General features: G+C 61.4%; 76 protein-coding genes, 4 tRNA genes, 1 other RNA gene and 1 pseudogene. 63 read left to right on the top strand and 19 right to left on the bottom strand.

The window, feature by feature from the left end; all coding sequences use genetic code 11:
• Positions 1–90: 90 nt before the first annotated feature.
• Together ABHR63_RS01245 and ABHR63_RS01240 are read right to left on the bottom strand one after the other, a co-directional pair.
• Positions 91–714 carry a DUF47 domain-containing protein gene (locus ABHR63_RS01245; protein ID WP_138112201.1) on the bottom strand — a complete coding sequence of 208 codons (624 nt, stop codon included), beginning with the start codon at positions 712–714 and terminating at the stop codon, positions 91–93.
• A 67-nt stretch (positions 715–781) separates the two neighbouring features.
• Complete coding sequence (locus tag ABHR63_RS01240; protein ID WP_117655139.1) at positions 782–1831, bottom strand: inorganic phosphate transporter; 1050 nt, start codon at positions 1829–1831, stop codon at positions 782–784.
• Positions 1832–2081: 250 nt separating this feature from the next.
• Between ABHR63_RS01240 and ABHR63_RS01235 the strand changes: the two genes are divergently transcribed.
• The 4 genes from ABHR63_RS01235 (at position 2082) to ABHR63_RS01220 (ending at position 5196) form a co-directional block, all read left to right on the top strand.
• Positions 2082–2420, top strand: coding sequence for a hypothetical protein (locus ABHR63_RS01235; protein ID WP_117746758.1), 339 nt, complete (start codon positions 2082–2084; stop codon positions 2418–2420).
• A gap of 79 nt (positions 2421–2499) precedes the next feature.
• Positions 2500–3195, top strand: coding sequence for a Bax inhibitor-1 family protein (locus ABHR63_RS01230; RefSeq protein WP_117746759.1), 696 nt, complete (start codon positions 2500–2502; stop codon positions 3193–3195).
• A 138-nt stretch (positions 3196–3333) separates the two neighbouring features.
• The gene (locus ABHR63_RS01225; protein WP_346964909.1) at positions 3334–4458 is read left to right on the top strand and encodes a TIGR02452 family protein; all 1125 of its coding nucleotides are present in this window, start codon (positions 3334–3336) and stop codon (positions 4456–4458) included.
• Positions 4459–4536: 78 nt separating this feature from the next.
• The gene (locus tag ABHR63_RS01220) at positions 4537–5196 is read left to right on the top strand and encodes an SGNH/GDSL hydrolase family protein (RefSeq protein ID WP_346964910.1); all 660 of its coding nucleotides are present in this window, start codon (positions 4537–4539) and stop codon (positions 5194–5196) included.
• A gap of 332 nt (positions 5197–5528) precedes the next feature.
• Here ABHR63_RS01220 and thiD read toward each other — a convergent pair whose 3' ends face one another.
• Both thiD and thiC read right to left on the bottom strand, forming a co-directional pair.
• Positions 5529–6326 (bottom strand): bifunctional hydroxymethylpyrimidine kinase/phosphomethylpyrimidine kinase, encoded by a 798-nt coding sequence (gene thiD / locus ABHR63_RS01215; protein WP_346965855.1) that lies wholly within the window; start codon positions 6324–6326, stop codon positions 5529–5531.
• Positions 6327–6536: 210 nt separating this feature from the next.
• Positions 6537–7871, bottom strand: a complete 1335-nt coding sequence (thiC, locus tag ABHR63_RS01210) for a phosphomethylpyrimidine synthase ThiC (protein WP_346964911.1) — start codon at positions 7869–7871, stop codon at positions 6537–6539.
• Positions 7872–8042: 171 nt separating this feature from the next.
• Here thiC and ABHR63_RS01205 point away from each other — a divergent pair, with 171 nt between their 5' ends.
• The gene (locus ABHR63_RS01205; protein WP_195919434.1) at positions 8043–8558 is read left to right on the top strand and encodes a hypothetical protein; all 516 of its coding nucleotides are present in this window, start codon (positions 8043–8045) and stop codon (positions 8556–8558) included.
• A gap of 23 nt (positions 8559–8581) precedes the next feature.
• On the opposite strand, the gene ABHR63_RS01200 is transcribed toward ABHR63_RS01205, so the two are convergent.
• Both ABHR63_RS01200 and ABHR63_RS01195 read right to left on the bottom strand, forming a co-directional pair.
• Complete coding sequence (locus ABHR63_RS01200; RefSeq protein WP_346964912.1) at positions 8582–9391, bottom strand: YaaA family protein; 810 nt, start codon at positions 9389–9391, stop codon at positions 8582–8584.
• A 106-nt stretch (positions 9392–9497) separates the two neighbouring features.
• Complete coding sequence (locus ABHR63_RS01195) at positions 9498–10895, bottom strand: aminopeptidase (RefSeq protein WP_346964913.1); 1398 nt, start codon at positions 10893–10895, stop codon at positions 9498–9500.
• A 166-nt stretch (positions 10896–11061) separates the two neighbouring features.
• Here ABHR63_RS01195 and polA point away from each other — a divergent pair, with 166 nt between their 5' ends.
• Entirely contained in the window at positions 11062–13812 is a 2751-nt protein-coding gene (gene polA / locus ABHR63_RS01190; protein WP_346964914.1) for a DNA polymerase I, read from the top strand.
• 277 nt (positions 13813–14089) lie between these two features.
• On the opposite strand, the gene ABHR63_RS01185 is transcribed toward polA, so the two are convergent.
• Entirely contained in the window at positions 14090–14917 is an 828-nt protein-coding gene (locus ABHR63_RS01185) for a Cof-type HAD-IIB family hydrolase (RefSeq protein ID WP_346964915.1), read from the bottom strand.
• 554 nt (positions 14918–15471) lie between these two features.
• On the opposite strand from ABHR63_RS01185, the gene ABHR63_RS01180 reads away from it, so the two are divergent.
• From ABHR63_RS01180 to ndk, 3 genes are all read left to right on the top strand, one after another.
• A complete protein-coding gene (locus ABHR63_RS01180; RefSeq protein WP_346964916.1) occupies positions 15472–16698 on the top strand; it encodes an argininosuccinate synthase in 1227 nt (408 codons plus the stop codon).
• A 522-nt stretch (positions 16699–17220) separates the two neighbouring features.
• Complete coding sequence (gene argH, locus ABHR63_RS01175) at positions 17221–18651, top strand: argininosuccinate lyase (protein WP_346964917.1); 1431 nt, start codon at positions 17221–17223, stop codon at positions 18649–18651.
• 386 nt (positions 18652–19037) lie between these two features.
• Positions 19038–19442: a nucleoside-diphosphate kinase gene (gene ndk, locus ABHR63_RS01170; RefSeq protein ID WP_055251725.1), complete on the top strand. Its 405-nt coding sequence runs from the start codon at positions 19038–19040 to the stop codon at positions 19440–19442.
• 152 nt (positions 19443–19594) lie between these two features.
• Here ndk and rpiB read toward each other — a convergent pair whose 3' ends face one another.
• Positions 19595–20062, bottom strand: a complete 468-nt coding sequence (gene rpiB, locus ABHR63_RS01165; protein ID WP_006234151.1) for a ribose 5-phosphate isomerase B — start codon at positions 20060–20062, stop codon at positions 19595–19597.
• Between the two features lie 272 nt (positions 20063–20334).
• Between rpiB and ABHR63_RS01160 the strand changes: the two genes are divergently transcribed.
• Positions 20335–21654 carry an L-cysteine desulfidase family protein gene (locus ABHR63_RS01160; protein ID WP_346964918.1) on the top strand — a complete coding sequence of 440 codons (1320 nt, stop codon included), beginning with the start codon at positions 20335–20337 and terminating at the stop codon, positions 21652–21654.
• A 189-nt stretch (positions 21655–21843) separates the two neighbouring features.
• Here ABHR63_RS01160 and ABHR63_RS01155 read toward each other — a convergent pair whose 3' ends face one another.
• Positions 21844–22602: an HAD family hydrolase gene (locus ABHR63_RS01155; RefSeq protein ID WP_329737888.1), complete on the bottom strand. Its 759-nt coding sequence runs from the start codon at positions 22600–22602 to the stop codon at positions 21844–21846.
• 315 nt (positions 22603–22917) lie between these two features.
• On the opposite strand from ABHR63_RS01155, the gene rpsA reads away from it, so the two are divergent.
• The 3 genes from rpsA (at position 22918) to ABHR63_RS01140 (ending at position 25489) form a co-directional block, all read left to right on the top strand.
• The gene (rpsA, locus tag ABHR63_RS01150) at positions 22918–24084 is read left to right on the top strand and encodes a 30S ribosomal protein S1 (RefSeq protein WP_022095232.1); all 1167 of its coding nucleotides are present in this window, start codon (positions 22918–22920) and stop codon (positions 24082–24084) included.
• Between the two features lie 326 nt (positions 24085–24410).
• Positions 24411–24772, top strand: an RNA gene (gene rnpB, locus ABHR63_RS01145) — RNase P RNA component class A.
• Positions 24773–24850: 78 nt separating this feature from the next.
• Entirely contained in the window at positions 24851–25489 is a 639-nt protein-coding gene (locus tag ABHR63_RS01140) for a YigZ family protein (protein WP_199409465.1), read from the top strand.
• Positions 25490–25556: 67 nt separating this feature from the next.
• On the opposite strand, the gene ABHR63_RS01135 is transcribed toward ABHR63_RS01140, so the two are convergent.
• A complete protein-coding gene (locus tag ABHR63_RS01135) occupies positions 25557–26003 on the bottom strand; it encodes a C-GCAxxG-C-C family protein (RefSeq protein WP_346964919.1) in 447 nt (148 codons plus the stop codon).
• A gap of 230 nt (positions 26004–26233) precedes the next feature.
• Between ABHR63_RS01135 and ABHR63_RS01130 the strand changes: the two genes are divergently transcribed.
• From ABHR63_RS01130 to ABHR63_RS01115, 4 genes and pseudogenes are all read left to right on the top strand, one after another.
• Positions 26234–27517, top strand: coding sequence for an O-acetylhomoserine aminocarboxypropyltransferase/cysteine synthase family protein (locus ABHR63_RS01130; protein WP_346964920.1), 1284 nt, complete (start codon positions 26234–26236; stop codon positions 27515–27517).
• 141 nt (positions 27518–27658) lie between these two features.
• Positions 27659–28963 carry an MFS transporter gene (locus ABHR63_RS01125; RefSeq protein WP_195620595.1) on the top strand — a complete coding sequence of 435 codons (1305 nt, stop codon included), beginning with the start codon at positions 27659–27661 and terminating at the stop codon, positions 28961–28963.
• Positions 28964–29120: 157 nt separating this feature from the next.
• Positions 29121–29699 (top strand): xanthine phosphoribosyltransferase, encoded by a 579-nt coding sequence (locus tag ABHR63_RS01120; RefSeq protein WP_055286127.1) that lies wholly within the window; start codon positions 29121–29123, stop codon positions 29697–29699.
• A 152-nt stretch (positions 29700–29851) separates the two neighbouring features.
• A pseudogene (locus ABHR63_RS01115) lies at positions 29852–30163 on the top strand (peptide chain release factor-like protein); the annotation flags it as partial.
• Positions 30164–30249: 86 nt separating this feature from the next.
• Here ABHR63_RS01115 and ABHR63_RS01110 read toward each other — a convergent pair.
• Both ABHR63_RS01110 and ABHR63_RS01105 read right to left on the bottom strand, forming a co-directional pair.
• Positions 30250–31212: a diacylglycerol/lipid kinase family protein gene (locus tag ABHR63_RS01110; protein WP_195620596.1), complete on the bottom strand. Its 963-nt coding sequence runs from the start codon at positions 31210–31212 to the stop codon at positions 30250–30252.
• 87 nt (positions 31213–31299) lie between these two features.
• Complete coding sequence (locus tag ABHR63_RS01105) at positions 31300–32721, bottom strand: chloride channel protein (RefSeq protein ID WP_195568198.1); 1422 nt, start codon at positions 32719–32721, stop codon at positions 31300–31302.
• A 210-nt stretch (positions 32722–32931) separates the two neighbouring features.
• Between ABHR63_RS01105 and ABHR63_RS01100 the strand changes: the two genes are divergently transcribed.
• From ABHR63_RS01100 to ABHR63_RS01030, 15 genes are all read left to right on the top strand, one after another.
• Positions 32932–34194 carry a molybdopterin molybdotransferase MoeA gene (locus tag ABHR63_RS01100; protein WP_195568199.1) on the top strand — a complete coding sequence of 421 codons (1263 nt, stop codon included), beginning with the start codon at positions 32932–32934 and terminating at the stop codon, positions 34192–34194.
• A gap of 10 nt (positions 34195–34204) precedes the next feature.
• A complete protein-coding gene (locus tag ABHR63_RS01095) occupies positions 34205–34684 on the top strand; it encodes a MogA/MoaB family molybdenum cofactor biosynthesis protein (protein ID WP_118080408.1) in 480 nt (159 codons plus the stop codon).
• Positions 34685–34887: 203 nt separating this feature from the next.
• Positions 34888–35763, top strand: coding sequence for a molybdate ABC transporter substrate-binding protein (modA, locus tag ABHR63_RS01090; protein WP_195620598.1), 876 nt, complete (start codon positions 34888–34890; stop codon positions 35761–35763).
• A 68-nt stretch (positions 35764–35831) separates the two neighbouring features.
• Entirely contained in the window at positions 35832–37274 is a 1443-nt protein-coding gene (modB, locus tag ABHR63_RS01085; protein ID WP_238057264.1) for a molybdate ABC transporter permease subunit, read from the top strand.
• 3 nt (positions 37275–37277) lie between these two features.
• Positions 37278–38348, top strand: coding sequence for a sulfate/molybdate ABC transporter ATP-binding protein (locus ABHR63_RS01080; RefSeq protein ID WP_195620603.1), 1071 nt, complete (start codon positions 37278–37280; stop codon positions 38346–38348).
• A 429-nt stretch (positions 38349–38777) separates the two neighbouring features.
• A complete protein-coding gene (locus ABHR63_RS01075) occupies positions 38778–40061 on the top strand; it encodes a double-cubane-cluster-containing anaerobic reductase (protein ID WP_346964921.1) in 1284 nt (427 codons plus the stop codon).
• A 154-nt stretch (positions 40062–40215) separates the two neighbouring features.
• The gene (locus ABHR63_RS01070; RefSeq protein WP_195568207.1) at positions 40216–41379 is read left to right on the top strand and encodes a double-cubane-cluster-containing anaerobic reductase; all 1164 of its coding nucleotides are present in this window, start codon (positions 40216–40218) and stop codon (positions 41377–41379) included.
• A 155-nt stretch (positions 41380–41534) separates the two neighbouring features.
• Positions 41535–42299 (top strand): acyl-CoA dehydratase activase, encoded by a 765-nt coding sequence (locus tag ABHR63_RS01065; protein ID WP_195568208.1) that lies wholly within the window; start codon positions 41535–41537, stop codon positions 42297–42299.
• 83 nt (positions 42300–42382) lie between these two features.
• Complete coding sequence (gene selD, locus ABHR63_RS01060; protein WP_346964922.1) at positions 42383–43432, top strand: selenide, water dikinase SelD; 1050 nt, start codon at positions 42383–42385, stop codon at positions 43430–43432.
• Between the two features lie 60 nt (positions 43433–43492).
• Positions 43493–44119: a sulfurtransferase-like selenium metabolism protein YedF gene (yedF, locus tag ABHR63_RS01055; RefSeq protein WP_346964923.1), complete on the top strand. Its 627-nt coding sequence runs from the start codon at positions 43493–43495 to the stop codon at positions 44117–44119.
• A gap of 19 nt (positions 44120–44138) precedes the next feature.
• Complete coding sequence (locus ABHR63_RS01050; protein ID WP_346964924.1) at positions 44139–44390, top strand: putative Se/S carrier protein; 252 nt, start codon at positions 44139–44141, stop codon at positions 44388–44390.
• The gene (locus ABHR63_RS01045; RefSeq protein ID WP_346964925.1) at positions 44387–45526 is read left to right on the top strand and encodes an aminotransferase class V-fold PLP-dependent enzyme; all 1140 of its coding nucleotides are present in this window, start codon (positions 44387–44389) and stop codon (positions 45524–45526) included. The genes ABHR63_RS01050 and ABHR63_RS01045 overlap by 4 nt, the downstream gene beginning before the upstream one ends.
• A gap of 77 nt (positions 45527–45603) precedes the next feature.
• The gene (gene brnQ / locus ABHR63_RS01040) at positions 45604–46962 is read left to right on the top strand and encodes a branched-chain amino acid transport system II carrier protein (protein ID WP_195239647.1); all 1359 of its coding nucleotides are present in this window, start codon (positions 45604–45606) and stop codon (positions 46960–46962) included.
• Between the two features lie 91 nt (positions 46963–47053).
• A tRNA-Pro gene (locus tag ABHR63_RS01035) sits at positions 47054–47130 on the top strand.
• Positions 47131–47136: 6 nt separating this feature from the next.
• Positions 47137–47210: transfer RNA gene (locus ABHR63_RS01030), tRNA-Gly, on the top strand.
• Between the two features lie 212 nt (positions 47211–47422).
• On the opposite strand, the gene ABHR63_RS01025 is transcribed toward ABHR63_RS01030, so the two are convergent.
• The 3 genes from ABHR63_RS01025 to ABHR63_RS01015 all read right to left on the bottom strand — a co-directional run bounded on the left by ABHR63_RS01025 (position 47423) and on the right by ABHR63_RS01015 (position 49478).
• Positions 47423–48418 carry a hypothetical protein gene (locus tag ABHR63_RS01025; RefSeq protein WP_346964736.1) on the bottom strand — a complete coding sequence of 332 codons (996 nt, stop codon included), beginning with the start codon at positions 48416–48418 and terminating at the stop codon, positions 47423–47425.
• 267 nt (positions 48419–48685) lie between these two features.
• Complete coding sequence (locus ABHR63_RS01020) at positions 48686–49162, bottom strand: type II toxin-antitoxin system VapC family toxin (protein WP_196022393.1); 477 nt, start codon at positions 49160–49162, stop codon at positions 48686–48688.
• Positions 49155–49478 carry a type II toxin-antitoxin system RelB/DinJ family antitoxin gene (locus ABHR63_RS01015; protein WP_346964735.1) on the bottom strand — a complete coding sequence of 108 codons (324 nt, stop codon included), beginning with the start codon at positions 49476–49478 and terminating at the stop codon, positions 49155–49157. The genes ABHR63_RS01020 and ABHR63_RS01015 overlap by 8 nt, the downstream gene beginning before the upstream one ends.
• 428 nt (positions 49479–49906) lie before the next feature.
• On the opposite strand from ABHR63_RS01015, the gene ABHR63_RS01010 reads away from it, so the two are divergent.
• The 29 genes from ABHR63_RS01010 (at position 49907) to ABHR63_RS00870 (ending at position 86700) form a co-directional block, all read left to right on the top strand.
• Positions 49907–50425: a 4Fe-4S dicluster domain-containing protein gene (locus ABHR63_RS01010; RefSeq protein WP_346964734.1), complete on the top strand. Its 519-nt coding sequence runs from the start codon at positions 49907–49909 to the stop codon at positions 50423–50425.
• Positions 50426–50500: 75 nt separating this feature from the next.
• Positions 50501–52723, top strand: a complete 2223-nt coding sequence (fdhF, locus tag ABHR63_RS01005) for a formate dehydrogenase subunit alpha (protein WP_082222889.1) — start codon at positions 50501–50503, stop codon at positions 52721–52723.
• Between the two features lie 79 nt (positions 52724–52802).
• A complete protein-coding gene (locus ABHR63_RS01000; RefSeq protein WP_346964733.1) occupies positions 52803–53420 on the top strand; it encodes a 4Fe-4S dicluster domain-containing protein in 618 nt (205 codons plus the stop codon).
• On the top strand, positions 53413–55431 hold the full coding sequence (hyfB, locus tag ABHR63_RS00995) for a hydrogenase 4 subunit B (RefSeq protein ID WP_346964732.1): 2019 nt from the start codon (positions 53413–53415) through the stop codon (positions 55429–55431). The genes ABHR63_RS01000 and hyfB overlap by 8 nt, the downstream gene beginning before the upstream one ends.
• Positions 55432–55443: 12 nt before the next feature.
• Positions 55444–56370: a respiratory chain complex I subunit 1 family protein gene (locus ABHR63_RS00990; RefSeq protein WP_022095201.1), complete on the top strand. Its 927-nt coding sequence runs from the start codon at positions 55444–55446 to the stop codon at positions 56368–56370.
• A 15-nt stretch (positions 56371–56385) separates the two neighbouring features.
• Entirely contained in the window at positions 56386–57843 is a 1458-nt protein-coding gene (locus ABHR63_RS00985; protein WP_346965853.1) for a hydrogenase 4 subunit D, read from the top strand.
• Positions 57844–57856: 13 nt separating this feature from the next.
• A complete protein-coding gene (gene hyfE, locus ABHR63_RS00980) occupies positions 57857–58510 on the top strand; it encodes a hydrogenase 4 membrane subunit (protein ID WP_118237867.1) in 654 nt (217 codons plus the stop codon).
• Between the two features lie 3 nt (positions 58511–58513).
• The gene (locus ABHR63_RS00975; RefSeq protein WP_346964731.1) at positions 58514–60073 is read left to right on the top strand and encodes a hydrogenase 4 subunit F; all 1560 of its coding nucleotides are present in this window, start codon (positions 58514–58516) and stop codon (positions 60071–60073) included.
• Positions 60074–60076: 3 nt separating this feature from the next.
• On the top strand, positions 60077–61849 hold the full coding sequence (locus tag ABHR63_RS00970) for a hydrogenase large subunit (RefSeq protein ID WP_346964730.1): 1773 nt from the start codon (positions 60077–60079) through the stop codon (positions 61847–61849).
• Between the two features lies 1 nt (position 61850).
• A complete protein-coding gene (locus ABHR63_RS00965; RefSeq protein WP_346964729.1) occupies positions 61851–62567 on the top strand; it encodes a formate hydrogenlyase complex iron-sulfur subunit in 717 nt (238 codons plus the stop codon).
• A 2-nt stretch (positions 62568–62569) separates the two neighbouring features.
• On the top strand, positions 62570–63352 hold the full coding sequence (locus ABHR63_RS00960) for an NADH-quinone oxidoreductase subunit B family protein (protein WP_346964728.1): 783 nt from the start codon (positions 62570–62572) through the stop codon (positions 63350–63352).
• Positions 63353–63934: a formate hydrogenlyase maturation HycH family protein gene (locus tag ABHR63_RS00955; RefSeq protein WP_346964727.1), complete on the top strand. Its 582-nt coding sequence runs from the start codon at positions 63353–63355 to the stop codon at positions 63932–63934.
• Positions 63934–64434: a hydrogenase maturation peptidase HycI gene (hycI, locus tag ABHR63_RS00950; RefSeq protein ID WP_346964726.1), complete on the top strand. Its 501-nt coding sequence runs from the start codon at positions 63934–63936 to the stop codon at positions 64432–64434. Before ABHR63_RS00955 ends, hycI begins: the two co-directional genes overlap by 1 nt.
• Before the next feature lie 42 nt (positions 64435–64476).
• Positions 64477–65316: a formate/nitrite transporter family protein gene (locus ABHR63_RS00945; protein ID WP_346964725.1), complete on the top strand. Its 840-nt coding sequence runs from the start codon at positions 64477–64479 to the stop codon at positions 65314–65316.
• Positions 65317–65438: 122 nt separating this feature from the next.
• Complete coding sequence (locus tag ABHR63_RS00940) at positions 65439–67556, top strand: molybdopterin-containing oxidoreductase family protein (RefSeq protein WP_346964724.1); 2118 nt, start codon at positions 65439–65441, stop codon at positions 67554–67556.
• A gap of 76 nt (positions 67557–67632) precedes the next feature.
• Positions 67633–69090 carry an L-seryl-tRNA(Sec) selenium transferase gene (gene selA, locus ABHR63_RS00935; protein ID WP_346964723.1) on the top strand — a complete coding sequence of 486 codons (1458 nt, stop codon included), beginning with the start codon at positions 67633–67635 and terminating at the stop codon, positions 69088–69090.
• Positions 69087–71054, top strand: a complete 1968-nt coding sequence (gene selB / locus ABHR63_RS00930; protein ID WP_346964722.1) for a selenocysteine-specific translation elongation factor — start codon at positions 69087–69089, stop codon at positions 71052–71054. The genes selA and selB overlap by 4 nt, the downstream gene beginning before the upstream one ends.
• Positions 71055–71203: 149 nt before the next feature.
• A tRNA-Sec gene (locus tag ABHR63_RS00925) sits at positions 71204–71300 on the top strand.
• A 154-nt stretch (positions 71301–71454) separates the two neighbouring features.
• Complete coding sequence (gene mobA, locus ABHR63_RS00920; RefSeq protein WP_346964721.1) at positions 71455–72087, top strand: molybdenum cofactor guanylyltransferase; 633 nt, start codon at positions 71455–71457, stop codon at positions 72085–72087.
• A 15-nt stretch (positions 72088–72102) separates the two neighbouring features.
• The gene (locus tag ABHR63_RS00915; RefSeq protein WP_346964720.1) at positions 72103–72498 is read left to right on the top strand and encodes a putative Se/S carrier protein; all 396 of its coding nucleotides are present in this window, start codon (positions 72103–72105) and stop codon (positions 72496–72498) included.
• A gap of 256 nt (positions 72499–72754) precedes the next feature.
• The gene (gdhA, locus tag ABHR63_RS00910; protein WP_022095186.1) at positions 72755–74110 is read left to right on the top strand and encodes an NADP-specific glutamate dehydrogenase; all 1356 of its coding nucleotides are present in this window, start codon (positions 72755–72757) and stop codon (positions 74108–74110) included.
• A gap of 242 nt (positions 74111–74352) precedes the next feature.
• Entirely contained in the window at positions 74353–75255 is a 903-nt protein-coding gene (locus ABHR63_RS00905) for an FAD binding domain-containing protein (protein WP_346964719.1), read from the top strand.
• Positions 75255–78086, top strand: coding sequence for a molybdopterin-dependent oxidoreductase (locus tag ABHR63_RS00900; protein WP_346964718.1), 2832 nt, complete (start codon positions 75255–75257; stop codon positions 78084–78086). The genes ABHR63_RS00905 and ABHR63_RS00900 overlap by 1 nt, the downstream gene beginning before the upstream one ends.
• A gap of 416 nt (positions 78087–78502) precedes the next feature.
• A tRNA-Leu gene (locus tag ABHR63_RS00895) sits at positions 78503–78586 on the top strand.
• A gap of 88 nt (positions 78587–78674) precedes the next feature.
• Complete coding sequence (tig, locus tag ABHR63_RS00890; protein ID WP_158558666.1) at positions 78675–79976, top strand: trigger factor; 1302 nt, start codon at positions 78675–78677, stop codon at positions 79974–79976.
• Positions 79977–80140: 164 nt separating this feature from the next.
• The gene (locus ABHR63_RS00885; RefSeq protein ID WP_022095182.1) at positions 80141–80761 is read left to right on the top strand and encodes an ATP-dependent Clp protease proteolytic subunit; all 621 of its coding nucleotides are present in this window, start codon (positions 80141–80143) and stop codon (positions 80759–80761) included.
• Position 80762: 1 nt separating this feature from the next.
• Positions 80763–82169, top strand: a complete 1407-nt coding sequence (gene clpX / locus ABHR63_RS00880; RefSeq protein ID WP_346964717.1) for an ATP-dependent Clp protease ATP-binding subunit ClpX — start codon at positions 80763–80765, stop codon at positions 82167–82169.
• A gap of 211 nt (positions 82170–82380) precedes the next feature.
• Complete coding sequence (locus ABHR63_RS00875; protein WP_346965852.1) at positions 82381–85077, top strand: valine--tRNA ligase; 2697 nt, start codon at positions 82381–82383, stop codon at positions 85075–85077.
• Positions 85078–85356: 279 nt separating this feature from the next.
• Entirely contained in the window at positions 85357–86700 is a 1344-nt protein-coding gene (locus ABHR63_RS00870) for a bifunctional folylpolyglutamate synthase/dihydrofolate synthase (protein ID WP_195568254.1), read from the top strand.
• Between the two features lie 105 nt (positions 86701–86805).
• Here the strand turns inward: ABHR63_RS00870 and ABHR63_RS00865 are convergent, their stop codons facing one another.
• From ABHR63_RS00865 to ABHR63_RS00850, 4 genes are all read right to left on the bottom strand, one after another.
• Positions 86806–87894: a M24 family metallopeptidase gene (locus ABHR63_RS00865; RefSeq protein ID WP_138112290.1), complete on the bottom strand. Its 1089-nt coding sequence runs from the start codon at positions 87892–87894 to the stop codon at positions 86806–86808.
• A gap of 476 nt (positions 87895–88370) precedes the next feature.
• Positions 88371–88769: a DUF1667 domain-containing protein gene (locus ABHR63_RS00860; RefSeq protein ID WP_346964716.1), complete on the bottom strand. Its 399-nt coding sequence runs from the start codon at positions 88767–88769 to the stop codon at positions 88371–88373.
• Positions 88770–88772: 3 nt separating this feature from the next.
• A complete protein-coding gene (locus tag ABHR63_RS00855) occupies positions 88773–90164 on the bottom strand; it encodes an NAD(P)/FAD-dependent oxidoreductase (RefSeq protein WP_346964715.1) in 1392 nt (463 codons plus the stop codon).
• A gap of 1 nt (position 90165) precedes the next feature.
• A complete protein-coding gene (locus tag ABHR63_RS00850; protein WP_346964739.1) occupies positions 90166–91569 on the bottom strand; it encodes an NAD(P)/FAD-dependent oxidoreductase in 1404 nt (467 codons plus the stop codon).
• Positions 91570–92028: 459 nt separating this feature from the next.
• On the opposite strand from ABHR63_RS00850, the gene ABHR63_RS00845 reads away from it, so the two are divergent.
• Both ABHR63_RS00845 and thrS read left to right on the top strand, forming a co-directional pair.
• Positions 92029–92460: a double zinc ribbon domain-containing protein gene (locus tag ABHR63_RS00845; protein ID WP_055251579.1), complete on the top strand. Its 432-nt coding sequence runs from the start codon at positions 92029–92031 to the stop codon at positions 92458–92460.
• A gap of 226 nt (positions 92461–92686) precedes the next feature.
• Positions 92687–94450, top strand: coding sequence for a threonine--tRNA ligase (gene thrS / locus ABHR63_RS00840; protein ID WP_346965851.1), 1764 nt, complete (start codon positions 92687–92689; stop codon positions 94448–94450).
• Positions 94451–94633: the final 183 nt, after the last annotated feature.

Below are 94633 nucleotides of genomic sequence, written 5' to 3'. Positions count from 1 at the left end.
CTAATAACCTTTTTCACTCCGGCTGCAAGCAGAGTCGTTCAAAAGGTTATTAGTGGCCGGGCCCGCGACCGCCGGGACACGTACCCCCAATTAACTGTTCTTCATGACAATCGAATCCACAACATCGGCCACATTCTCGCAGCAGTCGGCGCAGTACTCCAGGAAGGCGTAGACGTCACGCCAAGCGATGACCTCGAGCGGATCCTTGCCGTTAACGTGCAGGTTGCGCATGGCGTTGATGTAGAGCTCGTCGGCCTCGGACTCGATGGTGTTGATCTGGATGACCAGCTCGCGCAGCGTTTTGGACTTGCGGTAGTTGGGAAGCTCGACCATCAGGTCTTTCATGGCGCGGCAGGCGTCAGTCACCTTGTGGGCGATGACGATGGCGTCGGGATGGATGCTCTGAATGTTGGTGAAGTAGACGCGCTGCACGACGCCCTCAATACGGTCGAGCACGGTGTCGAGCGCGCAGCTCATCAGATCCAGATCCTCGCGCTCGAGCGGGGTGATAAAGGCGGTGAGCAGGGCGTCTTCGAGCTCGTGGTGCTTCTTGTCTGCCGCATGCTCAATCGCATGCATCTTATTGAGCATGTCGTGAATCTGCGCGGGATCGAAGTTCTCAAAAATCTTGGTGAGCAGCTCTGCGGCCTGGACGGCGAGGTCGGCGCAAGCGACGTAGTTGTCAAAGTAGAACGAATCGGGTTTCTTTGCCATGGGTGGGTCCTTTCGAGGCGAAGACGGGTGGGCGAAGTGTTGCGGTCCGGATGGACGTTCGGTTTGATTAGAGGAACATCATGAACAGCTTGGCCATGACAAAGCTGATGAGTCCGCAGGCGGGGAAGGTGAAGAACCAGGTGAACATCATGTCCTTGACGACTCCGAAGTTGATGGCCGAGAGGCGCTTGACGGCACCGACGCCCATGATGGCGCAGGTCTTGATGTGTGTGGAGGACACGGGGATGCCGGTAAGGGTGGCAAGCAGCAGGTTCGCGGCGCCCGCGAGGTCGGCGGAGAAGCCCTGATACTTCTCGAGCTTAACCATGCTCTGGCCGACGGACTTGATGATGCGCTCACCGCCCACGCTGGTACCGATACCCATAGTGGCCGAGCACAGCAGCATAATCCAGATGGGGATGCCGGCATCGCCGACGCTGGTCTGGCCGTTTGCGAAGGCCACGCCTAAAAAGAGCACGCCGATGAACTTCTGTCCATCCTGCGCGCCGTGCATAAAGCTCATGGCCGCAGCGCTCGCGATCTGAGCGTATTTAAAGAAGACATTGGCACGTCGCCTGTTGGCGGCGGCGAAAAGAATCGAGACGAGTTTGCACAGGACCCAGCCCATGACAAAGCCCAGGCCGATGGAGAGCGCCAGGCCGTAGATGACCTTCATCCACTCGTGGACGTTGACGCTGCTCGCGCCGCCGAGGGCGATAGCGGCACCGGTCAGGCCGGCGATAAGGCTGTGGCTTTGCGAGGTGGGGATGCCAAAACGCGACGCTGTGGCGCCGTAGACGACGATGGAGAACAGGGCCGCGCACAGGCAGGCGAGCGCCATGGTGCTGTTTCCGCCAAAGTCGACGATATGCGAGATGGTATTGGCGACGCTCGCATTAAAGTGCGTCATGATGAGCACACCGAGGAAGTTGAATGCGGCGCTCATGAGAATGGCGGCGCGGGCGGGCATGCAACGCGTAGTGACGCAGGTCGCGATGGCGTTGGGCGCGTCGGTCCATCCATTGACGAAGATGGCGCCGAGCGCGAGGATCACGGTGACGGCAAGGACTGGGTTCGACACAATTTGGCCGAGGAAGGTTGAGAACGTTACGTCCATATATGGGCTTTCTCGAAGTTTGCAGGCACGTTACAAAAACATGATAAATCGTATCACCTCCTGCGGGTTTCTTTACCGAGTTCTGATGGGAGAAGTGAATTTTTTGGCACTAATATTGAATATTAGCCCTGTTGACCGCGGGTGTTCTTTTTGCTAACACACCATGAGGACACGTGTGCGTGCCCCAACATCCCAAAACCACAGTCTGTTCGCTTTACAATATGCAAACATGCGTTCGATAATAGGAGGCATGGAATATCGACAGACAGATGGCAAAACTCGGCGCGTGCACAAGCAGTATGTGGACGTCGTGGCTCGCATCCTCGCGGGCGGACAGGTCGTGCCGGTCACCGTCTGCTGGGTCGACGGTCGTTGCTTTACGATTGACGAAATTATCTCGACCACCGGGTTTGGCCTGATGGTCCACGGCATCCGTACGGCAACCTATAAGGTGCGTTTTGGCGGGCACGCGACCGAGTTGTATCTGGAGGACCAGACGCGCGAGCGGGCGGACGGCTCGCAGGCACACGTGATGCGTTGGTGGGTCTGGGCCTTTGATCGCACGCTCGAGGGCGAGCGCCGTAGGTAAGGACGTACGGCATTCGGGTACAATGACAGGAATCTTGTCAGCTACTGCGCTGTCGCGGCGCTTTTGAAAGGACGAAATTATGAACGATATTCAGGGCTATCAGAACGGCCCCATCGAAACCGGCGCAAGCCGTGCCAAGGAGATGTCGCCGCGTGCGTATAATCTTGCCATGTCTGCCCTCATCTTCTTGGGCTTTTGTGCCATGGGCGTCGGTGCTTACTTTACGAGCACCATGTCGTTTGCGCGCATGATGATGAGCGGGGCTGCCCTACCGCTGGTTTTTGGCTCGTTTATTTTGACCATCGTCGGCATGGTCATGATGTCGGCCGCCGCCAGCAAGCAGTCCGTGGGCCTGTCCCTTGTGGGCTACGTAATCTTTGCGAGCACCTTTGGCCTGACCGCGTCGTTTGGCCTTGCCAACTACGACCTGCCCACCATCAACACTGCCTTTATCGCCACGGCCGCCATCACCTTTGTCTTTGGCGCCTTGGGCGTGACGTTCCCCAAGTTTTTCCAGCGCGTATATGGCATCGGTTTTGGCATTCTGCTCGCTACTATTCTGGTTGAGATCGTGCTGATGTTCATGGGCGTCTCACAGACCATCACCGATCTGATCGTGATCGTGGTGTTCGCCGGCTTTATTGGCTACGACACCTATGTTGCCACGACGGTGCCGCCTACGCTGCCCAACGCCGTGCTCATGGCGTCCAATCTGTTCGTGGATATTATCAACGTGTTCCTGCGCATTCTGAACATCCTCGGCCGTCGCGACTAGTGGCGAATTGCGGCGGTGCTTGCCGTACGTGCAAATCGATGCGAAAGGCGGTCCTTCGGGGCCGTCTTTTTTGTACGCGGCGGGGTATCATGGATGGGAAAAGCCGATAGCGGCAGAGACCGAGAAAGGTGACCACTTATGGCAGACGTCGACAACAGGAACCGTAACCGCAGGTCCAACCGAGCGGGTCAGCCCAATCCCAAGCGCGAGGCCCGTGCCAAGGCCGCCGAGCGTCACGTGGCAACTGTGTCCGAAGCGTGCGCCAAGGATATCGAGCGTTCGCTTGCCGGCGTGTGCGAGTTCGATGGTATGCCTGCCGGTTTTGTCGCGGCGATGAAGGCCAAGGTTCAGAGTGCTGTGGCCGCCGAAGAACAGGTTGCCGAGGACGTCGAGGGCGCGGAGGCTGCCGAGACCGAGACGGCGCCCGAGACCGAGGCAGCGCCTGAGCCTGCCGAGGAAATCGCCGAAGCTGAGTCCGCGCCTGCCGCCGAAAAGCCCGCTCCGGTCCTGCCCGAGGTCACCGTGCTCGACGCCTCTGCCACGCAGGCCATTCTGGATAACGGCCGAGGCTACGCGCAGTTCTGCGACATGGCCGTGCTCGCCTTTGCCTCGTTCACCAACCCGGGCGGTGGCTACATCCAGGGCTATCTGGGCCAGGAGGCCACGCTCTGTGCCGATTCGTACCTGTACAACGTGCTCGATAAGCAGCGCAAATGGTACGGCGAGAACCGTCGCCGCAACATCAACTGCGAGCTTTACCGCAATCGTGCGCTGGTGGTGCCTGCGGTGCGCTTCGACCGCAACCACGTACATGCATATGCCGACGTAATCGTCGCCGCCGCACCCAACGCCAAGCGCGCTCGCCAGGAGTATCGCGTGGGCGACGATGCCTTGCTGGATGCCCTGCGCGATCGCATCCGCTTTGTGCTTGCTATCTGCGACGAGTTGGGTCGCGAGAAGCTCGTGCTGGGCGCTTGGGGCTGCGACAACAACGGCTTTGACGCCGAGGCCGTGGCTGAGCTCTTCCGCAAGGAGCTCGCATCGGGCGACTTTAAGGTCAAGCAGGTCTTCTTTGCCGTGCCTTCTACGCGTTGGGACGAGGATTTTGCCAAGTTCGAGCACGTGCTGGCAAACTTCCCCGAGCGCAACGAGGAGTCCTATGCCCAGGTTGCCGCTCGTGCTGCGGCCGCTCACGCCGCCGAGCAAGCCCAGGCTGCTGCCGAGGACGATGAGGACGATGACGATTGGCGCAAGTACCTGTAATCGGTACGTGCCGACAGATGGGTCGGGCCGGCGGGAGAGACTGCTCCCGTCGGCTTTTTACTAAAGGAAGGGCTTACGATGAAAAACGTTCTGTGCTTTGGCGATAGCAATACCTACGGCTACGATCCGGCGGGTATGCGCGACGGCACCGCGGTGCGCTATGCGCACGATGTGCGCTGGTGCGGTGTGGCCCAGCGCGACCTGGGCGAGGGCTGGCACGTGATTGAGGAAGGCCTAAATGGTCGCACGACGGTGCGCGACGATATGTGTCATCTGGACACCAACCTCAACGGCATTCGCGCGCTGCCGATGCTGCTCGAGACCCATAAGCCGCTGGACGCGATCGTGATTATGCTGGGCACCAACGACTGCAAGACGGTCTTTAGCGTGGGTGCTGCCGATATCGCTGACGGTGCCATGGCGCTGATTCGCACCGTCCGCGCGTTTCCCTGGACCGAAGCCGCGCCCTGCCCGCGTATTCTGCTGATGGCGCCTATCAAGATTAAACCGCAGATCGCCGATGTGTACATGACCGACTTTGACGAGCGCTCCGTCGAGGCCTCGGAGCATTTTGCCGAATACTATGCGTATGCTGCCAAACAGTTTGGCTGCGACTTTTTGAATGCCGCTGATTTTGCCGAGCCGGGCGATATCGATTATCTGCACATGATGCCCGAAAGTCACGAGAGCTTGGGCCACGCCGTGGCAGCCAAGCTCAAAGAGATGCTCGGAGCGTAGCGCGACCCCAAGCAGTGTAAAAATTCCCCTTTCGGTGGCTTGATTCGTTTGTTTGTCTTGATCCGTAACAGTTGTAAGGCCGAAAACGGGCTAGATGTTACAGATTGAGATTATTTAGGTCGATATCGGTCATTTGTCTCGATCTGTAACATCTAGGGTCGATTTTGCCGAGTTACTGTTACAGATCGAGATTATCTTCTCAGCTAAATTTGAATGTCTCGATCTGTAACAGGCGGGCCGAAAAATGGATTCTAACTGTTACAGATCGAGATGTTTGTGGGAACCACCGCAAAGGTGCCTGTCCCCTTTGCGGTGGTTTTGGGCTGCGAATCTTAATACTGCCACATATGGTTAACGGGGCCGGAGCCTTTGCCCATGTCAAAGCCGGCGGCGAGAGCGCCCGTTAGGTAGGCCTTGCCGGCGTTGACGGCATCGGCAAGATCCATACCCTGGGCCAGCGCGCAGGCGATGGCTGACGAGAGCGTGCAGCCGGTGCCGTGCGTGTTGTCGGTCTCGATACGCTTGTGGCGGAACCACGTGGTGAGCGGATCGCCCAGATGGTTGCCCTCGTCATCGAGCGGCGCGGGCTCTGCTAGCACATCGTTGGCCTCGTTGACAAAATGCCCGCCCTTAACGAGGGACGCGCAGCCAAAGCGGCGGGTGAGGAGCATGGCGGCATTTTGTTGCGTGCGCTCGGAATCGACCTCGTAATCGAGCAGCGCCATGGCCTCGGGAATATTGGGCGTGATGACGGTCGCCAGTGGGAACAGGCGGCGTGTAAGCGCTTCGGCGGCGTCCTCTGCGATCAGGCGAGCGCCCGAGGTGGCGACCATGACGGGGTCGACGACGATATTTTGTGCGTCCCAGGCGCTCAAGCGGTCGGCGATAACCTCGATAATCTCGACAGAGGAAACCATGCCGATCTTGACGGCACTGGGGCGGATATCGTCAAAAACGGCATCGATTTGCGCCGCGACAATATCCGGGGAGATGTTTTGCACAACGGTGACACCGAGCGTGTTTTGTGCGGTTATGGCCGTGATGGCCGTCTCGGCATACAGGCGGTGCGCCGTGATGGTCTTGATGTCGGCCTGAATGCCGGCACCACCGCTGGAATCTGATCCTGCGATGGATAGAACGGCGGGTACCTTACTGCGATCCGTGTTCGCTCCCTTGTTCGGTCGGATTCAAATGGGTCTTCTGCCTGCATTATAAAGTTGCCCGGGCCAGCTGTATGCCGATCCCGGGCGGGCGGTGCAATCTTTACGTAAATGTAAGAAAATGTTCACATGTCAACAATTGACGAACACCTTGTGGCCGTTTGTGTCTCCGGTGACGAGTTAGTCCTCCATGCCAAGATCGATCGTCGTGCCCTCGAACACCTTGTTGACGGTGCGGACGGCGCACATCTTGCCGCACATGGTGCAGGTGCCCTCGGTGGCGGCAGGGGACTCCTCGTAGCGCTTTTTGCCCGTAACTGGGTCGAGAGCACACTTCCACATGGCATCCCAGTCGAGCTTGCGGCGTGCCTGGCCCATCTTGTCGTCCATGTCGCGGGCGTGCGGCACCTTCTTGGCGATATCGGCGGCATGTGCGGCGATCTTAGTGGCCATGAGGCCGTCGAGCACATCCTGGGCGTTAGGCAGGCATAGGTGCTCTGCCGGCGTCACGTAGCACAGGAAGTCGGCGCCGGAGCTCGCGGAGATGGCGCCACCGATGGCGGCGGTGATGTGGTCGTAGCCCACACCGATATCGGTCACCAGCGGCCCGAGCACATAGAACGGGGCGTTGTGGCACAGGCGCTTCTGCAGCTTCATATTGGCGGCGATCTCGTCGAGCGCCATGTGGCCCGGTCCCTCGACCATAACCTGGACGCCCGCGGCCCAAGCGCGCTTGCACAGCTTGCCCAGCTCGATCATCTCGGCGGTCTCGGTGGCGTCGTTGGAGTCGTAGAGGCAGCCCGGGCGGCAGGAGTCGCCGAGCGAAATCGTCACGTCGTACTCGTGGCAAATCTCGAGCAACTCGTCGTAGAACTCATAGAATGGGTTCTCGTTACCGGTGACCTCCATCCAGCCAAACAGCAGTGAGCCGCCACGGCTCACGATGTTCATCAGGCGGCCGGTCTCCTTAAAGGTCTTGGTGACCGACTTGTTTATGCCGCAGTGGATGGTCATAAAGTCCACGCCGTCCTCGGCATGCGCGCGCACGACTTCGAACAGGTCGTCCTTGGTGAGCTTGACCAGCGGCTTTTCCATGTAGCCGATGGCGTCGTACATGGGGACGGTGCCTACCATGAGCGGCGTCTCGTCGATGAGCTGCTGGCGGAACTGACGTGTCTTGCCCGAGTTGGAGAGGTCCATGATGGCGTCGGCACCGTAGTCCTCGGCGATCTTGACCTTCTTCCATTCCTCGGCGGCATCGGCCTTGTCGCCCGAGATGCCCAGGTTCACATTGACCTTGGTGGACAGGCCCTCACCGACGCCAAAGGCGCGCATGCCCTTTTTGATGTGCACGATGTTGGCGGGGATGGCGATGCGGCCGTCGGCCACGCGCTCGCGGATGTACTCGGGGTCGCGATGCTCACGCTCGGCGACTTCCTTCATCTGCGGTGTGATCTGCCCAGCGCGGGCGAAGTCGATTTGCGTGACGAGCTTGGGCTCGGTCTGTGTGCTCATTGGCACGGCTCCCTTCGTTGGCATTACCCATATCAGGTTTGCGGGTCAGGGCGGGCGCGCCCAGTCTCAGCCTGCCGTCTTGTCCTGCAAGCTCCCCGTTTATGTAATGGGCTCAAGTATAGCCTGAATGGGTACGATTGGGCCAACAAGCGTGCCTGTGGGGAGGCGAACATGGAAGACAAGCATCTATATCGAGAGACACAATGGGATGTATCGGCCGAGGAAAGCCGTGCGCACCATGGCCTTGTCGCGATTGGTTTTGCGGTGCTTGCCGTGTTGGTGATTGCCTTTTGTATTTGGACGTTCGGCGGTCGTGGCGGCGTCACCTGGGGGTTTGAAGCCGACGATGCCCTGCCGATTATGACCATGAAAGTTTCTGGTGGCAACACGGTTGCCGCACCGGGCGACTATTGGTATCCGCGCGACGAGTTTGTGCAGCTGCAGTTGAGCGGCGGGTCTATTCCGGGCGAAGAAATCGAACGCGTGACGTTTGATGAGGCACTCAAAACACTCATGGTGAAGCTCAAAGATCAGGGCGATGTGCCCACGACCATGGATATCGCTCTGACGGAGTGGCGTCTGGAACCTCCGTCGGGCGTTACGGTATCCGACGTAGAGCACGTTAAGATTACCTACCAAGATGGCTCGACGAGCGAGATTGCAAAGGCCGATGGCTTGGCGGAGTAACGGGGTGTTTGGAAACGGCGGGCCTATAGTGCCTGCGCGTTCATGAAAACCAGGGTGTTTTTGTCTGAAAGCTCGGGGATGTGCCGATAGCCGATATTGAATGCGGTAAGTTCGCTTGCATCCTCGAGCTTGTTTTCTGCCATCCACCGCACCATGGAGCCGCGTGCCTTTTTGCTGGCGGTCGACTGTTGGATGGGCTTCCCGTTGCGGATGCCCTCGCCAAAGAGGCATGTGACGGCTGTGGCGTCGCCCGCGAGGTGGGGCAGAACGGCTTTGGCATACTCTACGCTGGCGAGGTTGACGATCGTGGTGTTTGAGCCTGCCGGGGCGATAGCCCGCGCGAGCTTATCGCTCCAAAATGCGTAGAGGTCTCGGGCACCGTCGACGACAAGCTTCGCGCCCATCTCCAGCCGATACGGTTCGACGGCATGAAAGGGACGAACGCACCCGTAGAGGCCGGAGAGGATCCACAGATGGTCTTGCAGCCATGCGAGCTGTGCGGAATCCATCACCTCGGGTGCCATGCTCTGGTATTGAATGCCGTGATAGGACATGACGGCAGGGGAGAGGTGACGGGCGAGTGCGGGATTGTCGAGATCGCCGCTTTTCAGGATGGGCCCGAACTCATGCAGTGTGTTGAGGCAAGGTCCCAGCAGTTTGTCACTCACGTTCCACAGCGCCTGCAGGCCGCCGCTGCCTTCATTCCGCTCGATATCTAGCAGTGCGCGGTGGAGGCGAGCCGTCTCGCGCACAAAGGGTGGGATGCCCAGGACTTCAAAAGCATCTTGTGCCGCGCGCATTTGCTTGGCGGGCGAAATGATGACCTGCAGCATGGACTCTCCTCTGCCAAAAAAAGAAGTTGCGGTGGAATACGGTCTGTTTGGTCTATTGAAAGACCAAATCAATCCGTATTCCACCGCAAGTTATGGGTGGGGTGGATTAGGCGCGCTCGAGGAAGGCTTTGTAGCCGCGGTAGGCCTCGTAGATATCGGCCTTGTTGGCGACCTCCCACAGGGCGTGCATGGACAGGACGGCAACACCGGAGTCGATGACGTTCATGCCGTACTTGGCCATGATGTAGGCGATGGTGCCGCCGCCGCCACCGTTGACGCGGCCGAGCTCGCAGGTCTGGAAGTCCACGCCTGCCTCGTCCATAATGTCGCGGATGAGGGCCACATATTCGGCGTCGGCGTCGTTAGAGCCGCCCTTGCCGCGGCTGCCCGTGTACTTGTTAAAGCACAGGCCACGACCCATGAAGGCGGCGTTTTTGGTCTCGAACTTGCCGGCGTAGCCCGGGTCGAAGCCGGCGGACACGTCAGAGGAGAGCATGCGGCTGTGGGCGAGTGCACGGCGCAGGGCCAGCGGGCTATCCTCGCCGGCGAGCGTCATGATCTCGGCGACGGTGTTCTCGAAGAAGCGGCTCGTCATACCGGTGGCACCCACGGAGCCGATCTCCTCCTTATCGACGATGAGCGTGATGCTCGTGCGCTCGACATTGGCCACATTGATCTGGGCGAGCATGGAGGGGTAGGCGCAGACGCGGTCGTCGTGACCATAGCCCAAAATCATGGAGCGGTCGAGGCCCATGTCGCGGGCGGGGCCGGCGGGCACGACCTCGATCTCGGCGGAGAGGAAGTCCTCCTCCTCGACGTCGTACTGCTCCTTGAGGATGTCCAGGAACATCTGCTTGACGGGCTCCTTGGGGGCGTCCTTGTCGTCCTCGTCAAACTTGACGGGACGGCCGCCCACGATCACGTCGAGAATCTCGGCGTCGACGGCGTCCTTGGCGGGCTTGGACATCTGCTCGCTCGAGAGGTGGATCAGCAGGTCGGAGATGGTAAAGACCGGGTCGTCCGCCTTGTCGCCGATGTTGATGTCGACGGTGGTGCCGTCCTTTTTGCAGATGACGCCTACAAGTGCAAGCGGGGAGGCCACCCAGTGGTAGCTCTTGACGCCGCCGTAGTAGTGCGTGTCGAGGTAGGCCATGTCGCCGGCCTCGAAGGCGGGATTTTGCTTGAGGTCCAGGCGCGGCGAGTCCACGTGGGCGCCCAGGATGTTAAAGCCCTGCTCGAGCGGGGTGGTGCCCAGGTTGACGAGCATAAGGTCCTTGCCGTGGTTGGCGGCGTACACCTTGTCGCCGGTCTTGAGCGCGCGGCCCTCGGCGATCACGGTCTCCAGATTGACGTAGCCCGCCTCCTCGGCCATCTTGATACCGGTCTTGACGCACAGGCGCTCGGTCTTGTTTTCGCTCAAAAACTGCTTATAGCCGCGGCAAAGCTCCTCGAGCTCCTCGACTTGCTGTGGCGTGTACTTTTTCCATGCGCAGGGACGCTCCATGACGCAGGCTCCTTTCGGATCGATCGTGCTGGTTGATGTACCGTGAGCCATCGTATCACGCGCGGGCTCACGGTGGCAGGGGAGCTTGATGTGTGGTGGCCGCGGGGCAGGGAGCGTGTAAACTGGTGTGAGCAAACCGTGCCCAGCCCAAAGCGAGGTATTCAATATGTCTGACAAGCGCCGCACCTTTGCCGTTATTGACGGCAACTCGCTCATGCACCGCGCCTTCCACGCCGTGCCGCCGACCATGAACGCGCCGGACGGTCGCCCCACCAACGCGATCTTTGGCTTTCTGAACATGTTTCTCAAGATGATCGACGCCTTTAACCCCGACGGTGTGGTTGTGGCGTTCGATAAGGGCAAGCCGCTAGTGCGCATGGAGATGCTACCGCAGTATAAGGCGCAGCGTCCGCCCATGGATCCCGATCTGCACGCGCAGTTTCCGATGATCAAGGAGCTGCTCACGGCGCTCAACGTGCCGATTCTGCAGTCCGAGGGCTGGGAAGGCGACGATATCCTGGGAACCATGGCGCGCCTGGGTGAGGAGGCAGGCTGCGACATGCTGCTGGTGACCGGCGACCGCGACATGTATCAGCTTGTGACCGAGCACGTCAACGTGGTCTCGACCCGCAAGGGCCTGTCCGACGTAGCGATTATGACGCCCGAGAGCGTGGATGACCTGTATCACGGCATTACGCCGGCGCTCGTGCCCGATTTTTACGGCCTGAAGGGCGATACGTCGGACAACATTCCCGGCGTACCGGGCATCGGCCCCAAAAAGGCGAGCGCGCTCATTGCGCAGTACGGCAGCTTGGACGAGGTCATCGCGCATGCTGACGAGGTCAAGGGCAAGATGGGCGAGAACCTTCGTGCGCACATCGACGACGCGCTGCTGAGCCGCAAGGTTGCGACCATTCGCACCGATGCGCCTGTCGAGCTCGACTTTGAGGCGACGTCCTTTCCGGCGTTTTCTTCCGACGAGGTCTCCGCGGCGCTGGGTACGCTTGGTATCACCGCCATGCAGAACCGTTTCTTGGCGCTGATTGGCGGCGAAGGCGGGGCTGCGGCCACCGCCAGCGCGTTCGAGATGCCCGCGGTTTCGCGCGCTGCCGCCGGCGATGCCGAGGCGCTCGCTGCCGCTGCCGCCGAGATCGCTCGCACGATCGAGGCAGGCGAGTGGATTGCCGCCGTGGTGGACGATGACAAGGAGGAGGGCGCGCTTTTTGGCCTGACGCGCACGCTGTGGCTGGCGACGTCCAAGGGGCTGCTTGCGCTTGAGGAGGGCGAAGGCGGTACCACTGCCGCGGTCGATGGCTTCAACTTCGCCCACGGCGTGATCGCCGGCGTGCTTGCGCGCCTGTTTATGGAGGGCCGCGTGGCGAGCCCGGATATGAAAGCACTGCTGCATGAGCTTTCGCCCATCGACTCTTCCGAGCTTGAGCTCATGGATCCGCTGGCAGTCGATTCCACGCGCATCTTCGATACCGTGGTTGCCGCCTACCTGTTGGATTCCGACCGCTCCGAGTTTGACGAGGCGTATCTGGCCGATACCTATCTGCAGATGGCGCTGCCTGCGGTGCGCGGTGCGGAGGGTGCTGGCGAGGATGCTCCTGCGCCCGCCGCTCGCACGGCGGCCTTGACGCTGGCACTGGTCGCACCGCTGCGCGACCGCATGGCCCGCGAGAACGCCGCCAACGTGTTCGACGGCATCGAGATGCCGCTCGTGCCGGTGCTTGCCAAGATGGAGCGCGCGGGCATGCTCGTGGATCCCGATCGGCTGCACAACCTGTCCGAGGGCCTGGCGACCCAGATCACCGAGGTCGAGCGCAGCATTCGCGACCTGGCGGGTGATGAGACGTTTAACATTGGTAGCCCTATGCAGCTCTCGCACGTGCTGTTTGACGTTATGGGGCTTCCGACCAAGGGCCTCAAAAAGACCAAGCGCGGCTACTATTCGACCAACGCCAAGGTGCTGAGCGATCTTGCCCGTGACCACGAAATCGTGCGTCTGATCTTGGACTGGCGTGAGAAGTCCAAGATCAAGTCTACCTATCTGGACACGCTGGGTCCGCTGCGCCGCGGTGACGGTCGCGTGCACACCACGTACAACCAGACCATCACGGCAACGGGTCGTCTGTCCTCGAGCGACCCGAACCTGCAGAACATCCCGACGCGCTCGGAGCTGGGGCGTACCGTCAAGACGGCGTTCTCGGCGGGCGAGGGCAGCGTCTTTTTGGCGGTGGATTACTCGCAGATCGAGCTGCGCCTGCTTGCGCATCTTTCGGGTGACGAGCACCTGGTGCGAGCCTTTAACGAGGGCGAGGACTTCCATGCAGAGACGGCCGCGCGCGTATTTGGCGTGCCGGTGTCCGAGGTAACGCCCGACCTACGCAGCCGCGCCAAGGCCGTGAACTTTGGCATCGTGTACGGCCAGCAGGCCTTCGGCCTGTCGCAATCGCTGCATATCTCGATGGCCGAGGCGCGCGACATGATCGACCGCTACTACGAGGCCTACCCGGGCGTGCGCACGTTCCTCGACAACGTGGTGGCGCGTGCCAAGCAGACAGGTTACGCCGAGACCATGTACGGCCGCCGTCGCCACATACCGGAGCTCAAGGCCAAAAATCCGCAACTCCGCGGCTTTGGCGAGCGCACGGCCATGAACCACCCCATGCAGGGCACCGCCGCCGACATCATCAAGATCGCGATGGCCCGCGTAAGCCGCCGTCTGGAAGAAGAGGGCTTTGCCGCCCACATGATCCTGCAGGTACACGACGAACTGGACTTTGAGTGCCCGGTCGAAGAAGTCGAACGCCTGACCGCCATGGTTCAAGACGTCATGGAGCACGTAGTAGACCTCCGCGTACCGTTGATCGCCGAAGCCAGCACCGGTATAACCTGGGCCGACGCCAAGTAAGGGCACGCCCACAATTCCAAAGTAACCAAAACCAGAAGGACGCCCCTCATCAACAAGGAGCGTCCTTCGTTCAATAAAAATCAGTCAAAGTATCTAGGCGCCAAGACGCCATCCAGGCGGCAAGCAAGTCACCGCAGGACCTGGCCGGGCGAGGCGGGTAAGTTTTTCGTAGATTCCGCACGAGCCGAAGAGCACTAAATGTGCTCTTCGAGCGAGCCCAGGACCTGACCGAACGAAAAACTTACCCGCCTCGCCCGGCCAGGTCCGACGAGCAACGTTAACGAGCCGCCAAGATGGCGTCGATGAGCGTCAGTACGCCCCCGTCGTTGTTGCTCGGAATGCGCCATTTGGCATGCGCGTTCATATGCTCCTCGGCATTGTCCACGATAAAGCTGTGACCGACGCGCTCGAGCATGGGGATGTCGTTGTAGGTATCGCCCACGGCGGCGGCGTCGGCAATATCGATGTCCAGGTGCTCGCATAGGTGCGCGACGCCGGCGCCCTTGTCGACGCCCAAGTTCATGAAGTCGATCCACTCGCGGCCCGCATTGGTGACATAGAGTTGGTCCGAGAATGCCGGGCTATAGGTCTCGCGGAATGCGGGCTCGGCATCGTAGGCGGGGAAGAAGATCGAGATCTTGTTGGACTCGATATCAATGCCCTCAAAGCTGTCGACGTAGTTGATTGTGTTGTAGTAGACGCTGATCTCGTCGTGGTATTGATGGTCGCGGGCAAGTACGTAGAACTCGTCAAAGCAGCACAGGACGGGGACAGCGCGCGGATCCTCCGAGGCGCGGCTCAAGACCTGCTGATACAGCGCCACATCGATAGCGCTCTTATAGATGTAGTTGCCGCGATATATCACGCACGCACCGTTATCGGGACAAAAGGCGAGGCGGTTCTTGATGCCCTCGAACATCTCTTCGAGCTTGGGGGCGGGACGTCCGCTGGCGGGGCAGAATACGATGCCGGCTTCGGCGAGCTTGTCCAGGCGTTCGTCAAGGCCTTGCGGCAGCACGCGCTCGTCGGTCAGCAGCGTCTTGTCCATGTCGACGGCGATGAGCTTAATGTTTCCGATATTGGCGTCCGATTCGTAAGTTTGCATAAAAGCGAGCCTTTCGTTTCGAAATTGTTTCAGACGTTATAACCATCAACTCGTAGTCAGGCGTATTTTCGCAGGATTGGCGCGCGTTTGCATCTTCATTCACAAAGTAATGAAAAAACTTTTCAGAAATATGAATTTGTCGCTTGTACAGCAGGCACTTTAGCGTAATATAGCGACCATCGAAAACGGAGACGGAAAAACAACCGCTTACCGAGGAAAAGGTACCGTTTACGATATAAGAATTGCGCCCGGCGATAGGTGAAAGGAGAGGCAGATGCAGTTCGTAAAGATCATCACTACTGCAGACAATGCCATCCGACGCCAGCGCGCAATTTCCCGACGAAGATAACAATCGTCTCTGTCCGCATGGGGCGAATTGCCTCAACAGAGTCATTTTGAGGTCGTTGGGTTTTAGCACGACATTGCTGCATGTTTCTAGGGCATGTATGTGCTGATTTTTGCTATTTAACCTGATATTGCACGGTATATGACCTTGAAATGACTTGCAACTGACCGATGTTCTAACTAGCTACCAAGGGCGAAAGGAAACAGCCATGAGCAAGGAAAAAGTCGTTCTCGCATATTCCGGTGGTCTTGATACATCCGTATGTGTCAAGTGGCTCCAGGACGAGAAGAATCTCGATGTCGTTTGCGTCTGCGGCAACGTGGGCCAGGAGGAGACCGGCCTGAATGCCAAGAAGCAGAAGGCGCTCGACCTGGGCGTTCTCGATTGCCAGGTGCTCGACCTGCGTGACGAGTTCTCCGATGAGTTCCTGACTAAGGCCATCGCCGCAAACTCCATGTACGAGAACAAGTACCCGCTGCTCTCCGCTCTGTCTCGCCCGCTGCTCGCCAAGAAGCTTGTCGAGGTCGCTCACGAGTTTGGCGCGACCTACGTCGCCCACGGCTGCACCGGCAAGGGTAACGACCAGGTTCGTTTTGAGGCTGCCGTCAAGGCCCTCGACCCCGAGCTTAAGGTTATCGCTCCGGTTCGCGAGTGGGATCTGAAGTGCCGTCCCGACGAGGTCGCCTACGCTCACGCCCATAACGTGCCGGTTCCCGAGGGTGCCAACGACAACCCCTATTCCATCGACGACAACCTGTGGGGTCGTGCCATTGAGTGCGGCCACCTGGAGGATCCCTGGAACGAGCCGCTCGACGACGCTTGGGTTATGACCAAGAATCCGGAGGACACGCCGGACACCCCGACGTATACCGAGATTGAGTTTGAGGCCGGCAAGCCCGTCGCCGTCGACGGCAAGAAGATGAAACTCTCCGAGATCGTCATCGCCCTCAACAAGATTTCGGGCGACAACGGCTTTGGCCGTCTCGACCTGGTTGAGGATCGTCTGGTGGGCCTCAAGAGCCGCGAGTGCTATGAGGTTCCCGGCGCCCTGACGCTCATTACCGCCCATAAGGCACTCGAGGACATTTGCGTTGAGGGCGACCTGCTCAAGACTAAGATTAAGCTCGAGCAGGATTGGGCCACCGCCGTGTACAACGGCCAGTGGTACAGCCCACTCAAAAACGCGCTCGACGCCTTTATGGCCGACACCCAGAAGTTCGTGACCGGCACCGTCCGTCTGAAGTTCTTTAAGGGCAACTGCCATGTCGTCGGCCGCAAGAGCCCCTTCAGCCTCTACGACTACGGTCTGGCCACCTACGACCGCGACACCACGTTTGACGAGAAGGCTAGCGCTGGCTTTATCGAGATCGATACGCTGTCGCTCAAGACGTGGGCTAAGATCCAGGGTCCCAGCTCTGCTGCCGCCCAGGCTTAAGCCTCCCTTTCCTTGGTATTCGCGCGGCCCATCTGCGTGATACATAACGGGCGCACGGGGTCCCTACCTTTCGTTATGCTTGCTGACACTTCTTAACATCGGTGGCCCCTACGTTCCGCCCGCGTATTTGATGCCGCGTCTGCGGCTGAGTCCGAGCCCCGCCGGGGTTATCCGGCGGGGCTCCTTCTATCAATTTGGCGGCTCTGCGCCTATATATATGAGGAGTATCCATTATGTTCCATGCTATCGCGCATGCTTTACTTGCCCTCGTGCCCGAGTTCGATGCTGCAAAGGTCGAGGACGTCCCTATGAGCCTGAAGGCCTGAATCGATGATTCGCAGGGCAACATCCGGAGGGAGACGTTGGGCGCCAAGTGCATGGTGCGTCACTTCTTTGCAAATTAGCTACATGGCCCCGCGCACGGCAGGGAGTGTGTAAAACTAGCGGTTGAAAAATCGCTTTAGCGACAGGGCGCATTGCTTTGGGCGCTTGTTTTGGTATTTGATGAAAGGGGACGGTTCCATGGCTCTTTGGGGCGGTCGTTTTGAGGCGGGCGTGGCCGAGGTCACGCAGGAGTTTGGCGCGTCGCTGCCGGTCGACAAACATTTCTATAAGCAGGATATCGCCGGATCTAAGGCACATGCCAAGATGCTGGCGGCCCAGGGCATTATCAGCGCCGAGGACGAGCAGGCGATTGCCGAGGGTCTGACCGCAATCGAACAGGATATCGATGCCGGCAACTTCACCTTCGATATCAACGACGAGGACATTCATATGTCCATCGAGAGCGAGCTGACGCGTCGCATCGGCGAGGCTGGTAAGCGCCTGCATACCGGGCGTTCGCGCAACGACCAAGTTGCGACCGATACGCGCCTGGGCGTCAAGGCGCTGGCCAAGGAGCTCATGGAGGCCAATCTTGAACTGCGTCATGTGCTGGTGGATGCGGCTAAAAAGTACGACAAGGTGATTCTGCCGGGTTACACGCACATGCAGCATGCTCAGCCCGTGCTGCTGTCGCACCATCTGCTGGCGTATTCCTGGATGTTCGTGCGCGACTTTACACGCCTGAAGGCCGCCTTTGATGCCGCCGACAACTGCCCGCTGGGTGCTGCCGCGCTTGCCGGTACGAGCTATCCGCTCGATCGTCAGATGACGGCTGCCGAACTTGGCTTTGCGGGCGTGATCCCCAACTCGCTCGATGCGGTTTCCGACCGTGATTTCCTGCTCGATCTGCATTACGCCGGCTCCGTCATGGCGATGCACCTGTCGCGTCTTTCCGAGGAGATTGTGCTGTGGTCGAGCTCCGAATTTGGCTTTATCACGCTTTCCGACTCCTACTCCACTGGCTCGTCCATCATGCCGCAGAAGAAGAACCCCGATTTTGCCGAGCTTATCCGCGGCAAGAGCGGCCGAGTCTATGGCAACCTGGTGCAGCTGCTCGTGACCATGAAGGGCCTGCCGCTTGCTTATAACAAGGACTTGCAGGAGGACAAGGAGGGCGCCCTCGATACCGCCCATACGCTCATGCAGTGCCTGTCCGTTATGGCCGGTATGATTTCGACCTGGACCGTCAACGAGGATGCCATGGCGCGCGAGTGCGGTGTGGGGCACCTTGCCGCCACCGATGTTGCCGATTACCTGGCCAAGCGTGGCCTGCCGTTCCGCGAGGCACATGCCGTGGTGGGCCATTTGGTCCTGATGTGTGAGAAGCGCGGCTGCAACCTTGAGGACCTGCCGTTTGAGGTGTTCCAGGAGGCGAGTCCGCTCTTTGAGCACGACATTACCGAGGCGCTCGACATCCCGTCGATTGTCGCCGCGCGCACGACCGAGGGCGGCACCGCCCCTGCCGCCGTTGCCGTGCAGCTGCAGCGTGCCGAGGCACAGCTTGAGGCCGACAAAGGCGTGTTTGGATCGCTGACCAAGGTCGTCGAAATGGGCCACGGGGTAAAGTAGGGGTTTGGCTGAAGCTGTTTTGGCCATTATTTATTGATAAATCGTTGTTGCTTTACGGACGTCTGCTGATGTGGGCGTCCGTATTTTGTTGCTATGGGGGAGGGGCTTGTCGAGAACTTCTGTAGGACCTTTGGGCAGGTTGTGAAGGGGGTACGTTCACGGGCGGCAACCGACCGTCCGCTCGGTTCGATGCGGTTGATGTGCGGTCGGATGGTACTCTAATCGGGCCTCGAAACAGAAGTGACACAAATGGAACGTTTTAATAAATTGTAACGTTTCAAAAAACAGCTTTTTGTTAACTGCAGCTAAAACTCTGTTACGATGCAGTCCGGGCGGGTGCCGGAATGGGACTTGGGCACGCGCGAACCTACTTGAAAGGCTACCTTATGGCTATCGAGAAGACCTTCATCATGATTAAGCCCGACGCTGTGCGCGATCGTAAGATCGGCGAGATCGTCGCTCGCATTGAGCGTAGCGGCCTTGTCATCGAGCGCATGGAGATGACCACGCTCGAGCGCGCTACCGTCGAGGAGCACTACGCCCATCTGGCCGACAAGCCCTTCTTTGGTGGTCTCTGTGACTTTATGACGAGCGGCCCGGTCGTTAAGATGGTCGTTTCCGGTCTCTCCGCTGTCTCCAAGATGCGCACCCTTATGGGTGCTACCAACCCGCTTGATGCTGCCCCCGGCACCATCCGCGGCGACTTCGCTGTCGATGTCAACGCCAACGTGATCCACGGCTCCGACTGCCTGGAGAACGCCGAGATCGAGATCAAGCGCTTCTTTGGCTAAACCAGCTTTGACTCCTTAAAGCTGTTAGCGTGTGGCTTGGGCGCCGCGGAACTCCATCCGTGGCGCCCTTTATATTCCAAGATCTATGAAGGGGCCCGCTCGGACGTGTGTTCCGAGCGGGCCCCTGCTGTTAGCTTGTGGCGCTGAGTAGTTTAGGCCTCGTCGACGACCTTGAGGCCGCGCGTGTGGTCGATCTCGTTGAGGAGATTGACGCGACGCTCGTGGCGGCCGCCCTCAAACTCGGCGTCGAGCCACTCATCGACAATCATCTTGGCGAGCTCGGAGCCCACGACGCGAGCACCAAAGGCGAGCACGTTGGTGTTGTTGTGCATGCGCGATAGCTTGGCGCTGAAGGGCTCGGAGCACACGACGGCGCGTACGCCCTCGACCTTGTTGGCAGCCAGGCTAATCCCGACACCGGTGCCACAGATCAGGATGCCTAGGTCGACATCGCCGTTGGCAACGGCCTTACCCACCTTGTAGCCGGCGATGGGGTAGTCGAAGCTCTCGGAGGTGTCGGTGCCAAAGTTCACGACCTCGCAGCCGCGCTCCTTCAGGTGCTCGGAGATGATGTTCTTGAGCTCGACGGCGGCGTGATCGTTACCGATACCGATCTTCATAGATGGTTCCTCTCTGTTCTGTGCGGCGCAAATGCTAAAGGTGTTTACCGCTTTCAACTGCATGATAGCGCGACTTTTGCGTAAACGCTCGGGCGTTTTTTGTTCAAATGCTTTAGCATGCAACAAGACCGGCTTCTCATGAACGAATGCCGCCAGTTTGCGCCTGAACGCCGTCTACCGGAACCTGGGTTGCGGTTTTTGATGCATTGTTATCAAATAAAAGAGCTAACTATTAATGAGAGCCCAGCCCGTTATATAAGTAGGAGATACCTATGCCTACCGATTCCATCCGTGATGCCGCGTTTTGCGATGTTTTGAACCGCGAGCTTGTCTGTGCACTCGGCTGCACCGAGCCCATTGCCGTTGCCTATGCAGCGGCGCTGGCGAGTCAGACGCTCGGTTGCGAACCCGATCATATGGATGTTGCATGCTCGGGCAACATCATCAAGAACGTTAAGAGCGTGACCGTGCCCAACTCGGGCGGTATGCACGGTATTGAGGCCGCGGCCGTGCTGGGTGCCGTGGGCGGCGACGCTAAGAGCGCTCTCGAGGTGCTCGAGAGCGTTGACGACGAAGATCGTGCTCGCGTGACCGAGCTCCTCGCCGACGCCGGCTACTGCGATGTGTCGCTTGTCGAGGGTGTGCCCAACCTCTACATCAAGGTGACTGCGACGGCCGGGGGCCATACCGCGGTCGTCGAGATTACCGACCACCACACCAATGTCACGTGCCATACCCTCGACGGTATTCCGGTGTGCGGCAAGTCGGCGGGGGAGTGTGCCGCCTGCGCCGAGCGCGTCGTGGCCGAGCGGGCGGCAGATAACGCCGATACGCCCATGTCGATTGAGACCATCATCGACTTTATCGAGGACGGTGACATTGAGGAAGGCCGCGCTGCCGTTGAGCGTCAGATTGAGCTGAATGGCGCAATCAGTGCCGAGGGCCTTGCGCACGCTTGGGGCGCCGAGGTGGGTCGTACGCTGCTAGGTGCTCGTGCCGATGACGTCGCCTGCCGTGCCCGTGCCCGTGCGGCCGCCGGGTCCGACGCCCGCATGAACGGCTGCGCGCTGCCGGTCGCCATTGTGTGCGGCTCGGGCAATCAGGGCATTACTTGCGCATTGCCCGTCATGGAGTATGCCGAGTACCTGCGCTGCGACCACGAGCGCCTGGTGCGCGCCGTGATGCTGTCCGATCTTATCGCCGTGCATATCAAGAGCTATATTGGTGCGCTCTCAGCGTTTTGCGGTGCTATTTGCGCCGCGTGCGGCGCCGGCGCCGCGATTACCTGGCTGTGCGGTGGCACGCGCGAGCAGATTGGCGCGACGGTCTCGAATACGCTCGGTAACGTGGGCGGCATCGTGTGCGACGGCGCCAAGGCGAGCTGTGCCGCCAAGATCTCGGCTGCCGTCGATGCGGCGATTCTGGGCCATGATATGGCCATGCAGGGTCGCGGCTTCCGCGCCGGCGAGGGCCTGATCCAAGATACCGTTGAGCAGACGATCGCCAGCATGGGCTACGTAGGCCGCGTGGGCATGAAGGACACCGACATCGAGATCCTCAACATCATGATCGGTAAAACCCAGGTGTGCTAGTTACGCGGTTTTACCAAACCGCGTAACCAGTCGACGCTGCAAACGCCCCTAAGCGGCAATTTGCCTTTCAATCGTCGGGCATGGCCAGAAGGCCTATGCCCTCCTCTTTCAAGGCACATTGCTCGCTTAGGGGCGTTTTCGCTGACTTATGCTCAACCTGCGGCGCTATTTTGTTTGGTGGGAGGGGTCCTATGACAGTTCGTCGGCTACTTGGTGTTCGTAGAAGGCTTCGATTACGGCGTCGAAGTCGCGGGCGAAGTCTTCCATGGTTCCGCGCCAGGTGGCTCGGCTGGGCTTGCCCTGGCCCACAAAGGCGGTTTGGATGCCGCAATCGGGGGACGGGAAGTCACGCTTGGGGTCGTTGCCCACCATAAGGACCTCGTGCGGCTCGAGTCCCATCACCTGAAGCTGCTCGAGATAGTAGGTGGCATCGGGCTTGCAGCGGGTGGTGTTTCCCATGTGCGTGACGAGCTCAAAGGGGGCGTCGGCCAGGTCGCCCCAACCCATGCGGCACTCGATGGCCCCCTGCGGAAAGCTGGGGTTGGTAAAGAGCGCGCAGCGCAGCCCTGCGTCCTGTACGGCCTGAAGCGCGGCGTGTGCGCCCGGCATGGCGTGGGCGTTGATGACATCGTCATTCTTGTGTGGAAGCACTTCGCGGTCATAGTAGGTAAACGCCTCGTAGATGAGGGGATCGGAGAGGCAGATGCCGCATCGGCGCTCGACCTCGGTGCGGTAAAACTCAAGATTGGTGCGGTTGTCCGTGCCGCTGCGGCGATTGGCATTGAGGTCGACCAGGATGGTGCCGAGGCGTGCCATCGTGCCACCGCGGCTGCGGCGTCCGATATCCGCGAGCATCGACGAGACATCCTTAAAATAGCGAAGGATGAACGCGTTGAGGTTGATGCTAAGAAGCGTCTCGTCCATATCGAAAACGACTGCTTTGAGCACGCGGGCACCTTTCTCGAAAAATCGTTCCAGAATCGTTGGCTCCGGATACTTTACCGCAAAGCCGTATGCCTAACTGCCTATCGTCAACTTATGGAGACGGTCGTCCACAAGATTGCGAAAAAGTCTCCATACGAGTAAAAAATCGCAGTTCACGCTTGAAATCGAAATGATTTCCCCGTAACCTATACGAACGTGATTGCATAAGCGTCACATTAGTATCTGTCGGCTCCCGAGTGTTCCTAAACGTTGTGTGCTTGTCGCACCCTTCTGTAGGTCCTAGCAATCGGGGCCCCGTAGTTCGAAAGGGGTCCACCTTTGAGTGAGATTCAGAACTCGTCCATTTTCTCTCTTGACGATGTCAACGAGGAGGAGATGAACAACCTCATCGACGGTACGATTACCGACTTTGATGAGGGCGATCTCGTTAACGGCACTGTCGTTAAGATCGAGCATGACGAGGTGCTCGTTGACATCGGATTCAAGTCCGAGGGCGTTATCCCGGTCCGCGAGCTGTCCATCCGCAAGGACGCTAACCCTGCAGACATCGTTGCACTCGGTGATCCCATCGAGGCTCTGGTTCTCCAGAAGGAGGACAAGGACGGTCGTCTGGTCCTGTCCAAGAAGCGTGCCGAGTACGAGCGTGCTTGGAACCGCATCGAGGAGAAGTTCAACTCCGGCGAGAACGTCGAGGGCGAGGTTATCGAGGTTGTCAAGGGCGGCCTGATCCTCGACATCGGTCTGCGTGGCTTCCTGCCCGCTTCCCTCGTCGACCTCCGTCGTGTCAAGGACCTCACCTCCTACATGGGCACCCGCATCGAGGCCCGCGTCATCGAGATGGACCGCAACCGCAACAATGTCGTCCTCTCCCGTCGCGTCGTGCTCGAGGAGTCCCGTAAGGCCGAGCGCTCCGAGATCCTGTCCAAGCTCAAGTCTGGCATGCGTCTCCAGGGCACCGTTTCCTCCATCGTCGACTTCGGCGCCTTCGTCGACCTCGGCGGTATCGACGGCCTCATCCACATCTCCGAGCTCTCCTGGAACCACGTCAACCATCCTTCCGAGGTTGTCAAGGTCGGCCAGGAGGTCGAGGTCGAGGTTCTCGACGTCGATCTCAACCGCGAGCGCATCTCTCTGGGTCTCAAGCAGACCACCGAGGATCCGTGGCGCGCACTGGTCAAGAAGTACCCCGTCGGCGCTATCGTCGAAGGCACTGTGACCAAGCTTGTCCCGTTCGGCGCTTTCGTCGACCTGGGCGAGGGCATCGAGGGTCTGGTGCACATCTCCGAGATGGCCAACAAGCACGTCGATCAGCCTTCTCAGGTCACCCACGTGGGCGACAAGGTTCAGGTCAAGGTCATGGAGATCGACCTCGACCGTCGTCGCATCTCCCTGTCCATGAAGTCTGCTGCTGAGACTCTGGGCGTCGAGATCGAGGTTACCCCGCTGCCTTCCGAGAAGAAGGACGAGGAGACCGACGCCGAGTAAATCGGTTTGACGATCACTTGTTTTAAGGGATCCGTCCGCAATGGACGGGTCCCTTTTTGCATTTGGCGCCGAGATGCGCGATGCTGCCCGGGCTATTCACAGGCTATTGGGTTGTCGATGCATGAAAAATGCCGACATCCCGCCTCGGGGAGGAGGCGGGAACACACCGAGTAGACGGAGGGGTGTGGAGCGCGGTCGCGTCTCGACTGACGACGTTGCCCATCGACAACCCTATTGTACTGCATGGCGTGGTTCTTGGTTTATCGTGTCGAACGCTTGTGTTGTGCCATTGCCTGCGGCAACGGTGTGCTACACTCTTGCACTGCTGAGTGGGCCAGACGGTCGCGCGATGTGCTGCTTGCAGCACGCGTGAGGAAAGTCCGGGCTCCAGAGGGCGGGATGCCGGCTAACGGCCGGGCGGAGTGATCCGACGGAAAGCGCCGCAGAAAAGAAGACTCCCACCTGCGCCGCAAGGCGTAAAGGGAAAAGCTGAAACGGTGGTGTAAGAGACCACCAGCGTCGTGGCAACACGGCGGCTTGGCAAGCCCCATCCGGAGCAAGCGCGAATAGGAACGCTATGGGCCGGCCCGGTCCGCGTTCGGGTAGCGTGCGTGGAGCTGCACGGTAACGTGCAGACAAGATAAATGACCGTTCACGACAGAACCCGGCTTATAGGCCCACTTGGCATTTTTGTTACCCTGACAATCGGTACGGCCTTTGCCGTATTATTGAGGCTGTTTGTTGCTTTGCTTGTTGTTGAGGGGCTTTGTTGGACAGCTATTTTACTCTGCAATCGAATATTGAGGTTTCGGGCGAGTTTGTGGACCGCAAGAGCCGGTTTATTGCCCAGCTGGTCCATATTGAGTCCGAGGATGAGGCGAATGCCTTTATCGAGACAGTTCGCAAGCGCCATTACGACGCTCGACACAATGTTCCCGCGTGGATTTTGGTCGATGGACGCGAACGCCAAAGCGATGATGGTGAGCCGAGCCGCACGAGCGGTATGCCGACGCTCGAGGTGTTGCGCGGTGCGGGGCTCAAAAATGTTTGCTGCGTAGTGACGCGCTATTTTGGTGGCACGCTGTTGGGTCCTGGTGGCTTGGTGCGTGCCTATACTGCGGCGACGCAGGCGGCGGTGGCGGCTGCTCGGGAGGCCGGGCGGATCGTCGAGATGACGAGTGTCGTGCCTGTTGACGTGCATGTGGCCTATCCGCAGTATGAGCAGGTGCTTCGTTTGGCGCAGGATTCGGGTGCCAAGGTTTCGGATACCGATTACGCGGATGCCGTGACACTTCATTTGGTGTTTAAAGCGGGGGAGCAGGGGCCGTTTTGCGCTAAGATGCGCGAGCTTATGGCGGGGCGCGAGGAGATCGAGGTCGGCGATCCCGAATTTGCCGAGTTCTAACGACGACGGCCGGCGTGCTTTTGGATGAATCCCAAGCGCGCCGGCCGTGGTTTTATGTTACTGCCGTTTACTCGGCAAGCTGCTTTAGCACATCACAGGCGATCTCGATGGCATCGTCGATGCAACCAGGGCAGCTGCGGAGCGGACCCTTATCCGATCCGATGCCCTTGAGCGTGCCGCAGACGGTCGTCGTGTTCTTCTCGCCAAAACGCTTGGCGATTTCGCGCGACAGCTTGTAGGTCTGGCCCTTGGTCTTGGGGTTTTCCATGCCGTCGCTCATTACAAAGCCCATGATGGCCACGGCTCCCGAGATGGCGCCGCAGGTTTCGGTCATGCCGCCCATGCCGGCACCAAAGCCCTCGGTGAGGGTAAAGGCGATCTGGGGGTCGAGCCCGACGGCGGGCGCGAGCGTGCAGGCGACGGCCTGGGCGCAGTTAAAGCCACGGGCGTGGTACTCGGCAGCCTGAGCCTGACTGGCGGTGATGTCGAGCTGGGCCGTATCGATTTGCTTCATCGTTGTCTCCTTGGTCACGGTGTACCCGCCTATGGTACCCGTGACGGTGCGTGTAATCATCGAGAGCTTCATGGATGCCTCATTTTATCTATCGAGCAAATGCCCAAGGCTTGAGATAAATACCCCTGATCAATTAGTCACATAACCTACCTTGGGGATGGGTTGAGAGGGGTGCGGGGTAGCGGTATCGTGGACCGAATAAAACTAAAACCCAGGCAAGGGAGCTAGATATGAGCAAGCAGACCATCGGTACGACGTGTGTTCAGGGCGGCTATCACCCGGGAGATGCCGAGCCGCGTCAGGTGCCCATCTACCAGTCCACCACGTGGAAGTACGACACGTCCGAGCACATGGGCAAGCTGTTTGACCTGGAGGAGTCGGGCTACTTCTATAGCCGTCTGCAGAACCCCACGTGCGATCTGGTTGCCGCCAAGATCTGCGAGATGGAGGGCGGCACTGCCGCGATGCTCACGAGCTCGGGCATGGCCGCGAATTTCCTTGCGATCTTTAACGTGGCCGGTGCCGGCGATCACGTAGTCGCGAGCTCTGCCATCTATGGCGGCACGTACAACTTGCTCGCCCACACCATGGGCCGTATGGGGCTGACCTGCACGTTCGTTGCCCCCGACTGCACCGATGAGGAGTTGGAGGCAGCCTTCCAACCCAACACCAAGCTCGTCTTTGGCGAGACCATCGCCAACCCCGCCCTTGCCGTGCTCGATATTGAGCGCTTTGCCAAGGCCGCGCATGACCACGGCGTGCCGCTGATGGTCGACAACACCTTCCCGACGCCCGTGATGTGCCGTCCCTTTGAGTGGGGCGCCGACATCGTTACGCACTCCACCACTAAGTACATGGATGGCCATGCGGCCTATCTGGGTGGCGTGATCGTCGACCACGGCCAGTTTGACTGGATGGCCCATGCGGACAAGTTCCCGGGTCTCACCACGCCTGACGAGAGCTACCACGGCGTGACGTATGCCGAGAAGTTCGGTCGCGAGGGCGCCTTCATTACCAAGGCCACCGCGCAGCTCATGCGCGACCTCGGCCCCATGCAGAACCCGCAGGCGGCCTTTTTCCTGAATAGCTCGCTCGAGAGCCTCCATGTGCGCATGCCGCGTCATTGCGAGAACGGCCTGGCCGTTGCCAAGTTCCTGCAGAGCCATCCCAAGGTGCGCTTCGTGAGCTATCCGGGCCTGGAGGGCGACAAGTACTATGACATGGCTCAGAAGTACATGCCCAACGGTACCTGCGGCGTTGTGAGCTTTGGCTTTAACGGTGGTCGCGCGGCGGCCGAGACCTTTATGAAGAGCCTCAAGCTCGCCCAGATCGCCACGCACGTGGCCGACGCCCGCACTTGCTGCCTGCATCCTGCTAACGCTACGCATCGCCAGATGAACGATGAAGAGCTCATCGCCTGTGGCATCTCTGCCGACATGGTGCGCCTGTCGTGCGGCCTCGAGGACACGGCCGATCTGATTGCCGACCTTGAGCAGGCGCTCGAGCAGTGCTAGGCTAGCGTGCGTGCGAGGCGTGGGACGGCTTTTCGGCTGACGACGTCCTCATAGTTCCGATTCCGTAGGCGGGACCCCGATCGTGTCCGTTTGTAGGCGATTGGGGTCCCGTTTTTGCGTTGCACGATAGAAAGGATATACATGGAGAAAACTGCCGAGCAGCTGCGCCGCGAACACATTGCCCTAGAGGGCGACACCCACGGTAAGAATAAATGGGCGATTCTGTTCACCGTGCTCGTCATGACCTTTATGGTGTGTTTGGATTCGACCGTCGTGACCGTGGCGCTGCCCGTGATGCAAAAGGAGCTGGGCGTGGGCCTCGATCGCATTCAGCTGGTGAGCTCGGTGTACCTGCTTGCGACATGCGTGGCTATGTTGCCGTTTGGCCGTCTGGGTGACGTGCGCGGCAAGGTGAATGTGTTCCAGCTGGGTGTCATCGTCTTTTCGGTCGGTTCGCTGCTGTGCGGCCTTTCGGCCTCGCTCGAGGTTCTTATCCTGGCACGCATTGTTCAGGGCGTCGGTTGCGCGGCGGCCATGGCTAACAACATGGGTATCATCACCGAGTCGTTTCCGGCGCGCGAACGAGGCCGTGCTATGGGTATTCTCGCGACCTTTGTGGCCCTCGGCATGATGTGTGGCCCCGTGCTCGGCGGCATGCTGGTGGCAAGCTTTCCTTGGGAGAGCATCTTCCTCATCAACCTGCCCATTGGCGTCATCTCGTTTATCGTGGGGCTCTACACGCTGCCGCATGTAAAGCCGGAGGCCGGCGAGCGCCCCATGTCGCTGGCGGAGGCCGCGCGTCGCTGCTTTGCAAATTCGGCCTTCACCATCAACCTTGCCTGCATGCTCATCGTGTTCGTTGGTATTGGCGCATCCGAGTTTATCCTGCCGTTCTATTTTCAGGACGCCCACGGCTTTGGTTCCGACATTTCCGGATTGCTGTTTTTGGCGCTGCCGATGGTGAATGCCTTTATCGGCCCGCTTTCGGGTGCGGTTTCGGACCGTGTTGGCTGCGAGGGTCCCACGGCGGTCGGCCTGGGCGTGTACGTGTGCGGGCTCTTTGCGGTAAGTACGCTCGACGAGCACTCTTCCATCCCTGTGATTGTGTGCTGTGCCGCGTTTATGTCGTGCGGTACGTCGATTTTCCAGAGCCCCAACAACTCGCTGTATATGGGCTCGGCTCCGCGCGAAGCGCTCGGCTTTGCGGGCAGCCTGGGTAGTTTGGCACGCTACGCCGGCATGGCGCTCGGCATTACGGCGGCGTCGCATATCCTGTATGGGCAGATGAGCGTGGCAATGGGCGAGGCCGTGACCAGTTTTGTTACAGGTCGTCCGGACGTATTCCTATTCGGCTTTCGCTCGGTGTTCTACGTACTCATGGCTGTGGCCGCCGTGGGCTTTGCGCTTGCCATGGTGCGTTTGGTGAAGATGCGCGCCCGCCATTAGCATGTTGGGAGGCTGTCTGCCACGATTCGCGCCGTCCCAAAAAGACTGGTTTGTGGTGCGATGTGGCTTGTGGGGCGGGCGGGGGTCGGTCCGTGGTAGACTATCGAACAACGTTTATTAATCGCGCGGTATCGTTGCCGCGAGAAGGGGTTGCGCCATGCAGGAGCTTGAGGATCGTATTCGCCATGACGGCATCGTAAAGGCCGGTAACGTCCTTAAGGTTGATGCCTTCCTCAACCACCAGTGCGACGTTGAGCTGTTCGACCACATGGGCGCCGAATGGGCCCGTCTGTTCGAGGGTGTCGAGATCAACAAGATCCTGACGATTGAGGCTTCGGGTATTGGTATGGCCTGCATCGCAGCTCAGCATTTTGGCGGCGTGCCGGTGGTCTTTGCAAAGAAGGCCCAGTCCATCAACCTTGACGGCGAGCAGTATGCCACGACCATCTACTCCTTTACCAAGCAGAAGGAGTACCCGGTCATTGTCGGCAAGCGCTTTCTGTCCGAGGGCGATAAGGTCCTGATTATCGACGACTTCCTGGCCAACGGCTGCGCGCTTGAGGGCCTTATTAAGATCTGCGAGGCTGCGGGCGCCGAAGTTGCCGGCATTGGCATTGCCGTTGAGAAGGGCTTCCAGGGCGGCGGCGATAAGCTCCGTAAGCGCGGCTTCCGCGTTGAGAGCTTGGCCCGTATCGCCGATATGGACTGCGAGAACGGCGAGATCACCTTCGCCTAAGCGCGCAACATAAGCGATTGGTATGCGATGTGACAAAGGGACTGTCCCTTTGTCACATTTTTTGTATGAGGGGAGGTGTTGATATGGACGAGAACAAGATGGGCTGGCGCGAGTATGCGCGCTTTGCCGAGATGTCGGTTGAGGAGCTGGCGCGCGATTGCGAGGTACAGGTGTTTCGCGCGACGGGTCCGGGTGGGCAGGGCGTGAACACGACGGACTCTGCGGTGCGCATGAAACATGGGCCCACGGGGATTGTCGTGACGGCGCGTGAGAGCCGCAGCCAGTTTCAGAATCGCGCGAGCTGCCTGCGTAAGCTGCGCGCTGAGCTTGAGCGTCGCGGGCGTCCACCGCGTCGACGCGTAAAGACCAAGGTGCCTCAGCGCTCTCGCCAGCGCAGGCTTAATGACAAGCACTTCAACGCCATTAAAAAGGCCAACCGTCGCAAGCCGGGCGGGGAGGAATAGCCTCCTCGTAAGTTGCGGTGAAATAGGGACTGTTTATGCAGCTAAAGCCGTAAGACAGTCCCTATTTCACCGCAACTTAGGTGGGGTTAGCGGGTGGGGTGCCAGACCTCGAGGGCGCCGGCGAGGATGTCGACCTCGATGCGTGAGGCGACAACGGGCTCGCCGTCGGCCTGGATGGGGTAGTCGGGCTCCTCCAAGGTGAGCGCGGCATGGCGGCATCGGCGCATGCGAACCGGTGGCAACTTGGTATGGTGGCCGTCCTTAGCCGAAAGAAACATAGGCAGGGCAACCGCGCGAGGGACGGGGCCGCAGGCGTAGCAGACGTCGAGCATGCCGTCGCAGGGGTCGGCATCGGGGCAGATACGATAGCCCGAGCCATACGTGGGGCCCAGCTGAATCGCCATGATGATCGCCCTCACGCGCTCGGCGGGCGCGTCGTCAAAGCTGGCTGTCATGGGGTAATTGCGATAGCGTAGGCCAAACTGCTCAAGTCCCGAGAGAGTGTAGAGCGGAGTGCCGGCGAGACCCGTCTTTTTGCGCAGCTCGGTGGTGCCCAGGCCGATGGCGGCATCGATGCCGATCGAAAGCGTCTGGTCGTAGTACTCAACGGAAGCCTCGCCGCTACCGCTTGCGGGGTTCCATGAGCGAATGCGCCCGATGTCCTGACGCTGCAGCTCGCAGGAGAGCAGCGCGCCAAAATCCTTACCGGAGAAATCGTCGATGCCGAGTGTTTGGGCAAAATCGTTGCCGGAGCCCACGGGTAGGATGGCGAGAGCGGGGCGGACCGCCTCATCCTGCGTCATAAGCCCGTTGACGACCTCGTGAATCACGCCGTCGCCGCCAAGGGCGATAACGGTGCGATAGCCCTGAGCCTGTGCGGCAAGCTCCTTGGCGTGTCCCATGCGCTCGGTTAGCACCAGGTCAAACTGGGATGCGCGTGCAGTCATGTCCATAAAGCGTTGCAGGCGCTCGGCAACTTCGCGCGCCGCACCCAACTGGGCGGCTGGGTTGGCGATGATGAGCGTGAGGCCAAAATCAGTTGCGTGCATGGGGCGACTCCCGGCGTATGACGTGACGGTGCGGTCGCGCTCAGGTCGAATTGCCCCCGATTGTGGCTGCACGTCGAATACTTACGTCTACTCTATCAGGTCGTTGTGGCGCTCGATAGCATCCGCTACCGTACCGCCCTCATCTACAATAAGCGAACGGCGCTTGGGCGAGATAATGCGCTGGGCGGGGTACACGCCGCGGTGTCCGGCGGTTAGGTAGCTGATAAAGGCCACGATGACAAAGAACCCGGCAGCCGTGCCGTGGAACAGGTCGATGGCCATCATACAGGTGGTGATAGGCACGTTAAGGCCGGCGCAGAACACGCCGAGCATGCCCAGCGCTGCCAGAAAGCTGGGATCGATTCCGACGAGGCAACCTATCCAGCCGCCGAGCGCCGCACCGATGCCAAACAGGGGCGTGACCTCGCCGCCTTGGAAGCCCGCGCCCAGGGTAAGCGCTGTGACGACCAACTTGATGGCTGCGTCCGCCAGGGTGGTGTTGCCGGCAAATCCGGCGCCGGAAAGCCACGTGGAAAGGCCGGCGTAGTTCCAGGCGTCGAGGAGGGCATAGGCGGCCAAAACCACGAGTGCGCCGATGAGTGCGCGAACGAGGTAATTGGTGATAAAGCGACCGTAGAGGCTCTTGACGGTTCGAACCGACCAGGCAAAGAGGCGTGCCGTCAGACCGAAGATAATTGCGCTGATAACAACGATGACGACCGTTTTGGGCGTCATAGCGGGAACGCTGGCGATAACATTCGCCTCGTACTCGGTTCCCAAGGCAAGCGACGAAAAGTAGCCGGTAAACGAGGCGACCAGGCAGTAGATGCCCGCGGTGTAGTCGATTTTGCCGATAAAGCACATCTCCATGCCAAAGAAAGCTCCGGCAAGGGGCGAGCCGAATACGGCGCCAAAGGCCGACGAGATGCCGGCGAGCATGAGGTCGTGGTGGTCATGCTTTTTGAGGTGGGCGAGGCTCGAGATGTTGCTGGCGATGGTGCCGCCAATCTGCACCGCAGCCCCCTCGCGACCGGCCGATCCGCCGGTGAGGTGCGTGAGCGTGGAGCAGACGAAGGTGAGAACGGCCATGCGCATATGGATAAGGCGTGTGCCCAGGGCGGAGTCGATGACCAGATTGTTACCTCGTTTGGCGGCAAGGCCGTGGTTTTTGTACACCCATGCGGTGGCAACGCCCGCAACGGGAAGCAACGCGTAAATCCACACGTGGTGCTCGCGATAATCGGTCGCGATATTCAGCGAGGCCAAAAATGCCCAAGCGGCAACACCCATGGCGAGCGAGACGATGACGACGAGTGCGAGCAACTTGGCGCTCGCGAGTAGGTTGCGGACGTTGCGGCGCGTGTCGGCAGCCAAGAGATGCTCGGAGCGGGTGAGCTGATGCCTGCCTGCCATGATGACGTCGTTCAGGGAGAAAAAACCGCCATCGTCGAGCGGCTGGGGATGATCCTGCGCTTCGTTTGCGCTTTCGGGTTTGTCGTTATGAGCCATACGTTCCTCTTTTAGGTTGCAACGCAAGCATTATAAAACGCGGTAAACGCGACGAGCCGGTGGGTTGGTTTCCATTCTGTTTCGCGGCCTGCAACCGACAGGTGTATTTGCGGGTTCAGGCCGAGTCGCGGCCATGCGTCGGGGGATTATACTGAGGCAAGCATAAAGAATCGGCGTCCTTGTTGTGCGCCGTGGCATTAAGAGGTGCATATGGCAGAGAAACTCATTCCGCTGGAGGACGCGCAGTCGATTGTCCTGTCGCACGTTGCTCCGACCGATCTCGTCGAGATTCCCGTGTGGCAGGCGGCTGGTTTTCCCTTGGCCGAGGATGCGGTGGCCGATATCGACATTTCGCCGTTTGCCAACAGCGCTATGGACGGGTATGCCGTGCGCGCAGCCGATCTTGCTGCGGCCACCGGTGACACTCCGGTGACGCTCTCCGTCGTAGGACATGAGGCAGCGGGCCATGTCTTTGAGGGCGTGGTCGGCGCGGGCGAGACGGTCCGCATTATGACAGGCGCGCCAGTACCCGAAGGTGCCGATGCCGTGGTGAAGTACGAGATCGTCGACGTACTCGATGGCGATGGCAACGAGGGCTCGCACGTTCGCTTCTCGGCGCCTGCCAAGGTAGGGGAGAACGTTCGCTCGGCTGCCGAGGAGGCCCATGCCGGCGATGTTGTGATGCACGCCGGCGAGGTCGTGGCTCCGGCCGGCGCCGGCTTGCTGGCAAGCGCCGGATACGCGAGCGTGAAGGTGCACGCTGCCCCGCGCGTGGGCATCATTTCGCTGGGCACGGAACTGGTCGCACCGAGTAGGGTACCGGCACGCGGTCAGATTCGCGATTCCAACTCCTCGGCGCTGATGGCCGAGGCGCTCGATGTAGGAGCCGAGCCCGTGTTCTACGGCATCGCTCCCGATGATGAACAGGCGATTGCCGAGCTCGTACATCGTGCCGTGCAGGAGTGCGATTTTGTCATTACGAGCGGTGGCGCCTCGGCGGGCGATTACGACTATGTGACGGCGCTGGTCAAGCGCGAGGGCGAGGTTCTGTTCGATCGGATCTCGATGCGTCCCGGCAAGGCCATTACGTTTGGCTTGCTCGGGGGTAAGCCTTACCTGGGGCTTTCAGGCAATCCGGCCGCGGCGTATGTGGGCTTCGAGATGCTCGCCCGCCCGGCGATTCGTAAGATGCGCGGCTTTGCCGAGGGCGCGCGTCCCGTGCAGCAGGCGACGCTCACGCACGGTGTGAAAAAGCGCCAGGACCGACGCTTCTTCGATCGCGCCACGGTTTTGCGCGACCCCGAGACCGGTGAGCTGTTGGTGACCGAGGCCAAGACGCAGAATTCGGCGCTGCTCGGCACGATGCAGCGGGCCAACTGCCTGCTGCGTATTGACGAAGGACCGTGCGAGCTCAAGGCGGGAGATGTCGTGGACGTCGTGCGTGTCGACCTGCCTGAGGGAACGGTGCTATAGGAGGATCGCTATGGAGTTGAAGATTTCGATTGTGACGTGCTCGGATACGCGCGATCTTGCCCAGGACGAGGCTGGAGCCGCACTCGAGGAACTTATCGAGGCGCAGGGCTGGACGGTCGCCTCACATGTGGTCGTGCGCGATGACGTCAGCGAGATTGGTGATGCCATTGTGGAAGCCGCCGATGAGTGCCACGCCAATGTCGTGCTCACCTGCGGCGGCACGGGGCTTTCGATGCGCGATGTGACGCCCGAGGCGACGCGTGCCGTCTGCGACCGCGATGTGCCGGGTATTGCAGAGGCAATTCGTGCGTACTCGATGACCAAGACGCGCCGCGCTATGCTCTCGCGTGCTATTTGCATGCAACGAGGTCATACACTTGTCGTAAACTTTCCCGGTTCCACGAAGGCCGCCCGCGAAAGCTGGGAGGCCATAGCGGACCAGCTGGAGCACGCGGCTCAGATGACAGCGGGCGGCGGACATACCAACTAAGCTATTTACCTGCGGTGGGGCGACCTTATCGGTCGCTCCGCTTTTGTTTTCCGCCGAATCGACGCCGAGGTGTACGGTAACTCGAAACTATATTCTCTAGCGAGAATAATTTCTCACTACCATTATTCGCACGGAAGTATAATCTGATTGCAGATTAAAGCCTGCGGCGGGGTGCCCGGGCATAGCGTTCGAAAGGGTTGAACATGTTCGATATGGTTTCTCGCCGCGGATTCGTCTCGCTCTCTGCTGCCGTCGCTGCCGGCCTTGGTCTTGCCGGCTGCTCGGACAACAAGACGTCCGAGCCGGCCGGATCCGATGCCGGCTCCGCCAAGGCCTCTTCCAAGAAGGAAACCGTCGAACTGCAGGTCTTTGCCGCCAACTCCCTCGAGAAGGCCCTTCCCGAGGTCCAGGAGCTCTACACCGACCAGACCGGCACCACCTTCGCCGACACGCAGTTCAAAGCGTCCGGCGACCTTGTCGAGCAGATGCGCGCCGGTGCCGCCGTCGACGTGCTCATCACCGCTTCCAAGGGCACCATGGATGACGCTGAGACCGCCGAACTCGTCGACGCCGACACGCGTGAGGACATGTTCGTCAACGACCTCGTGATCATTCGCGCCGAGGGCTCCGACGCCAAGGTCGAGGCCATCGCCGACGTCGCGAACCTGGACGGCAAGATTGCCATTGGCGACGCCAAGACCGTTCCCGCCGGCAAGTATGCCAACCAGGCCCTGGCCTCCGTGGGCCTCTACACCGGCACCGAGGGCGACGATGGCGAGTATGCGCCCGAACTCGCCGACAAGGTGGCCCTGGCCGATAAGGTCGGCACCGCTGCCGCCTACGTCTCTACGGGCGACTGCGTGGCCGGTTTTGTCTACAGCTCCGATATCTTCCGCTACGACGGCATCGAGGAGGCCTTCGTGTGCCCCGAGGATTCGCACAAGCCCATCGTGTATCCGGGTGCCGTTGCCGAGAGCTCCGAGCATGCCGACGAGGCCAAGGCGTTCATCGACTTCTGTCTGACCAACAAGAAGGCTCAGAAGATTTGGGCTAAGTACGGCTTTGAGCTTTCCGCGTAGTGCGGCTTGGCGCGATAATTCCATCGTTTTGTGTTTCACTCCGTCCTTGTATTCGCTTGGAGCTTTTCGTGCTTAATAGATTCCGCATGCTTGTCACCTGTGCTTTGACCTTTGCGCTTTGCTGGGTGCCGGGATTTGCGTTTGCTGGGGATGCTGAGGACGGGGCCCAGGTTGCTGCGACCGCTCATGGGCTTTCCTATGGGATCGAGGGTTTTGAGCGGCTGGCCAAGGGGACCGCTCGTGCCATGGAGGGCCAGCCTGAGGGCTACCGGTTTCCCGTTGACGAGGACGTGGACCTTGTGGTGGCGCCTGCTGCCGATCGCGTTGTTGTGTGGATATCGCCCAAGGCGGTCGAGAAGTATGGATTTGATCCGCAGGACAACGAGTGCGTATCGGGTCTCAAAGCCCTCGTCTGTGAGCTCGACAGCGCAAACTGCATGGGAGGTGCGCAGCTAGGGGACGTGGATCTTCCTTGGTATGTCACGGCGGAAACAACGTTTGATGCCGGCGGGTATACCTATGGCTTTGACGAGCGCGGTGCGGATGGGGACCGTTATGTGGTGATTGCATCAGCCTCGGGTGATGCCAAGGGCGGCGCGCGTTGGCTTGATAGCGCTCAAATGGTAGAAGCGTCGTCTGTCGTGTTGCGGGATGAGCGGGGGCCCTTGACCTCTCTGGCCTCCTTATTGGGCGGCATCGACTACCGACCGTTTTGGGTGTCTATTAAAACGAGTGGCCTTGCCCTGCTGATCTCCTTTGCACTGGGCCTGTTCGCCGCGTGGAAGACTATGGGTACCTCGAGCCGCGTGAAGGGTTTGCTCGATTCGGTCTTTACGATTCCCATGGTGCTGCCGCCCACGGTCTGCGGCTTTCTGCTGCTTATGCTGTTTGGCCGCTTGACCGGGGTGGGCCAGTGGCTCATTGCGCACGGCATCTCGATTGTCTTTACGTGGCCCGCGGCGGTGATCTCTGCCGTGGTGGTGTCGTTCCCGCTCGTCTATCGTACGGCACTCGGAGCCTTCGAGAGTCTCGACACGCAGATGCTCGATGCGGCGCGCACGCTGGGCTGGTCCGAGCGTCGCATCTTCACCAAGCTTATGATGCCGCTTGGCTGGCCCTCGATTGCCGCCGGCACGGTGCTCGCCTTTGCCCGTGCGATGGGCGAGTTTGGCTGCACCCTGTTCTTTGCGGGCAACTACGCCGGCATTACCCAGACCATCCCCATCGCCATTTACTTTGAGTGGATGGGCGGCAACACCTCGGTGGCCCTCTTTTGGGTCGCCGTCGTGATCGTGTTTAGTTTCCTGGTCATCCTGTTCATCAACATGTACACGGCGCATTCGCAAAAGTATCGCGAACGGGGCCTTTCCCGTGCGGAGCGCAAGCAGGCCAAAGAGTTTGCCGGACAGGGCGATTCGCTCGATCCGGCGGGCGGCGATGCCTTGCGTATCGATCGCGAGGCGCTGGCCGAGCTCATGCGCGATGATGCTGCGCCGCAGGGAGGTCTATAGGTCATGTCACTCGTTCTGGATATCAAAAAGCGTTATCCCGGGTTTATGCTCGACATGCAGCTTGAGGCCGGCGAGGAGCGCGTGGCCTTGCTCGGTGCCTCCGGATGTGGCAAGAGCTGCACGCTGCGCTGCATTGCCGGCGTGGAGACGCCCGACGAGGGCAAGATCGTCGTCAACGGCGTGACCTTTTTTGACTCGGCGGCTGGCATCAACCTGTCACCCCAGGAGCGAAAATGCGCCCTGTTGTTCCAAAACTATCAGCTGTTTCCCAACATGACGGTGGCCGATAACGTATGCGCCGGTGTAAAGGATGCTGGCGACGCCGCCGCGCGCAAAAAGCTCGCCGAGCGCTATCTGGGCATTTTCGGTCTGGCCGATTTTGTCGATCGCTACCCCGCGCGACTCTCGGGCGGGCAGCAGCAACGCGTGGCGCTTGCCCGTATGGTGGCGGCGCATCCGGGCATTTTTATGTTCGACGAGCCCATGAGCGCACTCGATGCGTATCTCAAGAGCGCGCTTGAGCAAAACATGCTCGACCTGTTCGACGTCTGCAACCGTACCGTGCTCTACGTGAGCCACGACATCGACGAAGCGTGCCGCCTGTGTCAGCGCATCTGCGTGATGCACGACGGGCATGTGGAGGAGATCGGCTCCATCGAGGACGTGGTCCGTCGTCCGCAGACGCTGGCGGCACTGCGCCTGACGGGCTGCAAGAATACGAGCCGCGCGCGCAAGATCGGCGACGAAGAAGTTGAGGCCCTCGACTGGGGCATGACCTTTAATGTGGGCCGTGAGGTTCGAGATGACGTGGCGTACCTCGGTATTCGTGCGAGCTACTTCCATGTTGACAATCGCGCGGAGCGGGGCCGTAACAGCTACGATTTGCACGTGGCTCGTGTGAGCGATTCGCGCTTTGAGCGGCTGGTGCTGCTGGACGTGCCGCGCGTCGATGCGCCCACGCGTCTGCAGTGGAAGGTCAACAAGGTGGGCGTGCCTGTCGACGAGCTGCCGCAAGCAGGCGAGACGCTACGCATGCACTTCGATGCGAGTAAGATCCATTTGGTTTGTCGATAGCGCCGGGTAATGCCGTCGGGGATATAAGCCTCGGCGGCTTTGTCTTGCCGTTCGCCGAATGATGGATGACAAACTCTTATCAACACAGATAATAAATTATTAAACGACGGCACACGACGCTGTCGTACGCATGTCGGCGGTGTTCGTCTGGACGACAACCGTTGATATAGTTACCTTCGACGAGAAAAGGAGGGTGCGCCGGTGCTGCAGATGACATATTCGCGTCGCGTTGCCGCGCGCGCCCTGTATATGGCTCGGAGCCGCATATGAGCAGGTATGTTCACGGCTCCGGGAGAGACGACGCACAACTAAATAATCAGCTGCAAAGCGGGTTCCCCAAAATTCCGGGTTTGAGCGCGGCTGGGTTTTCGCCACCCACCGTGCAGGAATACCGTAGCTATTCATTTTTGGTTCGAGAGGGGAACCGTCATGGCTGAAGAATTTGATTTCCATCCGATGTGGGAGAGCCTCGGCATGAATCTTGCCGACCACGACATGCTGCTGGGCGCCGTGGGTCAGATGTACGGCGACATGTTCCTGACGCAGAACAATCGCCCCAAGTCCACGTCCTACCTGGATTTTGTCGCCACCAACATCCATAGCGGCCGTATTAAGGAGATGCTCGACAAGAAGGAGGCCGGCGAGGCCACCAAGATCGTCGGTTCGTTCTGTGTGTACGTGCCCGAGGAGATCGTGCTTGCCTGCGACGGCATCCCCGTGGGCCTGTGCTCGGGTGCCGATTGGGCAACCGATAAGGTCGAGGAGCACCTGCCGCGCAACACCTGCCCGCTTATCAAGAGCTTTGCCGGCTTTAAGCTGGGCGAGGTCTGCCCCTATATCGAGTCGAGCGACCTGGTGGTAGGCGAGAACACCTGCGATGGCAAGAAGAAAGCTTACGAGTTCTTTGCCACGCAAAAGAACATGTACGTCATGGATATTCCCAACGTACACGACGAGTCGACGCTCGTGACCTGGAAGGCCGAGGTTAAAAAGCTTGCCGCCAAGATCGAGGAAGAGTGTGACGTCAAGATTACGCCTGAGCGTCTGAAGACCGCCATCCGCGCCGTCAATGAGAAGCGTCGCGCCCTGCAGCGCCTCGCTGCCACGCGCGCTGCCGACCCGGCGCCCATCAGCGGTCTCGATAGCCTGCTGACCGTGCAGGCAGCCTTTATGGACGACACGCCGCGTCTGACCGGAGCCATTAACGATATGGCGGCTGAGTGCGAGCAGCGTGTTGAGACCGGCGAGGGCGTGGCGCCCAAGGGGACCAAGCGCATCCTGTACACCGGCACGCCCATGGCCGTGCCCAACTGGAAGCTGTTCAACCTCATCGAGAAGGCCGGCGGCGTTGTGGTAGGCGAGGAGTCCTGCACGGGCTCGCGCTACTACAAGGACCTGGTCGACGAGTCCGGCGAGACGGTCGACGAGATGCTCGACGCCATCGCCGAGCGCTACTTTAAGATCAACTGCGCTGTCTTTACGCCCAACGACCAGCGTATGAAGGACATTGTCCAGATGGCCAAGGACCTGCATGCAGACGGTATCGTCGACGTGGCCCTGCAGTTCTGCACGCTCTACGAGATGGAGTCGTTTGCCGTGGAGAAGGCTGCCGAGGAGGCCGGCATTCCGTTTATGCACATCACGACCGACTACGCCGGCGAGGATGCAGGCCAGCTACAAACCAGGATTGAGGCTTTCTTGGAAACCATTTAGGGCTATCCGTCCCGGCGGCTTTCCCGGACACCCGATCTTGCCGTTCAAACCGTCGCTTGCGTGTCAAAGTACGCGGCGCTCCTCTTTCACGGCAACCTCGGGCACCTGGGAAAGCCGTTTCCTTGGTTGGCTAAAAGGTTTGTTAAGGAGTTATATGTCGGAAAATATTGAGCAGCCATTGCCGTCCACGTTTGAGGAGTTCAACGAGCAGCGCAAGGCGGCGTTTATTCGCGTCAAGGATTACAAACAGGCCGGCAATCGCCTGGTCGGCTTTTTGTGCAGCTATACGCCGCTCGAGATTATCGACGCCGCGGGCGCTGCAAGTGTGGCCTTGTGCGGCACGTCCGATGAGGTGATTCCCGAGGCCGAGAAGGTGCTGCCGGCAAACCTCTGCCCGCTCATCAAGTCGACCTACGGCTTTGCCTACTCGCAAAAGTGTCCGTTTACGTACTTTAGCGACATGATCATCGGCGAGACCACCTGCGACGGCAAAAAGAAGATGTACGAGTTGCTCAACGAGCTCAAGCGCACGCACATTCTGCATCTTCCGCAGGGTCGCGATCGTGCCTACGAGCGTGAAAGCTGGTACGAGGAGTGCCGCCTGCTCAAGGAGGAGCTCGAGGGCTTCTACGGCATTACGATTACTGATGACGACCTGCGCGCCGCCGTCCGTCGCCGCAATCGCCTGCGTGCGGCGCAGCTCGATATGTTCGCGCTTCAGGCCAACCAGCCTGCGGCCATGAGTGGCGTTGACCTGATGAGCACTATGTTTGCCGGTACGTTCAGCTTTGATATCGAGGCCTATACGCAGCAGCTGGAGCAAAAGGTCGCCAAGCTGCGCGAGGCCTACGATGCGGGCGAGCGCCCGGTTGCGGCGGATGCCAAGCGCATTCTGATCACCGGTTGCCCGGTGGGCGGCGTGATCAACAAGATCGGCCGTACTATCGAGTCCAACGGCGGTGTGGTCGTGTGTATGGACGACTGCTCGGGCGAGCGCACGGCGGCCATGATGATCGACCCGGAGGCTCCCGATATCCTGCGCGCCATCGCCGACCGCTACCTGGACATCAACTGCTCGGTCATGACGCCCAACGTCGGTCGTATGGAAAATACGCTGGCCATGTGCGAGAAGTATCACGTTGATGGCGTGGTCGAAAACGTGCTCCAGGCCTGCCACACCTTTAACGTGGAGAGTGCTCGCATGCAGGAGGCTGTCGAGAGCGCGGGTATTGCGTATATGAAGATCGAGACCGACTACAGCAACGGCGACATGGGTCAGATCGAGACTCGCATCGCCGCCTTCATCGAAACCCTCTAGCTTTCTCAGGCACCGGATCTTGCCCCTCAAACCGTCGCTTGCGTACCCAAAGTACGCTGCGCTCCTCTTTCGGGGCAATCTCCGGCACCTGAGAAACCTAGAGCTAAGGCGCCTGAACGCGCCGCTACCTTTGATGTTTAGATTGGGAAAGAGCCATGATAGGGATCGGGATCGATATCGGGTCTACGGCGGCTAAGGCTGCTGTGGTCAATGGGGAGGGTTCGGTGGCGTGGACGTGCGTGCAGCCAACCGGGTTTTCCTCGGTCGATGCGGCCGAGCGCCTGCGCGGTGAGCTCGCTGCAGCCGGCTATGACGTGACGGCTGAAGATGCTCGCGTGGTCGCGACTGGCTACGGTCGTGTCGCCGTGCCCTATGCGCACAAGGTCGTGACCGAGATTACCTGCCACGGTACCGGTGCCGTGCTCCTGTTTGGTGACCACGGTACCGTGATCGACGTGGGCGGCCAGGACACCAAGGTCATTCAGCTTAAAGGCGGCCGCGTGGCCAAGTTTGCCATGAACGACAAGTGCGCCGCCGGCACGGGGCGCTTTCTGGAGATCATGGCCGACCGCCTGGGCATTACCCAGCAGCAGATGGCCGACCTTGCGCGTTCCGGTGAGCCCACCAAGATATCCAGCATGTGCACGGTCTTTGCCGAAAGCGAGGTCATCAGCCTGATCGGTCGCGGTGAGCCGCGCGAGAACATTGCGCGCGGCGTGATCGACAGCGTGGTCTCGCGCGTGGCCACTATGGCCGGGCAGGCAGCGGGCGCCCCGTACTATCTGACCGGTGGCCTGTGCGAGAACGCCTTCGTGGTGGAGCGGTTGGGCGAGCTACTGGGGTCGCCGGTGACCACCTCGCCCCAGGCTCGCTTTGCCGGAGCGATCGGCGCGGCCATTCGAGCCCAGGCGCTCATGTAAGGGGCGGTGTCATTCGCCGTCCGCTCTCGGCGCCGCCATGCGTATACTGGGAGGAACTGATTGACCTATGAGAGGAGGAATCGATGGCTGACGATGTTATTAAGCTCACGTCTATGACAGCCGCGAGCGGTTGAGCCGCTAAGTTGGCTCCCGGAGCCCTCGCCCAGGTCCTGGGCGATTTACCCAATGTGCATAACGACAACTTGCTCGTGGGATTCGATACCTCCGACGATGCGAGCGTCTTTCGCGTTGGCGATAACTTAGGCCTCGTGCAGTCCATCGACTTCTTCCCGCCGATGGTCGACGACCCGTTCCTGTTTGGCCAGATCGCCGCGGCCAACTCGCTGTCGGATATCTACGCTATGGGCGGACGGCCGAGCCATGCCATGAACCTGCTCTGCATCCCCAATTGCTTGGGTGTCGAGGTTGCCGGTCAGATTCTGGCGGGCGGCGCCGACAAGTGCGTCGAGGCGGGTTGCTCCATCGCGGGCGGCCACACCATCAACGACGACGAGCCCAAGTACGGCTTGTCCGTGAGCGGCTTTGTCGCGCTTGACCGTATGCTCGCCAACAGCGGCGCGCGCGTGGGCGATGCGTTACTACTGACCAAGGCGATCGGCTCGGGCATCATCACCACGGCCATTAAGGGCGAGCTCATCGAGCAGGACGAGGCCGCAGCCATGTTTGACTCGATGCGCACCCTCAACGAGGCCCCGATCCGTTTGGCCGAGGGGCTCGAACTTCATGGCTGCACCGACATTACGGGCTTTGGTCTGATCGGGCACGCGTGCGAGATGGCCGAGGGCTCGGGCGTGCAAATCGAGCTCGCGTCGGGGGCGGTGCCGCTCTTTGACCAGGTGCTCGACATGGCGCGTCTGGGCATTATCCCTGCGGGCTCCTACCGCAACCAGGACTTCTTTGGCCCGCGCGCGGCTGCCGACGAGGATCTGGAGTCGGGCATGCTGGATGCGCTGTACGATCCGCAGACGTCTGGTGGCCTACTCATCGCGGCGCCTGCTGCCGATGTGGATGAGCTTGCGCGTCGTTTACATGCCGAAGGGCGCGTTGCCGCCGTTGTCGGGCGCGTGTGCGAGCCGGTACCAGGCGGTCCTGCCATCCACGTTGTTCGCTAGCCCGCACGTTTATGTAACTGTTTACCGTTCTCTAGAACGGTTCTTTCGAAAGGAAAAGCTATGTCTACCAAAATTGAAGTCAATGCCATGGGCGATGCCTGCCCGCTGCCCGTCGTCAAGACGCTCAAAGCCCTGAAGCAGCTCGATGGCGAGGGTGCCGTGGTGACCTCGGTCGATAACGAGACCGCCGTCAAGAACATCTCCAAGATGGCACAGGAGAAGGGCTGCACGGCCTCGGTCGAGAAGGTTTCTGACGCCGAGTGGCACGTGACCGTGGCGACCTCTGGCGCCGTTGCCGTGGCCGATCCCGAACAGGATGGCGCTGCCTTCTGTGATGCCAGCGCCGGCAAGGGCAAACTCGTCATTTCCGTCTACACCGATTGCATGGGCCGTGGAGACGACGAGCTGGGCCACAAGCTCATGAAGGCGTTCATCTTTGCCGTGACGCAGCAGGAGGAGCTGCCCGCGACCATGCTGTTCTACAACGGCGGTGCCAAGCTCACCGTTGAGGGCTCGCCGGTGCTCGATGACCTGATGGGCCTGGCGGAGCAGGGTGTCGAGATTCTTACCTGTGGCACCTGCCTCGACCACTATGGCATTAAGGACCAGCTTGCCGTGGGCGAGGTCACCAACATGTACGTGATCGTGGAGAAGATGGAGCAGGCCGTACGCGTCGTGCGCCCGTAGCGTATTGGTTGGAGTTGCCATGAGGGAGAAGCACCCGGCGCTTGTCATCACGTTTCCCACCACGGCGGCCGCCATGGGCTGCGAGTCCCTGTGCATCGAGCGCGGCCTACCCGGGCGCACGATTCCCGTGCCCGGGGAGGTCGCTGCCGGCTGTGGCTTGGCGTGGAAGGCGTTGCCTGCCGATGAGGAGTTGCTGCGCGGTGAACTCGCCGCGGCGGGCGTTCCTACCGAGGGCTATACCGTGATTGATATGTGGGAGGTCGTGCGATGATCTACCTGGATAACGCGGCGACGACCATGCACAAGCCGCAGACGGTCATCGATGCCGTGACGCAGGCGATGCGCTCGCTCGGCAATGCCGGGCGCGGCGCTACGTCGGGTGCCCTCGATGCCGCTCGTACGATTCACGTTTGCCGTGCCAAGCTCGCACGCCTTTTGGGTTGCCCGAGGGCGGACCATGTGTGCTTTACGCCCAACTCCACGGCGGCGCTCAACACCGCCATCAACGGCGTGGTACGTCCCGGTGATCGCGTGGTCACGACGGTGCTCGAGCATAACTCCGTGCTGCGTCCGCTCAACCGCCTGGCAGCGGAGCGGGGTGTGACCGTTGAGCATGCGGGCTGTGACGTAAACGGTGTGCTCGACTACGACGAACTCGAGCGGTTGGTCACGCCGGGTACGCGTGCCGTGGTGGTGACGCATGCCTCCAACGTGACCGGCAACGCGGTCGACATTGCGCGCGTAGCGGCCATGGCCCATGCGGCAGGTGCGCTTGTGATCGTCGATGCCTCGCAGTCTGCCGGTACGGCGCGTGTCGATATGCAGGCCATGGGCCTCGACATAGTGTGCTTTACCGGCCATAAGGGGCTCATGGGTCCGCAGGGGACCGGCGGCCTGGTCGTGGCGGAGGGCATTGACGTGGCTCCGTGGGCCATGGGCGGCACGGGCGTGCACAGCTTCGATGCGCTGCAGCCACTTGAGTGGCCCACGCGCCTTGAGGCGGGCACGCTCAACGGCCACGGCATCGCGGGCCTTTCTGCCGGTCTCGACTTTATCGAGGCGCAAGGCGGGGTCGAGGCGATCGCGGCGCATGAGCGAGCGCTGGCTGATCGCTTTCTCGCTGGCGTGCGCGAGATTCCGGGGATTAAGCTCTACGGTGCGTTTGACCAGCCCGTGCGCTCGGCGATCGTCTCACTCAACGTGGGTGATATCGACTCTGCCGAGATCTCGGACGCGCTCATGCAAGGGTGGGGGATTGCGACGCGCCCCGGCGCCCATTGCGCTCCGCTCATGCACCGCGCGCTCGGGACCGAGCGCCAGGGTGTCGTTCGCTTCTCGTTTGGGTATTTCAACACGGACGAGGAAGTCGATACCGCGATTGACGCTTTGCGCGATTTAGCCTGCTAAAGCTGCTAGACCGTTTATACTTGCGGGATGGGTGTTTTTGCCCGTCCCGTTTTTGTTTCGACCCGAAAGGTGTGCCTATGGCCTCATCCGCACCGCGCGGTCTGCGCTCCGACCATGTCGTTACCGTCGGCATTGCGCTGTTCTCGATGCTCTTTGGCGCCGGTAACCTCATCATTCCGCCATTGCTGGCACTTCAGGCCGGCACGGCCACGCCGCTTGCCATGATCGGCTTTTTGATTGCCGCTATCGGTCTGCCTGTTATGGGATTTATCGCCGTCGCGCTCGCCGGCACGGCCCGCGAGCTGGCTGGGCGCGTGCATCCTAAGTTTGGCGAATTCTTCGTTGCGGCGGTGTATTTGGCCATCGGCCCGTGCCTGGCCATTCCGCGCACAAGCTCTACGGCCTTCGAGATGCTGGTGCCGCTACTGCCCGAGGGCGTTTCGCTCGGCACGGCTCGCCTGGTGTTTGCCGTTGGCTTCTTTGTCGTCGCGTTTGCGCTCACGCTGCGTCCGGGCGTTATCACGCGCGTGCTCGGGCGCATTACGGGCCCCGCGCTCATTGCGCTCATCGTGCTGGTCGTGGGTGCTGCCGTGATCTCGCCGCTGGGACCGGCTGCCGCGCCGCAGACTCCCTACAATGCCGGTGCTACCGTGCAGGGCTTTTTGACCGGTTATCAGACCATGGATCTGCTTGCGTCGCTCGCCTTCGGCATCATCATCGCCGAGACCATCCACGAGTTGGGTGTTACCGATGACAAGCGCGTGGCCTTTGAGATTTCGCGCTCCGGTGTGATCGCCGGCGTGCTCATGGCCGTCATCTACTGCGGTTTGGCCCTTGCCGGTATGCAGCTCGGCACCGTGATGTCCGACGCCACCAACGGCGCCGCCATTCTCGCCCGCTCGGCCTCCATGCACTTTGGGCTTGCCGGCACGGTCGTGGTCTTCGCCATCTTCTTCCTCGCCTGCATGAACGTGTGCATCGGCCTCATCAGCTGCTGCGCGCGTTACTTCTGCGAAACGTATGTGGTTAAAGGGGGAGCGGAGGCCTCCGAGGAGGCCATGCGCCGTCCCTTTGCGATTCTCGCCTTTGTGTTCGCAGCGTTTTCGTGCGTGCTCTCCAACGTGGGCCTCGACGTGATCCTCATGTTCTCGGTGCCCATGCTCAACGCCTTGTATCCCGTCGCCATCGTGCTGGTCCTCATGGGTTTGGTACACGGCTTTTGCGACGCTCATCCGCAGGTGTGGGTCTGGGTCGGCGGCGTGGTTGCCGTGCAGAGCGTGATCACCTCGGTCCGCGATGCGTTCTTTGCGGGCGCGTGGCTGCCGTTTGATGCGCTACCCCTGGCAGACATCGGTGCCGCGTGGGCGCCGGTTGCCGTGGTGGCGTTTGTGATCGGTCTGCTCCACAGCAAGTTTGTCGCACATTCGAGGAGCTAGGGTTTCTGCGCTTGCACAGGCGGGGAGTCTCCCCTATAATTTCCTTCGCTTTGGGACACGCAAGGTTTAGACCTTAGCTGCTCAACACCTTCGGGACGTGGCGCAGTTTGGTAGCGCGCCTGCTTTGGGAGCAGGATGTCGCAGGTTCAAATCCTGTCGTCCCGACCATATCTTGCGGGCGTAGTTCAATGGTAGAACCCCAGCCTTCCAAGCTGATGACGCGGGTTCGATTCCCGTCGCCCGCTCCATAGGATATCTTTAACGGCTTTGGCTCCTTTTGGTGCCAGAGCCGTTTTCATATACATGCCGGGGACCCCACATCCCCACCTAAGTTGCGGTGAAATAGTTCCCCGATTAGCCGCAAAAGCTGTTATCCAGGAACTATTTCACCGCAACTTATTGAGGCCGAGCGGGCTGGGTCGATGATGGGTTCTGTTGTCGAGAAGATGAGGGCAGCCGGTCAGGAGTCTGCGTAGGGTTTTGTGGTTGGTATACCGTAGCCGCGCATCATGGAGCCGAACGCTTTGACATCGTAGGTGTCTGAGAGCTTGAAATGAATGACGTTGTGGCCCATGGCACGCAGGTTCGCGTCGCGCATGAGGGCAGCTCGATAGGTTTTTGCCGCAGTATGTCCCGGATCATTTTGGGACTCGTCCTCAAACTTGCCTAGTCCATGCAGCTCAGCCAGCATCCAAGAGCCGTTTGGCATCTGCCAGCCGTAATCTGCCAAATAATAGCCGGCGTTTCCCGGTCGAGTGATTTCAACCTGTAGTTCGGGTGTGGCAACTCCCGCCAGAATCATTGCCGCCCGTGCCTCGGATTCTCCACCGTTATCCGATCTGCCATCCATATGTTCAAAAACGTCAAATGCGCGCGCGATGCCATGCAGTCCGCGGCAGTTCGCTTGTGCATATGCACGCAATTCTTCACGCTCGACACCGTACTCACGAGCCAACCCGTCGACATAGCCTAGTGCATATCGAAAAGCGCTCGTTCGGGCGATGTCGACCACCGTGCGATATGGATCCGTTAACGTAAACGGGCCGAGCTGCCATACGTCGCCCGGCCGCCAGCGTCGGTATTCAACGAATTCGTACATATCGCGTCTGGTGGAACGCGGCAGCAGCACTTGCACCTTGTCGAGAAGCGAATATGCAGAACCGATGCCATAGAGCAGTGCCGCCGTTGCTCCACAAAACACGGCATCCGGTTCAACGACCGCAATAGCGGATGCCAATTGAAAGATGCGATCTTCGACGCCGAGATCATTCCAATACGTGGGATCAGCGTAGACATGGTTGTAGAGTCGAATAATCATCTCTTTTTGCATGAGCGCGTAGGCACAGCGTTCATCCCATTTTTTGGTAGCTACAAACAGGTGCCCGCCATGATGGGCCTCGAATAACCGGAAGAACAGCTCTAATTGCGGTTTGGAACAGCGTTTATCATGACTCATTTTCGACCCCATGGTCTCGAGGGGGAGTGAATGACACTACGCTATCCCATATTTGGCCCGCCAGACCTTGCCATGAACTGACCAAAAGCTTGACGGGGCAGGTCAGAGTCATGAGTCGGAGCCAAACATATCGGCAAACGGTTGATTAGTGCCCCTCGGCGGCACTAAAAACCACCCTTACAGAAAGTTGCGGTGAAATAGTTCCTGAAAAGCTCGAATAAGCCTAAATCCAGGAACTATTTCACCGCAACTCAGATGGGGATGGGGTTAGCTGCGGGGGCGGTGGCGGAGCTTGTCGATGGTGGAGTCGGTGCTTCGGCTGCGGGCTTCGGCGGCGCGGTCGCGGGCGTCGGCAGCGGTTTGGCGCTTGCGGCGGTAATCGATCATGCCTTGGATGATGGGCTTGCCAAAGCTCACGACATCATCGTTGTAGATGGCGGTTCGGGCTGCGAGGAGGCAGTCGGTAAAGTCCATATGCGTTTTGCCGAACAGTTTGACGGCAAGGGCGACAACGGTGGGCTCGTCGACCATGACGTCATCGAGCAGCCTTTTCATGGCCGCAGCAATCTCAACGCGGGGAACCTTATAGACGTCGCGTAGCGTGACCACGACGCGCGTGATGATTTCGGGGTAGACGCGAGCGGTGCGCGTGGCGATGACCTTGGCGGCGCGCGGTGACAGGACTTCGTCGTCGTCAAGCAGGTAGCGTAGGATGACGGTCTCGTCGATGATGGTGCTACTCATGGATATCTACTTCCTCGGGACCCAAAACCGACTCGTCGCTTTCTGTGGCTAGGTATTCAATCCAGGCATTGCGCTCATCGGAGCGGCGATTGGGGTCCCCATATGCTTTGAGCAGTCCATAGGCGGCCGTGCCGTCCTTGGAGCGCACGGCGACCGGCTGAAAGGGGAGCTTGCGCATCAAAATACTCTGCGCGACAAATAGACGGACAGCCTCGGCGAGCGATGTGCCCATGGCGTCGTAGAGACGCTCGGCATGCTGCTTGTCTTCCTCGCGAATGCGCACCTGCAGGATGGCTCGTTTTTGAGTCGATGACATCACTGGCCTCCTTTAATGAGCGTGCAATATAGTCGGTCAAATGCGGCACGTGCCGATACTTGAGCATCTTATAACGATTGCTTTATTTCCCTCAAGTAAATAACCATTAACTTGAATACAAGCGTAGTACATCTAAAATGAGAGCGCGTAAAAATCTCTGAGGCGTACGCATGTAATACACTCACCTTTATAGCCTCTAGAGAATAATTCCAACCTGCCAAAACCCCTGCAATACACCCGTATTGCAGGGCCTATGCTCAAGTTTGCCCCCTGCAACTGCGTATATTTAACCTGTATATCGTTGGAGGAATTCTATCGAAGTGCCTGTTTCGCCGCATGCACTCGATACGTCGATGCCGGACCACGGGCGGTCCGGGGCAACGTCGACAGGGTCTCTCCGGCATGGGATTCAGGAGGGAGTGAACAACATGGGCAATAAACGAGTCGTGGCTGATTCTTCACGCTGCATTGGGTGCCAAACCTGTATGGCGGCGTGCATCGAGGCACACGATATTCCCGGCAACATCGCCGCGCCGCGCCTACGCGTGACGCGTACGTACGAGATCTCCGCACCGGTGGCATGTCACCACTGCGAGGATGCTCCGTGCGCGAAGGCCTGTCCTACGGGCGCCTTGTTCTTTGATCCAAAGAACCATCGCATCGGCGTCAACGAGGACAACTGCATCGGCTGCAAGAGCTGCGTCATGGCCTGCCCCTTTGGCGCCGTGAGCGTGGCGACCACGCAGGTCCCCGTCTTGATGGGCGACGTGCGTGTGGGTTCGCAGACCAAGAGCTTCGTGCTCAAGTGCGACCTGTGCGTGGACCGTCTCGGCGGTCCGGCGTGTGCCGAGGCGTGCCCGACCAAGGGCCTCACCCTGGTAGACGAGGAGCGCCTGGCAGAACTGACTGCCGAGCGTGCCCGCGCCACCATCGAAAACGAGGCGTAAGCGTCGGGGCGACAGGCCCAATGATTGTCAAATACGTACCGAGCATTCGGTAGCAGAGAAAGGAAGGAGGGTGTCATGGAGAAGCATAAAGTGATCTGCCCGTATTGCGGCGCCGGTTGCCAGTTTAACCTCTTGGTCCAAAACGGCCAGGTCGTGGGTACCGAACCGCTCAACGGCATCACCAACCAGAGCGAGCTGTGCCTTAAGGGCATGAGTGGCTACGACTTCATCAACGACACCAAGATCTTGACTCCTCGCGTACTGCACCCGATGATCCGTCGCACCAAGGGCGCGGATCTTGAGCGCGTAAGCTGGGACGAGGCACTGGATTTCACCGCATCTAAGATGCAGGCCATAATTGACGAATATGGTCCTAACGCTGTCATGACCACCGGCTCTTCGCGAGGCGGCGGCAATGAGGCGAACTACGTCATGCAGAAGTTTACGCGTGCGTGCATCGGCACCCACAGCGTGGACAACTGCGCCCGTACTTGACACGGCCCTACTGTCCTCGGTCTGATGGACACGGTTGGTTCAGGTTGCATGTCATGCTCCATCCCCGGTATGGAGGATGCGGGCTGCATTTTCCTCTTCGGCTATAACCCTGCCGATTCGCACCCCATCGTCGCAAGGCGTATCGTGCGAGCCAAAGAAAAGGGTTGCAAGATCATCGTCGCCGATCCGCGCCATATCGAAACCGCGCGTATCGCCGATCTCTACCTTCCGATCAAGAACGGTTGCAACGTCGCGTTCCTCAACGCCTTTGCCAACTGCTTGGTCAACGATGGCCTCTACGACAAGGAATTCGTCGCCGAGCACACGAACGGCTTTGACGAGTGGTGGGAGACCATCAAGAACTACACTCCCGAATCTGTACAGGACATCACGGGTGTCGAGCCCGCGCTGATCCACCAAGCTGCCGAGATGTACGCCACGGCGAAGCCCTCTGCCATCATTGGCTGGGGCATGGGCGTATGCCAGCAGAAGCAGAACCTGAAGACGGTGCACACCATCGCCTCCATCGCCTGCGTTGCCGGCCAGATCGGCAAACCCAATTCCGGCCTCGCGCCCGTGCGTGGCCAGAACAACGTCCAGGGCTCCTGCGATATGGGCATGCTGCCCAACCTGTACCCTGGCTACCAGAAGGTCACTGACCCCGCAGTGCGTGCCAAGTTTGCGAAGGCTTGGGGCGTGCCCGAGGAAAAGCTCCCGCTCGAGGAGGGCTACAAGCTCACCGACCTGGGCCACCTGGTCGACGAGGGCAAGGTGCACTGCTTCTACAACTACGGCGAGGACCCGGTGCAGACCGAGCCCGATTCGGCCGGTATGCGCAAGACGCTCTCCGAGCTGGATCTGTTCATTTGCCAGGACATCTTTATGACGCAGACGACCATGCTCGCCGACGTCATCCTGCCCGCTACCTCTTGGGGCGAGCACGAGGGTGTCTTTACTGCATCCGACCGTAGCTTCCAGCACTTTGACGCGGCCGTTCCGCCCAAGGGCGAGTGCCGCCACGACTGGGAGATCTTCGCGGACCTGTCCACGCGTATGGGTTATCCCATGCACTACGACAACACCGAGCAGATCTGGAACGAGTGCATTAGCCTGTGCCCCAACTTTGTGGGCGCGACCTACGAGAAGATGGCTCCCGAGGGCGGCTACGCCCAGTGGCCCGTCAAGAGCACCGATGTGAATGACCACGGTACGCCCGACATGTTCGCTGGTGGCAAGTTCACCACCAAGGACGGCCGCGCCAACCTGATGGCGCACGACTGGGAGGCGCCCTCCGAGCTTCCCGACGATGAGTACCCGCTCATCCTGTGCACCGTCCGCGAGGTCGGCCACTACAGCTGCCGCTCGATGACCGGCAACTGCAAGACGCTGGCGCTGCTTGCCGACGAGCCCGGCTTTGTCCGCATGAATCCCGCGGACGCCCAGGCGCGCGGCATCAAGAACGGCGACATCGTCTCGATTCACAGCCGCCGCGGCCAGGTATACAGCCGCGCCGACGTGAGCGATCGCATCAACAAGGGCACGGTCTATATGACCTACCAGTGGTGGATCGGCAAGTGCAACGAGCTGACCATGCACAAGGTCGACCCGGTCTCGCACACGCCCGAGGACAAGTTCTCCGCCTGCCAGGTCGACGCCATTGCCGACCAGGTTTGGGCAGAGGGCGAGGTGGAGCGTCAGTACACCGAGCTCAAGCAGGCTCTGGTCGACGCCGCCGCTCCCCAGGACGTTGAGCCTGGCGCCGCCAAGTTCGACGACGAGACGCACGTGAATCAAATCGTGTAGTCCCGTTCTCGTTGGCTTTTTTGGGCCGGGCGTCCCGTACGTTCGGGAGCCCGGCCCGTTATTTTGAAAGGAAGTGGGGATGAACCGCTTCATCGACATCAACCCGGAGAGGTGCATCGGCTGCGGAACATGCCAGTCCGCCTGTGCCGACGCCCACCGGATGCAGGGTCTTCAGGATACGCCGCGCCTGGCGCTCGTGAAGACCGGCGGTATTTCGGCCGCCCTTGCCTGCCACCATTGCGAGGGTGCCCCCTGCGCCGAGGTTTGCCCGGTGAATGCCATCGAGCACGATGGCGACCGCATCCACGTCAAGGAGCAGGAGTGCATCGGGTGCAGGCTGTGCGCCATCGCGTGCCCCTTCGGAGCCATCCATCCCGATGGCACGTCTATCGCCGGTGTCGCTGGCATGTGCGACCCGACGCCTTCGTATCCTAAGTCCCTGAGCAGCCTGCTTACGTGGGCTCCCGGCCAGTACACCTGCGCCGTCAAGTGCGACCTGTGCGCCTTCGATCCGGACGGCCCGCATTGTGTGGCGGCGTGCCCCACCAAGGCGCTGGCCGCCATGGGCGGCGCGGCCGATCGCGAGCTCGACGAGGCCAAGCGCCTGCGCTCGATCGAAAACGGTCCAGTCGTCGACGTTACCGCTGTGGCCCAGGGCCTCTCCGAGAAAGCAGAAGGGAGCGTAAACAATGGATAGCATGACGCTGTTTATCGCATCGCTTGCCGTCTCGTGCATCGGTGCGCTCGCCTCGGTTCTGCTGATCAAGGCCGATAACGCCGCCAAGACCGCCGGCTGCCTTATCGGCGCCGTCGCCGCGGTGCTTTCGTTTGTGGCCGGTATCCAGGCCGTGCTGGGCGATGTCACGTCGGTCGACACCATCGTGTTCTTCCCGTTTGCCCATTTCCAGCTGCTGCTCAATCAGCTGTCCGGCCTGTTTGTGGCGCTCATCTCGGTGCTCGCGTTTGCCGGTTCGATCTACGGTCTCAACTACTTTGATGAGTACCCGGGCAAAAAGGGCCGCGCCGGATTCTTCTTTAACACCTTCGTGGCGTCCATGATGCTCGTCATCACCGCCGACAACGTGTTTTGGTTCCTGGTCGCCTTTGAGCTTATGTCGCTGACCTCGTACTTCCTGGTCGTGATCGAGGAGAACGAGAACTCCATCCATGGCGGTTGGCTCTACTTTGTGATCGCGCACGTGGGCTTTGTGCTCATCATGGCGAGCTTCCTCACCATGACCAACTTCGCCGGCGGTTCGTTTGCCTTTGCGGATTTCCGCGCCACGCAGTTTAGCCCCGCGGTCGCATCCGTGTGCTTCGTGCTCGCCTTCTTTGGCTTTGGCGCCAAGGCCGGTATCATTCCGCTGCACGGCTGGCTGCCCAAGGCACATCCCGAGGCGCCGTCCAACGTGTCGGCCCTCATGTCCGGCGGCATGATCAAGATCGGTATCTTCGGCATCCTCAAGGTGGGTCTCGACCTGCTCTCCGCCTCGGGCGTTCAGGTCTGGTGGGGCCTTATGGTCATGGTCTTCGGTGCGATCTCGTCGGTCCTCGGCGTGGCCTTCGCCCTGCAGGAGCATGACATCAAGCGACTGTTGGCCTATCACTCCGTCGAGAACATCGGCATCATTCTGCTCGGCGTCGGCGCCTCCATGGCCGCCATGGCGCTCAACTCGGTCGGCATCGCCGTCCTGGCTCTGATGGCCGCCCTCTACCACACGTTTAACCACGCGATGTTTAAGGGCGAGCTGTTCTTGGGCGCGGGTGCGCTGCTGTACTCCACGGGTACGCGCAATATGGAGAAGATGGGCGGCCTGTTCCGTCGTATGCCGGCAACGGCCATCTGCTTCCTCGTTGGCGCGCTTGCCATCTCGGCCATCCCGCCCTTCAACGGCTTTGTGTCCGAGTGGTTTACCTACCAGTCGCTCTTTAACGCCGCCATGCAGGGCGACAAGGCCGTCATGATCGTGGCCGTGTTCGCTGCCGTCGCGCTTGCCATTACCGGCGCGCTGGCTGTCACGTGCTTCGTCAAGGCCTATGGTGTCTCCTTTGCCTCCGCGCCCCGCTCCGAGGCCGCGGCCAATGCCAAGGAGGTTCCCGCCCCCATGGTGTTTGCGCAGGGTCTGCTCGCGGCCATCTGTGTCGTGCTGGGCATTGGCGCTCCCGTGATCGCGCCCGTGCTGGTCGATGTCGCCGCGTCCGTACTGCATCCGTACGGTGGCGTGTTTGCCACCGAGGGCATGGAGCTCATGAACCAGTACTCCGGCGCTGCCACCTCCACGCCCGCGATCGCCATTGCGCTCGTGGTGCTCGTCGGCCTTGCCTGCGGCTATCGCAAGCTCAAGACCGTCGGCAAGGTGCAGAAGTCCCAGCCGTGGGCATGCGGCTATGCTCCCAACGAGCATATGCCCGTCGTGGCCACGACCTTTGCCTCCGAGGTGTCCTGGTTTATGCAGCCGCTCTACACGCTGCGCGACCGCTGCACGGCCGTCTGCTGGTCCATCGCGCACTTCTTCCAGAAGCTCACCGGTGTGGCCGAGGCTGTGGAGCCCGTACCTGACAAGGTTCTCGTCGATGCCCCGCATAAGGGTGTCGAGAAGCTCGCCGACCTCGCGACTAAGCTCGAGGGCGGCAACTACAGCATCTATATCTGCTACATCGTCGCGGCACTCGTGGTATTCCTCGTGCTCGCCGTGCAAATGGGTTAAGGAGGGGAGAGCATGAACAACATCGTACTTGCCGTTCTGCAGGGCGTGGTCGTTATGGCCGTCGCGCCGTTCTTCTCCGGTCTCGGTCGCGTGATCCGCGCCAAGATGCACAACCGTCGCGGCCCCAGCATCATGCAGGACTACCGCGACCTGGCCAAGCTCTTTGCGCGCCCCGAGTCCCAGAGCGAGGACGCGAGCTTTGCGCTGCGCATTATGCCGCCGCTGTTCTTCGCCGTCGCCTTTATGCTCGCGATGGGCCTGCCGCTCTTTACGGCGCAAAGCCCCATCCCGGTCTTTGGTGACGCTATCACCATCATGTACAGCCTGGCGCTCGCCCGCTTCTTCTTCGCCCTCTGCGGTGTGGATTCGTCCAACGCCTATGCCGGTATCGGCGGCGTTCGCGAGCTGCTCATGAGCGTGCTCATCGAGCCGTCCATGCTGCTGGCGCTGTTTGCCGCCGCCCTGGTGTGCGGCTCCACCGACATCGCCACCATGGGTCAGCACATCATGACGGGCGCCATCGACGCGCCGGTCGCCGTGATCCTCGCCGGCATCGCCTTTGCGATTGCCTGCTACATGGAACTCGGCAAGCTGCCGTTTGACCAGGCCGAGGCCGAGCAGGAGCTTCAGGAGGGTCCGCTCGCCGAGCTTTCCGGCCCGTCGCTTGCGATGGCCAAGCTCGCCATGTCCATGAAGCAGGTCCTGGTCGTCGCCTGGTTCTGCGCGATCTTCGTCCCCTGGGGCGAGCCCGCGACCGTGGGCGCCGCCGCCGTTCTGGGCGCAGTCATCTTCCTGGTGAAGTGCCTGATCGACTTTGTCGTGTGCGGCGTGATCGAGAACTCCTGCTCGCGTTCGCGTTTTAAGGTGCTTGGCAATCAGACCTGGGCCGTCGTGGGCATCGCCGTTCTGGCGTTTGTCTTCGTGGTCGTCGGCGTGTAGGAGAAGGGAGAAACAATGTCATTTGCAGTCAGTCTGTCCCTTCTCGGCTTGGTCGCTATCGCGGCCCCGATGGTGGCCTCGGTGCTCGTCGCCCTGTTCCCCCGTCCGTACGCCAAGTGGTTCAGCGTTTTGGGTGCCGCCGTCTCGACGGCCTGCACCATCGCCCTCGCCGCGAATTTCGCTGGCGCCGGCATGCCCGACACGCAGGTCCCCCTGATCTCGTTTGGGCAGACCCTCGTCATGGGATTCACCTTCGATCGCATGAGCACGCTGCTCGCGCCCGCCTTTGTGGGTATCGGCCTGCTTGTCGTGATCTATTCGATTCCCTATATGAGCGAGAATAACCGTGAGCATCCCGACGCGCCGCGTCGTCGCTTCTACGCGTACCTCGCGACCTTCATCGGCGCCATGGCCGGCCTCGTGTACAGCTCGACCCTTTTGGGCCAGCTCGTGTTCTTTGAGATCACGGGTGCCTGCTCTTGGGGCCTCATTAGCTACTACATGACGCCTACGGCCAAGAAGGCCGGCATGAAGGCCCTGATCATCACGCATATCGGTGCGCTCGGCCTGTATCTGGGCGCCGCCATCGTGTTTGCTCACACCGGCACCTTCGCCATTACCGCGATTGCCGGCCTCGACGCCAAGCTCAAGGCCATCGTCCTTTTGCTCGTGCTGTTTGCGGCCTGGGCCAAGTCCGCACAGGTTCCCATGTACATGTGGCTGCCTTCGGCCATGGAGGCGCCGACGCCTGTTTCGGCCTACCTGCATGGTGCCTCGATGGTCAAGGTCGGCGTGTGCGTGTTCGCGCGCGCACTCGTCTCTGCCGGCGAGATTCCCGAGATCGTGGGCTGGGTCGCCATTATCGACGCCATGGTCACCATGCTCTTTGGTTTCCTGATGTACCTGCCGCAAAAGGACATGAAGCGCCTGCTGGCCTTCTCCACGATCGCCCAGCTCTCCTATGTGTTCTTTGGTCTGGGCCTTTCGGTCTTTGGCAGCCAGCTGGCCTTTGATGGCGCCGTGTGCCACATCTTTAACCACGCCTTTGCCAAGACCCTGTTCTTCCTGATCGCCGGTTCGTTCTCCTTTACGCTCGGCACGCGTATGCTACCCAAGCTTCGCGGCATCGTAAAGAAGTACCCGATCTCGGGCGTGGGCTTTGGTGTCGCGGCGCTCGCCATTGCCGGCGTGCCGCCCATGAACACGTTCTTCTCGAAGTTCCAGATCATCGCCGGTGGCTTCTCCGTGGGTGCCGGCAACGTCGCGATCCTGGTGCTCGTGTGCATCATGGTCGCCGAGACCGTCGCCACCTTTGCCTGGTTCCTCAAGTGGATGGGCTATTGCCTGCCCGGCGAGCCGAACGAAGAGGTCGCTGCGGGTGCCCCGCTTCCCCGCGCGATGGCGTTCGTGTTCATCGTGCTCATCATCATGGTCATCGTCAGCGGCCCGCTTTCGGCCAGCTGGATCGGTTAGGAGGTGGAACGACATGGGTTATTCGATCGTCAACATCCTTGGCGGCCTTCTGATCGTCACGTCCACCATGGTGGTTGTCTCCAAGAACATCAAACATTCCATCCACTGGTATGCGGTGCAGTCGCTGGTGCTCGTGGGGCTTCTCGCCACGCTCGGTGTCACCACCGGTGCGCAGGAGCTGCTTATGTGGGCCGGATCTGCCTTTATCACTAAGGTCGTCCTGGTCCCTTACATCCTCAACCGCGCATACAAGAAGATGGGCGAGCCGAGCGACGCATCGCTCAAGGCCGGCCTTAAGCCCGCGTGGGCCATTTGCATCATCGCCGTCGAGGTCGCGATCTGCTTTGCCGTCGTGACGCAGATCAGCCTGCCCACGGCCGAGGTTGCAACGCCTGCGCTCGCTATTAGCTTCGCTCACTTCTTTGTGGGCCTCACCTGCATCATTTCGCAGCGCAACATCATGAAGCAGATCTTTGGATACTGCCTTATGGAAAACGGCAGCCACGTGACGCTTGCGCTTTTGGCCCCCACCGCTCCCGAGATTATCGAGATCGGTATCGCCACCGACGCCATCTTTGCCGTCATCATCATGTCCATCGTCGTGCGTCGCATTTGGGACGACTCCCACTCGCTCGATGCGCGCGACCTGTCCGAGCTGAGGGGGTAGTCCATGGAAACGTTGATTCTCGCCCTGCTCGCGACTCCTTTGGTGTTCTCGCTGGTCATGGCGTTTTTGCCCAAGAACACGTCCTATAACGTGTTTGCCGGTCTCAACCTGGTCTCCGTCGCAGCCGTCCTGGTGCTGTCGATTATGACGGCCGGTGACGTCCTTATGAGCGGCGAAACCGCGAGCGCTCTTGGCCTGTGGTTCCACCTCGATTCGCTGGGCGCCATCTTTGTGCTGCTCATCGGCTTTATCGGTTTTCTTACGGGGCTGTTCTCGCTGCCCTATGTAAAGGCCGATATCGAGGAGGGCTCCATGCCCGCCGAGCGCGCCAAGCAGTATTTTGCGCTGTTTAGCCTGTTTGTGTTCACCATGCTGCTCGCGTGCCTGTCCAACAACATGATCCTCACGTGGGCCGCCGTGGAGGCAACCACGCTTTCCACCGTGTTCCTCGTGGGTATCTACAAGAACAAGACGGCCCTCGAGGCTTCTTGGAAGTATGCGATGGTCTGCACCGCCGGCGTGGCCTTTGGCCTGTTCGGTACGCTGCTGATCTACGCCAACGCCGCCGACGTGATTCCCAATGCCCACGAGGCCGCGTTCCTGTCGTGCGTGCTGCCGTATGCCGACCAGTTCGACCCGACGCTCATGCGCCTTGCCTTTGCGTTTATCGTGATCGGCTTTGGCACCAAGGCCGGCCTGTTCCCCATGCACACTTGGCTGCCCGATGCCCACTCCCAGGCCCCGAGCCCTGTCTCGGCCCTGCTTTCGGGCGTGCTGCTTAAGTGCGCCATGCTTGTGATCATGCGCTTCTACGGCTTTACTATCCAGGCCGTGGGCGCCGAGTATCCGCAGCTTTTGCTGTTGATCGTCGGCACGCTGTCCATTTTGGTGGCGGCGCTTTCGATGTTCCGCCAGGACGACCTCAAGCGCCGCTTTGCGTACTCGTCTGTGGAGAACGTGGGCGTCATCGCCCTGTGCCTGGGTATCGGTGGCCCGCTGGGTATCGCCGCGGCCCTGCTGCACTGCGTGTTCCACGGCTTTACCAAGACGCTCGCCTTCTGCGTGTCCGGCAACATCCAGCACGCTTTTGGCACGCGTAGCCTGGCCAAGATCCAGGGCGTCGTCGAGGTTGCCCCCGCAACCGCCGCGCTCGCCGTCCTGGCGCTGCTCGGTCTTGGTGCCTTCCCGCCCTTCGGCATGTTTATCTCCGAGTTCCTGACTTTTGTCGCCGGTGTTACCGCCGGTCCCATGTGGCTGGTCGTCGTGGTCGCCCTCGGTCTTACCGTGGCCATCTCCGCGCTCACCCGCATCGCACTCAAGTCGGTATTCGGCCATGCGCCCCAGGCCATGGGCAAGCATGAGGCCCCGGCGCTCATGCTTATTCCCGAAATCATCCTGGCTGTCATGATCTTGTGGTTTGGCATCGCCACCCCGCTGCCTCTCGTGCACGGTGTGGAGACTGCGACCGGCATCGTGCTCGAGCAGAGCACCGAGGAGCTTCACGCGACGCCGATGTACCGCGCTGTGTTCGGTACCGAGACCGCTCAGAGCGAGGTGGAGTAACGAATGATTGAAACTGAGAACAAGGTGTATGCCCGTCGCTGCGAGAGCCATGTCGAGGCCCTGCGCCGCGCTGTTCCGGGCTGCATCGAGAAGGTCGAGTGGCAGTGCGAGGACCAGCTGACGATCACCGTCAAGCAGGACAAGCTGCCCGAGGCCGTCCACTACCTGTACTACGAGCGCTACGGCTGGATTCCCGTGATCATCGGCAACGATGAGCGCAGCCTGTGCGGCCGTTACGCCGTGTACTATGTCATCTCCATGGAGGGGGAGGATCCCGGTTGGGTGACCGTGCGCACCGAGGTCGATCCCGCCAAGATGACGTTCCCGTCCGTGACACCGTTCGTCCCCGCCTGTGTGTGGGGCGAGCGCGAGCTGCGCGACATGTTCGGCTTGATTCCCGAGGGTCTGCCCGATCGTCGCCGCCTGGTGCTGCCCGATGACTGGCCCAGCGGCCTGTACCCGCTGCGCAAGGACTCCATGGACTACCGCTTCCGTCCCGCTCCTGCGAGCGACATGGAAAACTACGAGTTCTTGGCCGATACCAAGGGCAAGGAGACGACGCTTGTCCCCATGGGCCCGTTGCACATTACCTCCGACGAGCCCGGCCACTTCCGCCTGTTCGTTGAGGGCGAGACGATCGTCGACGCCGACTACCGTCTGTTCTACGTGCACCGCGGCATGGAGAAGGTCGCCGAGACGCGCCTGAACTATGACGCCGTGACGTTCCTCGCCGACCGCATCTGCGGCATCTGCGGCTGCGCCCACTCGGTGGCCTATGCCGAGGCCGTCGAGCGCGCCCAGGGCATCCATGTTCCGCCGCGCGCCCAGTACATCCGCGCCATCATGCTCGAGGTCGAGCGTCTGCACTCGCATCTGCTCAACATTGGCCTGGCGTCGCACTACACGGGTTTCGACTCCGGCTTCCAGCAGTTCTTCCGCGTCCGCGAGAAGTCCATGGACCTGGCCGAGAAGCTCTCCGGTCACCGCAAGACCTACGGTCTCAACGTAATCGGCGGCGTGCGTCGCGACATTTTGGCCGAGCAGAAGCTCTCCACGCTCACGACCATCCACCAGCTGCGCTTCGAGGTTCAGGAGCTCGTCGACGTCTTGCTCTCCACGCCCAACTTTATTGAGCGTACGAGTGGCATCGGCATTCTGGACCGTAAGATCGCTCGCGACTTCTCGCCGGTCGGCCCGCTCATGCGTGGCTCGGGCTATGCCCGCGACGTGCGTTTTGACCATCCCTTCGACGGCTACGCCGATCCGGACGTCCAAAAGATGCATGCTGCCACGGCCGACACCTGCGATGCCTTCGGCCGTACCGCCGTTCGCATCCAGGAGGTCTACGATTCGATCGACATGATCGAGACCATGCTCGAGAACTGCCCGTCGGGCCCCATCCTCACCACGGATTGGGAGTACACCCCGCACAAGTACGCCATCGGCGCCACCGAGGCGCCGCGCGGCGAGGACGTGCACTGGGCCATGCTCGGCAATAACCAGAAGTGCTACCGCTGGCGCGCCAAGGCCGCCACGTACAGCAACTGGCCGGTCCTGCGCTACATGTTCCGCGGCAACACCGTGGGCGACGCGGCGCTGATCGTCGGCTCTCTCGACCCGTGCTACTCCTGCACCGACCGCGTGACGGTGACCGATGTCGCCGCCAAGCGCGACCATGTGCTCGACAAGGAACAGTTCGAGAACGTCTGGCGCGACAAGTCGCCGCTTGCGGGCGAGGGCACCATGGCCGCTCCGCTCGATGAGGAGGCGCTCTAATATGCTGAAGCTTTGGAAGGTCAACGCCAAGGCCGGCGACGCGACGGTCAAGTACCCGTTTGCGCCGTTCCCCACCAATAAGGACATGCGCGGCAAGCCCGAGCACAACGCCGAGCTCTGCATCGCCTGCGGTGCCTGCGGCGTGGCGTGCCCGGCCGATGCCATTCGCATGGACACCGACCTTGCGGCCGATACCATCACCTGGTCGATCGACTACGGCCGCTGCATCTTTTGCGGCCGCTGCGAGGAGGCTTGCCCCATGGAGGCCATCAAGCTCACCGAGGAGTTTGAGCTGGCCGTCATGAGCAAGGACGACCTCACCAGCAAGAGCGTCTATACGCTCGAGCACTGCTCGCGTTGCGGCAAGCCGTTTGCCCCGCACAAGGAGATCGACTACGCCAAGCGCCTGCTGCAAAAGGCCGGCGGCATGGAGGCCGAGCAGGCCGCCCGTACCGTCGGTATGTGCCAGGAGTGCAAGCGCGAGCTCGATGCCCTGCGCGCCGCTTCGGCCGTAAAGACCGGCAACGCGCGCGGCATGGCTGCCAACGAGACGCTTGCGTCCGGTGAGCCCCAGGGCCCCGGCATGGAGTATCTGGGCGGCCACGGCGTGAACCCGGAGTATGTCGACCGCGAGCTCAACCCCGATGCGCCCGAGATCCCCGCCGGTCCGGCGCCGGTCGAGGGCATCATCATGGATTTTGAAACGAAGGAGGAGTAACCATGGCCGAACCCACGCTTTTGCCCGAGCGGCTTCAGTACCGCCCGACCAAGATCGAGCTCGACGAGAGCATCGAGAAGGCCAAGGCGACTCTTCTTAAGAAGATCAAGCGCTCGGTGTACGTCTACCGTGTCGACTGCGGCGGCTGCAACGGCTGCGAGATCGAGATCTTCGGTTCCATCACGCCCGTCTTCGACGTCGAGCGCTTTGGCATCAAGGTCGTGCCTTCGCCCCGTCACGCCGATGTGCTGCTGTACACCGGCGCCGTGACGCGTGCCATGCGCATGCCGGCCCTGCGCGCCTTTGAGGCCGCACCCGATCCCAAGATCGTGGTGTCCTATGGCGCGTGCGGTTGCACCGGTGGTATCTTCTACGACAACTACTGCGTCTGGGGCGGCACGGACAAGATTCTGCCGGTCGATGTCTACATCCCCGGCTGCCCGCCCAGCCCCGCGCAGACCATCTACGGCTTTGCCATGGCGCTCGGTCTGCTGGGCCAAAAGCTCCATGCCGAGACCACGGTGGAGGCCGCCGGCGAGCAGGCCGATATCCTGCACCCCGGCGTGCCGTACAAGCTGCGCGTTGCCATCGAGCGCGAGGCTCGCGCCATGAGCGGCTACCGTTACGGCCGCGACCTGGCCAACGAGTTTATGGATACGCTCGAGGGCGCGCCCAAGGGCGATATCCGCGGTGCCATGGCGCTGCTCATCGATAAGCAGGACGATCCTCGCCGCGTTGAGGTCTACTCGGCGCTGCAGGATCTGGTGCTGGCCGGAGGTCGCTAGATGGAGCTCACGGACCGCTCTGGTTACTTTGCGGGTCCCGGTATGCTCGGCGGCTCCTTTGGCGATGCCTTGCGCGCAAGCGACGAGGCCGCCGAGGGCGTCGCCGACCCCTGCCTGGGCCATGCGCCCGACCAAGTGGTCTTTTACGAGCTCACGCGTAAGTTTGTGGAGACCGAGGAAGACGTTCCCCAGGAGGCCTGCGACGTGCTGTACTACACGCTCGCCGTGGGCCACCACACCGGCGTGCTCGACTGCTTTGAGCCGCGCCTGTCGGTGCCGGTGGATGTCTTCTATTCGCTCGTCGACGCGCTGCCGGAGGGGGAGGCCAAGACCAAGTTCGAGGCCATCCGCTCCTTTGGCGAGTGCCAGCTCGACAAGGCGGCGGTGCCGTCGCTGCTCGAGGCCTGCGATGCGCTGCTCGACGAGCGCGGTTTTCGCGGGTCGGCCAAGGCCGGCATCTCGGTGTTCGACGACGACTTTGGCCTGCATGCCCAGCAGGTCGCGTTTCTGATGAAGTTTCGCGATCTGGTTGAGCGCGTGCGCGATGTGTCGGGCGTGTATCTGACGGGAAGGTTGCAGTAATGGGTCGCGTTGTAGATGGACGTGTGAACGGAGCCCCGTTTGCGGGTATCGTGCTCACGGCGGGAAGCGTGCTGCGTGCCGACGATGCCGCCGGCCCCGTGCTCTCCAAAAAGATGGAGGACGCGCCCATCGCCGGTTGGTACACCATCGACGGCGGGCAAACGCCCGAGGACGACATCATCGAGGTCAAGCGCGAGCGTCCGCCGCGTTTGGTTTTGGTCGATGCCGCCGACATGGCGCTGCCCGTCGGGTCCATCCGCTTGCTCGACAAGCGCGATGTGGCCCGCAAGTCGATGTTCACCACGCATTCGCTTCCTTTGTCGATTCTGATCGAGGAAATCGAACAATCGTGTGATGATATCGTCTTCGTTGGGATTCAGCCGGGCGACACGGAGTTCTACAACCCCATGTCCCCGGAGGTCTTTGACGCCGTCGACGCCGTGTACGACGCCGTGGCCGCCAACGACTTTTCCCACTTTGTCCGCTTGGGGCAAGAGTAATAGGAGCGCTTGTCCCTGCTGATTAGGAAAGAAGTGATTGACATGGCAGATTCCAAGGCAGAATATCCCGCTCCCGATTGCCTGGCGCCCGCCGCGATCGAGGCCAAGACCGAGGTCGCCGGCGTGACCAAGGCCAACCTGCCGGTCGCAAAGGCCTTTCTGTTGGCAATGTTCGCCGGTGCGTTTATTGCCTTCGGCGGCCTGTTCTTTACCGTGTTCTTGAGCGATAGCACGCTGGGCTGGGGCGCTCAGCGCGTCGTGGGCGGCCTGTGCTTTTGCCTGGGCCTGGTGCTGGTGCTGGTGTGTGGCGCCGAGCTGTTTACCGGTAATTCGCTTATGGTCTGCGCGCTCAAGAGCAAAAAAATCACCCTGGTCCAGATGCTCAGGGCATGGCTCGTCGTGTGGCTTGGTAACTTTGTCGGTGCCCTGTTCATCGTCTTTTTGGTGTACATGGCCGGCATTTACAAGCTTAACGGCGAGGCGGTCGCCAATTCCATGGTGAGCGTCGCCGCCGGCAAGGTGACGGTCGACTGGGTGACGATCTTCTTCCGCGGCATCCTGTGCAACATCTTTGTGTGCCTGGCCGTGTGGATCGGTACCGCCGGCAAGACCGTGGTCGATAAGGTTGTGGGCATTCTGCTGCCCATCGCCGCCTTTGTGGCCTGCGGTTTTGAGCACTGCGTTGCCAATATGTACTTTTTGCCCATGGGTGCCGTGATGCACGCGTGCGGCTATGGCGCCGACGTCGCCGGCGCCGATGCGCTCAACGCCGCGGGCATTGCGTTTAACCTGTCCGCCGCCACGCTGGGCAACATCGTGGGCGGCGCGGTTCTGGTCGCGCTCGGCTACTGGTTTATCTACGCCAAGAAGTCCGAGGCGTAAGGTATCGCCTGTTTGACGTTGGGCCTCCCGCGGGGCGTTGCCGTGCGGGAGGCTTTTTTGGCCTGGGGCTCGTTCCCGGGCTGTCGGTCTGTTGTGTTTGGCTTGTGAAAGGGGTAATCGAGATGGCATCTGCTGTGAAGCGTGACGGTCGCGCCGTGGTGACCACATGCGGGGGATGCTATGCCGATTGCGCCTTTGCGGCACGCGTTGAGGGCGGTCGCGTGGTGGCTGAGTTGCCGGTGCCGGGGCATCCGTGCGCGGCGCGCGCCCTGTGCGCCCGCGGACGGCATCGCCTGGCAATGCCGTTTGACGAGCGCGACCGCATCGTGCACCCCATGCGACGCCGCCGGGATGGCTCGGGGTTTGATGCGATTACCTGGGACGAGGCGTTTGCTCAGATTGCCGAGCGTCTTTTGGGGATTGTTGACGAGTGCGGGCCTCGTGCGCTGGGCATGACGCTCGGCGTTCCCTCGTTCGACCGCTACTGGGCCTATCGCCTTATGCATGCGCTGGGTTCGCCCAACGTGTACGGTGCCGATGGCGCCTGCGAGGTAAGCCGTCTCACCGGTTGGGAGCACAGCCTGGGCTACAGCCCCGCCTCCGACCTGGCGCACACCGATTGCATCATGTACCTGGGGCGTTCCATCGTCGATTCGTCGACGATGGGGACCGTTGATGCGCTCAACGATGCCCGTCGCCGTGGGGCGAAGATTATCGTGGTCGACCCCCGGCGCAGTGGCTCGGCTGCGCTTGCCGACCGCTGGCTGCGCGTGCGCCCGGGCTGTGACCTGGCCTTGCTGCTGGGCATTGCGCATGTCTTGATTGCCGAGGGCCTGTATGACCACGAGTTCGTGACCCGCTATACCACGGGTTTTGGCGAGCTGGCGCAGGCGGCTGCTGTTTGGACGCCCGAGTGGGCCGAGTCGATGTGCGACGTGCCGGCCGCAGAGATTATCGCGACGGCGCGCGATCTGGCTGCCGCCGCGCCTGCCGCTGTGGTGGATGCGGGCTTTCATGGCGGCATCGGTATCGCGTATGCCAATAGCACCCAGACCGCGCGCGCGATTTGTCTGATCGATGTGCTGCTGGGCTGCATCGGACACGCGGGCGGTGCCCTCAACCCGCCCACGCCGCTTGCGTTGGGCGATTTGGACCCTGCGCGTTTTGCGACGCCGTCGATGCCACGTGAGCCCAAGTTGGGGTCCGAGCGCTATCCACTGGTCGATCCGGTGCGCGGACTGTGCACGACCATCGGTCAGTCGATTCTTGCCGGCGATTTGCGTGGGCTCATCGTCTATGCCAGTAACCCCGGTGCGGGCTATGGCAATGCGCAGGCTTGGTTGGGTATTTTGCAACAGCTCGACTTGCTCGTGACCGTTGATATTCGCTGGTCCGAGACAGCGCGCGCTTCTGACTTCGTGCTGCCCGACGTGACGTATCTGGAGGCCGACCGTGGCGTTGGAACGGTGATAGGCACCAACGATGCGCGCGTGTTCTACCGCAACGCCGTGCTGCCTGTGCAGCATGACGACACACGTCCCGGTCGGGAGATTTTTGCCGGTCTGGCGCAGGCGTGTGGCGTGGGCGAGTATTTCCAGTTTACGTCTGACGATCTGGCGGCTGCCCAGGTGGCGCCTTTTGGGATCGATCTGGACGAGCTCAAGGAGCGCGGCTGGGCCGATACGGGCGTGGCGCTGCCGTCGCGCACGGGTGAGCCGGTGATTCCGCTTGCCGGCGGCAAAATTGCGCTGGCAAGCGACGTATGGGAACGAGTCGGCATGGGTCGTGTGCCCAACTGGATTGCGCCCATGGTGGAGCCCGGCCCGGGGATGTTTCGCCTCATTAGTGGCAACCGTCCCTTTGAGTCGCACACCTCGCGCAGGCTTGCGGCTCAAGGTGCCGCCGAGGCTGGATCGGACCTGGATGCCGTGCAGATGAATGCCGATGCTGCTGCGCACATGGGCATCGCCGACGGCGAGATCGTCGAGCTCGTGAGCGATATGGGCCGCGACCGCGTGCGCGTGGAGACGACGCCGTATCTGCATCCGGCGTGCATCTTCACCTCGGCCGCCCCCGGTGGGCGTTCGTTTGGCGCCGATGCCGGCGGCGCTCAAGCCTTGGGCGTCGGCCCGCTCGACCATACACCGTTGCGTTGGGACCCGTTGACGGGCGCCGCGCTCACTCAGGAAAACGCCGTTCGCGTGGAAAAGATCGCGGCGCGCGAGGATAATAGCGATTGATTGACTCAGCCGATCGAATTGGCTGATAGTTTGACGTTCGAACGATTGATTCACCTTTGGTTTTGAAAGGCCGCACATGAGCGATAGCCAGAACATGTCCGATGAGGTACGCGCCCGCCTTCGCGCTATTCCTTCCGTCAACGAGCTGCTTGCCGAGTGGCCGGTGGTGAAGGCGGCGGGGGAGACCTGCGACGCGGTGGTCCATGCTGCCGTGACGGCCGAGCTCGACGAGGAGCGCGCCGCCATTCGCGCCGGTGCCGCCCCGCGCTCTAAGCGCGACCTGGCCTCGGCCATTGAATTTCGTGCGCACCGCTCCGCGCTGCCGAGCCTGCGTCCCGCAGTTAACGCCACGGGTGTGGTTATCCATACCAACTTGGGCCGCGCCCCGCTCGCGGAGTCGGTCGCCAAGGCCGTGGCCGAGGTTGCGCGCGGGTACAGCACGCTCGAGTACAGTGTGGACACCTGTTCGCGCGGATCGCGCAAAGAGCATGCCGCGCAGCTCATCCGCTCGCTCACCGGTGCCGAGGACGCGCTCGTGGTCAACAACAACGCCGCCGCGGTACTGCTGGTGCTGGCGACCCATGCCGCAGGCAAGGAGGTCATCGTCAGCCGCGGCGAGCTTGTCGAGATCGGCGGCAGCTTCCGCATCCCCGATGTCATGGCGGCTTCGGGCGCCAAACTCGTCGAGGTCGGCGCCACCAACCGCACGCATTTGGACGACTATGAGCGCGCCATCACGCCCGATACGGCGATGATCCTCAAGGTCCATCCTTCCAACTATCGCATCGAGGGCTTTCACGAGGAGGTGGGCTCTCGGGAGCTTGCCGCTCTGGCCCACAAGCATGGCCTGCTGTTCTACGAGGACCAGGGGTCGGGCGCGCTGTTGCCCGACGACATCTTGGTGCGCGGCGGCGAAGAAACCACGCCGGCTTCGGTTTCGGCGGGGCTCGATCTGGTGTCGTGCTCGGGCGATAAACTGCTCGGTGCCGCACAAGCGGGCATTATCATGGGCCGTCGCAATCTGGTCCAGGCCTGTGGGTCACATCCGCTTATGCGCGCCCTGCGCCCGGGCAAGCTCGCGCTGACGGCGCTCGAGGCCACGCTGCGTATCTACATGGACGGCGCCGATGTTGCCCATCGCGATATTCCGGTGCTCAGCATGCTTACGCTGCCGCAGGCCCATTTGGAGCGACGTGCCCGCAAGCTGCGCGATCGTATGGTCGCCGGGCTCGATAAGGCTGGCTACCCGTGTGCCGTTCAGGTGGAGATCGTCGAGGAATCGTCGACCCCTGGTGGCGGCTCGCTGCCTACCGTGGAGCTGCCCACCATGTGCGTTGCCGTGCGCCTCGTCGATGAGCGTCTTTCCGTTGACGCACTCAAGCGCTCGCTCGTCCAAGATTTCGACACGCCGGTCGTCACGCGCGCCTCGCACGATCGCGTCCTGTTTGACGTGCGCACACTCGTGGGTGACCGCGATATCGAGACGGCGGCATCGACGCTCGTCGCGTGCGTTAAGAAGGCGATTGCTCGATGAGTGAGGTTCAGGCGCTGGTGGAGTGTCCCGTTATCGTTGGCACGGCGGGCCACGTTGACCACGGCAAGTCGGCATTGATCGAGGCGCTGACCGGCAAGAATCCCGACCGTCTGGAGGTTGAGCGCCGTCGCGGTATGACCGTGGAGCTGGGCTTTGGCGAACTGGCACTGCCGAGTGGCAAGATCGTCGGCCTGGTCGACGTGCCGGGCCACGCGCATTACCTGCGCGCCATGGTGCAGGGTGCAACAGGCATCGACGTTGCCGTGCTGGTGGTCTCTGCCGTTGAGGGTGTAATGCCGCAGACGCGCGAGCACGTGCACGTGCTGGAGCTGCTGGGCGTCACGCATATGGTGGTGGCGCTGACGATGTGTGACCTGGCCGATGCCGAGATGACCGAGCTTGCCGAGCTCGATGTCGATGACTTTTTGTCGGGTACCGTGTTTGCGGGCGCGCCGATTGTGCCCGTGTCGTCTAAGACGGGCGAGGGGATCGACGGGCTGCTTGCGGTGCTCGACGAGCAGGTAAGTGCCTGCTGGGATGCTTGCCGTGCCCGTGCCGAGCGCACCGATGCCGCGCCGCGCCTGCCGATTGACCGCTGCTTTACGATTAAGGGCGTCGGCACTGTCGTAACGGGAACGCTGCACGATGCGCCGGTTGCGGTGGGCGACGAGCTGATGGCTTTGCCGTCGCGTACGGTCTGTCGCGTGCGCGGGATTCAGGTGCATGGCGATACGCCGCGCGCGCTGCCTGGTCAGCGTGTGGCGCTCAACCTAGTTGGTGACGGTGTCGCGGCGCTTGACCGTGGCGAGATGCTGGGCGTGGCGGACCGCTTTGGCCAGACGTTGCGCTTTATGATGACGTTCACCTACCTGGGCCGCGAGGGCACCAAGCCGCGCGTGCTCGAGTCGGGCGCGCGTGTGCATGTGATGGCCGGCACGGCCGAGGTCGTCGGCCGTATCATGCTTTTGGAGGGCGAGGCCCCCATGGCGGTGGGCGAGACCCGTACCGTGCAGGTGCGCTTGGAGGACCCGCTGCCGCTGTGTGCCGGAGACCATGCCGTGGTGCTGTCGTATTCGCCCGTTATGCTCATTGGCGGCGGGCGTGTGCTGCTTTCGCGCTGCCGTCGCTCGCGCGAGCTTTCGGCGGGGGAGCGCACGCTGCTTGCAGCGCTTGAGGCCGGCGATGCCGCGGGCGGTGTGGGCGCTTGGCTGGCGCTGCAGATGCTGCCAGTTACGGCGGTTGATGTTGCCGACGCTTTGGATCTTGGTGTCGGCGAGGTCGATGCCGCACTGCGCGGGTTGGTGTCGCAGGGCTCTGTTCGCAAGCTTGCTGTGGGTGATGCGGACTACTTGGCGGACGCCGTGGTGCTCGACGCCGCGATGGGTGCGCTAGCGGCGACCCTGTCAGCCATGCACGCGGCTGCCCCCAAGGAGACGGGCTTTACGCCCGGCGCCGTTGCCCATGCTGCTTGGCCTACCGCTGACGATACAGTTGCCGCGGCCCTGATTTCCGAGGGCTGCTCGCGTGGCGTGTGTGCCGCCGAGGGTGCCGAGGTATTCGACCCGCACTCCGTTGCCGCCGCGGCGCGTGTGGTACGCGAGGCCTGCGAACGTATCGTTGCCTTGCTGGACGAAGCCGGCCTCGATGCGCCGATATTGCCCGAGGTGGGCGAGCAGTTGCAGCTCGATCGCGACACCATGACGCGTGCCCTGCGCGAGCTTTCGCTCAATCGCTCGATCGTTAAGGTCGAGCGCGACGTTGCCCTGTCCGCTGCCGCCGAGGCCCATGCGCGCGAGCTTGTTGCCGCCGCCATTGAGGCAGCCGGCGGTGCTGCCACCACGAGCGTGCTGCGCGAGGCCCTTGGCGTGTCGCGCAAACGTGCCATCAGCATCTTGGAGCACCTGGATGCCGTGCGCTTTACGGTGCTCGACAAGGACGCCGGCGGCCTGCGCTCCCTGCGCTAGGCCGGTCACTCGCTCCCGCCTCCTCAGTTGCGGTGAAATAGTTCCTGTTTTTGGGGTCTTGCAGCCTAAACAAGAACTATTCCACCGCAACTTCTTGCTCGTCTTTTTGGGATGGAGCCGTTTCGGTTTGGTAAAATACCGCCGCACTTGGGAACGGATGGGCTCCGGTGGGCTCCGCGGTCCTCAAAACCGTTGCGAGGCGTGCAAAACGTCTTGGATGTGTTCGATTCACATACGTTCCCGCCATACACTACCAGCGCTTTTGTGCTCGCGGTCTTGCTGCGTGCCGCAAGGGCGCTGTTTTGTTTTTGTGCGGGTCCGCCGTGTCGTCTGCCTTGTCGCCTACGGTATTTGCCCCGTGCGCTGGGTTTAGAACGCGCCGATGGAGGTGTTTTGCCGTATGACTACCGTAAGACGTGCCGATCTTTCTTGTGTCGTCCAAGCGGGTGGGCTGTCCTCGCGCATGGGTTGCGATAAGGCGCGGATGTTGTTTTGCGGCGAGCCGCTCATCGAACGCGTACTGGGTCGGCTGGCGCAAGTTGCCGGCGAATTGGTCGTGACGACCTCGCGTCCCAGCGAGCTTGCCTATCTTGAGGAGCGCGCGTTTGGCGGTCTGGTGCCGCGTGTGGTGGCGGACCTTGAAGGCTCTGCGGGCGCCATGCGCGGCATCGCGAGCTCGTTGGCTGCGGCTCGGCTGCCTCTCGTGGCGATCGTTGCCTGCGATATGCCGTTTGTCTCGCCGGAACTCATCGGCGCGCTTGCCGGTCATGTTGAGGCCGAGGCGCTCGATGTGTGCGTGCCGCGTGAGGAGCGGGGGATTGAGCCGCTTTGCGCCGTCTGGCGCCGTGACGCGTGTGCGCCGGTTGCCCATGAGCTGCTTGCCTGCGACCGCCAGCGCATTCGCTGCCTGATCAATCGCGTTCAGGCCGGTTATATGGATGAGCCGCAGATCGTTAAGGCCGCGGGTTCGACGCTCTGCTTCGAGAACGTCAATACGCCCGAGGAGTTTGCGGCGGCCGAGTTGCTCGCCTAGACGATTGGAGTTGCCATGTCTCACGATATTTGTCCCGACACGGGAGAACCTTGCACTTGCGATGGGTCCGAGCCTTGCACCTGCGGCCGCGGCGGCTGTGGACATACGGCCGAGGAAGAGGCAGCGGCGGCTGCGTATCGCGATGCACACCGCGAAGGCCCGTCCGGTGATGCTCTCGACCATGAACGCAAGATCATCGTTTCGTTCGATAGCACCTTCGATGTGATGGAATGCGAGCAGCTGTGCCTTGCCGCCGGTGTGCCCGGGCGCATCATGCCGCTGCCCGGCTCCATCACCGCCGGCTGCGGGCTGTGCTGGGCCATGCCGTTCTCGGGCGATGCACTCGCCGCCTTCCGCGCTGCCACCGAAGGCCGCATAACCCCCGCCGACTATCATCAGCTCGTCCTCTAACCGTCAGCACCACCATAAAGGTGCCTGTCCCCAATGTGGTGGTTTGGAACACGTGGACGAAACAGGTTTGAAACACGGGTTTTGCATGTCAGGCACTCAAAAACGCTTCTACCTGCATCGTAATCAAAACGAAACATCCGCTCGTCGGCTTATGCGAAACTTTGCCGCAACAGTGCGATATTATCCATACACGATAAAGCTCGCGGCGCATGGGGTGCCGCGACCAACATTTTCGTTTCCCATCATTGGAGGAAGCATGAGCTACACGCAGAAAGTTCTCGAAGAGCTCAAGGCCCGCTATCCCGAGCAGCCTGAGTTCATCCAGGCCGCGACCGAGATCCTCGGCACCATCCAGCCGGCGCTCGACGCCCACCCCGAGTACGAGGAGGCCGCCCTGCTGGAGCGCCTCGTCGAGCCCGAGCGCATCGTCATGTTCCGTGTTCCCTGGGTCGACGACCAGGGCAAGGTTCAGGTCAACCGCGGTTACCGTGTCGAGTTCAACTCTGCCATTGGACCCTACAAGGGCGGCCTGCGCTTTAACCCGACGGTCACCCTGGGTATGCTCAAGTTCCTGGGTCTGGAGCAGATCCTCAAGAACAGCCTGACCACCCTTCCCATGGGCGGCGGCAAGGGCGGCTCCGACTTTGACCCCAAGGGCAAGTCCAACAACGAGATCATGCACTTCTGCCAGTCCTTCATGACCGAGCTCTATCGCCACATCGGCCCCAACACCGACGTTCCCGCCGGCGACCTGGGCGTTGGCGGCCGCGAGGTTGCCTACCTGTTCGGTCAGTACAAGCGCCTGACCAACGAGTGGACCGGCGTCCTTACCGGCAAGGGCCTCTCCTTTGGCGGCTCGCTTGCCCGTACCGAGGCCACCGGCTACGGCCTGGCCTACTTTGTGGACGAGTACCTCAAGAGCCGCGGCGACTCCTTCGAGGGCAAGAACGTCGTCGTTCACGGCTCCGGTAACGTCGCCATCTACGCCGTCCAGAAGGTCTCCCAGCTCGGCGGCAAGGTGCTGGCCTGCTCCGATACTCACGGCTGGGTCGAGGATCCCGACGGCATCGACTACACCGTGCTCGAGCACGTCTACAACAAGAAGCGCTCCGGCCACGACAAGGGCGTTACGCTCGCTATGTACGTTGACGAGAAGCCCAACGCCGTGTGGCACGAGGGCGACGGCCGTGGCGTTTGGCAGCTGCCCTGCGACATCGCGCTGCCCTGCGCTCGCGAGAACACGCTGCTGCTCGAGGACGCCCAGGCGCTCGTCGCCAACGGCTGCAAGGTGGTCGGCGAGGGCGCGAACATGCCCACGACCATCGAGGCCACGACCTACTTCCAGGAGAACGGCGTCGCCTTTATGCCCGGTAAGGCTGCTAACGCCGGTGGCGTGCTCGTGTCCGGCCTTGAGATGAGCCAGAACGCTGAGCACCTGTCCTGGACCTTCGAGGAGGTCGACGGCAAGCTCGAGCAGCTCATGCGTGGCATGTTCCACAACGTGGACGACACCGCCAAGGAGTATGGCCAGGAGGGCAACTTTGTCATGGGCGCCAACATCGCTGGCTTCCTGAAGGTCGCCGACGCCATGCTCGCCCAGGGCGTCTGCTAAATCTTCGCTCGATATAGCATGTGATGAGGCTCCCAGCCATTCCGGCTGGGAGCCTTTTCTATCCCGGAGGACTCCTCATAACTTGCGGTGATATACGGACTGTTAAGCGTCCCAGAACGGCTAATCAGTCCGTATATCACCGCAAGTTATGGATGGGTGGGTGGATTTTGTCCTAAAACGGTGTGCGGCCCCTCGTTTGGTACACTTAAAAGTACTGGACAAGTGGAGAGATGGGGGAGAACGTGCTCAAGTTCGGTACCTACGTCCGTGTTGGAAACGCGGCCGAAGCCTATGAGCTCTTGCAGAAGAACCGCAACAACAAGATTGTGGGCGGCGGCATCTGGATGCGCCTGGGCTCGCGTCGCGTGGCGACGGCGATTGACCTTTCGGCCTGCGGACTCGATCAGATCGAGGAGACCGAGACCGAGTTTCGCATCGGAGCCATGTGCACCCTGCGCCAGCTCGAGCGCCATGTCGAGCTCAACGCGCTTGTCAACAATGTCTTTGAGTTCGCCGTCCACGATATCGTGGGCGTGCAGCTGCGCAATACCGCCACGGTGGGCGGCAGCATCTACGGCCGCTTTGGCTTCTCGGACGTGCTCTCGGCTTTCCTGGCGCTCGATTCCTATGTTGAGCTGACGGGCGCCGGTCGCGTGCCGCTCGCCGAGTTTGTTGACATGGGTTACGTGCGCGACGTGATCGAGCACATCGTGGTCGTCAAGCACGATTACCGTGCGAGCTACGAGGCCGTGCGCAAGGCCGCGACCGACTTTCCCTCGCTGAACGTTACCGCTGCCTGGTGGAACAACAGCTGGCATGTCACCGTGGGCGCCCGTCCGCTGCGCGCGACCCTGCTGCAGGGCGAGGCATGTGGCCTTACCGCCGAGCAGCCTTCCGAGGATGAGCTGCGCGCCCTGGCCGCGTCCGTACGCGCGCTGAGCTACGGTACCAATCTGTGGGGCTCGGCCGACTACCGCCGTCGCATCTCGGCCCCGCTGGCGATTCAGGCCGTGCGCCGCGCCGCCGGCATCGAGCTTTCGGCCGCGCTTGCCCGCGAGCTCGAGACCGTGCAAGTGCCTAAGTTTGCCACGGACGAGTATTCCTGCCGCCGCGTGCCCGGCGTCGATTCTAGCGAGGTGCGCTAATGGCTGCCAAACTCATCGATCTTTCCTTTACGCTCAACGGCCGTAAGGTCAAGGTTCAGATTGCCCCCGACACCATGCTCTTTGCGCTGTTGCGCGAACAGGGTTGCTCGTCGGTGCGCTGCGCCTGCGAGACCACCAACTGTGGCCTGTGCACGGTGTGGCTCGACGGCGACCCGGTGCTGAGCTGCTCGGTTCCCGCCGCGCGTGTCGAGGGCCACACCATCACCACGCTCGAGGGCCTCAAGGCCGAGTCCGAGGCGCTCGCCCGCGCAATGGCTGCCGAAGGTGCCGAGCAGTGCGGTTTTTGCGCCCCCGGCCTCATCATGAACGTTCTGGCGCTTGCCCGCGCCGCCAAGGAGGACCCAAGCCTCGTCGCCACGCGCGAGGAGCTCTCGCGCCAGCTCGCCGGCAACCTCTGTCGTTGCAGCGGCTACGAGAGCCAGCTGCGCGCCATCGTGCGCTTTCTCAACGAGTCCGGCGTGCAGGTGGGCTTTGAGATGCCCGAGCTGCCGGTCAACGACACCAGCTGCGATGGCGTTTCGTACAAGCAGATCACCCACAAGCAGCCCAAGAAGGACTCGAAGGCGCTGCTCGAGGGCCGTCCCGTCTACACGGGCGACCTGGTGCCCGCCGGCGCGCTCATCGTCAAGCTCAAACGCAGCCCGTATGCCCGCGCCAAGATCCGCTCCATCGATACGTCGCGCGCCCTGAAGGTGCCCGGTGTGGTGGGCGTCTACACCTACGAGGACGTGCCCCAGCGTCGCTTTACCATTGCCGGTCAGAGCTATCCGCAGCCGAGTCCCTACGACCGCCTGATTCTCGAGAACCTCGTCCGTTACCAAAACGAGGAGGTGGCGATTGTCGCCGCCGAGACCGAGGAGGCCGCCGACAAGGCGCTCAAGCTCATCAAGGTCGACTACGAGGTGCTCGAGCCGCTGCTCGACTTTACCCAGGCACTCGATAACGACATCGTGGTCCACCCCGAGGGCGACGTGACCTTTATGTTCCCGCAGGGCGGCGATGTTTCGCGCAACCTGGTTTGCAGCGGTACCAGCGATTTTGGCGACTTGGACGAGGCCTTCGCCCAGAGTGACATCGTCTTCACCCGCACCTACACCAGCCAGGCCACGCAGACCGCGCCCATGGAGACCTTCCGCGCCTTCGCGACGACTGACGCGTTTGGGCGCATCTCGGTGACCACCTCTACACAGGTGCCCTTCCACGTGCGTCGCATGGTCGCGCAGTCGCTTGACATCCCGCAGTCGCAGGTGCAAGTCATTAAGCCGCGCATCGGCGGCGGCTTTGGCTCCAAGCAGACGGGCTGCTGTGAGATCTTCGTGGCGTTCGTCACCCAGCAGACCGGCCGTCCGAGCTACTGCTGCTACACCCGCGAGGAGACCATCACCGCGGGCAATTCGCGCCACCAGATGCAGATGACCGTTAAGCTGGGCGCCATGAACGACGGTACCATCACGGCCATCGACTTGCATACGCTGTCCAACGCCGGTGCGTATGGCGAGCATGCCACCACGACGATTGGTCTTTCGGGTCACAAGAGCCTGCCGATTTACAACCATGTGAAGGCGAGCCGCTTTAGCTGGGACGCCGTCTACACCAACACCAACCGCGGCGGCGCGTATCGCGGCTACGGTGCCACCCAGGGCCAGTTTGCCGTGGAGAGCGCCGTCAACGAGCTCGCCGACATGCTGCACATGGATCCCGCCGACCTGCGCCTTAAGAACATCGTGCGCGAGGGCGAGATCATGCCGCAGTACTACAACGAGAAGCTCAACGCCTGCGCGCTCGACCGCTGCCTGCTGCGTGCGATGGACATGATCGGCTGGCGCGACAAGCCGCTGGCCGTGGACCTGGGCGACCGCGTGCGCGCCCTGGGCTGCGCGCTTACCATGCAGGGCTCGGGCATCTCCAACGTGGACATCGCCGGCATCGACATGCGCCTGGAAGAGGACGGCTTCATTACCATCGGTACCGGCGCCACCGATAACGGCATGGGCGTCGACACGATCTTGGCGCAGATTGCCGCCGAGGAGCTGGGCGTGGAGAGTTCGATGATCGTGGTGCGCGGCGTGGACACCGATGTGTCACCGTTCGACGCCGGCTCGTACGCGAGCTCGGGTACGTACGTGACGGGCCTTGCCGCCAAGAACGCCGCGACCGAGCTGCGCGAGAAGATTTGCGCCAAGGCCGCCCAGATGTGGGACGTGGACGCCGCCGACGTGGTCTTCGATGGCCAGTACGTGCGTCTGTCCGACGAGCGTGCCGCGCGCGAGCAGAATCGCTACCTCACGCTGCGCGACTTTGCCAACCTGTGCGTCAAGAACATCGCGGGCGGCGACGCGCTCACCTCGCATGCCTCTGCCTGCCTGCCCGTTTCGCCTCCGCCGTTTATGGCCGGCATTGCCGAGGTCGAGGTCGACAAGGCCACCGGCAAGGTGACTGTGGTGGACTATGCGGCGGCTGTGGACTGCGGCACTGTGATCAACGAGGCACTCGCGCGCGTCCAGGCTGAGGGCGGCATTGCCCAGGGTATCGGTCATGCGCTCTACGAGATCGTCGAGCACGATGATCGCGGTCGCCTGCGCACCGGCAACTCTATGAGCTACAAGCTGCCCACGCGCCTGGATATCGGCAGCATTCGCGTGGCCTTTGAGCCGAGCTACGAGCCGACGGGCCCGTTTGGCGCCAAGTCGATCGGCGAGGTCGTCATCAACACGCCGCTCGCCGCCGTTGCCTCGGCCGTGGCACACGCCACCGGACACCAGGTTCGCTCGCTGCCGATCACGCCCGAGAAGGCCCTGCTGGGGGAGTAGACGAGGCGACGCATCCGCCGCTCTTTGCCTAGCCCGGGGAAACTGCAGCCCACTTTTCGACCGAATTGTGGGCTGCAGTTTCCGTTTGAGGCCCTCGGCGGAAAGTGCATCCCGGAATAGGGGCTCAAAACGGGTTGCAGTTTCCGGTTGATGGCTATAGCGGAAGCCGCATCCCATTCCGAGGCCCCAAGCTGGGACACGCTTTCCGGCGCATGGCCAGCACCGCCAGACTGCCGAGTCGCACCGAAGTTGCGGTGGAATAGTTCCTGTTTTGGAGGACTGGAGCCCCAAACAGGAACTATTTCACCGCAACTTATGAGATGGGATGCCTTGCGCTCGTGGTGAGGTCGTGAGCTAAAAACGTGTGCGTGCGCTTGCCGTTCGTATCTGCTATCATTCCTAGTCTGTGCGCTCATGCGGGCGTGGCGGAATTGGTAGACGCGCCAGATTTAGGTTCTGGTGGGATTCCCGTGAAGGTTCGAGTCCTTTCGCCCGCACCAACGCATCTGCGTCGGCCCTGGCCGTCGCGACACTTTGTTGCATAAAGGTACCAGCACCTCAGATAAGCTGGGCAGTATGAGGAGGAACGTGTTGAACATCACCGCTTCTGACGTCAAGGACGCCAAGCTCACCGCTACGGTCACCATCCCGGCCGCCGACGTCGACGCCGCGATCAAGAAGGCCTACAAGGACACCGCCAAGAAGTACCGCTTCCCGGGCTTCCGCGCCGGTAAGGCCCCCCGTCCGGTCATCGACTCCGCTCTTGGCGCCGAGGCTACCCTCGCTCAGGCCACCAACGACCTGATCGCCGCCAACGAGCCCGCCGTCCTCAACGAGCTGGACATCGTCCCCACCAAGAGCGGTGACTACAAGGAGCTCGACCTCGCCAAGGATCACGAGGACTACACCTACACCGTCGAGTTCTCCCTGCGTCCCGCCGCTGAGCTCTCCTCCTTCGACGCCGTCGAGATCGAGATGCCCCCTGCGGAGGTCACCGAGTCCGAGATCAACAACCAGGTCGAGATGCTCCTCAACTACCGTGCCACCTTCGAGGACGTCGAGGGTCGCGCCGTCGAGGCCGAGGACTACGTCACCGTCGACCTCAAGGCCGTCGAGAACGCCGACAACTTTGCCGCCGAGGGCCGTATGCTCATCGCCGGTAGCGACAGCAACCCCAAGGAGTTCAATGAGGCCCTGATCGGCGCTAACGTTGACGACGTCAAGACCGTCACCTGGACCGACGAGGTCGAGGAGGGCGAGGAGGCCGAGACCCACACCGTCGAGGTCACCGTCAAGGGCATCAAGGTCCGCAACACCCCCGAGCTCACCGACGAGCTCGTCAAGTCCGACTTTGGCTTCGACAGCATCGACGCTATGCGCGACGCCATCAAGATCGAGATCGAGCAGGACAAGGCTTCTCGCCTTCCGGCCGAGAAGGAGAACCGTTGCGTCTCCGCTCTCGCCGAGCGTCTGCAGCTCGACGAGATGGACGCCGACTACGAGCAGTCCGTCTTTGAGGAGCTTGGCCAGAACTTCCTGTCCAACCTCGCTGCCCGCGGCATGACCCTGGACACCTGGCTGCCCGCTTCCGGCCTGACCATGGAGCAGTTCATCGGCGACCTGCACAAGCAGGCCAACGACGTTGCCCGTGAGTCCCTGGCTCTTGACGCCCTCGCCCGTGAGCTCAAGATCGAGGTCACCGAGGACGACATCAACGCCGAGTTCGAGAAGGCCGGCGTCAAGGACGTCGAGGCTTCCAAGGCCGAGTTCATCGCCGATGGCCGCATGCCTGCCGTCCGCGAGTCCATCCGTCGCTCCAAGGCCGTCGACCACCTGGTCGAGAACGCCAAGGTGACCGAGGTCGACGAGACCGCCAAGGACGCCGAGTAATTCTCGCCACCTTGCCCGCGAGCGCATGCGTGCGCCCGTGATGGGGTAAAGTTATAAACCGGTTATCCGGTCGCTTCGTACGGTGCCAGCCAATGCATAGCATGCGGGCACCGTACGTTTGTCTAGAACCATTATTGGTCCGCAAGAGAGAAATGGAGATGCGTATGATCGCTAAGTTCGATTCCGCCCTCGTGCCATACGTTATCGAGCAGACGCCGCGCGGCGAGCGCAGCTACGATATCTATTCGCGCCTGCTCAACGACCGCATCATCTTCTTGGGCGAGGAGATCAACTCCGTCAGTGCCAACCTGGTCGTTGCCCAGCTGCTGCATCTTGAGAGCCAGGATGCCGAGAAGGATATCTCGCTCTACATCAATTCGCCCGGCGGCGAGGTTTACTCCGGCCTGGCGATTCTTGACACCATGAACTTTATCAAGCCGCAGGTCTCCACCATCTGCGTCGGTATGGCTGCGTCCATGGCCGCCGTGCTGCTTTCGGCCGGTGCTAAGGGCAAACGCTTCTGCCTGCCGCACTCCAAGGTCATGATTCACCAGCCCAGCGGCGGTGCCCAGGGCCAGCAGACCGAGATCGAGATCGTGGCCGAGGAGATCAAGAAGACTCGCCGCGAGCTCAATCAGATCCTGTCCGATGCCTCGGGCCAGCCCATTGAGAAGGTCCAGGCCGACACCGAGCGCGACAACTACCTGACCGCTGCCGAGGCCCTCGACTACGGCCTGATTGACCGTATTGTCACCTCGCGCGATCTCGCCGCGAAGGACGCCTAGGATGGCAGGTAACATGCAGGACAACTTTGACGAGAACGGCAACCCCATCCGCTGCTCCTTTTGCGGAAAAGAGCAGGGGCAGGTTCGCCGCCTTGTAAAGGGTCCGACCAACATCTTTATCTGCGACGAGTGCGTTGCCGCCTGCTCCGAGATTTTGGAGGAGTCGCTGGCTTCGGACTTTATGGACGCCGCCCGCAACGGCAAGCTGCCGGGCTTCCTCAACGACCACGGTCAGGCTGCATCCCAGTCCGCCGTGGACCCCGAGACCGAGGGCTTTGAGCTCGAGGACGACCGTCAGGTCATCACGCACGTGCCGACGCCGCACGAGATCTATGACGAGCTTTCGGCCTATGTAATGGGCCAGGAGGACGCCAAGCGCGCCATGTCGGTTGCCGTGTACAACCACTATCGCCGCGTGATCGAGGGCGGCGCTGCGGTGTCTGCCTTTGATGACGACATGGGCTCGCAGTTCGATGACGATATGGACGAGGTAGAGCTCGCCAAGTCCAACATCCTGCTGCTCGGTCCCACCGGTACCGGCAAGACCCTGTTGGCCCAGACGCTCGCGCGCATCCTCGAGGTGCCGTTTGCCATCGCCGATGCCACCGCGCTCACCGAGGCCGGCTATGTGGGCGAGGACGTGGAGAACATCCTGCTCAAGCTCATCAATGCTGCCGATGGCGACATTGAGCGCGCGCAGGTGGGCATTATCTACGTGGACGAGATCGACAAGATCGCCCGCAAGGCCGAGAACCTCTCCATTACCCGCGATGTTTCGGGCGAGGGCGTTCAGCAGGCGCTGCTTAAGATTCTTGAGGGCACGGTGGCCAGCGTTCCGCCCACCGGGGGCCGCAAGCATCCCCAGCAGGAGCTGCTGCAGATCGACACGACCAACATCCTGTTCATTTGCGGCGGTGCCTTTGTGGGTCTGGACAAGATCATCGCCGATCGCGTGGGCAACAAGGGCGTGGGCTTTAACTCCGAGATCGCCGGCCCCACTTCGGTCGACGAGAACGACCTGCTGCGTCAGGTGCTTCCGCAGGACCTCAACGCCTTTGGCATGATCCCCGAGTTTGTGGGACGTACGCCCGTCGTCACCCAGACGCAGGCGCTTGACGAGGACGACCTGGTGTCGATCCTGACCGAGCCCAAGAACGCCGTGGTGCGTCAATACCGTAAGATGTTCCAGCTCGAGGACGTTGAGCTTGAGTTTGAGGACGCCGCCCTGCACGAGATCGCCCGCATGGCGCTCGCCCGCAAGACCGGCGCCCGCGGCCTGCGCTCCATCTGCGAGGACGTTCTGCAGCAGACGATGTTCGACCTGCCCAGCGAGGAAGGCGTTTCCAAGGTCGTTGTGACCGAAGCCTCCGTAAAGGGCGAAGAGCAGCCCCAGCGCATCTACGGCTAAACCAGCCAAAAACGTGCTTGCAAATAGCCTCTGACCATCCGTGGTCGGAGGCTATTTTATATATACGCAATAACCCCAACTACCTGTGTTATTCTGTGTGTTTGTTTAAGCCTCAGCGAAGTCATATCAGACTGAAGTAATCGATACCTAAGGGGAGGAATGCAGGCCCTGGTGGGCCTACATTCCTCCCCGGCGGGACAGGGAGAGATATATGGAAGAGATGCCCAAGAACTACGATCCGTCGACCAGCGAGCCGGCGATCCTGCAGAAGTGGCTCGACGGCGGCTACTATAAGCGCCGCGAGGGCGTGGGCGACTGCACCGTCACCATTCCGCCTCCCAACGTGACCGGCAAGCTCCACATGGGCCACGCCACCGACGACTCCATCCAGGACGCCATCATCCGCATGGCCCGCATGCGCGGCAAGTCCACGCGCTGGGTGCTGGGCACCGATCACGCCGGTATCGCTACGCAGACCAAGGTCGACAAGAAACTCAAGAGCGAGGGCATTAGCCGCCTGGAGATCGGTCGCGACAAGTTTGTCGACGCTTGCTGGGATTGGACCCACGAGTACGGCGGCATCATCGTCGAGCAGATCAAGCGTATGGGCTGCTCCGTTGACTTCGATAACGAGCGCTTTACCATGGACGAGGACTACGCGCAGGCCGTGCGCAAGGTCTTCTGCGACTGGTACCACGACGGTCTGATCTACCGCGGCAAGCGCATCGTCAACTGGTGCCCCAACTGCACCACCGCCATCTCGGACGACGAGGCCGAGTACAAGGACGAGAAGGGCCATCTGTGGCACCTGCGCTACCCGCTGACCGAGCCGGTCAACGGCCAGGACTACATCGTCGTCGCCACCACGCGCCCCGAGACCATGCTCGGCGACACGGGCGTCGCCGTTTCCCCGAAGGATCCCGAGAAGGCCGCCTTCGTGGGTAAGACCGTCAAGCTCCCCATCGTCGATCGCGAGATTCCCATCTTTGAGGATTGGCATGTCGACGCCAACTTCGGTTCCGGCTTCGTTAAGGTTACTCCGGCCCACGACCCCAACGATTACGCCATGGGTCAGGCCCACGACCTTCCGCAGATCAATATCTTCGACGAGCACGCGGTGGTCGTCGAGGGCTATGGCGAGTTCACCGGCATGACCCGCGAGGAGTGCCGCGAGGCGGTCATCAAGTGGTTCGACGAGCACGGCCTACTCGATCACGTCGAGGAGCACGACCACTCCGTCATGCACTGCTACCGTTGCGACGCCGCGCTTGAGCCGTGGCTGTCCGAGCAGTGGTTCGTGGCCGTCGACAAGCTCAAGGGGCCGGCGCTCGACGCCGTCAACTCCGGTAAGGTCACCTTCCACCCCGCGCGCTGGACGCAGACCTACACCACTTGGATGGAGAATCTCAAGGACTGGTGTATTAGCCGCCAGCTGTGGTGGGGCCACCGCATTCCCGTGTTCTACTGCGAGGACTGCGCCTGGGAGGACGCCCTTACCGAGGACACCGATGTGTGCCCCAAGTGCGGCGGTCATCACGTGCATCAGGACGAGAACGTGCTGGACACCTGGTTCAGCTCGCAGCTGTGGACCTTCGCCACGCAGGGCTGGCCGCAAAAGCCGGAGCTGCTCGAGGGCCATCATCCCACGACGGCGCTCGTCACCGCGCGCGACATCATCGCGCTGTGGGTCGCCCGCATGGTCATGAGCTCGCTGTACTTCCTGGACGAGGTGCCGTTTAAGGACGTCGTCATCTACCCGACGATCCTTGCCAAGGACGGCAGCCGCATGTCCAAGTCCAAGGGCAACGGCGTTGACCCCATGGACCTCATCGGTATGTACGGCGCCGACGCCATGCGCTACAACCTTCTTACGCTGTGCACCAACAACCAGGATGTTAAGTTCGACGCGAACATCGACAAGAAGACCAAGAAGCTCATCGACAGCCCGCGTACCGACCAGGCCAAGAGCTTTGTGACTAAGATCTGGAACGCCAGCCGCTTCCTGCTCATGAACATGGAGGGCTACACGCCCGGCGAGCCCGTCGTGGAGACGCCGGCCGACGCCTGGATGTTCAGCCGCCTGGCCAAGGCCGTTAAGATGGTCACCGAGGGTATTGAGAACTACACCTTTGGCGATATGGCCCGCGGCGTGCAGCAGTTCTTCTGGAACGAGGTCTGCGACTGGTACGTCGAGGTCACCAAGGCCCGCTTGAAGGGCGAGGGCCGTCTGCAGGCTCAGCGCAACCTGATCTTTGTGCTGGATACCTCCATTCGCCTGATGCACCCGCTCATGCCGTTTGTCACCGAGGAGATTTGGGACAACATGCCGGCCAGCGTGCTCGACCTGGATGCCGAGGGCAACGTCGACCGCGCCGAGGCGCTCATGATTGCCAAGTGGCCCGAGCCCGCCGATTACGCCAAGTATGTCGACGAGGACGCCGAGCGCGCGTTTGAGCTGTGCCGCGCCGTCGTTTCCGCCGCCCGCGCCACGCGTTCGCGTTATCGCTTGAGCCCCAAGGCCGAGCTCGACGTGGTCGTGCGCGCCGGTGTCGAGGACATCGAGAAGCTCGAGAGCCTGCGTTCGACCATTGAGCCGCTGGCCAACACCGCTTCGCTGGTCATGGGTACCGACGTTGAGAAGCCGGCCGCGAGCATCGCCGTGGTCGACAGCGGCGTCGAGGTCTTTGTGGTGCTCGAGGGCAAGGTCGATCTTTCGGCCGAGAAGGCGCGTCTTGAGAAGGAGATCGCCGCGGCGCAGAAGGAGCTCGCCGGCTGCGAGAAGACGCTCGCCAACGAGGGCTTTGTGGCCAAGGCCGCGCCTGCGGTGGTCCAGAAGAAGAGGGACCGTGCAGCTGAGCTCAAGGAGATCCTGGCGGCGCTGACTGCTCAGGTTGCTGACTTCTCGTAAATTGCGCTGAGGGGCGCGTCCCGACGCTTTGCTCGCTACTGCGGACAGTCCTGCGCAAGACGGACAGCACATTAAGTGCTGTCCTTTGCGTGCGGAACTTGTATCGAGCAAAGCGTCGGGCCGCTCCTAGTTCGTTTACGTGGTTGTTTGCAACTGGCGTGTTAGGGCCACTTGGTTGTGGCCTTGATTCTGCTGCAAAGCGGTGTTTGGCTGACATTTTGAATGGGAGGGGCTCGTTGTTGATTCGGGCCTCTTTTTATGTTGAGGGGACTTTGGGTTATGGCTAAGCGTTCTGGGTCGTATTCTGTGCCGTTCTCGTTTGAGTTGCTTTCGTTTGATGAGGCTGTGGGGCTTGCTGCTGATACGGGGCGGATTTCTGGGGATGCTGGTCCTCTGCTTGAGACGGTTGTCGATATGCTCGATGAGCTGGGGCGTCCGGACGAGTATTTCGATTGCATCCAGGTTGCCGGTACCAATGGCAAGACTTCGACTACGCGTTTTTCGGCTGCCATTCTTCGTGGTGAGGGGCTCAAAACCGCGCTGTATACGTCGCCACAGCTGGTGCGCTATCCCGAGCGCATGGAGGTTGATGGGTGCGTCGTGAGCGACGAGGCCTTTGCCCATGGCGTTTCGGCAGCTGTCGAGGCGGGGCATCGCGTGAATGCGCGCCGTGTGGCGGCAGGGGAGCGCGCCTATACCATCACACCGTTTGACCTGCTGACGGCTGCTGCACTTGTAGTGTTTGCCGAGGCTTGCGTGGACGTAGCCGTGCTTGAGGTTGGCATGGGCGGGCGTTGGGACGCCACGAGTGCGACCGATCCCGTCGCCGTTGCCATTACGGGCATTGGGCTCGATCATACACGTATTTTGGGCAACACGCTCGAGGCCATTGCGGGGGAGAAGGCTGCGGTTATTAAGCCTGGGCGCTTTGTTGTTTTGGGCGAGGGTACGCATGAGGCGAGCGTTCAGCGCGTGATGGATGCCCGTTGCCGTGAGTGCGGTGTGGTGCCGCTCGTGGTGAACCATGCCACAACCAAGGTTCCGGCACACGTGGGCGACACGGTTGAGTTTAGCTGCACCACGCCGCGTGCGATCTATACGTCAAGCATGGTTAAGCCGGCCTACCAGCCGCAGAATGCTGCGTGCGCGATTATGCTGTGCGAGGGGTATTTGGGCCGCGAGCTCGACCACGATGCGCTGGATGCATCGCTTATGGGCTGCCCCACGCCGGGTCGTTTTGATGTGCTGGGGACCGATCCGCTCAAGCTGATCGACGCCTGCCATAACCCTCAGAGCTGCGAGAACTTTGTGAGCGCGCTGGACGAGATAGATCCGTGCGTCGAGAATCGCCCCACGCTGCTGTGCGCCGCACTGGCCGACAAGGATGTGGCCGGTATTGTCGATGTTCTGATTCCGGCCTTCCCGCGTGTGGTCGTAACCCAGACCGATTCCGATCGCGCCCTGCCGGCAGAGGAACTTGCTGCCCTGGTGGACGCCAACAAGCTTGCCGGTGTGTACCCTAGCGTGCCCGAGGCTCTCGCGGCTTTTGACGCCGTGGGCGAGTCCTTCGTTGCCGCCGGCACCATCACCCTAGCCGGCGAAGTAGCCGGCCTGCTGCGCTAGCCCATCCCCTCATCAGTTGCGGTGAAATAGTTCCTGTTTTTGGGTTCTAGCAGCCCATCCAGGAACTATTCCACCGCAACTTAGTTTGGGGGCTTGGGGACCAGGCTAGTCTAGGCGGAATGGGTCGTGAGGGTAGGCGTTGAGAATCTCGACGCCCTTCTCGGTCACCAGGGCCAAGTCCTCGATGCGGACGCCGGTGCGGCCGGGGAGGTAGATGCCCGGCTCGATGGAGAACGTCATGCCCGGCTCTACGACCTGCTCGTTGACGAGTGAAACGTCGCCCGGCTCGTGGTCCTGCAGGCCGATCGAGTGACCCAGGCGATGCGTAAAGTACCGCCCATAGCCCGCGTCTTCAATCACGTCGCGTGCGGCGCGGTCCAGGTCACACATGCGCACGCCCGGTGCGATGAGTGTTTCGGCGGCCTCGTTGGCACGGCGCACGATGTCGTAGATGCGCGCCGTCTCCTCGTCCGGCTCGCCCCAAAAGAACGTGCGCGTCATGTCCGAACAGTAGTTGCAGCGGCGTCCGCCAATGTCGAACAGCACCACGTCGCCACGCTTGAGCACGGTGTCGTCGGGTTCGTGGTGCGGGTCGCCGGCGTTGGCACCAAAGCTCACGATGGGCGAAAAACTAAAGCCCTCGCAGCCGTGCTTGCGATACAAGCCGAGCATCTGGTCGGCAATCTCGCGTTCCGTCACGCCTTCGTGGACGAGCTTGATGGCATCGGCCATCACGGCGTCGTTAGCGGTCGAGGACGCGCGCATGAGCTCCTGCTCGGTGGCATCCTTGTGGGTGCGCGCTGCGGTGACGGCAAAGTCACCCAGGAAAAACTCGCTCGTAGCATGGCGCTCCATGAGCGGCATCAAAAAGCCGGAGCGCATGACGGTGTCGATGCCGAGCGGTTTGGTCGGATCGATTTCGCGAGCGATGGCATCGGCCACGACGTCGGTATCGGTGTGGTAGGCAACGCGGGCATTGTCATACTCGGGCAGCTGATGCAGAGCGTTGACCAAGATCACTGGCTCGTTACCGCGTGCGAGCAGCACGCCGCAAAAACGCTCGAACATATCGGCATAAAAGCCGGTCAGGTAATAAATCGACCACGGGTCGTTTACGAGCAGCTGTGCGCCGGGGTGCTGAGCCTCGAGCGCATCGAGCACGCGCGCCACGCGCTGGTCATCGACATGTGCCATGAAACATCCTTTCGCTAGGTTGCCACCATGGTATCCCATGCCCGGCAGCTAGGGACGTTCCTTTTATGCCGGCACTTTGGGACACTCCATGGCGAGCCTGGCAAGCGCGCAGGAAAAAGTAGTCATAAGAGGCCCGTCCCAAATGGGCTGGCTTCAAAAGTATGGCGGATTACGGGGCTGGACCTGTATTACTTGACCATGGGAAAAATCACGAAATTAAAACCGCAGGTAGACGGCTTATCAAAAATCGAAAATTGCCGGTATGGATGGGGGTCTCCGAATCAGTCCCGTAATCCGGCATAGTTTTGAATTGGAACTAAAGTAGGCACAAGCTAAATACCAATTCCAAGGATAGTTGCGGTGGAATAGTTCCTGGATGCCGGGGTTTTGGCGGAAATCAGGAACTATTCCACCGCAACTGAGGAGGGCAGGGTGGATGGCAGGGTAGCTTAAAGAGCCCGTCCCTAATTAGTTACTTAGACTCGGTCGATATCCATGCTGGCGACGAGGTCGATGCTGGTGCCGAGAAGGTCTTCCAGCACGACGTCGCCAATGCGGATGGGGGCGTTGACGACTAGGCCTCGGATGAGGTTCATGGCTTGGGCGTGGAGTGCCAGCGGGATGGCCTCGGCGGTGCGCACGGGGAGCAAGGCCTCGTCGCCGCCGGAGACCGCTATGGTCGTCGTGAGCACGCGCATGGGGCAGATGAGTTCCTGATGTGCGAACTTATCACCGCGCGGGCAACTGTTGCCGGTTACGGAGCGCACTTCTACCACGGCGCCGTCTGCGTCACGCTCTACCTCTACGGTCAGAAGGCACTCGGATGGGCAGGTCGTGCAGTTGAACTGCAGCGTTTCGATCACGTTATCGCTCATAGTCTATGCCTCCTCGACGGGATCGACGGACAGGAAAATTTCGCTAGCACCTAAGTCGAGTGCGCGCTGAATCACCTTTGCCGGCAGTGGGAAGCTTTCCATAACGCTTGGCTTAAACGCGCGGACCTTGCCGGCGAACAGTTCCTCGCCGTCGGCCAAGATCCTCACGCAGGCGGCATCGACTGGCCGACGCACGCGGAAGTTGAGCTTGGTGAGCGCCACGGCCGTAATGCGCCCCGGCAGCGCGTATCCCGCAATGCCGGCAGGGGAGACGGTAAGCTCGCAGTCCGGAACGGCGCCCACGCCGGTCCCTAGCGCGTATGCCGCCGCGGCTGCACCGGCGCGCTCGGACTCGGTCGTCACGTTGTCGGCCAGGTCGTGCACGTGCAGCACGTTGCCACAGGCAAAGATGCCCGGCACGCCCGTTTGCAGGCTCTGGTCCACCACGGCGCCGCGCGTGCGCGGGTCAAGCTCTACGCCCGCGGCAACCGAAAGTTCGTTCTCGGGAATCAGACCCACCGAAAGCAGCAGCGTGTCGCACGGAACGATGCGCTCCGTCCCGGCAATGGGCGCCAGATGCTCGTCGACCTGACTCACCTCGACGGCCTCCACGCGGTCGTGCCCGATCACGCGTGTGACGGTGGTGGACAAGTGCAGCGGAATTCCAAAGTCGTCCAGGCAGTTCTTGACGTTGCGGCGCAGGCCGTTGGCGTACGGCATGAGCTCGTACACGCCCTCGACCGAGATGCCCTCGAGCGTGCAGCGGCGCGCCATGATCAGCCCGATGTCGCCCGAGCCCAAAATGACCGCGCGCGAGCCGGGTTTGAGGTTTTCGATATTGATGTATCGCTGCGCCAGGCCGGCCGTAAACACGCCAGCGGGACGGCTGCCGGGGATCTTGATCTCGCTGCGCGTGCGCTCGCGGCACCCCATGGCAAGGACGACCGCGCGTCCGGTGAGCTGCAGCATGCCGGCGGGGCTCATGAGCGTGACGGTATGGACTGCGGTTGCTCCCGGGGCCTCGTTCACGCCCGACGCGCTCACGGCTGCGCCCGCGCCCTCGCCCTCGCCCGAATCAATCCCAATCACCATGCTGTTCAGGAACAGCGCAATGTCGGTCGAGCGCACCTGGTCGATAAAGCGTTGGGCGTACTCGGGACCGGTGAGTTCCTGCTTAAAGTGCGAAAGGCCAAAACCGGGGTGGATGCACTGGCGCAGGATGCCGCCCAGATGCTGCTCGCGCTCCACGATGGCCACGCGCGCTCCGGCCTTATGAGCGGCCAGCGCGGCCGCCATGCCGGCGGGGCCTCCGCCGATAACGACCACGTCGAAGGCTTGCGTTTGTACGGCTTCTACGACGCTGCAATCAATCGCGCTCGATTTGAGTTCTGCCATCCTAGCGCACCCCCTTCAGCGGTCCCTCAACCAGCCAAGAACCGGCATCCTCCAACAGCACCTCGCTGGGGTCGCAGCCCAGCTCGCGGGTAAGAATCGCCACCACGCGGCTCTGGCAAAAGCCGCTTTGGCACCGACCCATGCCGGCGCGGCAGCGGCGTTTGACGCCCTCGACCGAAACCGCGCCCGGCTGGCGTCGGATCGCGGCCATAATCTCGGCCTCGGGCACCGTCTCGCAGCGGCAGACAATCTGTCCCCACGCGGGGTCGGACTCGATCAGTTCCTCCTTGCGCGCCAGCGGTGCGCGGTCAAAGTCGTCCGGTGCGTGGCGAATTGGGTTCCAGTCCGCCCGCTCGTGCAGCTCCACGCCCGCCTCACGCATCACAAGCTCCATGCGCTCGGCAATGGCCGGCGCGCTTGCCACACCTGGCGACTGAATGCCCGCCGCCTGGAAAAGCCCCGACACCACGGCCGACTGTCCAATAAAGAAGTCGTTCGTTCCTTGAATGACCGGACGCCCGCCGGCAAATGCGCGCACCACGCGGTGCGTATCCAGATCGGGCACCAGCTTGCGTGCACCGGTCAGCAGCGCGTTTACATCGCTCGCATAGGTCTGCGTGTCGCCCGGCTCGCGCACGGCAGCCGTGGCGGTGATCACGGTGTTGCCGTGCACGGTGCCCGTGACGATAACGCCCTTCGACACCGGCGTCGGCACGGGGTAGAGCGGCATGAGCGTGCGCGGCTCCTTGTCCAGCACCACGATGTTGCCCTGACGCCAGACCATCTGGAACTCCTCAGCGCCCGCCATATGCGAGATGTCGGCGGCGCCGTTGCCCGCTGCGTTGATCAGATAGCGGCAGCGCACGTTGCCAGCGGGGGTCGCCAGCGTAAAGCGCACGGCTCCGTCATCCGAGTCGGCGACCTCAATGGCCTCCACCGGTGAGGAGCGCATAAACGTCACGCCGTTGGCGACCGCGTTCTCCAGCGCGGCGATGGCCACTTCAAATGGGTCAACGTAACCGGTCGAAGGGCACCACAGCGCGCACGAGGCCTGGGCACTCGCGCGCGGTTCCAGCTCGTGGATGCGGTCGGGGCCGACGATCAACAGCTCGGGCACGCCGTTGGCCAGGCCATTCTGACTCAGCTTCTCCAGGTGCGCGCGGTCCTCGTCGCTAAAACCCAGCACCATCGAACCGGTGCGGCGGAACAAAAATCCGAGCTCCTTGGCCCAGGCGCCATACAGCTCGCAACCACGTGCGTTGACCTGCGCCTTTACCGTGCCCGGTGCCGGATCGTAACCGGCGTGCACCAGGCCGCCGTTGGCCTTCGACGCGCCCAGCGCAATATCGTTAGCCGCCTCGACCACGCAAATGGACAGGTCAAACCGCGCGAGCTGCCGCGCGATGGCGCATCCGGTGATGCCCGCGCCGACATCGCGATATCAAACGTTTCTGTCACAGTGCCTCCCAGACGAGTTGACAGGCTGTCAATAGGACTATCCTACGGTCTATACACCCCCAGCGCAGCGGCAATGCGGCGAACAGCCCCGCAACACCCGCCAACGGCAGGCGAGGGGAGACCCGGCAACGTCGACAGCCTCGTCTGCCGCTCCTGGTGTCAGAGGTTTGTCTCGTTCTGTAACGGTAAACAGAAGAACTGGGTTCCAGATGTTACAGATCGAGACGTTTGCTAGGCGGGTCCTCCGTTTGTCTCGATCTGTAACAGTTAGACCCGGAGTCCGCTCCCACCTGTTACAGATTGAGATGTTTGTGTCCGCGCCAGCCCCGCCCCTAGCCGTGGTCCCATATAAACAAACCCCGTGGTAAACTTGACCGAACTGTTAATATTCCGAAAGGTATCTGTAATGTCCAAGTACATCTCCGAGCTCATGTCGCCGCAGCTTATGGGCGTCGTCTATGCCTTCGTTGGCTTTATCATCGCCCTGTATGTGCTGTCGGTCGTCTATGTGTTCATCGACGCTCGCCGCCGCGGCGCCAGCGCCTACGTGGCATGGGGCATCATCGCCCTCATCCCGTTTGTAGGCCTCATCGCCTACCTGGTCCTGCGCCCGCACTCCTATGCGTCCGACCGCGAGGAGCAGGAGCTGGACATGGCCCTGCGCGAGCGCCAACTTGCCCAGTACGGCACCTGCCCGCAGTGCGGCGCGCCCATCGAGAAGGACTTCGTCGTCTGCCCGGTGTGCGATACCCAGGTTCGCAACGTATGCCCCAGCTGTCATCGCCCGCTCGATGCGCACTGGAAGGTCTGCCCCTACTGCCGAACTCGCATCCAGTAACGCATCCATCGCCGGGCCGGTCGCAAGCCACGGGCACACCGCAAGCCACGCGCGCCCCACAGCCCCGCCCTACACGATGAAGCATGCGTAGAAAATCGCCCGCCGTGCCATTAAGGTGCGGCGGGCGCTTGTATACCAAGGCAACCTGCCTATAATGATGCAAGTCAAAAACGCCGAGCGCATCGCACGCACTTGCATCAGGCATCCGAGAGGAGAAAACATACCCATGAAGGCACTCTACAATGACGGTTCGGTGGCCGAGCTCCCGCAGGACGAGGTCACGCACGTCATCCGTCACTCCGCCGCGCACATCATGGCGCAGGCCATCAAGCGCCTCTATCCCGAGGCCGACTTTGCCTACGGCCCCGCGACCGACAACGGCTTCTACTACGATGTCGACCTGCCCAAGGGCGTCAAGATCAGCGAGGACGACTTCCCCGCGATCGAGGCTGAGATGAAAAAGATCGTCAAGGAGAACCTCAAGTTCACCGTGTACGAGAAGCCCCGCGCCGAGGCCATCGCCCTTATGGAAGAGCGCGGCGAGAAGTACAAGGTCGAGCACATCGGTGACCTGGACGACGACGCCCGCATCACCTTCTACCAGCAGGGCGACTACATCGACATGTGCGTAGGCCCCCACATCTGCTACACCAAGGCCCTCAAGGCCTTTAAGCTCACCGGCGTCTCGGGCGCCTACTGGAAGGGCGACAAGGACAACAAGATGCTCACCCGCATCAACGGCGTCGCCTTTGCCACCAAGGAAGAGCTCGACGAGCACATGCACATGCTGGAGGAGGCCAAGAAGCGCGACCACCGCAAGATCGGCCGCGAGATGGACCTCTTTATGATGCGCGACGAGGCTCCCGGCTTCCCGTTCTTCCTGCCCAACGGCATGATCCTTAAGAACACGCTGCTGGACTACTGGCGCGAGATCCACCACAAAGCCGGCTACGTGGAGATCTCCACGCCGCTCATCATGAACAAGCAGCTGTGGAAGACCTCTGGCCACTGGGACCACTACAAGGACAACATGTACTCCACCGTCATCGACGACGAGGAGTACTGCATTAAGCCCATGAACTGCCCGGGCGGCGTGCTGGTGTACGCTTCCAAGCCGCACTCCTATCGCGAGCTGCCCATCCGCGCCGGCGAGATTGGCCTGGTCCACCGCCACGAGCTGCGCGGCGCCCTGCACGGCCTGTTCCGCGTGCGCTGCTTTAACCAGGACGACGCCCACCTGTTTGTGCGTCCCGATCAGCTGACCGACGAGATCGTGGGCGTGGTCAACCTCATCGACTCCGTGTACCAGAAGTTTGGCTTTAAGTACCACGTTGAGCTGTCCACCCGTCCCGAGGACTCCATGGGTTCGGACGAGGACTGGGCGCGCGCCGAGGAGGGCCTGCGCACCGCTCTGGAGCAGCTGCACATGGACTACGAGGTCAACGAGGGCGACGGCGCCTTCTACGGCCCCAAGATCGACTTCCACCTGGAGGACTCACTCGGCCGTACCTGGCAGTGCGGCACCGTCCAGCTCGATTTCCAGATGCCGCTCAACTTTGATTTGGAGTATGTGGACGCCGACGGCACCAAGAAGCGCCCCATCATGCTGCACCGCGTGTGCTTTGGCTCCATCGAGCGCTTCATCGGTATTCTGATTGAGCACTTTGCGGGCAAGTTCCCCACCTGGCTGGCCCCCGTGCAGGTCAAGGCACTTCCCGTCTCTGAGAAGAGCCGCGACTACGCCCACGAGGTGTGCGCCAAGCTGGAGGACGCCGGCATTCGCGTGGTCTGCGACGACCGCGACGAGAAGATCGGTTACAAGATCCGCGAGGCCCGCAGCATCGACCGCGTGCCCTACATGCTCATCCTGGGCGAGAAGGAGGTCGAGGCCGGCAACATCTCCGTCCGCGATCGTTCCAACGAGACCGTTCAGATGAGCGTTGACGAGTTCGTTGCCAAGGTGCTCGAGGAGATCAAGACTCGCGCCTAGCACAAACAATACAAGAATTAACAAAGGCGACCGTCCTATAGGGCGGTCGCCTTTTTTGTTGTCTATAGAAGAAAAGCCGCTGGTTAGAGCGGCTTTTTTTGTTACGGGCTTTAGCCTGTGCGGGGCGCGCAGCGCGCCGCATCAGAAACCACCCGCTATGCGGGTGGGGCCAAACGGCTTTAC

Origin of the sequence: Collinsella aerofaciens (assembly GCF_039752775.1) — a bacterium.
In the GTDB taxonomy this organism is placed as follows: domain Bacteria; phylum Actinomycetota; class Coriobacteriia; order Coriobacteriales; family Coriobacteriaceae; genus Collinsella; species Collinsella aerofaciens_R.
The sequence above is the reverse complement of the archived record's forward strand: the minus strand, read 5'-3'. Positions and strand labels throughout refer to the sequence as shown.

Coding starts and splice junctions, on each gene's coding strand:
- ABHR63_RS01020 (WP_196022393.1), bottom strand. CDS start 49,162: ATGAGTAGCACCATCATCGACGAGACCGTCATCCTACGCTACCTGCTT.
- ABHR63_RS00885 (WP_022095182.1), top strand. CDS start 80,141: ATGATCGCTAAGTTCGATTCCGCCCTCGTGCCATACGTTATCGAGCAG.
- polA (WP_346964914.1), top strand. CDS start 11,062: ATGTCTGACAAGCGCCGCACCTTTGCCGTTATTGACGGCAACTCGCTC.
- ABHR63_RS01025 (WP_346964736.1), bottom strand. CDS start 48,418: ATGAGTCATGATAAACGCTGTTCCAAACCGCAATTAGAGCTGTTCTTC.
- ABHR63_RS01135 (WP_346964919.1), bottom strand. CDS start 26,003: ATGAAGCAAATCGATACGGCCCAGCTCGACATCACCGCCAGTCAGGCT.
- ABHR63_RS00955 (WP_346964727.1), top strand. CDS start 63,353: ATGGAGCTCACGGACCGCTCTGGTTACTTTGCGGGTCCCGGTATGCTC.
- ABHR63_RS00940 (WP_346964724.1), top strand. CDS start 65,439: ATGGCATCTGCTGTGAAGCGTGACGGTCGCGCCGTGGTGACCACATGC.
- ABHR63_RS01220 (WP_346964910.1), top strand. CDS start 4,537: ATGAAAAACGTTCTGTGCTTTGGCGATAGCAATACCTACGGCTACGAT.
- rpiB (WP_006234151.1), bottom strand. CDS start 20,062: ATGAAGATCGGTATCGGTAACGATCACGCCGCCGTCGAGCTCAAGAAC.
- ABHR63_RS00900 (WP_346964718.1), top strand. CDS start 75,255: ATGGCTGCCAAACTCATCGATCTTTCCTTTACGCTCAACGGCCGTAAG.
- ABHR63_RS01050 (WP_346964924.1), top strand. CDS start 44,139: ATGAGGGAGAAGCACCCGGCGCTTGTCATCACGTTTCCCACCACGGCG.
- ABHR63_RS00845 (WP_055251579.1), top strand. CDS start 92,029: ATGTCCAAGTACATCTCCGAGCTCATGTCGCCGCAGCTTATGGGCGTC.
- selB (WP_346964722.1), top strand. CDS start 69,087: ATGAGTGAGGTTCAGGCGCTGGTGGAGTGTCCCGTTATCGTTGGCACG.
- ABHR63_RS01200 (WP_346964912.1), bottom strand. CDS start 9,391: ATGCTGCAGGTCATCATTTCGCCCGCCAAGCAAATGCGCGCGGCACAA.
- yedF (WP_346964923.1), top strand. CDS start 43,493: ATGTCTACCAAAATTGAAGTCAATGCCATGGGCGATGCCTGCCCGCTG.
- ABHR63_RS01195 (WP_346964913.1), bottom strand. CDS start 10,895: ATGGAGCGTCCCTGCGCATGGAAAAAGTACACGCCACAGCAAGTCGAG.
- ABHR63_RS01000 (WP_346964733.1), top strand. CDS start 52,803: ATGAACCGCTTCATCGACATCAACCCGGAGAGGTGCATCGGCTGCGGA.
- modA (WP_195620598.1), top strand. CDS start 34,888: ATGTTCGATATGGTTTCTCGCCGCGGATTCGTCTCGCTCTCTGCTGCC.
- ABHR63_RS01045 (WP_346964925.1), top strand. CDS start 44,387: ATGATCTACCTGGATAACGCGGCGACGACCATGCACAAGCCGCAGACG.
- ABHR63_RS00870 (WP_195568254.1), top strand. CDS start 85,357: ATGGCTAAGCGTTCTGGGTCGTATTCTGTGCCGTTCTCGTTTGAGTTG.
- ABHR63_RS01095 (WP_118080408.1), top strand. CDS start 34,205: ATGGAGTTGAAGATTTCGATTGTGACGTGCTCGGATACGCGCGATCTT.
- ABHR63_RS00855 (WP_346964715.1), bottom strand. CDS start 90,164: ATGGCAGAACTCAAATCGAGCGCGATTGATTGCAGCGTCGTAGAAGCC.
- ABHR63_RS00990 (WP_022095201.1), top strand. CDS start 55,444: ATGAACAACATCGTACTTGCCGTTCTGCAGGGCGTGGTCGTTATGGCC.
- ABHR63_RS00985 (WP_346965853.1), top strand. CDS start 56,386: ATGTCATTTGCAGTCAGTCTGTCCCTTCTCGGCTTGGTCGCTATCGCG.
- ABHR63_RS01015 (WP_346964735.1), bottom strand. CDS start 49,478: ATGTCATCGACTCAAAAACGAGCCATCCTGCAGGTGCGCATTCGCGAG.
- ABHR63_RS00975 (WP_346964731.1), top strand. CDS start 58,514: ATGGAAACGTTGATTCTCGCCCTGCTCGCGACTCCTTTGGTGTTCTCG.
- ABHR63_RS00875 (WP_346965852.1), top strand. CDS start 82,381: ATGGAAGAGATGCCCAAGAACTACGATCCGTCGACCAGCGAGCCGGCG.
- ABHR63_RS00960 (WP_346964728.1), top strand. CDS start 62,570: ATGGCCGAACCCACGCTTTTGCCCGAGCGGCTTCAGTACCGCCCGACC.
- ABHR63_RS01065 (WP_195568208.1), top strand. CDS start 41,535: ATGATAGGGATCGGGATCGATATCGGGTCTACGGCGGCTAAGGCTGCT.
- thrS (WP_346965851.1), top strand. CDS start 92,687: ATGAAGGCACTCTACAATGACGGTTCGGTGGCCGAGCTCCCGCAGGAC.
- ABHR63_RS00860 (WP_346964716.1), bottom strand. CDS start 88,769: ATGAGCGATAACGTGATCGAAACGCTGCAGTTCAACTGCACGACCTGC.
- ABHR63_RS01205 (WP_195919434.1), top strand. CDS start 8,043: ATGGAAGACAAGCATCTATATCGAGAGACACAATGGGATGTATCGGCC.
- hyfE (WP_118237867.1), top strand. CDS start 57,857: ATGGGTTATTCGATCGTCAACATCCTTGGCGGCCTTCTGATCGTCACG.
- ABHR63_RS00945 (WP_346964725.1), top strand. CDS start 64,477: ATGGCAGATTCCAAGGCAGAATATCCCGCTCCCGATTGCCTGGCGCCC.
- ABHR63_RS01225 (WP_346964909.1), top strand. CDS start 3,334: ATGGCAGACGTCGACAACAGGAACCGTAACCGCAGGTCCAACCGAGCG.
- ABHR63_RS01160 (WP_346964918.1), top strand. CDS start 20,335: ATGCCTACCGATTCCATCCGTGATGCCGCGTTTTGCGATGTTTTGAAC.
- ABHR63_RS01110 (WP_195620596.1), bottom strand. CDS start 31,212: ATGCACGCAACTGATTTTGGCCTCACGCTCATCATCGCCAACCCAGCC.
- thiC (WP_346964911.1), bottom strand. CDS start 7,871: ATGAGCACACAGACCGAGCCCAAGCTCGTCACGCAAATCGACTTCGCC.
- ABHR63_RS01245 (WP_138112201.1), bottom strand. CDS start 714: ATGGCAAAGAAACCCGATTCGTTCTACTTTGACAACTACGTCGCTTGC.
- ABHR63_RS01180 (WP_346964916.1), top strand. CDS start 15,472: ATGAGCAAGGAAAAAGTCGTTCTCGCATATTCCGGTGGTCTTGATACA.
- ABHR63_RS01070 (WP_195568207.1), top strand. CDS start 40,216: ATGTCGGAAAATATTGAGCAGCCATTGCCGTCCACGTTTGAGGAGTTC.
- ABHR63_RS01125 (WP_195620595.1), top strand. CDS start 27,659: ATGGAGAAAACTGCCGAGCAGCTGCGCCGCGAACACATTGCCCTAGAG.
- ABHR63_RS00915 (WP_346964720.1), top strand. CDS start 72,103: ATGTCTCACGATATTTGTCCCGACACGGGAGAACCTTGCACTTGCGAT.
- brnQ (WP_195239647.1), top strand. CDS start 45,604: ATGGCCTCATCCGCACCGCGCGGTCTGCGCTCCGACCATGTCGTTACC.
- ABHR63_RS01120 (WP_055286127.1), top strand. CDS start 29,121: ATGCAGGAGCTTGAGGATCGTATTCGCCATGACGGCATCGTAAAGGCC.
- mobA (WP_346964721.1), top strand. CDS start 71,455: ATGACTACCGTAAGACGTGCCGATCTTTCTTGTGTCGTCCAAGCGGGT.
- ABHR63_RS01130 (WP_346964920.1), top strand. CDS start 26,234: ATGAGCAAGCAGACCATCGGTACGACGTGTGTTCAGGGCGGCTATCAC.
- ABHR63_RS01230 (WP_117746759.1), top strand. CDS start 2,500: ATGAACGATATTCAGGGCTATCAGAACGGCCCCATCGAAACCGGCGCA.
- ABHR63_RS00965 (WP_346964729.1), top strand. CDS start 61,851: ATGCTGAAGCTTTGGAAGGTCAACGCCAAGGCCGGCGACGCGACGGTC.
- clpX (WP_346964717.1), top strand. CDS start 80,763: ATGGCAGGTAACATGCAGGACAACTTTGACGAGAACGGCAACCCCATC.
- ABHR63_RS01075 (WP_346964921.1), top strand. CDS start 38,778: ATGGCTGAAGAATTTGATTTCCATCCGATGTGGGAGAGCCTCGGCATG.
- hycI (WP_346964726.1), top strand. CDS start 63,934: ATGGGTCGCGTTGTAGATGGACGTGTGAACGGAGCCCCGTTTGCGGGT.
- ndk (WP_055251725.1), top strand. CDS start 19,038: ATGGCTATCGAGAAGACCTTCATCATGATTAAGCCCGACGCTGTGCGC.
- hyfB (WP_346964732.1), top strand. CDS start 53,413: ATGGATAGCATGACGCTGTTTATCGCATCGCTTGCCGTCTCGTGCATC.
- gdhA (WP_022095186.1), top strand. CDS start 72,755: ATGAGCTACACGCAGAAAGTTCTCGAAGAGCTCAAGGCCCGCTATCCC.
- selA (WP_346964723.1), top strand. CDS start 67,633: ATGAGCGATAGCCAGAACATGTCCGATGAGGTACGCGCCCGCCTTCGC.
- ABHR63_RS01010 (WP_346964734.1), top strand. CDS start 49,907: ATGGGCAATAAACGAGTCGTGGCTGATTCTTCACGCTGCATTGGGTGC.
- ABHR63_RS01105 (WP_195568198.1), bottom strand. CDS start 32,721: ATGGCTCATAACGACAAACCCGAAAGCGCAAACGAAGCGCAGGATCAT.
- ABHR63_RS00865 (WP_138112290.1), bottom strand. CDS start 87,894: ATGGCACATGTCGATGACCAGCGCGTGGCGCGCGTGCTCGATGCGCTC.
- ABHR63_RS01235 (WP_117746758.1), top strand. CDS start 2,082: ATGGAATATCGACAGACAGATGGCAAAACTCGGCGCGTGCACAAGCAG.
- ABHR63_RS01240 (WP_117655139.1), bottom strand. CDS start 1,831: ATGGACGTAACGTTCTCAACCTTCCTCGGCCAAATTGTGTCGAACCCA.
- ABHR63_RS01185 (WP_346964915.1), bottom strand. CDS start 14,917: ATGCAAACTTACGAATCGGACGCCAATATCGGAAACATTAAGCTCATC.
- ABHR63_RS00970 (WP_346964730.1), top strand. CDS start 60,077: ATGATTGAAACTGAGAACAAGGTGTATGCCCGTCGCTGCGAGAGCCAT.
- ABHR63_RS01080 (WP_195620603.1), top strand. CDS start 37,278: ATGTCACTCGTTCTGGATATCAAAAAGCGTTATCCCGGGTTTATGCTC.
- ABHR63_RS01100 (WP_195568199.1), top strand. CDS start 32,932: ATGGCAGAGAAACTCATTCCGCTGGAGGACGCGCAGTCGATTGTCCTG.
- argH (WP_346964917.1), top strand. CDS start 17,221: ATGGCTCTTTGGGGCGGTCGTTTTGAGGCGGGCGTGGCCGAGGTCACG.